General features: G+C 60.3%; 103 protein-coding genes and 5 pseudogenes (1 of these 108 running past the window's edge). 34 read left to right on the top strand and 74 right to left on the bottom strand.

What is annotated here, in order from left to right; all coding sequences use genetic code 11:
• The 13 genes from VCA57_RS16700 to VCA57_RS16640 all read right to left on the bottom strand — a co-directional run.
• On the bottom strand, nt 1-397 hold the 5' portion of the coding sequence (locus VCA57_RS16700) for a TadE family protein (RefSeq protein WP_411186203.1). It extends 290 nt beyond the left edge of the window; only the first 397 of its 687 coding nucleotides appear in the window; the start codon lies at nt 395-397; the stop codon falls past the left edge of the window.
• The gene (locus VCA57_RS16695; protein WP_411186202.1) at nt 397-849 is read right to left on the bottom strand and encodes a tetratricopeptide repeat protein; all 453 of its coding nucleotides are present in this window, start codon (nt 847-849) and stop codon (nt 397-399) included. Before VCA57_RS16695 ends, VCA57_RS16700 begins: the two co-directional genes overlap by 1 nt.
• The gene (locus tag VCA57_RS16690; RefSeq protein ID WP_411186201.1) at nt 831-1190 is read right to left on the bottom strand and encodes a DUF192 domain-containing protein; all 360 of its coding nucleotides are present in this window, start codon (nt 1188-1190) and stop codon (nt 831-833) included. Before VCA57_RS16690 ends, VCA57_RS16695 begins: the two co-directional genes overlap by 19 nt.
• On the bottom strand, nt 1187-2065 hold the full coding sequence (locus tag VCA57_RS16685; protein WP_411186200.1) for a type II secretion system F family protein: 879 nt from the start codon (nt 2063-2065) through the stop codon (nt 1187-1189). The genes VCA57_RS16690 and VCA57_RS16685 overlap by 4 nt, the downstream gene beginning before the upstream one ends.
• 4 nt (nt 2066-2069) lie before the next feature.
• Nucleotides 2070-2927, bottom strand: coding sequence for a type II secretion system F family protein (locus VCA57_RS16680; RefSeq protein WP_411186199.1), 858 nt, complete (start codon nt 2925-2927; stop codon nt 2070-2072).
• A complete protein-coding gene (locus tag VCA57_RS16675) occupies nt 2924-4576 on the bottom strand; it encodes an ATPase, T2SS/T4P/T4SS family (protein WP_411186198.1) in 1653 nt (550 codons plus the stop codon). The genes VCA57_RS16680 and VCA57_RS16675 overlap by 4 nt, the downstream gene beginning before the upstream one ends.
• Nucleotides 4577-4589: 13 nt before the next feature.
• Nucleotides 4590-6038, bottom strand: a complete 1449-nt coding sequence (locus tag VCA57_RS16670; protein WP_411186197.1) for a type II and III secretion system protein family protein — start codon at nt 6036-6038, stop codon at nt 4590-4592.
• A gap of 63 nt (nt 6039-6101) precedes the next feature.
• Complete coding sequence (cpaB, locus tag VCA57_RS16665) at nt 6102-7985, bottom strand: Flp pilus assembly protein CpaB (protein WP_411186196.1); 1884 nt, start codon at nt 7983-7985, stop codon at nt 6102-6104.
• A 50-nt stretch (nt 7986-8035) separates the two neighbouring features.
• On the bottom strand, nt 8036-9124 hold the full coding sequence (locus VCA57_RS16660) for a hypothetical protein (protein WP_411186195.1): 1089 nt from the start codon (nt 9122-9124) through the stop codon (nt 8036-8038).
• Complete coding sequence (locus VCA57_RS16655; RefSeq protein ID WP_411186194.1) at nt 9124-9795, bottom strand: hypothetical protein; 672 nt, start codon at nt 9793-9795, stop codon at nt 9124-9126. The genes VCA57_RS16660 and VCA57_RS16655 overlap by 1 nt, the downstream gene beginning before the upstream one ends.
• A complete protein-coding gene (locus VCA57_RS16650) occupies nt 9788-10690 on the bottom strand; it encodes a hypothetical protein (RefSeq protein ID WP_411186193.1) in 903 nt (300 codons plus the stop codon). The genes VCA57_RS16655 and VCA57_RS16650 overlap by 8 nt, the downstream gene beginning before the upstream one ends.
• Nucleotides 10687-12702 (bottom strand): hypothetical protein, encoded by a 2016-nt coding sequence (locus VCA57_RS16645; protein WP_411186192.1) that lies wholly within the window; start codon nt 12700-12702, stop codon nt 10687-10689. Before VCA57_RS16645 ends, VCA57_RS16650 begins: the two co-directional genes overlap by 4 nt.
• A 23-nt stretch (nt 12703-12725) precedes the next feature.
• Nucleotides 12726-12989: a hypothetical protein gene (locus VCA57_RS16640; RefSeq protein WP_411186191.1), complete on the bottom strand. Its 264-nt coding sequence runs from the start codon at nt 12987-12989 to the stop codon at nt 12726-12728.
• A gap of 248 nt (nt 12990-13237) precedes the next feature.
• On the opposite strand from VCA57_RS16640, the gene VCA57_RS16635 reads away from it, so the two are divergent.
• A complete protein-coding gene (locus VCA57_RS16635) occupies nt 13238-14239 on the top strand; it encodes a helix-turn-helix transcriptional regulator (protein ID WP_411186190.1) in 1002 nt (333 codons plus the stop codon).
• A gap of 9 nt (nt 14240-14248) precedes the next feature.
• On the opposite strand, the gene VCA57_RS16630 is transcribed toward VCA57_RS16635, so the two are convergent.
• Nucleotides 14249-15529, bottom strand: coding sequence for an MFS transporter (locus VCA57_RS16630; protein ID WP_411186189.1), 1281 nt, complete (start codon nt 15527-15529; stop codon nt 14249-14251).
• A 574-nt stretch (nt 15530-16103) separates the two neighbouring features.
• Here VCA57_RS16630 and VCA57_RS16625 point away from each other — a divergent pair.
• From VCA57_RS16625 to VCA57_RS16615, 3 genes are all read left to right on the top strand, one after another.
• Nucleotides 16104-17015: an EamA family transporter gene (locus VCA57_RS16625; RefSeq protein ID WP_411186188.1), complete on the top strand. Its 912-nt coding sequence runs from the start codon at nt 16104-16106 to the stop codon at nt 17013-17015.
• Nucleotides 17016-17064: 49 nt separating this feature from the next.
• Nucleotides 17065-17373: an I78 family peptidase inhibitor gene (locus VCA57_RS16620; protein WP_411186187.1), complete on the top strand. Its 309-nt coding sequence runs from the start codon at nt 17065-17067 to the stop codon at nt 17371-17373.
• A gap of 152 nt (nt 17374-17525) precedes the next feature.
• Complete coding sequence (locus VCA57_RS16615; protein WP_411186186.1) at nt 17526-18452, top strand: LysR substrate-binding domain-containing protein; 927 nt, start codon at nt 17526-17528, stop codon at nt 18450-18452.
• Nucleotides 18453-18515: 63 nt separating this feature from the next.
• Here VCA57_RS16615 and madM read toward each other — a convergent pair whose 3' ends face one another.
• The 13 genes from madM to VCA57_RS16550 all read right to left on the bottom strand — a co-directional run bounded on the left by madM (nt 18516) and on the right by VCA57_RS16550 (nt 32324).
• Nucleotides 18516-19280 (bottom strand): malonate transporter subunit MadM, encoded by a 765-nt coding sequence (gene madM / locus VCA57_RS16610; RefSeq protein WP_411186185.1) that lies wholly within the window; start codon nt 19278-19280, stop codon nt 18516-18518.
• Nucleotides 19281-19285: 5 nt separating this feature from the next.
• Nucleotides 19286-19687 carry a malonate transporter subunit MadL gene (gene madL / locus VCA57_RS16605; protein ID WP_411186184.1) on the bottom strand — a complete coding sequence of 134 codons (402 nt, stop codon included), beginning with the start codon at nt 19685-19687 and terminating at the stop codon, nt 19286-19288.
• Nucleotides 19688-19748: 61 nt separating this feature from the next.
• Nucleotides 19749-20684, bottom strand: a complete 936-nt coding sequence (mdcH, locus tag VCA57_RS16600) for a malonate decarboxylase subunit epsilon (RefSeq protein ID WP_411186183.1) — start codon at nt 20682-20684, stop codon at nt 19749-19751.
• Nucleotides 20681-21328 (bottom strand): malonate decarboxylase holo-ACP synthase, encoded by a 648-nt coding sequence (locus tag VCA57_RS16595; RefSeq protein WP_411186182.1) that lies wholly within the window; start codon nt 21326-21328, stop codon nt 20681-20683. The genes mdcH and VCA57_RS16595 overlap by 4 nt, the downstream gene beginning before the upstream one ends.
• Nucleotides 21329-21379: 51 nt before the next feature.
• Nucleotides 21380-22186 carry a biotin-independent malonate decarboxylase subunit gamma gene (gene mdcE / locus VCA57_RS16590; RefSeq protein ID WP_411186181.1) on the bottom strand — a complete coding sequence of 269 codons (807 nt, stop codon included), beginning with the start codon at nt 22184-22186 and terminating at the stop codon, nt 21380-21382.
• Nucleotides 22183-23040, bottom strand: a complete 858-nt coding sequence (locus VCA57_RS16585; protein ID WP_411186180.1) for a biotin-independent malonate decarboxylase subunit beta — start codon at nt 23038-23040, stop codon at nt 22183-22185. Before VCA57_RS16585 ends, mdcE begins: the two co-directional genes overlap by 4 nt.
• Nucleotides 23033-23332 (bottom strand): malonate decarboxylase subunit delta, encoded by a 300-nt coding sequence (locus VCA57_RS16580; protein WP_411186179.1) that lies wholly within the window; start codon nt 23330-23332, stop codon nt 23033-23035. Before VCA57_RS16580 ends, VCA57_RS16585 begins: the two co-directional genes overlap by 8 nt.
• A 2-nt stretch (nt 23333-23334) precedes the next feature.
• Nucleotides 23335-24213: a triphosphoribosyl-dephospho-CoA synthase gene (locus tag VCA57_RS16575; protein WP_411186178.1), complete on the bottom strand. Its 879-nt coding sequence runs from the start codon at nt 24211-24213 to the stop codon at nt 23335-23337.
• Entirely contained in the window at nt 24213-25880 is a 1668-nt protein-coding gene (mdcA, locus tag VCA57_RS16570) for a malonate decarboxylase subunit alpha (RefSeq protein ID WP_411186177.1), read from the bottom strand. The genes VCA57_RS16575 and mdcA overlap by 1 nt, the downstream gene beginning before the upstream one ends.
• Nucleotides 25881-25988: 108 nt before the next feature.
• On the bottom strand, nt 25989-26567 hold the full coding sequence (locus tag VCA57_RS16565) for an anti-virulence regulator CigR family protein (protein WP_411186176.1): 579 nt from the start codon (nt 26565-26567) through the stop codon (nt 25989-25991).
• A gap of 48 nt (nt 26568-26615) precedes the next feature.
• Nucleotides 26616-28013 (bottom strand): efflux transporter outer membrane subunit, encoded by a 1398-nt coding sequence (locus VCA57_RS16560; RefSeq protein WP_411186175.1) that lies wholly within the window; start codon nt 28011-28013, stop codon nt 26616-26618.
• A complete protein-coding gene (locus VCA57_RS16555) occupies nt 28010-31138 on the bottom strand; it encodes an efflux RND transporter permease subunit (RefSeq protein WP_411186174.1) in 3129 nt (1042 codons plus the stop codon). Before VCA57_RS16555 ends, VCA57_RS16560 begins: the two co-directional genes overlap by 4 nt.
• Before the next feature lie 10 nt (nt 31139-31148).
• On the bottom strand, nt 31149-32324 hold the full coding sequence (locus VCA57_RS16550; protein ID WP_411186173.1) for an efflux RND transporter periplasmic adaptor subunit: 1176 nt from the start codon (nt 32322-32324) through the stop codon (nt 31149-31151).
• Between the two features lie 156 nt (nt 32325-32480).
• On the opposite strand from VCA57_RS16550, the gene VCA57_RS16545 reads away from it, so the two are divergent.
• The 3 genes from VCA57_RS16545 (at nt 32481) to VCA57_RS16535 (ending at nt 36209) form a co-directional block, all read left to right on the top strand.
• A complete protein-coding gene (locus tag VCA57_RS16545) occupies nt 32481-33866 on the top strand; it encodes an ATP-binding protein (protein ID WP_411186172.1) in 1386 nt (461 codons plus the stop codon).
• Nucleotides 33866-34546 (top strand): response regulator, encoded by a 681-nt coding sequence (locus VCA57_RS16540; RefSeq protein ID WP_411186171.1) that lies wholly within the window; start codon nt 33866-33868, stop codon nt 34544-34546. Before VCA57_RS16545 ends, VCA57_RS16540 begins: the two co-directional genes overlap by 1 nt.
• Before the next feature lie 124 nt (nt 34547-34670).
• The gene (locus tag VCA57_RS16535; protein ID WP_411186170.1) at nt 34671-36209 is read left to right on the top strand and encodes a sigma-54-dependent transcriptional regulator; all 1539 of its coding nucleotides are present in this window, start codon (nt 34671-34673) and stop codon (nt 36207-36209) included.
• 9 nt (nt 36210-36218) lie between these two features.
• On the opposite strand, the gene VCA57_RS16530 is transcribed toward VCA57_RS16535, so the two are convergent.
• The 7 genes from VCA57_RS16530 to VCA57_RS16500 form a co-directional block, all read right to left on the bottom strand.
• Nucleotides 36219-36986: a crotonase/enoyl-CoA hydratase family protein gene (locus VCA57_RS16530; protein ID WP_411186169.1), complete on the bottom strand. Its 768-nt coding sequence runs from the start codon at nt 36984-36986 to the stop codon at nt 36219-36221.
• 108 nt (nt 36987-37094) lie between these two features.
• A complete protein-coding gene (locus tag VCA57_RS16525; protein ID WP_411186168.1) occupies nt 37095-38006 on the bottom strand; it encodes an SDR family oxidoreductase in 912 nt (303 codons plus the stop codon).
• A 272-nt stretch (nt 38007-38278) separates the two neighbouring features.
• The gene (locus VCA57_RS16520; RefSeq protein ID WP_411186167.1) at nt 38279-38812 is read right to left on the bottom strand and encodes a DUF1569 domain-containing protein; all 534 of its coding nucleotides are present in this window, start codon (nt 38810-38812) and stop codon (nt 38279-38281) included.
• Entirely contained in the window at nt 38791-39696 is a 906-nt protein-coding gene (locus VCA57_RS16515; RefSeq protein ID WP_411186166.1) for an alpha/beta fold hydrolase, read from the bottom strand. Before VCA57_RS16515 ends, VCA57_RS16520 begins: the two co-directional genes overlap by 22 nt.
• Complete coding sequence (locus VCA57_RS16510) at nt 39693-40475, bottom strand: class II aldolase/adducin family protein (RefSeq protein WP_411186165.1); 783 nt, start codon at nt 40473-40475, stop codon at nt 39693-39695. The genes VCA57_RS16515 and VCA57_RS16510 overlap by 4 nt, the downstream gene beginning before the upstream one ends.
• 157 nt (nt 40476-40632) lie before the next feature.
• Nucleotides 40633-41100 (bottom strand): cupin domain-containing protein, encoded by a 468-nt coding sequence (locus VCA57_RS16505; protein ID WP_411186164.1) that lies wholly within the window; start codon nt 41098-41100, stop codon nt 40633-40635.
• Nucleotides 41100-41552 carry a flavodoxin gene (locus VCA57_RS16500; RefSeq protein WP_411186163.1) on the bottom strand — a complete coding sequence of 151 codons (453 nt, stop codon included), beginning with the start codon at nt 41550-41552 and terminating at the stop codon, nt 41100-41102. Before VCA57_RS16500 ends, VCA57_RS16505 begins: the two co-directional genes overlap by 1 nt.
• Nucleotides 41553-41664: 112 nt before the next feature.
• Here VCA57_RS16500 and VCA57_RS16495 point away from each other — a divergent pair, with 112 nt between their 5' ends.
• Entirely contained in the window at nt 41665-42126 is a 462-nt protein-coding gene (locus VCA57_RS16495; RefSeq protein ID WP_411186162.1) for a PAS domain-containing protein, read from the top strand.
• A gap of 51 nt (nt 42127-42177) precedes the next feature.
• The gene (locus VCA57_RS16490) at nt 42178-42804 is read left to right on the top strand and encodes a hypothetical protein (protein ID WP_411186161.1); all 627 of its coding nucleotides are present in this window, start codon (nt 42178-42180) and stop codon (nt 42802-42804) included.
• A gap of 135 nt (nt 42805-42939) precedes the next feature.
• On the opposite strand, the gene VCA57_RS16485 is transcribed toward VCA57_RS16490, so the two are convergent.
• Together VCA57_RS16485 and VCA57_RS16480 are read right to left on the bottom strand one after the other, a co-directional pair.
• Complete coding sequence (locus tag VCA57_RS16485) at nt 42940-44718, bottom strand: acyl-CoA dehydrogenase C-terminal domain-containing protein (RefSeq protein WP_411186160.1); 1779 nt, start codon at nt 44716-44718, stop codon at nt 42940-42942.
• Nucleotides 44719-45064: 346 nt separating this feature from the next.
• On the bottom strand, nt 45065-46018 hold the full coding sequence (locus VCA57_RS16480) for a MerR family transcriptional regulator (protein WP_411186159.1): 954 nt from the start codon (nt 46016-46018) through the stop codon (nt 45065-45067).
• Between the two features lie 219 nt (nt 46019-46237).
• Between VCA57_RS16480 and VCA57_RS16475 the strand changes: the two genes are divergently transcribed.
• Together VCA57_RS16475 and VCA57_RS16470 are read left to right on the top strand one after the other, a co-directional pair.
• Nucleotides 46238-46663 carry a thiol-disulfide oxidoreductase DCC family protein gene (locus tag VCA57_RS16475; RefSeq protein ID WP_411186158.1) on the top strand — a complete coding sequence of 142 codons (426 nt, stop codon included), beginning with the start codon at nt 46238-46240 and terminating at the stop codon, nt 46661-46663.
• A 126-nt stretch (nt 46664-46789) separates the two neighbouring features.
• Entirely contained in the window at nt 46790-47359 is a 570-nt protein-coding gene (locus VCA57_RS16470; protein ID WP_411186157.1) for an antibiotic biosynthesis monooxygenase, read from the top strand.
• A gap of 30 nt (nt 47360-47389) precedes the next feature.
• Here VCA57_RS16470 and VCA57_RS16465 read toward each other — a convergent pair whose 3' ends face one another.
• Entirely contained in the window at nt 47390-47686 is a 297-nt protein-coding gene (locus tag VCA57_RS16465; protein ID WP_411186156.1) for a DUF6482 family protein, read from the bottom strand.
• Nucleotides 47687-47948: 262 nt separating this feature from the next.
• Here VCA57_RS16465 and folM point away from each other — a divergent pair, with 262 nt between their 5' ends.
• From folM to VCA57_RS16445, 4 genes are all read left to right on the top strand, one after another.
• Nucleotides 47949-48659, top strand: a complete 711-nt coding sequence (gene folM / locus VCA57_RS16460; RefSeq protein WP_411186155.1) for a dihydromonapterin reductase — start codon at nt 47949-47951, stop codon at nt 48657-48659.
• A gap of 22 nt (nt 48660-48681) precedes the next feature.
• Nucleotides 48682-49242 carry a GTP cyclohydrolase I FolE gene (gene folE / locus VCA57_RS16455; protein ID WP_269382030.1) on the top strand — a complete coding sequence of 187 codons (561 nt, stop codon included), beginning with the start codon at nt 48682-48684 and terminating at the stop codon, nt 49240-49242.
• Nucleotides 49242-49613, top strand: a complete 372-nt coding sequence (gene folX, locus VCA57_RS16450) for a dihydroneopterin triphosphate 2'-epimerase (RefSeq protein ID WP_411186154.1) — start codon at nt 49242-49244, stop codon at nt 49611-49613. Before folE ends, folX begins: the two co-directional genes overlap by 1 nt.
• Before the next feature lie 107 nt (nt 49614-49720).
• A complete protein-coding gene (locus tag VCA57_RS16445) occupies nt 49721-50011 on the top strand; it encodes a DUF1244 domain-containing protein (protein ID WP_411186153.1) in 291 nt (96 codons plus the stop codon).
• 22 nt (nt 50012-50033) lie between these two features.
• Here the strand turns inward: VCA57_RS16445 and VCA57_RS16440 are convergent, their stop codons facing one another.
• The 6 genes from VCA57_RS16440 to VCA57_RS16415 are packed head-to-tail and all read right to left on the bottom strand — an operon-like array spanning nt 50034 to nt 56471.
• The gene (locus VCA57_RS16440) at nt 50034-50987 is read right to left on the bottom strand and encodes an SdiA-regulated domain-containing protein (RefSeq protein ID WP_411186152.1); all 954 of its coding nucleotides are present in this window, start codon (nt 50985-50987) and stop codon (nt 50034-50036) included.
• A gap of 40 nt (nt 50988-51027) precedes the next feature.
• On the bottom strand, nt 51028-52560 hold the full coding sequence (locus VCA57_RS16435) for an ArnT family glycosyltransferase (protein WP_411186232.1): 1533 nt from the start codon (nt 52558-52560) through the stop codon (nt 51028-51030).
• A gap of 35 nt (nt 52561-52595) precedes the next feature.
• Complete coding sequence (locus VCA57_RS16430; protein WP_411186151.1) at nt 52596-53336, bottom strand: glycosyltransferase family 2 protein; 741 nt, start codon at nt 53334-53336, stop codon at nt 52596-52598.
• A gap of 55 nt (nt 53337-53391) precedes the next feature.
• On the bottom strand, nt 53392-54090 hold the full coding sequence (locus VCA57_RS16425; RefSeq protein ID WP_411186150.1) for a TVP38/TMEM64 family protein: 699 nt from the start codon (nt 54088-54090) through the stop codon (nt 53392-53394).
• Between the two features lie 48 nt (nt 54091-54138).
• Complete coding sequence (locus VCA57_RS16420; protein WP_411186149.1) at nt 54139-55131, bottom strand: NAD-dependent epimerase; 993 nt, start codon at nt 55129-55131, stop codon at nt 54139-54141.
• Entirely contained in the window at nt 55128-56471 is a 1344-nt protein-coding gene (locus VCA57_RS16415; protein ID WP_411186148.1) for a UDP-glucose dehydrogenase family protein, read from the bottom strand. Before VCA57_RS16415 ends, VCA57_RS16420 begins: the two co-directional genes overlap by 4 nt.
• A gap of 305 nt (nt 56472-56776) precedes the next feature.
• On the opposite strand from VCA57_RS16415, the gene VCA57_RS16410 reads away from it, so the two are divergent.
• Together VCA57_RS16410 and VCA57_RS16405 are read left to right on the top strand one after the other, a co-directional pair.
• Nucleotides 56777-57121: a HopJ type III effector protein gene (locus VCA57_RS16410; protein WP_411186147.1), complete on the top strand. Its 345-nt coding sequence runs from the start codon at nt 56777-56779 to the stop codon at nt 57119-57121.
• A 188-nt stretch (nt 57122-57309) separates the two neighbouring features.
• Nucleotides 57310-57897, top strand: a complete 588-nt coding sequence (locus VCA57_RS16405) for a putative glycolipid-binding domain-containing protein (protein ID WP_411186146.1) — start codon at nt 57310-57312, stop codon at nt 57895-57897.
• A 60-nt stretch (nt 57898-57957) separates the two neighbouring features.
• On the opposite strand, the gene trxB is transcribed toward VCA57_RS16405, so the two are convergent.
• A complete protein-coding gene (gene trxB, locus VCA57_RS16400) occupies nt 57958-58905 on the bottom strand; it encodes a thioredoxin-disulfide reductase (protein ID WP_411186145.1) in 948 nt (315 codons plus the stop codon).
• A gap of 275 nt (nt 58906-59180) precedes the next feature.
• Between trxB and cysZ the strand changes: the two genes are divergently transcribed.
• Together cysZ and VCA57_RS16390 are read left to right on the top strand one after the other, a co-directional pair.
• Nucleotides 59181-59909, top strand: coding sequence for a sulfate transporter CysZ (cysZ, locus tag VCA57_RS16395; protein ID WP_411186144.1), 729 nt, complete (start codon nt 59181-59183; stop codon nt 59907-59909).
• Between the two features lie 100 nt (nt 59910-60009).
• A complete protein-coding gene (locus VCA57_RS16390; protein ID WP_411186231.1) occupies nt 60010-61215 on the top strand; it encodes a glycosyltransferase family 4 protein in 1206 nt (401 codons plus the stop codon).
• Between the two features lie 66 nt (nt 61216-61281).
• On the opposite strand, the gene sfsA is transcribed toward VCA57_RS16390, so the two are convergent.
• Both sfsA and VCA57_RS16380 read right to left on the bottom strand, forming a co-directional pair.
• Nucleotides 61282-61989, bottom strand: a complete 708-nt coding sequence (sfsA, locus tag VCA57_RS16385; protein ID WP_411186143.1) for a DNA/RNA nuclease SfsA — start codon at nt 61987-61989, stop codon at nt 61282-61284.
• Nucleotides 61979-63160 carry a pyridoxal phosphate-dependent aminotransferase gene (locus VCA57_RS16380; protein ID WP_411186142.1) on the bottom strand — a complete coding sequence of 394 codons (1182 nt, stop codon included), beginning with the start codon at nt 63158-63160 and terminating at the stop codon, nt 61979-61981. Before VCA57_RS16380 ends, sfsA begins: the two co-directional genes overlap by 11 nt.
• Nucleotides 63161-63367: 207 nt before the next feature.
• Here VCA57_RS16380 and dksA point away from each other — a divergent pair, with 207 nt between their 5' ends.
• The 4 genes and pseudogenes from dksA (at nt 63368) to VCA57_RS16360 (ending at nt 73582) form a co-directional block, all read left to right on the top strand.
• Nucleotides 63368-63811 carry an RNA polymerase-binding protein DksA gene (dksA, locus tag VCA57_RS16375; RefSeq protein WP_411186141.1) on the top strand — a complete coding sequence of 148 codons (444 nt, stop codon included), beginning with the start codon at nt 63368-63370 and terminating at the stop codon, nt 63809-63811.
• A 50-nt stretch (nt 63812-63861) separates the two neighbouring features.
• The gene (gene gluQRS / locus VCA57_RS16370) at nt 63862-64749 is read left to right on the top strand and encodes a tRNA glutamyl-Q(34) synthetase GluQRS (protein WP_411186140.1); all 888 of its coding nucleotides are present in this window, start codon (nt 63862-63864) and stop codon (nt 64747-64749) included.
• A gap of 319 nt (nt 64750-65068) precedes the next feature.
• A pseudogene (locus tag VCA57_RS16365) lies at nt 65069-71971 on the top strand (glucoamylase family protein); the annotation flags it as partial.
• Between the two features lie 96 nt (nt 71972-72067).
• The gene (locus VCA57_RS16360) at nt 72068-73582 is read left to right on the top strand and encodes a GH36-type glycosyl hydrolase domain-containing protein (protein ID WP_411186230.1); all 1515 of its coding nucleotides are present in this window, start codon (nt 72068-72070) and stop codon (nt 73580-73582) included.
• On the opposite strand, the gene VCA57_RS16355 is transcribed toward VCA57_RS16360, so the two are convergent.
• The 3 genes from VCA57_RS16355 to pgm all read right to left on the bottom strand — a co-directional run bounded on the left by VCA57_RS16355 (nt 73577) and on the right by pgm (nt 76146).
• On the bottom strand, nt 73577-73924 hold the full coding sequence (locus VCA57_RS16355; RefSeq protein WP_411186139.1) for a winged helix-turn-helix domain-containing protein: 348 nt from the start codon (nt 73922-73924) through the stop codon (nt 73577-73579). The two genes, VCA57_RS16360 and VCA57_RS16355, sit on opposite strands and share 6 nt — an antisense overlap.
• Nucleotides 73925-74206: 282 nt before the next feature.
• On the bottom strand, nt 74207-74365 hold the full coding sequence (locus VCA57_RS16350) for a DUF3309 family protein (RefSeq protein WP_411186138.1): 159 nt from the start codon (nt 74363-74365) through the stop codon (nt 74207-74209).
• 128 nt (nt 74366-74493) lie between these two features.
• The gene (gene pgm, locus VCA57_RS16345) at nt 74494-76146 is read right to left on the bottom strand and encodes a phosphoglucomutase (alpha-D-glucose-1,6-bisphosphate-dependent) (protein ID WP_411186137.1); all 1653 of its coding nucleotides are present in this window, start codon (nt 76144-76146) and stop codon (nt 74494-74496) included.
• Nucleotides 76147-76842: 696 nt separating this feature from the next.
• Between pgm and VCA57_RS16340 the strand changes: the two genes are divergently transcribed.
• On the top strand, nt 76843-78954 hold the full coding sequence (locus VCA57_RS16340) for a putative bifunctional diguanylate cyclase/phosphodiesterase (RefSeq protein WP_411186136.1): 2112 nt from the start codon (nt 76843-76845) through the stop codon (nt 78952-78954).
• 71 nt (nt 78955-79025) lie between these two features.
• Here the strand turns inward: VCA57_RS16340 and VCA57_RS16335 are convergent, their stop codons facing one another.
• Nucleotides 79026-79730 carry a Crp/Fnr family transcriptional regulator gene (locus tag VCA57_RS16335; protein WP_411186135.1) on the bottom strand — a complete coding sequence of 235 codons (705 nt, stop codon included), beginning with the start codon at nt 79728-79730 and terminating at the stop codon, nt 79026-79028.
• Between the two features lie 130 nt (nt 79731-79860).
• Nucleotides 79861-80588: pseudogene (locus tag VCA57_RS16330) on the bottom strand (Crp/Fnr family transcriptional regulator).
• A 246-nt stretch (nt 80589-80834) separates the two neighbouring features.
• Between VCA57_RS16330 and VCA57_RS16325 the strand changes: the two are divergent.
• A complete protein-coding gene (locus tag VCA57_RS16325) occupies nt 80835-81368 on the top strand; it encodes a hypothetical protein (RefSeq protein WP_411186134.1) in 534 nt (177 codons plus the stop codon).
• A gap of 21 nt (nt 81369-81389) precedes the next feature.
• On the opposite strand, the gene VCA57_RS16320 is transcribed toward VCA57_RS16325, so the two are convergent.
• From VCA57_RS16320 to VCA57_RS16310, 3 genes are read right to left on the bottom strand one after another with little or no spacing between them, the layout of a single operon-like run.
• Nucleotides 81390-81623 carry a zf-HC2 domain-containing protein gene (locus VCA57_RS16320; protein WP_411186133.1) on the bottom strand — a complete coding sequence of 78 codons (234 nt, stop codon included), beginning with the start codon at nt 81621-81623 and terminating at the stop codon, nt 81390-81392.
• Nucleotides 81617-82228 (bottom strand): RNA polymerase sigma factor, encoded by a 612-nt coding sequence (locus VCA57_RS16315; RefSeq protein ID WP_411186132.1) that lies wholly within the window; start codon nt 82226-82228, stop codon nt 81617-81619. The genes VCA57_RS16320 and VCA57_RS16315 overlap by 7 nt, the downstream gene beginning before the upstream one ends.
• Entirely contained in the window at nt 82228-83349 is a 1122-nt protein-coding gene (locus tag VCA57_RS16310; RefSeq protein ID WP_411186229.1) for a beta-ketoacyl-ACP synthase III, read from the bottom strand. Before VCA57_RS16310 ends, VCA57_RS16315 begins: the two co-directional genes overlap by 1 nt.
• A 546-nt stretch (nt 83350-83895) precedes the next feature.
• Here VCA57_RS16310 and VCA57_RS16305 point away from each other — a divergent pair.
• Nucleotides 83896-84507 (top strand): LysE family translocator, encoded by a 612-nt coding sequence (locus VCA57_RS16305; protein WP_411186131.1) that lies wholly within the window; start codon nt 83896-83898, stop codon nt 84505-84507.
• 20 nt (nt 84508-84527) lie between these two features.
• On the top strand, nt 84528-85256 hold the full coding sequence (locus VCA57_RS16300; RefSeq protein ID WP_411186130.1) for a substrate-binding periplasmic protein: 729 nt from the start codon (nt 84528-84530) through the stop codon (nt 85254-85256).
• 24 nt (nt 85257-85280) lie between these two features.
• Here VCA57_RS16300 and VCA57_RS16295 read toward each other — a convergent pair whose 3' ends face one another.
• Together VCA57_RS16295 and VCA57_RS16290 are read right to left on the bottom strand one after the other, a co-directional pair.
• Entirely contained in the window at nt 85281-87623 is a 2343-nt protein-coding gene (locus VCA57_RS16295; RefSeq protein WP_411186129.1) for a M48 family metallopeptidase, read from the bottom strand.
• Nucleotides 87624-87699: 76 nt separating this feature from the next.
• On the bottom strand, nt 87700-89034 hold the full coding sequence (locus tag VCA57_RS16290) for an FAD-dependent oxidoreductase (RefSeq protein ID WP_411186128.1): 1335 nt from the start codon (nt 89032-89034) through the stop codon (nt 87700-87702).
• 488 nt (nt 89035-89522) lie between these two features.
• Here VCA57_RS16290 and VCA57_RS16285 point away from each other — a divergent pair, with 488 nt between their 5' ends.
• Complete coding sequence (locus tag VCA57_RS16285; RefSeq protein WP_411186127.1) at nt 89523-90275, top strand: hypothetical protein; 753 nt, start codon at nt 89523-89525, stop codon at nt 90273-90275.
• 61 nt (nt 90276-90336) lie between these two features.
• Here VCA57_RS16285 and VCA57_RS16280 read toward each other — a convergent pair whose 3' ends face one another.
• Nucleotides 90337-90762, bottom strand: a complete 426-nt coding sequence (locus tag VCA57_RS16280) for a 3-isopropylmalate dehydratase (protein WP_411186126.1) — start codon at nt 90760-90762, stop codon at nt 90337-90339.
• Between the two features lie 103 nt (nt 90763-90865).
• Nucleotides 90866-91303, bottom strand: coding sequence for an HIT family protein (locus VCA57_RS16275; protein ID WP_411186125.1), 438 nt, complete (start codon nt 91301-91303; stop codon nt 90866-90868).
• Nucleotides 91304-91567: 264 nt separating this feature from the next.
• Between VCA57_RS16275 and VCA57_RS16270 the strand changes: the two genes are divergently transcribed.
• From VCA57_RS16270 to VCA57_RS16260, 3 genes are all read left to right on the top strand, one after another.
• Nucleotides 91568-92611 (top strand): GGDEF domain-containing protein, encoded by a 1044-nt coding sequence (locus VCA57_RS16270; RefSeq protein WP_411186124.1) that lies wholly within the window; start codon nt 91568-91570, stop codon nt 92609-92611.
• 104 nt (nt 92612-92715) lie between these two features.
• Nucleotides 92716-93420 (top strand): glutathione S-transferase N-terminal domain-containing protein, encoded by a 705-nt coding sequence (locus VCA57_RS16265; protein ID WP_411186123.1) that lies wholly within the window; start codon nt 92716-92718, stop codon nt 93418-93420.
• Between the two features lie 77 nt (nt 93421-93497).
• On the top strand, nt 93498-95207 hold the full coding sequence (locus VCA57_RS16260) for an amidase (protein ID WP_411186122.1): 1710 nt from the start codon (nt 93498-93500) through the stop codon (nt 95205-95207).
• 136 nt (nt 95208-95343) lie between these two features.
• Here the strand turns inward: VCA57_RS16260 and VCA57_RS16255 are convergent, their stop codons facing one another.
• Both VCA57_RS16255 and VCA57_RS16250 read right to left on the bottom strand, forming a co-directional pair.
• A complete protein-coding gene (locus VCA57_RS16255) occupies nt 95344-96645 on the bottom strand; it encodes an SLC13 family permease (RefSeq protein ID WP_411186121.1) in 1302 nt (433 codons plus the stop codon).
• A gap of 34 nt (nt 96646-96679) precedes the next feature.
• The gene (locus VCA57_RS16250; protein ID WP_411186120.1) at nt 96680-97510 is read right to left on the bottom strand and encodes an amidohydrolase family protein; all 831 of its coding nucleotides are present in this window, start codon (nt 97508-97510) and stop codon (nt 96680-96682) included.
• Nucleotides 97511-97685: 175 nt separating this feature from the next.
• Here VCA57_RS16250 and VCA57_RS16245 point away from each other — a divergent pair, with 175 nt between their 5' ends.
• Nucleotides 97686-98423: a GntR family transcriptional regulator gene (locus VCA57_RS16245; protein ID WP_411186119.1), complete on the top strand. Its 738-nt coding sequence runs from the start codon at nt 97686-97688 to the stop codon at nt 98421-98423.
• A 259-nt stretch (nt 98424-98682) separates the two neighbouring features.
• On the opposite strand, the gene VCA57_RS16240 is transcribed toward VCA57_RS16245, so the two are convergent.
• The 8 genes and pseudogenes from VCA57_RS16240 to VCA57_RS16205 form a co-directional block, all read right to left on the bottom strand.
• Nucleotides 98683-99162: a GNAT family N-acetyltransferase gene (locus VCA57_RS16240; RefSeq protein ID WP_411186118.1), complete on the bottom strand. Its 480-nt coding sequence runs from the start codon at nt 99160-99162 to the stop codon at nt 98683-98685.
• 66 nt (nt 99163-99228) lie between these two features.
• Nucleotides 99229-99416 (bottom strand): annotated as a pseudogene (locus tag VCA57_RS16235) (hypothetical protein); the annotation flags it as partial.
• A gap of 40 nt (nt 99417-99456) precedes the next feature.
• Nucleotides 99457-100020 carry a TetR/AcrR family transcriptional regulator gene (locus VCA57_RS16230; protein ID WP_411186117.1) on the bottom strand — a complete coding sequence of 188 codons (564 nt, stop codon included), beginning with the start codon at nt 100018-100020 and terminating at the stop codon, nt 99457-99459.
• The gene (gene fabF, locus VCA57_RS16225; protein ID WP_411186116.1) at nt 100017-101288 is read right to left on the bottom strand and encodes a beta-ketoacyl-ACP synthase II; all 1272 of its coding nucleotides are present in this window, start codon (nt 101286-101288) and stop codon (nt 100017-100019) included. Before fabF ends, VCA57_RS16230 begins: the two co-directional genes overlap by 4 nt.
• A gap of 68 nt (nt 101289-101356) precedes the next feature.
• Nucleotides 101357-102163, bottom strand: coding sequence for an oxidoreductase (locus tag VCA57_RS16220; RefSeq protein ID WP_411186115.1), 807 nt, complete (start codon nt 102161-102163; stop codon nt 101357-101359).
• A gap of 62 nt (nt 102164-102225) precedes the next feature.
• Nucleotides 102226-105315, bottom strand: a complete 3090-nt coding sequence (locus tag VCA57_RS16215; RefSeq protein ID WP_411186114.1) for an efflux RND transporter permease subunit — start codon at nt 105313-105315, stop codon at nt 102226-102228.
• A complete protein-coding gene (locus VCA57_RS16210) occupies nt 105312-106442 on the bottom strand; it encodes an efflux RND transporter periplasmic adaptor subunit (protein ID WP_411186113.1) in 1131 nt (376 codons plus the stop codon). Before VCA57_RS16210 ends, VCA57_RS16215 begins: the two co-directional genes overlap by 4 nt.
• Nucleotides 106443-106527: 85 nt before the next feature.
• A complete protein-coding gene (locus VCA57_RS16205) occupies nt 106528-107145 on the bottom strand; it encodes a TetR/AcrR family transcriptional regulator (protein WP_069517130.1) in 618 nt (205 codons plus the stop codon).
• A 102-nt stretch (nt 107146-107247) separates the two neighbouring features.
• On the opposite strand from VCA57_RS16205, the gene VCA57_RS16200 reads away from it, so the two are divergent.
• On the top strand, nt 107248-108723 hold the full coding sequence (locus VCA57_RS16200) for an efflux transporter outer membrane subunit (RefSeq protein WP_411186112.1): 1476 nt from the start codon (nt 107248-107250) through the stop codon (nt 108721-108723).
• A gap of 73 nt (nt 108724-108796) precedes the next feature.
• A pseudogene (locus VCA57_RS16195) lies at nt 108797-109186 on the top strand (AraC family ligand binding domain-containing protein); the annotation flags it as partial.
• 24 nt (nt 109187-109210) lie between these two features.
• Here VCA57_RS16195 and VCA57_RS16190 read toward each other — a convergent pair.
• From VCA57_RS16190 to VCA57_RS16165, 6 genes and pseudogenes are all read right to left on the bottom strand, one after another.
• A pseudogene (locus VCA57_RS16190) lies at nt 109211-109336 on the bottom strand (DUF1348 family protein); the annotation flags it as partial.
• Nucleotides 109337-109582: 246 nt separating this feature from the next.
• Nucleotides 109583-111643 (bottom strand): pyridoxamine 5'-phosphate oxidase family protein, encoded by a 2061-nt coding sequence (locus VCA57_RS16185; protein ID WP_411186111.1) that lies wholly within the window; start codon nt 111641-111643, stop codon nt 109583-109585.
• A gap of 51 nt (nt 111644-111694) precedes the next feature.
• Nucleotides 111695-112324 carry a glutathione S-transferase gene (locus tag VCA57_RS16180; RefSeq protein WP_411186110.1) on the bottom strand — a complete coding sequence of 210 codons (630 nt, stop codon included), beginning with the start codon at nt 112322-112324 and terminating at the stop codon, nt 111695-111697.
• Between the two features lie 179 nt (nt 112325-112503).
• The gene (locus VCA57_RS16175) at nt 112504-113406 is read right to left on the bottom strand and encodes a LysR family transcriptional regulator (protein ID WP_411186109.1); all 903 of its coding nucleotides are present in this window, start codon (nt 113404-113406) and stop codon (nt 112504-112506) included.
• 3 nt (nt 113407-113409) lie between these two features.
• Nucleotides 113410-114324 carry a LysR family transcriptional regulator gene (locus tag VCA57_RS16170; RefSeq protein WP_411186108.1) on the bottom strand — a complete coding sequence of 305 codons (915 nt, stop codon included), beginning with the start codon at nt 114322-114324 and terminating at the stop codon, nt 113410-113412.
• 72 nt (nt 114325-114396) lie between these two features.
• Nucleotides 114397-114894, bottom strand: coding sequence for a hypothetical protein (locus VCA57_RS16165; protein ID WP_411186107.1), 498 nt, complete (start codon nt 114892-114894; stop codon nt 114397-114399).
• Nucleotides 114895-115343 lie beyond the last annotated feature (449 nt).

Here is a 115343-nt window from a genome sequence, read left to right as displayed (position 1 = left end):
GGTACATCAGGTTGTCGTTGGGGATGCTGTAGTCGGCTTTTTCGCTGTTCCATTGGCCAAAGCTACTGAAGTCACTCAGGTTCGGGCTGATGCGGGTGATGCGTACATAGTTATCGACCTCACTGCCCGCTTGCAGGTGGGCGCGGGTTTTATCCGCGTCGGTGTCGTGGTGAGTAAACATCGGCGTTAAGCCGCGAATCAGCCCACGGCGTAGGCCGTCGTAACTGGCGCTATTCACCGCGCCCAGGCGGGCCGCCTGAAAGGTGGCGTAGTTGAGGGTGCTTTTCGCCGAGTAGATAAAGGCCGCCTGGATGGTGCCAAAAATCAGCATGATCACCACCGGCGCGACGATCAAAAACTCGACCATGGCCTGGCCATGCTGCTTGGTGGTGAACATTAAGGGGCCGACTGCTGCGGCACGTCGAAGATATCCATGACGGCCTCGGCTTTTCTGGCGATGGGCGCGACCAGCGGGTCGTTGTGGTCGATGTATTTATACATCTCGGCGACGCTATGGCTGACCCCTTCCAGCTGCAGAAAAATCAAGTTGTGCCAGGCCTTGGCATGTTTGGGATCGAGTTGCAGCGCTTGCCGGTAAGCGCTAATAGCTGCATCGATCTCCTGCTGTTTGGCCAGGCTGTTACCTAACCGATAGTGCACATCGGCATCCTGCGGCATGGCGCTGGCAAGGCTGCGAAATCCCGCGCTGGCGGTGACGTAATCGCCCGCTGCGTATGCACTGCTGGCTTGTTTTTGCAGCGCCAACAAATCGGGTTGGCCCATTGGCAAATGGCTACAAGCCGCCTGGCAGAGCAGCACAGCGCAGAGCATTAGCAAGCGGGTAAACATAGATCACCTTCTTCGATGGAGAGCCGCACGGCCTCGCCTGCGGCCAGTTCAATAACGCTGTGCGCATGGCGACACGTAGCCATGCGCCAGGGTTGCAGCGACACAACTCGCTTGATCACGCGGCCTTGCGCATCGAGAAACAGCACGTCGATGGCGTAACCCATAAACCAGCAGTGCACGGCATTGCAGGGCCGCAACCAATGGCCCTGTAATGCGCCGGGACTGGGCCGAGCGAGCAAGCCACGGGCGCGCTGCCAGGGGTTAAACGCTTGGAATACCTGCAATTCAACGAGCAGACGCCCGCCGCGCCAGACCTGTAACGGCCGATAAACCGTGCTCATCCCATGCCCATAAATTTGACCGCAATCGGGAACAGCAAGATCACGAAGGTCAGCGGGAAGATGAACAAGATCAGCGGAATAATCAGCTTCACCGGCGCTTGCATGGCGGTTTTCTCGGCCCGCTGAAAGCGCTCTTCCAGGCGCTGCTGGGCTTGTATCTGCAGGGTCTGCTTGAGGCTGGAGCCCATCTTCTCGGCCTGCACCACGGCACGCACGAAGGTGGCGATGTCCTTCAGGTTGACGCGTTTTTCCATCCGCCCCAACGCCTCAGCCCTGGGCAGGCCCGAGCGAATATCGCGCAGGACGATGCGAAACTCGTTTTTCATCGCGCCACTCGGCCCCTTCTCCACCGCTTGCTGTAATGCACCGAGAAAATTCAGCCCGGCATCCACACACATGGTCAGGTATTCGAGGAAGATCGGCAGGTTACGCACGATGTCGCGGTCGCGGCGTTTGCGCGTATCGCTGATCCACAGCTCGGGCAATACCGCACCCATCAGCGCCATCAACAGCAGCAGTGACCAGATCACCCCGCTTTTGCCACTGAGCATGGGCAGCAGGGCCACAATGGGAAGCAGGATGGCCAACACCAGACTGAGCGCGAAATAATCTTCTGGCGTCAGCACATAGAGCGCCCCGGTACGCTGCAGGCGGCGATCCAGGCGGTCGAGCAGCGGTGCCGGCAAGATCGAACCGATGAAGTAGGCCACCAGGCGCACCAGCGGCCAGATCGGTTTCATCAACGGTGGCACCGGGTCCATGTAGGTGCGGCTGTCGTTCGGCACGAAGCGGAATAACGCGGCAAACAGCAGAATCAGGCACGTCAGTGCGACACCAAAGCCGGCGCTGCTAATCAGGGCGAGTAGTTCGGTCATGGTGCTAAGCATCGATCTGGGTGATTTTTTTGATGAAGGTAAAGCCCAGAATCTCCATCACCACCATGCCGGCCAACACCATCAGGCCCATGCGCGTGGTGTAGAGCTGGCTCATCGCCTCGGGCTCGATAACACTGAGAATGCCGGCCAGAAAGATCGGCAGCATGGCCATGAACAGACCCTGGGCACGGCCCTGGGCGGTCAAGCTGTCGATCTTGCCCTCCATGATTTTCTTACGGCGCAGGGTGGTGGCCATACCGGTGATGGTTTCCACCAGGTTGCCACCCACCTCGCGGCTGATGCGCACGGCCGAGCTGGCCATCACGAATGAAGGCAGGGGCATGCGCTGCTCCATCTTCACCAGGGCATCCTCCAGGCTGACACCAAGGCGCACCTTTTTCATCAGCAGACCAAATTCTTGCGACAGTGGTGGCGGCGATTGCTGCACCAGGTTTTCCAGGGCCATATTCAGGCTGGCACCGGACTGCAGGCTGCTCGACAGCAGCATAAAGGCGTCCGGCAGTTGCTCCTCAAACTTCTGCATGCGCTTGCGCCGCAGCATCTTGAACAGCATGCGCGGCACAAACAGGCTGACCAGCGCACCGCCGGCAGTGATCACCATGATGTGGAACAAGGCATGCAGCAGCAGCGGAATAATCACCAGCAGCATCAGGTTGAGCACAAACAACTGCTGACCACTGGCGAAGATAAACATATCGGCCAGCTCCACTTCGGCATTGGCGCTGAACTGCCGGCGATAAAAACGCATGTTCACCGCGACATTGCGCCCAAACACCAGCACCAGGGCAAAGATGCCAACACCAAAGCAAGCCAGGCAGAACAGCAGCAACAGTGTGTTCATTCTTCTAGCCCCTGTGCGCGGGTGAAGATGCTCATGTCCAACGGCACACCACGGTTACGCAAGGCCTCGTAGAATTCCGGTACCTGCCCCGTGGCCTGGTAACTGCCCTGGATGCGCCCGCCTTGATCAAAGCCGTGCTGGCGAAAGCAGAAAATCTCGTTGAGCTGAATGGTGCCCTGCTCCATGCCGGTCACCTCAGTGATGCTGGTGATGCGCCGCGAGCCGTCGCCGAAGCGCGATTGCTGCACGATCAGTTGCACCGCCGAGGAGATTTGCTCGCGAATGGCCTGCAGCGGCAGGTCCATGCCGGCCATCAGTACCATCACCTCCAGGCGGCGCAGCATGTCCCTCGGGGTGTTGGCGTGGCCGGTGGTTAGCGACCCATCATGCCCGGTGTTCATCGCCTGCAGCATGTCCAGGGCTTCGCCGCCGCGGCACTCGCCGACCACGATGCGATCAGGGCGCATACGCAAGCAGTTGCGCACCAAATCGCGGATGGTCACATGGCCTTTACCCTCCATGTTGGCCGGGCGTGACTCTAGGGACACCACATGGGGCTGAGCCAGCTTCAGCTCGGCGGCATCTTCAACCGTCACCACCCGCTCTTGCGGCGGAATGAAGTTGGAGAGGATATTCAACAAAGTGGTTTTGCCCGAGCCCGTTCCGCCCGACACCACGATGTTCATGCGCTGCTCCACCGCCGTGCGCAGGAAATGCACCATGGGTTCATTGATCGAGCCATAGCGCAGCAGGTCGTCGGTGGTCAGCTTGTGCTGGGAGAATTTACGAATGGTCAAACACGGGCCACGTAGCGCCAGCGGCGGGATGATCGCATTAACCCGTGAACCGTCCTTGAGCCGCGCATCGACCATGGGCGAGCTTTCATCAATGCGCCGGCCCAGCGGCGAGATGATCCGTTCGATAGTCGCCATCACGGCAGCATCGGAGCTGAAGTTGACCGCTGAGCGCACCAATCGCCCGGCGCGCTCGACATAAATATCATCGTGCCGGTTGACCATGATCTCGGTGATGCTCTCATCGGCCAGCAGGTCTTCCAGCGGGCCGAGGCCAACGGCTTCGTCGAGGACAATTTTGTGCAGCATGGCGCAGTCGAGGCCTTTCGGCAGGCGGCTGCGGATCTGCTCCATGATTTCATCGACCAGTTCGGCCAGGCGCGTGCGCACCTCATCATGGGACATGGTTTCCAGGTTCAGGCGGCGCAGGTCCATGGCTCGAAACAGCTCGCCATTGATGTACTTCGACCACTCCATGTAGCTGGTTTGATCGCTCGCGGCGCTATCCACCACCTGCGGCACTTGGAGATCCAGCGGCTGGGCTGATTCGTCCAGCTCGCCACTCAGCGAGCGCACCCGCACCAGATAACCACCAATGCCAATCTGATCGTCTGCGCTCAGTGGGCCATGGCGCTGCACCACCTGGCCATTGACCTCTAGCTCATAGCCTCGGCTGACATCCTCGACAAACAGACCGGCCAGCAATTGCTCGATGCGCGCATGCACCGGCGCGACCTTCCAGCCGCGCAGGCGCAGGATGCAGGTGCGCGCCTTGCCCAGCTCACACTGCTGCGCGGTGCAGGTAACCTTGTCAACGGCTTCGCCGTTGCGGTAGGTGACGTCTAGTTCAAACATGAATGTGCCCCGCTCAATCCAGCAAGCCGTTTTTCAGCACTTCACCAAAGCGCTCCTGCATACGCTCGGCACGCTCCAGCTCATACTGATTAATGTTGCTGGTGCCATCGGTCATCAGTTGCGGGGTAATAAAGATCACCAGTTCGGTCTGCCCGCCCTTGAGGCTCTTGTTGCGAAACAGCGGGCCCAATACAGGCAGCTCCATCAGCCACGGAATACCCTGGTAAGTACTCTGATCCTCGCGGCTAACCAGGCCAGACAGCACTAGGGTTTCGCCTACGCGCAATTGCACTTCGTTATCCGTGCGGCGGGTTTTAAAGGCTGGGTAATCGCCCACTTGGTTGGCTTTGTCCAACTGGCTGACTTCCGCCGAGACCTTGGCCGCGATGCGGTCTTTGCCATAAATTTGCGGAGCAATATTGAGAATGATGCCGAAGTCTTTGTACTCCACCGACGAGCCATTGATGCTGCTGGTGACCACCGGGATCTGCCCGCCCACAGTCAGCTCTGCCAGGCCACCACTGCGCGCGCTCAAGCGCGGCGAAGCGAGGGTCAACGCCGAGCCGTTGCGTTCCAGCAGGTTGATGGTCGAGGTGATATTGGTCGCAATGCCCCAGAAACCCGCCGTGCCGCCCGCAACGCCAACCTGACTGCTACCGCCGGAGGTAGAAAGACCAGCATAAGGACCCTTGATGCTATCGCTCCAACTGACCCCCAACTCTTCAACATCGTCCTTAGAGAATTCGGTGATACGCACATCAAAATAGATCATCGGCGCAACAAACTGCGACATCGGCTGAGCCAGTACCAGCAGTTCAGGGTAGCGCTCGGTGAGCAGTTTGATCCGCTCGATATCGATCACGTTGAGGTCGCCATCGACGACAATTTGTCGCCCCACAGGTTTGATCGAAATGCCCGGAATCTGCCCGAGCATGGCCTGCACTTCCTCCAACATCAGCCCTGAGTCGGCCTTGGTTGCCGCGCCCGTCTGCTCTTCAGCCAAGACCAGTACATTGTCGTAGAACTTAACCGCGTCTTTGACCCGCTGCAGGTCGGTGCTGTAGAGACGGCCTTCCATCACCACCTGCCGCCCGACCGTACGAATGCGCAACCCTGGAATATCGGAAAGCAGCTGACGCAGCTCGCCGACCTGCCGGTAGCCGTTGGCTTTCACCACGACCACCCCGACCTGCTCGCGATGACCATCGTCGAACCACACTTGCACGGTGGTTTCACCCTCGGCTTCGGCGACCAGGACCATCTCCTGATTTTTCAGCAGCGTGGTACTCAGTATCTCGGTGTTGCCCACCGCCAAGCGCTCAATGCCAGGCGCTTCGACTACACGCACGTCGCCTTTGTAGAGCGTAAGTTGCGCCGGCAAGCTGTCGCTGGCGGCAAACACCTGAGTTGCCCCACTCATTAACAGCAACAGCGTCAGCCATTGCACTTTTATCTTCGTCATATCGAGCCCTAGCGTTGCTTATATGCAGCGACTGCTTAGCCGCCGTGCTGGCAGATCAGCGCTTTATTCCAAGCGAATGGTTTGCATCGGTGTGACCCCGCCCTTGCCGGTTCCCCCTGGAATAAACTGCACCAGCCGGCTTGGCGTAGCTTTGCTTTGCGCTTCGTCGCTAAGCGGGTTGTTGCTCGCCACCTGGCGCGGCGGATCAACACTGACGCCGGCGGCGACCACCTTGCCGGAGGCATCCACAACTTTGCCGTCGACTAACCGGCCAATCGCGCGGCCCTGGCTGTCGAGAACGTGGTCCCCCACCACGGTTCCCAAAACCCCGCCATTGGCATCGCGCACAACGTTGCCGCGCTGCACGATCTCCTTGCCCTGGGCATCCACTAACACACTGGCCACCTGGCCAAGCTCTTTGCCGTCAAGACCGAGCGCCTTGCCATCCTTGATCTGCCCCAACACCTGGCCGTTGGCATCCACCACTTTGTTGCCTTGCACGCGGCCAATCACCTTGCCGTTGGCATCGCGCACCACATCAGCCATCTGGCCGATCTCCTGGCCCTGGCTATCGACCAAAATAGTCGCCACACGGCCAAGCGCTTTGCCATCAAGGCCGACCGCCTTGCCATCTTTGATCTGCCCCAGTACCTGGCCGTTGGCATCCACCAGCTGATTGCCCTGCACACGGCCAATCACCTTGCCGTTGGCATCGCGCACCACCTGCTGCTCACGCCCCTGAAACGCCGCACCGGGCTGCGCATTGGAAAGGCTCATATCGACCACATGGCCCCGCGCATCGAGTGCGACATTGCGCTCCACACGCCCCAAAGCCTCGCCGTTAAGGCCGACGGCCAGGCCATTTTTCAGTGTGCCAATGGCCTTGCCCGAGGCATCCACCACCTTGCCGTCGACGATCCGCCCGACCACGTTGCCCTGGGCATCGCGCACCACGTCGGCACGCTCACGTACTCGCAGCAGCGGGTCATTGGCGGCGACTTGCTTGACGATCTGACCTAAGTTCGCCCCGTCGAAACCCACTGCTTTGCCATCGACCAACTTGCCGATAATCTGCCCACTGGCATCGACCACGTTGTCGCCAACGATGCGCCCAAGCAGATTGCCGGCACTGTCGAGCACCACGTCGACCGTTTCGCTTGGCGGCGGCTCAAGCAGGTTGGCCACGGTGACCTGGCCAATCGGGCTGAGGCTGGTGTCTTTCGGGTGGCGTAGCACCGCAACCAGTTCACCGCTCTTCTCCGCCATCTCAACCCGCGCCACCTGCAACGGCGTGAGCATCAGGGTGACGGTGGAGAAATTCATGTTGAAGCCGTCGGCCGAGTTCTGGTCATAGACCGTTTCGTACTTGCGGCCACTGGAATCCTCGCGGCCAGCGGCCAGCAACTCGACGTTTTCCAAGACATTGATGATCACGTCATCGGCATAGTTGGGCTGCTTTTGCAGGCCGATATCGCCGGCGCTGAAGTTGCCGAACAGGTCAATATGATCACCGGGCCGCAGCAGGCCATCGAAGGAGTTGATCTTGCTGATCTTCACCGTTTTGGCGCGTTTGCCCAGCTCGACGTTCTCGGAGAACCGCGACACCGCTGCGCCCTCCACGGCACTCCAGGTAATCGGCTTACCCTTTTGCAGCGGCGTGGTGACCATGCGCCCTTCGAGCTTCTTCCAGTCTTGCGCCAGCACCGCGCCAGACGGAATAAAGGCGGCTGGCACTTCAAGCACGGCGACCTTTTCCTTGCTCATGACCTCGGCTTTGCCAATGTCCAGGCGCGGCACAATCAGCGCAATTTTCTGTTCCACGGCAGGCTTATAGGCCTGGCGGTACTGGTCTTCCTTGTTTTTCAGGTACAGCCAAGCCGCCCCTGTGGCCAAGAGCCCGCAAACCACTGCGATGACGACCAACTTGCTTCCCGAAACCGCCTGCATGCCCACTCCTAAATTAACTAATGCCTTACTCGAACGGTATTCTCAGGTCGTCATTGCACGGTCTTGAAAGGCCCACTTAGGGTCCAATTCCTCGCGCTTTCCTCGAGAACCCAACGCCCTTGGCAAAGGCCTGAACCGACATCGCTCGCTGCGATAAAACCGCTGGTTGTATCCGGCGTGGCCACGGCGTTGTTATTGCTCGTAGTCATGTTGAGATCGTCGTACTTGTCGAAGGAATAATTGCCACTTCCCGCGTAACCGCTCAGCTCGCGGGTGGTCCAGCCTGGCTCGCGGACTACGCAAGTGGCGTAGTTACTCCAGGCATCCGCCGTCGCGGGCTCGGACAAACGCATCTCAACCAGTTCACCATCTGCGACCAATGGACTGGTATAAGCGCCTTGAGGCGTCAGTACGCTTTTCAGTGAATAGAAGTAGCCACCCGCTTCGTAGCCGTAGTCCTGGTCGTTACCCTGGTCATCACGGGTTTTTACCGGCCGAATCGCCACCGCTTGGGTGCCGCTTGGTACGCTGACTTTGCTGGCGCTGGTGGAATCGTAGTAACCACCGGACTCGAAGTAGCCAAAGCCCACCACCTGGCCTTGGGCGTTGACGAAGGCTTTCAATACCGCCGTCTTACCATCGCTGCCGATGATCAGCGTATTCAGGCTGACAACTACGGTCTGGCCATCGATCACCACCGTTTGTACCCCGGTTGAGGCGTCGAACACGTAGACACCGATGTCATTGCCATTGGCATCGATGACACGCCCGTCCTGTAGGGTGCCAATGACATTGCCGGAGCTGTCGAGGATTTCCTGCACCTGTAAGGTCTCGGTCGCCGAGTCCGGTGTATCACCGGTTTGATCGCCTTGGTCGGCATCATCGCTGTCGTCATCAGCTGCTGGCGGCGTGCTACTGGGTGGCTCGGCAAGCGCTACGGCGCCATAGTCCTGCACGCCGCTGAGCGACGCGGAGTAGCTTTGATAGTTGTTGTGCAAGGCATCAAGAATGGTCGGGATGCAGCCTTTGCTGCTGTTGGCCTCATCGCAGGGCAGCAGGGTCAGTGCCGCAATCAGGCTGCCGCTAACGCCCAGTACAACCAGATATTCGGCCATGGACTGGCCTTGCTGGCGGCGCATCAGCGCTCGACCCGATTAAGCAGCATCTGGGTAAACCCCTCATGCCGCAAGAACACCACTGAGAGTTGTTCACGGCCCTTGCTGCAGATCAGCGTGGCGTCGTTCTGCTGTTGCGCCAAGTGGTTGGTCTGCCATCCTGCGCGGAGAATTTCGCTCTGATACCAGCGCAGGTTGTCCTCCAGGCTTTCGCTACTGGCCAGCATTACCAGTTGCCCCTGGCTGGCGCCGTCCTGGGTTTGCATGTCGGAAACCACCACGGCATCGGGTGGCATCGGTACGCCACTGCCGAGCACACGGCTCGCCAACTCGGCAGCCGGCGGGTTGACCAACATCAGCCGGCCGCTGCTCTGGCCGTTGTGCGCCTGCACCTGAACCATCATCAGGCACTCTTCGCTGATATGCAGAATTTGCTGCCAGTCGCCAAACTTGCTGAAGTCCACTGCGTCTTGCCATTTACCGGCATAGAACGCGCTGATGCTCGACTCAGGTCCGTCGAAGCTGAATGCTTTGACGTTCATCGGCTGATTGTTCCACTGCAGCTGCTCGGCAATGCTGGCCACGACCATCTCGTCGAGCACCGGGAAATCATCGAAATCACAGTCGGCCTGAGCCAAAGCGCAGGGCAACCAGCCAGCGCAGAGGGCGAGTGCGCACAGCCATGGCCTATTCATTGAAGTAACAGAACCCGTAATCACATTTCACCTGAGCCTGCGGGATCGGCTTGATATCGACTGCTGCGAAATCGACATCGGCAAAGGACGGCTCAAAGATGCCGATCACGTCGATCACCGCATTGACCACGGCGTTGTCCATCATGGTGCCGATGGCAAAGTCATCAACGCGCTCTTGGAAGTGGTGATCGCCTTGGGCGTTCCAGCCATCGGCCAGCACCGCACTGTTGGCCCGCAAGGTCAGGATTGTCGGTAAAAAGCCGTGCTTAGCACCGCCTTCCGCGCCGCTCCCGGCCAGGTTGACCTGGAGGCTGACGCTGGGTTTGAAGTAGTTCTCGGTGGGGTGCGCCACCTGTAGAAAGTCATCATCCTTCTGGATTTTCAACATGGTCAGGGGCGTCATCAGCAGGTCCATGCCGTCGTTGTAAACAGTCAATACGTCGTAGGCCACCGAGGGTGTGTCATGCGCGGCTAAGCTGCCGTTGTCCAGGCCGCCACTGCTGAGCATCTGCTGGCCGTTACTCCAGCGCCACAGCGCATGCACAGGTTTATTGCCCAACCCGCTAACGTCATTGCTGGACAGCACTTCGGGGGCTTTGCTGAAGCTCAGTAGGCGCTTCTGTGCGCTGCCGGCAATATCGCTGTCGCTGCGCAAGGCGATGTCCGCGCCCGGTTCGCTGGTTTCACCGGGCTGGTTGCCGGCGGCGTACCAAACGGTGCGTTCCCAGGCGACATAACGGGCCAACACCTGGGTCTGAAAACTCATGTCGAGCAGTTTGCCCAGCGCCGGCACCACCAGAAACAGCACCAACAGCACGCCGCTGGTCATTACCACGAACTCGGTCATGGCCTGGCCCTGACAACGCTTGGCCGTGCAGACATAGCGCGCGCTCATGGGTTGTAACTCCCAATCTCGCTGAGGGTCGCGTCTTTCGCCGCACTGCCGACCGTATCGACCACGCTATCGACAACCTTCTCGGCATAGGCTTTGACGGGCGATGGCACCTTGTCGAGGATCTGCGCCTTGGCCGGCTCGACCAGGCTGCTCATGGTCATATCAATCACCCAACGGGCCACGCCCATCACGCCATCGGTCAGGTTCAGGTCGGCGAGCAGTTGGAACGGGTCCAGCTCACCATTGGCGATGCGTCGGGTGATCTCGCTCGGCTCGCGCAGGCGGGCATCCCAAAACGGGCTGTACTCGCTAGCCACCTCGCTGGTACTACGCGGGCTGGCAAAGTAGGTTTCTGCCGAGGACACCGTCATCAGCGCATCGGCTTCGCGCCACAGCACCTCAGCGCCGGCGTCACGGGCGCTGGCGGTCTGCAGTTGGAAGCGGTACAGGTTGTTGCCGGCCGAACCATTGAGGTTGAGCCCATCCGGGCTGTCGGTGGTCGGCACATCGCTCAAGCGCTTGGCCACGGCGATGCTGAACTCGTGACTGGTGCCTTTACTGGCAAACAGCGGGTTCAAGGAGAAGAACGCTGGCGGCCCGGCATAACTGGTCGACACATCGGTGGGCAAGGCCCCGTAGGCCTGCATTGCATTACCCCACATGTAGGTCACCCGATGCACTTCATCGAAGACATCACCGTACATGCCATCCGGCCCGGGCTGGCTCATGCCGGTCTTGCCCCACTGCGTTGAGAGACGCATAGCATCAGCCTGCTCGGCCACTAACTGCTCAGTGGCCTCGCCGATGGGCATACCCAGAGCGATGGTGAACGGATCAGGGTGGTATATGCCGAAGCACTTTTTACCCACAAAGGGGATCCAAAGGCATATATCGACGCCCAATTTGATACCCAGCTTGAAGCCCAGCGACGTCGAATCAATCGAGGTCCAGGCGTAACGCTCGATCTTGTCGTTATTCGAGTTGGTCCGCTTAGGGTTGTAGCGGTACGCCGTGCCGCCGTCGTTGTACGAGCCCGCCTGCAGGGAAAACTGTAGGGTGATCACCAAGGGCCCGAGAAAGAACGGCAGTTCGGGGGAATTTAACGTGGGCGTTGTTAGCTCAAACTTACGATTACTCAACCACTGGTTACGCCCGCCGTTGATCATCGCAGCAAACTGCTTGTAGGCGGTGCGGGCATTGCCGTTGGTGGCGGCCGCTGAGTTGCTGTCGCTGTAACGCCCGGGGCTGGTATCCACCAGCAGCGTGGCCGGGCCGTCGCCGCTACCGAGGAACGAGCTAACCGCGTTTTTGCCCACGCCACCGGCAACGGCATTGGCCGCATTACGCAGGTTTTCGTAGCTGAATTTGTCGCCGTAATAGGTCAGCGCGGTGTTCTGCGCGAGAAAGAAGTAGCCCAGCATGGGAATATACAAGTCATCGCCGGGGTCGCCCGCAGAGCGGTTGCGATGCGCCTCGACCACATCCAGCATGCCCTCCATCTGCGCCTCGACGGTCGCCACGGCAAAGGCCTTCTGGAACATCGACAACGCCATATTGAAATAGGAGACGGTGGTCGGGTAAAAGCCGACCATGGCATTGGCCACCGCATTCACACCTGTGCCCAGTGCGATGTAGGGCGAATACACCGCGTTGAGCACTTCACTGAACGACGGTTTGGGCGACGGCGGCGCAATCGGAATTTGATAGGGCGGGAACGAGTTAATCCACTGCGGGATATTCTGATAACGCTTGGCCCAAGACATCATAGCCACCATCTGACCAATGGACATCTCGTTGGCCACCATCGCCCGATTGGTGTAGGCGATGAAGTTCTGGTTGCGGGCAAACAACTTGGCTTGCGAGTAAACCGCCGCATCGGCGGCGTTCTCCAGTTGCACGCGGTCACGCGTGAGGATGCCGTGGTTGTACACCAGCAGCATCGCGACCACCATCATGCCCAAAAATAACAAGCCAACGATCATCGCCTGGCCGCTCTGGCGCAGTCTGCTCATGGGCTGGCCATTAGACTGGCGGGTTACTTGCCAGTCTCGCTCTGCTTAAAGTCACCCAAGTTATAGGTGTCGTTGGCCGCTTCAACGCCAGCGGCAGTACCCTTGGTCGCCCCCGTACCGCTGGCGGTACCGCCGCCCAGTTCGGCGGCCATATCACCCACTTGGCCGCGCACAGTGTCACCAAACAGGTTGTAAACGACGATCGCGGCAATGGCGATCAGCGCGACGATGATGATGTACTCGGTCATCCCTTGGCCAAGTTGGCGGGCGCGCATTTTTAAGGTCATGGTTGTCTTCCCGAATATTGCAGGTACTTGATCAGCTCTGGCATACGCCAACGGTTGTTAAACCATTATGCTGAGCAAGTGACAGGCAGCCTTGACCCTGCGTTGCAGTTTATTCAGTGCTAATCGGCTGTCGCCGCTATCGGGCTGCCGGTATGGCGTGTACCGTGGCCCATAATCTGCTTGCTTTGCCGGCTAAATCGACCAGCCGTATAGCTAGGCGTAACGCCCTCACCTGAGACTCTCTGAAAATGCCCCAACATGGCGCAATCGTTCACCAAACCCATCTGGGTATGCCTGAGCATGACCGCTTTGATGTACGCCACCTGCCCATGCAGCAGCAAATCCTGGCCTGGCGTGAGCGGGTTGGCCACGTTATCGACGTGTTGCCCGCGCAGAAGCAGCTTGAACAGCCATTCAATGCCTTGATTGATCGCTACAAGCTGGGTGACTGGACGCTGACTGACTGCTATTCCGACCCGCTATCACTGAGCCGCTCTATTGCGCGTATCTCAACCGATAACAAGCGCGACTACGTGTTCCAGGTATTTATCCAGGGCGGTATAGCGTTGGCTGCAACCAGGCCGCAGAAAAAGCGCACGCCCTACTCGGCCAGCGTCATCGTGCTGGATCTTAATCAGCCGCTACGCATGCAACGCAGTGCCTGCCGCGTGCTGTCGTTATTCGCGCCACGGGCCTGGGTAGACGCGCAATGCAGCGAGGCTGAATCACTGCATGGCCGCACACTGGACCCTAGCCACCCCTTGGCCGGCGTGCTGATTGAACAGCTTATGGCGCTCTCCCAGGAAATACCGACGCTGCCAACTACAGAGGCTCGTATGGCGTTGCAAGGCAGCGCCCAATTACTCCTCTGTGCGTTTACCAAGCAGGCCAAACTCAGCGGCAATGCGCGGGCAGCGGCGCGCAGCGTGATGCTTAGCAAGGCGCGCCGTTATATTCAAACCAATCTGTATAACGACGATTTGTCACCCGAGCGCTTGCTGCAGGACTTACAGCTACCGCGCGCCACGCTCTACCGCTTGTTTGAGCATGAAGGCGGGCTGGCCGCGTACATCCTGCGTTGCCGCTTACGCGAAGCCGCCGAGCAACTGATCAAGCAGCCGCACGTGCCGGTTCTGGATATTGCCTACGACCTCGGCTTTGGCAGCGCCTCGGACTTCACCCGCGCCTTTCGCCGAGTCCATGAAATGGCACCCAGTGATTTGCGCGCGGCCACCCTGCCGCGCTTATAAACAGATGGCTCACGCCGCCTGAGTAGAGCGTGACGCCCCTGGAAAGTGATAGAGCGCGAAGAGACTCACGCACAACGCGGCCAGCAGATACCAGGCCGGCACCATCAGGCTGCCGGTGGCATGAATCAGCCAAGTAACAATAAACGGACAAAAGCCGCCAAATAACGTGACGCCCACGCTGTACATGATTGAGGTACCCGTGGCCCTATCGTGCACCGCAAAAGCCTCCACCATCATTACCGTGGTGACCGCATTGTTGCCCATCAGCAAGGCGCTATAGCCACCAATAATCAAGATCGACGCAACAACCCCGACCCCGTGAATCAACAGCATAAAAGCGGGGAAAACCAGCAGCATGCTGGCAATTAGGGTGACGTATTGAGTGGTTTTCCTGGCGGCCTGGCGGTCAGCAAAACGTGCCAACAACGGCAGTGCCGTGACAATCGCCACGCTGGAAACGCAGGCCGAAATCAGGCTTACCCCAGATGACATACCGAGGTTTCTGACTAGATAAGTCGGCATGTAATACACCAGCAGGTAGATCCCCGAAGTGGGTGCCGCCATCAGGGCAATACCCAGCCAGAGCGTACGGGCATGCAGAGTCAGCACACGTTTGAGGGAGGAGCGTTGTGGCGCAATGCTCACCGGCTCGACCAAGTGATAACGCAGATACCAACCTGCCGGCACCAGCAACAAGCCGAGCACGAAAGGCATTCGCCAGCCCCACTCAAGCATGGCCTGCGCTGACAGTGAGAAGCTCAGCGCTGCGCCCACTAACGCGCCAAGCAGGGCCGCCATTACCTGGCTGGATGAACGCCAGCTGACGATGTAACAACGCTGAGCACGTGGCGCCAGTTCCATCAGCACCACAGAAGCCACACCGATTTCCCCTCCCGCAGCAAACCCCTGAATAAGCCTGGCGCTGACCATCAGTAACATAGCGCTAGCGCCGATGGACTCATAGGTTGGGGCAAACGCAATCACTCCGGTGCCCAGCAGCATCAAACCTATGGACAACATCAGCGCTGGCTTACGCCCTTTGCGGTCGGCTATATGGCCAATCACCAAGGCCCCCACAGGGCGCATGGCGAAGCCTGCGCCGAAGGTCAGCAGGGATAACAGCAACGACGCCAGCGGGTCGGCGGCGGGAAAGAACAGCGTGCCGATAATCGCGGCCGAAAAGCTGTAGACCGTGAAGTCATAAGTGATCAGCCCGTTACCAATCGCAGCAGCCCAGACAACACGCCAGGAGCGTGCTGGCAAAGCCTCGGGGCCAATAGAAAGGCTCATTACTCACCTACAGCGATAGTGGAATAGTCAAATTGGCGGAAATGCGAAACGTCTTGCCCCGCGGTCAGCAGCACAACTCACTTGCGCCGCGCAAAGCCCATAACAACCAAGCGTAAGGGGTTCGCATGCACTAAACATGCGGACTTCTCGTTGCTTACCGGCATATGAAGTAACCGCAGCCACTGTAGCGCTTGCCTGAAGCAGGGATGGACCTTAACAGACTGTTGAAAGGCCACCTATGTAAGACCGTGCCAATCAGCATCTCAAACACGACAACAGCGCGCCGCACATGGCATCGACTCATCACTCACTAAAGCCACCTTGCGCCACCGCAAAGCTCAGTTGGTAATGCTCGACCGGCAAAAAATATGTGGGAACCCCCGTCACCGTAGGACTATTTTCCAGCACAAGCTGTATTGCGCGAACTGCGCACCTTACCGAACAACAACCTAAAGCAGTGCACCTCCTGCAGAATGGAAAACACTGCTGGCTAGCGCAGCACTGCGCACAGCATGTGAGGTAACCTATCAGCCCTCTTGGGCTCTGCTGCCCGCGTAAAGGATTCACCGATTCCATGCCTGTTGCCCCGCCCTTTCCCCGCCGCCTTGCAGTGGCGCTGCTGGCTTTTCTGGCCTGCGCATTCGCGGGTAACCACATTGCTGCGCGCACGGCATTCGACCATAACGCGGGTGTGCTGCTGGCAATTTTGTTTCGCTCCGGGATCACCTTCTGCGTGCTCGCGGTGCTGGTGTTCTGGCAGCGCCAACCCCTGCGCCTACCCGCTGGTACTGGTCGCTGGCAACTGCTGCTGGGGGTGCTGATCGCCTTGCAGAGCCTGGCTCTGTATTCCGCCGTGGCACGTATTCCGGTAGCCCTGGCGCTGCTGGTGGCCAACACCTTCCCGATACTCCTGGCTTTGCTCACCTGGGCATTGGGTGGCCCAGCACCGACCCAACGCACCGCCTGGCTGATGGGCCTGATCCTCGTGGGCCTGCTCTTCGCCCTTGATGTTCCCGCACACCTGAGCGGCAGCGCTGGCGCTAGGCCGAACTGGCTGCTGGGTATCAGCCTGGCCTCTTTCGCCGCCTGCGCTTTTGCCTGCGCGTTGTGGGTCACCGAGCACAAGCTGTCGCACATGCGCGGCACCCTACGCAGCATGCTGACCATGATGATTGTATTCAGCTGTGCTGCGCTAGCTGGCCGTGCTGAGCTGATACCCGGCGGCCTAAACCTGCCCAACGCGGCAGTCGGCTGGTATGGTCTAGGTGCCCTGACGCTGCTCTACGGTTTTGGCTTCACCCTGTTGTTCGTCTGCATGCCACGCCTGGACATGGCGCGTAATGCTCCGGTGATGAATGTTGAACCCGTGGCGACGCTAATTCTCGGCTGGTTGATTCTCGGCCAGACGTTAAGCCCGATGCAGATCACCGGTGGCGTAATCGTGGTCAGCGGGATCGTCCTGTTAACCTATCGCAAACACCCTTGAGGCAAACCGCCACGCCGTAATCGGCTTGACTCCTTACGAGGAAAACCCAATGCGCTTGACCCACCTCTGTTACCTGCCGCTGATCGCCGCCCTCGCTGGCTGCAGCTCCACCAAGCCCGCGCCCAGCGAACAAGCCAGCCCAAGCAATAACCACGGCCGTTGCAACGCCGAGGCCGTGCAGAACCTACAGGGCAAAACCATTAGCCTGGAACTGGTTAATCAGGCCCAGGCCCAGTCCGGCGCGCAGACCACCCGCGTGCTCGCACCCAACGATGCGATGACCATGGATTACGACGCGCACCGCCTGAACATCGATATCGATGAGGCCGAAGTAATCGAGCGCATGACCTGCGGCTAAGGCCTGTTGCCGTTTAACTCGCGGCCACGCCGGGGCCAGTGAGGTTGCGCGGGAAACGGCAACAGACCCTAAGCCTCTACCACCAAGGTACAGGCACACATCTGCGACCTGATGCGGCACAATCGCCACTTACCCTGACGAGTGCTGGACCGATGCTGATCGATGAAGAACTGACCCTGAAGAAGCTGGAGATCTTTCTGGCCTTCATGCGCAGTGGCAACCTGACGCGAGCCGCCAGCGAGCTGAATACCAGCAACGTCAGTGTGCACCGCGCCATTCACTCGCTGGAAAGCGCCCTGCGCTGCCCACTGTTCAAGCACGAAGGGCGCAACCTGATCCCGCTAGAAAGCGCTTACGTGCTCGAAGAGCGGGCGCAGAAACTGGTGCAAGACGTCGTCGACAGCGTACGCATGACCCGCGAAGCAGCCGGTTTCTCTGCGGAACGCTTCAAGCTCGGCGCGCTGTATTCGTTGACAGTGAAAACCGTACCGCAATTGATCATGGGCCTGAAGCTGCGCCGCAGTGAGTTGAATATCGACCTGATCCTCGGCTCCAACGTCGACTTGCTGTACAAGCTGAAAAACGTCGAGCTGGACGCCATTCTAGTGGCGCTCAATGACAGCATCAGCGACCCCGATTGTGAGCAGCTGGCGTTATTTGCCGACGATATCTTCCTTGCCGTCCCCGTGGACTCGCCCTTCGCAGAGCAGCCCGAAGTAGACCTGGCGGACCTGCGTGACTCGACATTCATTACCCTGACCCAAGGTTTCGCCACCCACCTAGACGGTGCGCGGGTATTTCAGCAGGCGGGGTTCGAGCCGAAAGTGGCGATGCAGGTAAACGACATATTTACCTTGCTCAGCATGGTCAGTTCAGGGGTGGGGTATGCCCTGCTACCGGGGCGGATTGCAGCGGTGTACGAGAACCGTGTGCGCTTGATCCCGTTGCAAGCTAAGTACCACCTGCAACAGCACATTGGCGTGGTATTTCTTAAGGCCAAGGAGCGCGACCCCAACCTGCTCGCGCTTCTTGCCGAATGCCGCATGTACAGCCTCAAGCACGCAGTGCCTGGCAACTGATACCGCCCAGCTGATAGCCATTGCCGTACAGAGCACGCAATGACTATCAGCTAAAGGCAGGATTTAGCCCATCAGACCGCGCATGATAAAGAACAGCAGCGACGGCCCAAGCAGACAGCCCAATGCGGTATAGAACGCCGCAGTGAGGCAACCGTAAGGCACCAGCTTAGGATCGGTAGCCGCCAGGCCGCCGGCAACACCGCTGGAGGTGCCCATCAAACCGCCAAAGATCACCGCACTGCGCGGGTTATTCAGGCCGATATAGGGTGCCACGAAAGGTGTTGCCACCATCACCAGGATTGCCTTAACCAAACCGGCAGCGATCGACAGTGCCATCACTTCCGAGCTGGCACCGATTGCCGCCCCCGTCACCGGGCCGACGATATAGGTCACCGCGCCAGTGCCGATGGTGGTCAGGCTAACCGCGTCGGTATAGCCAAAGCCGATTGCCACACCAACCCCCGCCACAAATGACGCGCCCACGCCGACAAATAGCGCCAGCACCCCGGCAAAACCTGCCCGTTTGAGTTCTTCAACGCTCACGCCAAAGCCAGTCGCAACAATGGCAAAGTCACGCAGCATCGCCCCACCCAGCAGCCCTACCCCGGCAAACAGCGGGATATCTACCAAACCCTTGGTCCCACCGGTGTAAGCACCACCGATATAGGACAACAGCAGGCCCAGCAAAATGGCAATAGCCGACCCATGCAAGCGGCCTTTAGTGAAGGTGTTTGAGATCCAGTAAGACACCCACATGGTCAGGCCAATGATGGCAAAACCGCTGAGCAAGCCGTAGCTGGTAAGTACTTTCATTAAGGATTCGTACATATCGATCACCGTGGCGATTTGGTCAGGGGAGTTGCATCGGACGCTTCAGGCTTTGGTTGCCCGATTCGACTCAGCACTGGCACCAGCGCAAAAGCCAAGACCACCGCCAGGGTGCCCGCGATAATCGCCATTGGCCCGCCACTAAGGGCACCGTAGACGTTTTGCTGAGCGGCCATGGCGACCACGATAGGAATGTAAATGGCACTCCAGAACGCCACGCCTTTCTCCGACGTTGCGTCGAGTATTCCGCGTTTGTGCAGGTAACTGCCCAGGAAGATCAACAGCATCATGGCGATGCCGACACCGCCGACGTTAGCCGGTACGCCGATTAATTTACCCAGCAATTCACCGATAAAGATGCCTGCCAGGGTACAGAAGGCCAGGAAGGCCACACCGTAGATAATCATTATTTTTATCCTCGTATCACACGTCGAAGTTATTGTTTTTGTCCTTCGGTAATCGGTGTTGCTATCGGCTCCGATTCACCTCCTGGCGCAACATGGCGTCCAGTGTATCCAGGCGCGAACCTTGAAAGGTGAGGACCATTCCGGGCTCAAATACCCGCCGAGCCAGGCCGCTCAGCACGCTGCCCGGCGGCAGTTCGAGATGCAGGCGCACACCGCGCTCAAAGGCGCTCTGTAAGGTGCCCTGCCAATCGACGACCCGGCACATGTTGTAGGCCAGATCGTCGCGTAATTGCTCGGGATCGCTCAGTAACCGCGCCGAGCTTGCGCTCAGGTAACGCAACTGTGGTCGCAGCAACGTGACAGTGGCAAAAGCCTCGGCCAGCCGCGCGGCAGGCTCGGCGAGTAAGGCGCAATGTGAAGGCACGCTAACTGCCAGAGGCTTGGCCATGCCAGCACCGAGCACGCGTGCGCGATCAGCCACGCACGCCATGGCGGTGTGGCTACCGGCGATAATTAGTTGGTTTTCTGCATTGATATTGGCCAGAAACACAGGCAGTTCAGGCCCGTTAACCTCGGCCAACAGGCGCTCAATCGTTGCCAGATCAAGCCCCAGGATGGCGGTCATGCCATAGCCACTCGGGTAAGCCTGCTGCATCAACTCACCGCGCAGGGCGACCAAGCGTACGGCATCGGCAAATGCCAGGGCACCGGCCACCACCGCTGCAGGGTAGGAGCCGATAGATAGCCCGGCAACGTAGTCGGGCTGTACATCACGCGCCATCAAGAGCCGGGCACCAGCGACCCCAGCAAGCAACAGACACAGCTGCACAGCGCGGGTGCTGCGCAGCGCATCGGCACTGTCCAGCTCCATCACCGGCTCGCCAAGCACATCCGCTGCTTCCTCCAGGCAGGCCTGGACGACAGGCACATCCGGCAAACCATGCAGCATGCCTGGTTGTTGCGCGCCCTGGCCGGGAAATGCCCAAAGCGTACTCATGCCGCAGCCTGCTCTACAGCCCAAGGGTCGCTGACCAGCAGCGGCCCCGAATTACACTTGAGCAACACCCGTGCGGCGCCATAGGCCCACTCGCGCAGAGCCAATGCGCCATGGGGGGTTTCCAATTGCACATCCACCCGACCTGGCATGCCATCAAGCCGGCTACATAACGTCTGCGCCCAAGCCCGAGACAAGGGTTGCGGGGCACGAATCAGCACGTCCAGGTCACTGGCCGGATGAGCCGCCGACAAACCGCTGGCCAATTCAAACCCCAGGCTGCCAGTTACCCCCCAGCGCAAGCCATCAGCATTCAGTTGCGGTGCCAACGTTTGCAGCGCACGCATAGCTGGCCACTCGCGATGCGCGTGGCTCGTCCAACGCCCTGCCCGCGCCACGGCCTCCGGGCTAACCCGACGACGCACATCGGCTAAGCGCATAAAGGTGGCGAAACGCTCTTCACGGGCAATCCCACGCACCCCTACCGCGACCCAACCGGGCTCGGCAAAAGCGCGGCGCACCACCACCGGCGCATAGCGCGCCAGTGCTGCCTGCACCCAGGCCGGGGCATCAGTCGCCAGATGCTGTGGGGTCAGACCCCAAAGCAAGTCATGGGGACTGTGTGTCACGGACTGTTCGCTGCTCATCAGAAGCTCCTTACGGTGCTGCTAGTCAAAACCACGGGCGGCCTTGCCGCGCTACCACTGCGCACGCAAAAGCTCACGCACCTGAGATGACGCAGCACGATTGGGCGCGCCCAAACGACCGCGCAAATCCTTACTGCCGCAGGCGATATCGGCCAGCGCCTGGGTCAGGCAATCCTCTACGCGCGCGCAGTCTTCGGCCGAGGGCTGAGCAATCTGTGCAACCGACAGGCTTTCCCAAAGCAAACCCAGGGAGCTGTAGCTGTCCAGGTCGTAGGCCATAGGCGGCACGCTGGCAGCCAGGGCTTCCAGCTCCTCAATGCTGCGCAGGGTGATCCGTGCTGCCGCCGCTTTGCCCATGGCGTGCACCATGACACCGGGGTCACGCAGGGCAATCAGGCGCTGCGCTTGATAGCCGTGAGCGAGAAAGGCACCAGACATCGCCTTACCCACCAACAACCCGATCACCGCATGCCCGGCCAAACGAGCACGGGCGTAAGCATCAACTGCACCGGCCAGCGCTTGGTGAATGCCGTAGGCCTCCTCGCGACGGCCGTAGGCCTGGCTCGGCACATCAACAATGGCGATCAGTGCCCGCTTGTCGGTGCGCCCGGCGTCAGCAGCGATGGCATCGTCCACGGCCTTGGCCAAACCCCAGCCTTCCAGCAGCCCGACTTCACCATTGCGCGCCCGGGGAAACGGATTATTGGCATCCGCCACCACCGCCAGGTAACGCACCCGCTGACCCGCCAACTCGCTGTCGGCAACCAGCAAGGAAGCCGGCAAACCTTCAATAGCAGAAGCACCAGCACTCAGCGCCTGAAACCAATTACGCCCACGTTGTTCGGTTGTGCTGCTCATGCTTGTTCTCCTTGATAGGCGCTGCGCACGGCAGCGGCATCGGCCTGCACGCTGGTATCGACACGCTGCAAGCGCTCGAGGAACCAGGCATGCCGGCGGCTGCGTTCCAGCTCAGGTTTACCTTGGCGGAACAAGCTAATCAGCGCCTGACGAATCGGCTCGACATCGTCGGCGAGATAGCCATCGACCAGAGCGCTGGCGTAGCGCTGCTCGCCGCCGGTCATGCTCCAGATAAACGGCCGATCACGTGAGTCGTACTCGTCAACTCCAGCCTCCTGCTCAATCACTTGCGGACCATTCAGGCCCAGGCGCGCCTCACGGGTCACCAGCAAATAGCTGCACAGGCCAGCGGCAATCGACATACCGCCGAAGCAACCCACCGGGCCGGCGACTAGGCCGATCACCGGCTGGTACTGGCGCAAGTCGACAATCGCCGCCTGAATTTCGGCAATCGCAGCCAGGCCGAGGTTGGCCTCCTGCAAACGTACGCCACCGGTCTCCAGCAACAGCACGGCGCGGGTCGGCGTGCCGTTACGGTTATCTTCAGCAGCCAGTTCCAGAGCACCGGCAATCTTTGCCCCGCCTACTTCACCGAGGCTGCCGCCCTGAAACGCGCCTTCAATGGCGATAATCACTGTGGGCTGACCATCGATCAGGCCCTTGCCGACGACTACGCCGTCATCGGCTTGCGGCACGATGCCCTGCTTGGGTAGCCACGGCGAAATCACCTTGGCAAAGGGATCGACCAACTCACGAAAGCTACCGGCATCGAGTAAGCCACGGGCACGCTGGCGCGCACCCAACTCGGTAAAACTGCGCTGCCCAAGCAGGCGCTGAATATTTGCATCACTCATGGGACAACTCCTCCAGGCCTTGCTCCAAACGCAGGCGAACTACGCCTGGGGTTGCACCAAAGTCATGAATGGAAATGTTCAGGGCCGGCAGTTGCTGCTCACGGAACATGCGCTCAAACAGTTGCTGCCAACGCGACGCGCTGCCGTTTACCGAGGTCACCACCTGAATCGACAGGGTGCCGGCCGTACCAGGCTCGAACATCGCTTCAAGGTCACCGGAGCCAACACAACCCACCAGGGCACGGCGCTGGCTTGGTTGCCCAGCGGGAAATTCAAAGGACAGGGTTTCCATGCTTAAACACTCCCAATCTGCGCGTGCAGCGCAGGCTGCAGGCGGTCGAGGAATAAAGACGCGGCGAGCAAATCGGCTGCACCGCCGGGCGAGGCACGCAGCCTCAACATGTCGTAATCGAGTTCACGCAGACGCCGACGGCCTTCCAGGCTGGCGCAGCCGCCGGCCTTGAGCACCGCTCGGGCGCCGCTCTGCATGCTGCTTAGGCCAGCCAGGCCCGCGCGGTAGAGCACACAGGTATCAGTCAGGGTGGTCATGATCGCCAGCAAGGCATCCAGCCGAGCATTCTGCTCACCTGCACCGCTCTCACGGCTGCGCTGCAACTGCGGCAACGCCTGCTGGGTCACTGCCGGGAAGCCCAGCTGCGCTTCCTCGCGAGCACCGCGTACGCCATATAAACGGCAGACCCTGGCACCATGGCTGTCGCCATTGACTGGGGCGCGACGGTCATTGAGCAGAGCCAAACGCGCGGCCCGCAGGGTCACATCGCCGGCGCCCAAGCTGCGAGCATCCAACGCCGCAGCAGCGGTCAGCAGGCCCAGCGCCCAAATTGCACCGCGATGAGTGTTCACCCCATCGGTAACACGCAGCATCTCCGCTTCACCGGCGCGGCCGATCTGGCCGATTGCTTCGCGCAGCGCCAGGCTCACTGCGCCATGCTCAAGCGCGGCATCGGCCATCGCCTTGAAGCACGGCCACAACGACAGTGCCGAGGCGTGCATCAAACCCAGGTGCAGGTCGGTGTGCGCACCGCTGCCGCGTTTGTCGACCAGCCCCGGCTTTGGCGACAGATCGGCCTCATCAATGAGGGCATCTACCGCCAGGTCTGCCAGGCACTCGCTAAGCGACAGCTGCGGTTGTCGTGCGTTGACTGCACTCATCACCAGCTCCTGAATTTGGCGGGTGGGTTGTACAAACCACCCGACCAGTCGACCAGCTCGGCAATGCTCTTGGCAGCGAGCAATTCGCGGCTGGCATCGGCGCGGCGGATACCGAGGTCTTCTGGCAGCGCGATCAGCCCTTCACGACGCATGCGCGCGGTGTCTTTCGGGTCGTGGCGCAGGCCGATAGCGGTAACCCCGGCCACAGCGGCGATCATCGCCTGACGCTCTTCCAGCGAGCGCGCTTTGTACAGGTAGGCGATGCCTTCCTCGGTGAGCAGGTGGGTCACGTCGTCGCCGTAGATCATGATCGGCGCCAGCGGCATGCCGCTTTTCTTCGCCACTTCAATGGCATCGAGCTGTTCGACGAAGGTGGGTTTACCGCCTTCCTGGAAGGTCTCGACCATCTGCACCACGAGCTTCTTGCCACGCTCAAGCATGGTCACTGGGCCTTCGCCGCCGGGCGTCGCCATGTCCAGCCAGGCCGGTGTCGGATGACGACGACCGCGCGGGTCGTGGCCCATGTTCGGCGCGCCACCAAAGCCGGCGAGACGACCACGGGTGACGGTGGAGGAATGGCCATCACCATCCACTTGCAAGGTGGCGCCAATAAACAGGTCGACCGCGTACTGCCCAGCTAGCTGACACATCATGCGGTTGGAGCGCATCGAGCCGTCACGACCGGTAAAGAACACGTCCGGGCGCTGAGCGATGTAGTTCTCCATCCCCAACTCGGTGCCGAAGCAATGCACGCTTTGCACCCAGCCGGTTTCGATGGCGGGAATCAGGGTTGGGTGCGGGTTAAGCGTCCAGTTGCGGCAGATCTTGCCCTTCAGCCCCAGGGACTCGCCGTAGGTCGGCAGGATCAGTTCGATGGCGGCGGTATTGAAGCCAATGCCATGGTTGAGCGACTGTACGTTATGTTTTTCGTAGATGCCGCGAATCGCCATCATCGCCATCAGTACGTGCACCGGCTTGATGTGGCGCGGGTCACGGGTGAACAGCGGTTCGATGTAGAACGGCTTGTCGGCCACCACCACGAAATCCACCCAGGAAGCCGGAATGTCCACGCGCGGCAGCTCGTCGACAATTTCATTGACCTGGAAGATCACGATGCCATCGCTGAACGCGGTGGGCTCGACCAATGCAGGGGTGTCTTCAGTGCTCGGCCCGGTATAAATGTTGCCGTGACGGTCGGCCTGAAAGCCAGCCACCAACGCAACATTGGGGATCAAGTCCACCAACAGGCGCGAGTAGAGTTCGATATAAGTGTGGATGGCACCGACTTCGAGCCGGCCATCTTCAAGCAGTTGGCTAATGCGCAGGCTTTGCGGGCCAGCGAAAGAGAAGTCGAGCTTACGGGCGATGCCGCGTTCGAACAGATCAAGGTGCTCGGCGCGACTGACGCTCGGCATGATCATGTGCAGGTCATGCAAGCGGCCAGGATCAACCTTGGCCAACGAGCGCGAGAGAAAGTCAGCCTGTTTCTGGTTGTTGCCTTCGAGTACCACGCGATCGCCGGGAGCGATCAAAGCCTCGAGCGCAGCGACGATTTTGTCACTGGGCAAAACCACGCCATCGGCGAGGGTGCGCACCTGATCGAGACGTCGAGCTTTTTCAGCGCGACGACGCGACCATTGCGGCGGTGGGGATATTGTTGTTGTCATTGAAGACTCCACGAGTTCCGCTGTCGTGGAGACACATTAGAAGTGTGACCCTTGGGTCATCAATCAACCCCGGGGAGCAATCGTTACCCCAAGGTTAACGATTGCAGGTCAGTTCAGCACACCTTGCAAAATGGTGTACACGATGCCGGTGGCGACGGTTACCAAAACAACATCGCTGCCAACCCGACGCCATTCGTAACCCTGATAATGTGGCAAGCCTTGTAGTGCTCTGTCATCTAGGCGCTTGCCATAGCCATGCGGCAGCGGCTTGCCTCTCTGGATACGGACATTGGCAGGTACAGGCCCGCCTTGGCCGATCTGTCCACGACGCTCACGAAAAGCCTGGTGTACCGAGGAAAAGTCCTTGGGTGGTTGTTGAGAATGGCTGTTCATCTGGTTTTTTTGCGGCGATTGCCCTGGTTTGCCCTGGCCTTTACCTGGGCCCTGCTGCGGACTACCTGAACCCTTGCCGCCGTTCTGAGAATGGCTATTCATCTGCTTTTTTTGCTGCTGTTGCTCAGGTTTGCTCTGACCTTTACCAGGGTTCTGCTGGGGGCTAGTGTGGGCCTTACCGCCGTTCTGGGCGTGACCCTGCTGCATATCATCGTAGCCCTGTGGCGCGGCCGACAGCAGCGGGCTGGCGGACAGCAAAGCGATAGTAAAACTGGCAATTAGGGTTCTGTTCATATCATTACACCTCTAGGGGTAAACAAGGATGGGGCTGGTTTAGTCCCATTATTCAGTGATACCGCCGCCAAGCACCCGGTACAAGGTGATGCGATTGCTCTGCTCGGTCAGCTGCAAGCTGATCAAGTTCTGCTGTGCGGAATACAGCTCGCGCTGCGCATCCAGAGCATCCAGGTAACTGCTGGCACCATTGCGATAGAGCGCCTGTGACAGTTGCTGGCTTCTAGCAGTGGCCTCGGTCAGCGCCTTCTGCGCCTCCATTCGCCGGCGCAGGGTGCTGCGCTCAGCCAGTACATCAGCCACCTCGCGGAATGCACTCTGTAGGGTCTTTTCATAGGTCGCCAACTGAATGTCGCGCTCACGCTCGGCCACCTGCAAGTTGGCGCGGTTGGCCCCAGCGTCGAAGATCGGCACGCTGATGCTCGGGGCGAAGTTCCAGGCTCCACTCCCCCCCTTGAACAACCCACTTAAGGCCGCACTGCTGGAGCCAGCGCTAGCAGTCAGGCTGATACTGGGGAAGAACGCCGCGCGTGCCGCCCCAATATCGGCGTTGGAGGACTTCAGGTCGTGTTCAGCCGCCAGCACATCAGGGCGCTGCTGCAGCAAACTGGAAGGCAGACCAGCAGGAACCTCCAACAGCTCGGCGCTATCCTCGCGCAGTCCAGCAGGCAGTAGTTCCTCGGCCAGCTGTGTGCCGGCCAGTAGATTGAGGGCATTAAGGTCTTGCTGCACCTGGCTCTGATAGGCCGCCACGTCAACCCGAGCCGATTCCACGGTGCTCTGCGCCTGAGCCAGAGCCAGCCCCGAGGTGTTACCCAAGGAGTGACTGCGCTGCTGCAACTCATAGCTGGACTGCTGACTGGTCAACGTATCCTCGGCCAGCTTGAGCAGGTCCCGATCAGCAGCCAGGGTCAGCCATGCATTGGCCACCTCAGCCAGCAGACTGATCTGCGTACTGCGCCGTGTTTCTTCAAGCGACAGATAATCCTCCAGAGCGGCGTCGCTGAGGTTACGAATTCGCCCGAACAGATCCAGTTCGTAACTACTCAGCCCCAGCTCGGCGCTGTACTGGTGCGTTGTGCTGGCGCTGCCCGTACCGCTAAGGCTGGATGGTGTGCGACTGTGACTACTACTCACCCCGGCACTGATGGTCGGCAATTGCTCAGCGCGCTGCACCCGATAAAGAGCGCGGGCCTTCTCGACATTGAGCGCGGCGATACGCAGATCACGATTATTGGCCAGCGTCTGCTCAATAACCTGTTTGAGCCGGGCATCAAGGAAGAACGACTGCCAGCCGCTCTGTAGGGAGGCACTGCCCAGATCAGCACTATTCGGCCACTGCTGGGGAATCGGTGCCTGAGGTTGTTGATAATCAGGGGCCAAGTTTATACAGCCCGCCAGCAGCAGAGCCGGCAACAGCAGAGTCAAACGAGACGGGCGAATCATACTTCGACTCCTGCATCAGCCGGCGCACGACGGGCACTCAAGCGGCCCACCAAAACGAAGAACAGCGGGACGAAGAAAACACCGAGCAGCGTGGCGCTGAACATGCCGCCTAATACGCTGGTACCGATGGCTTGGCGGCCGCCAGCCCCGGCTCCACTGCTCATTGCCAGCGGCAGTACGCCGAACATAAAGGCCAGAGAGGTCATCAGAATCGGCCGCAGGCGCTGACGACAGGCTTCCATGGCGGCACTGAGTAGATCCTGACCCTGCTCCTGCAAATGCTTGGCAAACTCGACAATGAGGATAGCGTTCTTCGCCGCCAGACCGACGGTGGTGAGCAGACCGACCTGGAAGTACACATCGTTGTTCTGCCCCGCCAGGCCACTGCCAAGCACAGCACCAACGACCCCAAGAGGCACCACCAGCATCACGGCGAAGGGGACTGACCAGCTCTCGTACAACGCCGCCAGGCAGAGGAACACAAACAGAATGGACAGCGCATAGAGCAGCGGGGCCTGCGAGCCAGACAACCGCTCCTGATAAGACTGCCCCGACCACTCGAAGCCGATGCCGGACGGCAGTTGCGCGATAATCCGCTCGACCTCGTCCATGGCCTCACCCGAGCTGACGCCATCGGCTGGATCACCGACCAGCTCCAACGAAGCGTTACCGTTGTAGCGCTCTAACAGCGGCGAAGCGAAGCCCCAGGTACTGCTGACAATGGCGCTGAACGGCACCATTTCAGAAGCATCGTTACGCACGTACCAGCGATCGAGATCCTTGGGCTGCATACGGCTGTCAACTTCGCCCTGAACATAGACTTTCTTCACCCGGCCACTGTAAACAAAGTCGTTGACATAGCTGCCGCCCATGGCCGTACCCAAGGTGCTATTGATGTCGCTGGGGGCCAGGCCATATGCACCTGCTTTGCGATCATCGATAGCAACCTGAAGTTCAGGAGTATCGTCCAGACCGTTACTACGCACGCCCACCAACTTGTCACTCTGCGCGGCCAGCGCGAGAAACTGATTACGCGCGGCAATTAACGCATCATGGCCAACGCCGCCGACGTCCTTCAGTTGCAGGTTGAAACCGGAACTGTCACCAAGGCCACGAATGACCGGCGGCTGCATCACGAAAATGCTCGCATCGCGCAGCGATGACAGCTCGCCGGTGGCCCGCCGAGCCACGAAGGCAGAGTTCTGCTCAAAGCTTTCTCGCACGCTCCAGTCCTTCAGTTTGATAAAGGCGCGGCCAGTGTTCTGCGCATTGCCGCCCATCCCAAGACCGGTAATTGTGATCAGCGAGTCGACCTCGGGCTGGGCGCGCATGTACTCAACCAACTCTGTGGTGGCCGCCTGAGTACGTTCATCAGTGGCACCAACCGGCAACTGGACCATGGCCATCAAGACACCCTGATCCTCATCAGGCAAGAAGGCGCCCGGCAACTGCATATAGCCCACCGCCAACACAGTTAGGATCAGTGCGTAAAACGCCAGCATGCGCGTGCTGCGCCGCATCACACTGGACACACCGCGCTGGTAGCGTGTCGCACCGCGTTCGAAGGTGCGATTGAACCAACCGAAGAAGCCCCGAGCCTGATGCCCCTCGCCCTTGGCGATAGGTTTGAGCAGGGTGGCACACAGCGCCGGGCTGAGACTCATGGCCACCAGCACCGAAAGCAGCATAGCGCTGACGATGGTCACCGAGAACTGCCGATAGATCGCCCCAGTGGAGCCACCAAAGAAGGCCATAGGAATAAACACAGCCGACAACACCAGGGCAATGCCGATCAATGCACCGCTAATTTCAGCCATCGATTTGCGTGTAGCCTCTAGCGGCGATAGCCCCTCTTCAGCCATCACCCGCTCGACGTTCTCCACCACCACAATGGCGTCGTCCACCAACAAGCCAATGGCCAACACCATCGCGAACATGCTCAGGGTGTTAATTGAGTAGCCGAACAGCGCCAGTACGCCGAACGTACCAAGCAACACCACCGGCACGGTGATGGCGGGAATCAGGGTGGCGCGCCAGTTCTGCAAGAACAGATACATGATCACCACGACCAACGCCGTAGCCTCGAACAGCGCCTGCACCACCGCCTCAATCGACAAGCTGACAAATGGCGTGGTGTCGTAGGGAATGGCCGTTTCCAGCTGCATATCAGCCGGGAAATTGACCTCCAATTCCGCCAGTTTGAGCTTTACCGCCTTTGCCACACTCAGCGCGTTAGCACCGGTGGCCAGCTTGACGCCCATGGCCGCCGACGGCTTGCCATTGAGCGCAGTGACTACATCGTAACTTTCGCTACCCAGCTCGACCTTGGCCACATCGGAAAGCAGCACCAGCGAGCCGTCGCTGGCGCTCTTGAGCACAATGTCGCGGAACTGCTGCGCCGTCTGGAGCTTGCTGCGCGCACTGATGGTCGCATTCAGTTGCTGCCCAGCTGAAGCTGGCAGAGAGCCAAGCTGACCTGCGGACACCTGAGTATTCTGCGCCTCCAGAGCGTTGCTGATATCCGACGGCATCAGCGCGTATTGCTCAAGCTTGGCGGGGTCCAACCAGATGCGCATGGCATAGCCCGAGCCAAGGGCCTGTACCTCGCCGACGCCGTCGACACGGCTGACCTGATCGAGCAGTTGGCTGTCAATAAAGTCACCGATATCGGTGTTAGTCACGCTCTGGTTGTTCGACCAAAAAGCGACGATCATCAAGAAGTCACCACCGCCCTTGGTCACCGTGACACCCTGATTCTGTACCGCTTGCGGCAGGCGCGATTCGGCTTGCTGCAGTTTGTTTTGCACCTGCATCTGCGCCACATCGACGTCGACGCCATTGGAGAACGTCAGGCTGATACTGGCGCTGCCCGCCGAGCTGCTGGAGGCGGACATGTACATCAGGCCATCTAGGCCCTTCATCTGCTGCTCGATGACCTGGGTCACCGAGTCCTCGATGGTTTTGGCCGAGGCACCGGTGTAAGTCGCGGAGATATTGACGGTCGGCGGGGCAATGTCGGGGTACTGTTCCAACGGTAACTGACTGATCGACATCCCGCCGCCAAGCATGATCATGATGGCGATAACCCAGGCGAAGATCGGCCGGTCGATAAAGAAACGTGCCATTTTGCGCTCCTCAGTCGTTGGTCAGGGGGATGGCCGTGACCGGGGAACCAGCGGCGACCACACTGACGCTGTCACCGCTGCTCACCTTCTGTCCACCCTCGATAATCACCTGATCGCCGGCAGCGAGCCCGGACTCAACCCACCATTGATTGCCGACACTACGTCCCAGCACGACCTCGCGCTGCTCGACCTTGCCGCCCACCACCAGCAACACACTGCTGGAGCCACTGTGGCCACGAGTTACAGCGCGCTGCGGCACCAGCAGCGCCTGCTCATCCACCGCCTCCTCCAACACCGCACGAACGTACATCCCGGGCAACAGCAGGCCATCGGGGTTAGGCACCACGGCACGCAAGACGACACTGCCAGTACTCTGCGAAACACTGGCAGCGCTGAACTGCAAACGCCCCGCGTGCTTGTACTGGCTACCGTCTTCCAGACGCAGGACAATCTTCGCTTCGTTATCGCTGGCTTTGCTCAAGCGGCCGGCGGCAAACTCACGCTTGAGACGCAGCACCTCGGCGCTGGACTGGGTGATATCAACGTACAGCGGATCAAGCTGCTGCACCGTGGTCAACGACGAGTCCTGACTGGCGGTAACCAGCGCGCCCGGGGTAACGCTAGAGCTTTCCACACGCCCCGCGATAGGTGACGTGATGCGCGTGTAAGTCAGATCAATGCGTGCGCTTTTCTCCGAGGCCTGAGCGGCCTGATAGGCCGCTTGATTACTCTGCAAGCTAGCCTGGGCATCTTCATTATCCTGCTGGCTGATGGCATCGACTTTCACCAACTCGGCGTAACGAGTCGCCTTAAGCCGTGCCGAATTGAGTGCAGCCTTAGCCTCTGCAGTACTGGCACGCGCTTTATCGAAGGCGGCCTGATAGGTTGCCGGATCAATCACATAAAGTACCTCGCCCGCCTTGACCTCGGCACCTTCGGTAAACAGACGCTTCTGCACAATACCCCCAACCTGCGGGCGGATTTCTGCAGTCAGCCAGGCCTTGGTGCGCCCGGGCAATTCGCTGGTAACTGTTTGCGACTGCACAGCCAAAGTGGTCACCCCAACTTCTGTGGGGCCGCGCACTGGCAGCTCGGCAGCCGGTTTACAACCGACCAGAGCAAGCATGACGAACAGGTTGACCAGCAACGCTAGGCCGACCACCAGCCGACTGAAAGTAGATGACATGACGCTCTCCAGCCGGCATCTGACCGGCAATGATCGTATTTCGACTGGCTCATGCTGACGGGCAAATGTGCAGAAAATTTGAAGATTACCGTCAGATCGTTGAAACCCACGACGCAGACAGCCTTAATAGAGGTTAGTCCTCTGTTTTGGTGCGTCATGAAACTCAGCCTGTCGCGCAAACTCTTCCTTGCCGTACTCAGCACCGCCCTATTCGTCGCCCTGGCCATGTTCGTGGCCGGTGGTTGGAGCTTCGGCCGCGGCTTTATCGGCTATATCAACGAGCTGACCGAACAGCGCATGGTCACCGTACTGCCGCGCTTTAGCGAGGCATATCGCCGCCACGGCAGTTGGGATTTCCTGCGCGACAATCGCGATGACTGGGTCGGCATGATTCACCCACAAGGCGGCCAAATTCAGGACCGTACGTCCTGGGACGTACCGGTTTCCGACCTCACTGGCGCAGTGTTTCGTATCTCCCTACTGGATATGCAACAGCACAAGGTCATGGGCTTTATCGAGATGGGCAGCGATGCCGTGCGCATGCCTATCGTAGTAGACAGAAAAACCGTCGGCTGGCTGGCCATGGCACCATTCCAGAGCGTCACCGAGGTCGGCGGAGAACGCCTGCTGCATAACCAATTGCTATCCAGCCTGGTGGTCGCTGCGCTGTCCTTGCTGCTGGCTGCGCTCATCGCCGGTTGGGCCGCTCGCCGCCTGCTGGCCCCGGTGCGCCAGGTGGCAGCCGCCACTCATCGCCTAGCCGCAGGCGATTATGCCGAGCGGGTCAGCGTCAGCAACGATGACGAAGTCGGTCAACTCGCCCGCGACTTCAACCAACTGGCGCACACACTCGAACGCAACGAACAACTGCGCCGTGAGTTTATGGCTGATATTTCCCACGAGCTGCGCACCCCGCTAGCGGTGCTGCGCGGCGAATTGGAAGCGCTGGAAGACGGCGTGCGCAGGTTCGACGCGGCTTCGCTGCATTCGCTGCAACAGGAAGTCGGCCAACTCAACCAACTGGTCAGCGACCTGTACGAACTATCGATGGCCGATGTCGGCGCACTGACCTATCGCAAACAGCCGCTGGATCTGGTGGAGCTGCTACATGAAAGCCTGAGCGGTGCCCTTGAGCGCTGCCAAGAACAAGGCCTGGCCTTTGAACTGCAGTTGCCCATGACGACCATGCCGGTGCTGGCCGATGCCGCACGCCTGCGTCAACTGCTCGGCAATATATTGGAGAACAGCCTGCGCTACACCGACGCACGTGGCCGACTGCGCATCCGCCTGCAGGAGCAGAACGGTCATATCGTGCTGGACTGGCTCGACTCCGCACCCGGCGTGGCCGAGGAGGATTTACCACGATTATTCGAGCGATTCTTTCGCAGCGAAGCCTCACGCGGGCGAGCCAGTGGTGGCGCAGGGCTGGGCCTGGCAATCTGCCGCAGCATTGCTGAAGCCCACGGCGGCACATTGGACGCCCATTCTTCGCCACTCGGCGGTCTATGGCTGCAGCTCAGCCTGCCTCGGGAAGCACACTGATGCTCAACAACGACGAACTGGACAGCGCCGATATTCTGGTAGTGGAAGACGAGCCCAAACTAGCTGCCCTACTGCGCGACTACCTGCAAAACGCCGGGCACCGGGTAACCTGCCTGCACGACGGTTTGGCTGTAGTGCCTGCCGTGCGGGCAACCGAGCCGCAGTTGATCCTGCTCGATATCATGCTCCCCGGCCGTGACGGCCTGGATATCTGCCGCGAACTGCGAACCTTCAGCGAAGTGCCGATCATGCTGATCACTGCTCGGGTCGACGAAGTGGACCGCTTGCTCGGCCTGGACCTAGGTGCCGACGACTACATCTGCAAACCGTTTAGCCCGCGTGAGGTCATGGCCCGCGTACGTGCCATCCTGCGCCGCCGCCCGACGCAGTCCAGTGGTAGCTTGCAGTTGGATGCGGCGACCTACAGGGCGAGCTACGCAGGGGTAGAACTGGACCTCACACCGGTGGAGTTCCGTCTGCTGCATTGCCTGGCGACACCAGCAGGGCGGGTATTTTCCCGCGATCAACTGATGGATAGCGCCTACAGCGACCACCGCATCGTCACCGACCGCACCGTGGACAGCCACATCAAAAACCTGCGGCGCAAGCTGGAACAAGTGGCACCGCAGCAGGAGCTGATCCACTCGATCTACGGCGTGGGCTACAAGCTGGAGCTATAGCCGCCGCCACGCCCACTCATACAGCCGGCGTGCGCCATAGGTGCCCGCTGCCTCCGTCCAGTTAACTAAGCCAGACAGACCGGGCATACTGGCGCACCTGTAAACCAATCGGCCGCCCGTTTCCATGCGTATTCACGTCACCTTTATCGATCGCGTTGGCATCACCCAGGAAGTGCTGGCCCTGCTCGGCGGGCGCAATCTCAACCTGGATGCGGTAGAGATGGTGCCGCCCAACGTCTATATCGATGCGCCGACCCTCAGCCCTGCGGTGCTCGATGAACTGCGCGAGGCGCTGTTCAAGGTGCAAGGCGTACAGGCCGTGACCATTGTTGACATTCTCCCCGGCCAGCGCCGCCACTTGCAGCTCGACGCCCTACTCGCTGCCATGACCGACCCGGTGCTGGCGGTCGACAACCAGGGCCGCGTGCTACTGGCTAACCCGGCACTGCTCGAACTGTGCGGCCAGCAGCCCGAAGGCCTGGCCATTGGCGAACTGTTTGCCGACCCGCAGTTGCAAGCGGAGTTACTCTCACAAGGCTTTCGCCTGCCGATGCGCGAAGTCACCCTCAAGGGCCAAGCCTTGCTGCTGGACGCACAACCGATTACCGAAAGTGTCGACGACGGCGCACGCCGCCTCACCGGCGGGCTGCTCAGCCTGTACGCACCGAGTCGCATCGGCGAACGCCTGGCCGCGCTGCACCATGACCACGCCGAAGGCTTTGACTCACTGCTCGGCGACTCTGCGCCGATTCGTAACCTAAAAACCCGCGCCCAGCGCGTCGCCACCCTGGATGCACCGCTGTTAATCCAGGGCGAAACCGGCACTGGCAAAGAACTGGTCGCACGCGCCTGCCATGCCATCAGCACGCGCAGTAGCGCACCGTTTCTGGCACTTAACTGTGCGGCATTGCCGGAGAACCTCGCCGAAAGCGAGCTGTTCGGCTATGCCCCCGGCGCCTTTACCGGCGCTCAGCGCGGCGGCAAGCCGGGGCTGCTGGAACTGGCCAACCAGGGCACAGTGTTTCTCGATGAAATCGGCGAAATGTCGCCTTATTTGCAGGCCAAACTGCTGCGTTTCTTGAGCGACGGCAGCTTCCGCCGGGTAGGCGGCCAGCATGAGGTCAAGGTCAATGTGCGCATCCTCAGCGCCACCCACCGCGACCTGGAAAAAATGGTCAGCGAAGGCGCGTTCCGCGAAGACCTGTTCTATCGCCTCAACGTGCTTAACCTGGAAGTGCCGCCGCTGCGCGAGCGCGGTCAGGATATTCTGCTGCTCGCCCGGCACTTTATGCAGCAGGCCTGCGCGCAGATCCAGCGCCTGCCCTGCCGCCTGACGCCAGACACCTACCCGGCGCTGTTGGGCAACCGCTGGCCCGGCAATGTGCGCCAGCTGCAGAACGTGATCTTTCGCGCCGCCGCCATCTGCGAAAGCAACCTGGTGCAGATCGATGATCTGGATATCGCCGGCACCGCTGTGGCCGCACAGCAGGCCGATGGCGAAGTCAGCAGCCTGGAAGACGCGGTTGCCGAGTTCGAAAAAGCCCTGCTGGAAAAGCTCTACCCCAGCCACCCCTCTACCCGGCAACTGGCCACCCGCCTGCACACCTCGCACAGCGCGATTGCCATGCGCCTGCGCAAATACGGGATTCCGGGTAAGCCGTAAACACGTCAATCAGAATGTGCCGTGGCGCCCTTTACCATCTTTGAAGCGCTGCGCTCCGTCCTGGGTTTCACCGCTGGCAATCACCGCCATGCCGCCGACAAATTCATTGGCCATGGCCTGGGTAAACGGCAGGTCCCACTGCGCATAGGCGCTGGCGCGGTCGGCGAGCATGCAGCTTTGCGGGAAGCCGGCAATCTCCAGCGCCAACTGCTGCGCGGCAGCCAACGCGCTACCGGCTGCGACCACCCGATTGACCAGGCCCATGCTCAGCGCCTCTTCAGCCAAAACCGGGCGACCGGTGAGAATCAGATCCAGCGCGCGGCCCTGGCCGATAATCCGTGGCAAGCGCACGGTGCCGCCGTCGATAAGCGGCACGCCAAAGCGTCGGCAAAAGACCCCAAGCACCGCGTTATCAGCCATCACCCGCAAGTCGGCGAGCAGCGCCAGCTCCAGCCCGCCGGCAACCGCGTGACCTTCGATGGCAGCGATCAGCGGTTTACTCAGCTGCATGCGACTAGGCCCCATCGGCCCGTCACCCTCGGTTTCCAGGCGATTGGCACACTCAGCGCCTGCGGCCACCGCGCCCAGATCAGCGCCTGCACAGAAAGTCCCGCCCGCACCAGCCAATACCGCCACCCGTGCCTGCTCGTCCGCTTCAAAGGCACGCAAGGCCGCGGCCAGCGCCTCGGCAGTCGGCCGATCAACCGCGTTGCGCACCTCCGCGCGGTTGATGGTCAGGGTAGTAACCGGGCCGTTCTTTTCGATGATGACGCGCATAACCTGCTCCCTAAAAAGCCAAAGGCCGGCATTTAGCCGGCCTTCACCTTAAAACCCTGCGCGGTGGAAATTAGCCTGCTGACCGATCTCCCCGCCAGAGTGGCGCAATCAGAGGGCGAACTTCTGCAGGTGATCCATCATTTCTTTTAACGCTTCAATATTGTCCTTCGGATGGGCTGCGCCCTCGAAGTCGCAGATCTGTGCGAAGTTGGCGGCTACGTCTTCCGGGCTGTAGCCGGCTCGTGGGTCGAAGCCGGCACCCAGGCTGCGCTCCCAGCGCACTTTACCCATCCAGCCGCCGCCGACCTCGAACAACCCGGAGGTTTCTTCGCTGGCATCGCTGGCAAGGTACACCACCAGTGGGCTGACCAGCTCGGGCTTGAGCTGCTCGAACACCTGCGGCGGGATCAGCCCTTCGGTCATACGCGTGCCGCCAGTCGGGGCAATGGCGTTGACCAGGATGTTGTTTTTGCGCCCTTCGATGGCCAGGGTGCGGGTCAGGCCATACAGGCCGAGCTTGGCCATGCCGTAGTTGGACTGGCCGAAGTTGCCATAGATGCCGGAGGTCGATGCAGTGAAGATCACTCGGCCATAGCCCTGCTCGCGCATGTGCGGCCAGGCGGCGCGGGTGACCTTGTAGGCGCCCTCGACGTGCACCTTGTAAACCAGATCCCAGTCGGCGTCTTCCATCTTGTGGAAGGTCTTGTCACGCAGGATGCCGGCGTTATTCACCACCACATCGATACGGCCGAAGGTATCCAGCGCGCACTGGACGATCTTCTCGCCGTCGGTCACCGAATCATGGTTGGCCACGGCGGTGCCGCCAGCAGCGCGGATTTCCTCAACCACTTTGTCTGCCGCTGAGGCGTTGGCCCCTTCGCCGTGGGTGCTGCCGCCCAGATCGTTGACCACCACCTTGGCACCGTGTTTAGCGAACAGCAGCGCGTGGGCGCGGCCCAGGCCGCCACCCGCGCCGGTGACGATTACAACCTGATCTTGAAAACGGATGGCGTCGCTCATGCAGCATTCCTCGGCAGATTAACAATGCACCGAGTGTCCAGCAGATGCACTTTGGTCACAACAGAAACAAACAGCCCTGAATGGTGCGTAATAAAGCAGCGGGATAGTCAGGCTTAGGCAATCGCATAAGGGTGGCTCATTTATCGCGGCTACGACTGCACGGATGCAGGAGGTAGAGCGAAGCAGGAGGCCAGAGCCGAAAGCACCTCCCACGATCTATCGTCAGCGGGGTTCAGCTTGTAGGAGGCGCTTCAGCAGCGAGTTTGCAGGGTCTAGATAGCCCTGCGGATCAGGCTCAAGTGGTTGTACAGATGCAGCACATGGGCCTGGGCGTAATCCGCATGGCTCAGTGCGCCATAGGCAAAATGCGGTTGTAACTCGCCCTGATATGCCGCGAAGTCGGCGAATGCTTGCTGCAAACGCGCAAGTGCCAAGGCTTGCGTGGCCGGTTGGCTCAGCGCTGCCGCGCCGGGAATTGCCTCATCCAGCGGGTGACGCATGGCCCCACGTGCGGCAAATACGCTGAACGCCAGCGGGCCGACGCTGCTACGAAACCAGGTTGGTTTGAGCTTTGGATAACCGCTGATGGAGTATTCGATGCTCTGCGCACAGTGATTGAACACTTCGACAGGGCTCCAGCCTTTGAGGCTGACCAGCTCACGCGCGGCCAAGTCCGCCAGCACCTGTTGCGCGCTGCTCAGCGTCAAGGCCCCCGGTGCCACGCCGCTGGGCAATGCCCAGAAACCCGCGCCTATAACCGCCACGCCGCCGAGGGCGGCTCCCTTCAAGACCGTGCGTCGCTGCATGCTGCGTTTCCTAACTGTTGACGAAATTGTAGATAGTGCTTCAGCACCTCAGCGGGAGCCTCGGTCTGTGGGTAATGGCCAATCTGCTTGAGCAACACGGTATCGGCGTTGCTTATCAGCTCACGATAGCGCGCCACCATATGCGCGCCGGAGATTGGGTCAACGGCACCGTCGATCACGCGCATGGGCACACCTGTAGCCTGCATGGCGGCGACCCAACGCTCACGCTGCACGCGGCGCTCAGGCATATAACGGATCAGGCGATGCATCACGGCGGGGCCGTTATTGGCGGCAATCAGGCTCCAGAAGTCATCCAGCTCACGGGCGCTAGGCTGCGTATGCGGGCCGAACACCCTGGCAAAGCTTTGCGCCAGCTTTTTACGGCTGAACAATCGGCCTATCAGCGGGCCGACAGGGCTAAGCAGCAGCTTTTGCAGTAATACCGGGTGATGGGTTTCCGGGAACAAGCCGCCGTTGAGGAACACGCAACTGGCCAGCGTAAACTGCCCTTGCTGATGACGCGCCAGCAACTCTTGAGCAACGCTGTCGCCATAGTCATGGGCGAGAACATGCACCGCTTTATCAACACCGAGGTGCGCCAGCAGCGCCTGCTGCAGATCGGCCTGCTCCAGCAGGCTGTAGGCGTGCCCGCGCGGCTTGGCTGAGTCGCCAAAACCGAGCATGTCGCAGGCAATCACGTGGTATTTATCCGCCAAGGCCGCCCACAGGTAATGCCAGTCCCAACTGGCCGTGGGAAAGCCATGGATCAACAGCAGTGGCTCGCCCTGCCCGGCCGTCCAGTAGCGGATGTCATGCCCGCGAAAGCTGAAGTGCTGACCCTGCGCGCGCCAGTCCGCCAGGGCAATACCTGGCAGCGCTGTCATGCGGCGTAACCCGGCATCTGTTGATCGAGCTTGCGCAGCAGCGCCGGCCACGCCAGCGAGCCGCCCATGCCTTGTGAGGTTTTCATCACGCCCGCGAGCATGGTCTTGGCTCCATCAAGGATCTGCTGCGGGATGTGGATCAGCTCAGCGCCGCCACCCTGCGCCATCACTTGAATCTCGCAGGCGCGCTGCAGGGTAAACATCATCAGGAAGGTGTCGGCAATGCTACTGGAGGCGGTGAGCAAACCATGGTTGGGCAGGATCATAAAGTTCTTGTCGCCCAGGTCGGCCTGCAAGCGGGCCTTTTCATCATGGTTCAGCGCTACGCCTTCATAACCGTGATAGGCCAGGCTGGAGAGGACGAACAAAGACTGTTGCGAGAGTGGCAGCAAGCCCTGCTTCTGCACTGAAACGGCGATCCCCGCTGCGGTATGGATGTGCAACACGCAAGCCACGTCATGGCGTACCTCATGCACGGCACTGTGGATGGTGTAACCCGCCGGGTTGATGTCAAACGGGCTGTCCATCAGCTTGTTGCCGGCGAGGTCGATCTTCACCAGGCTGGAGGCGCTGATTTCATGGAACATCAAGCCGTAGGGGTTGATCAGGAAATCTTCGCTGCCGGGAATCTTCGCTGAAATATGGGTGAAGATCAGGTCATCCCAGCCATACAGGGCAATCAGCCGATAACACGCGGCCAGGTCGACGCGGGTCTGCCATTCGGCGGCAGAGACTTGATCCTTGAGGCTTACAACAGGCAGAGCGGGGGCGGCGGTCATGGCATGTTCCTCGGCTGTTCTTGTTATGGGAGCCCTAGCCGATTCATATGCAGCAGCAGATAAACCGGCAGCAGGCCCGCAACAGTCTAGCGAGGACGGGGAGAAAGATAAGTCGCTCTAGCGGCCAGCTTGGTGGCCTTGCAGGTCAGCAACCGCGTTAGACACACTCAGGATACAACTGAGTTAACAGCGGCCAGTCGCACTGCGCCTGGGCATCATCACTGAGCAAACGAAACCCGGCGAAGTCAAACCCCGGGGCCACGGTACAGCCCACCAAGGTGAAATCACCTAAGCTGCGCGCCGCTTGCCAGGCATGTGCCAGCACCGCGCGCTGGGGCAATTGCTCTGGTGCCACCAAGCCCAGACGTTCACGGCGAATGGCGTCAGGTTGCTCGGCGATCAGCAACTCCAGCGGCGCGCCTTCATAGAAGTGCCACAGCTCGTCGGCATCAACCCGATGCCAGCGGCTAACCACGCCCACCGGCAACAGAAAGATAATCGCCGTACTACACAAGCGGCCATCGGCAACCTGCTGCGGCGACTCGAACAGCCGGCGGTAGTAACCGCCTTCCGGGTGAGCCTGCAATTGCAGCGCGGCGATCAGCTCTTGCGCGCGCGGGTGCATCAGCCTTGCAGCGCCGCAATAAAATCAGCCAGCCAGGGCTCGGCATCGCTTTCCGGGGTTACGCTTTCACTGCTGTCCAAGCGCAGCATCGGCAGCACTTCACGAACGCCCAGCTCGGCATACAGCTCGCGCACCAGCTCGCCGCCGCCGCAGAAGGTATCGCCGTAGCTGGAGTCACCCAGGGCAATCACCCCGCCCGGCAGACCGCTCCAGGCCGGCAGGTGGTCACGAATGGCGTAGTACAGCGGCTGCAGGTTATCCGGCAATTCACCCATGCCGGTGGTCGAGGTCACCGCCAGAAAAGCTTGCGGGGCAAAAGCCTGAACGTCGGCCAGGCTGGCCCGTGGGTTGTGCCAAGCCTCAAGGCCAGCAGCATTCAATAGGTGCTCGGCGTGGCGGGCAACTTCTTCGGCGGTGCCGTACACCGAGCCGGAAAAGATGGCGATTTTCATGCAAAACTCCGAAACATACAGAACCAAGTCGATAAGCTGGGCATTATGCCGCAAGTAGACAGCCCGCCCGGATGTTTTAGAATGCAGCGGACATAGACTGGGAAATCGCCTCATGATCAACGCCAAGCTACTGCAACTGGTGATCAACGCCTCCAACGACGGCATCGTGGTTGCCGAACAGGAAGGTGACGACAACATTCTGATCTATGCCAACCCTGCCTTTGAAAAACTTACCGGCTACGCCAGCGAAGACATCCTCTATCAGGATTGCCGCTTCCTGCAGGCCGGTGACCGCGACCAAGCTGGTTTGCAGGCGATCCGCGAGGCGGTGAAGACGCACCGCCCGTGCCGCCAGATCATCCGCAACTACCGTAAAGACGGCAGCGTGTTCTGGAACGAGCTGTCGATCACCCCGGTGGTCAATGACGCCGACCAGCTGACCTACTACATCGGCATCCAAAAGAACGTCACCGAACAGGTCGAGGCGCAGGAGCGGGTCAAAGAGCTGGAGGCCGAACTGGCGACCCTCAAGGCTGAACTGGCCCGCCTGCAGGCGACGAGCGGTAATAACTAATCTGAATAGACGCGGTCACAAAGTCTTCAGAGCTTGACGTAGACCGCTCCCATGCAAGAACAAGCACTCCTCACCCAGGCAGAACTGGCCTTTATTCGCCAGTTGCATCAGCCAGCGACCACTGAACAGCGCAAACAACCGCGCCTGCAGGTGGATATTGCCAAACAGTTGAGTGAACTGCTCTCGCACTGCGCCGTTAATGAGCAACTGAGCCTGCATGCGCACATCGCCAACCAGCATCTGACCTTTGACCTGCTTCTCAGCCAGGACGAGAAAAACACGCCCTGCCTACAACTCAGCGCCCCGCAGATTATCGATGAGGGCGAAATAGACCGCGCTTGGCGCTCGCCCTTACCGGAACCGCTACCACTGCACACTAAGCGAGCCAAACCCAGCGACCTGTGGATTCATCAACTGTCAATGAATGGTGCACTGATAGAACACCGCGCCACGCGCAAACCGCCCAAGCACTTCCACCTGGTTTTACCGGTAGATGAACAGCAGCCAATCGCTGTAGCCGGGGTTTTCGTCCGTGAAACCGAGAGCGGCCTGCTGGCTTATCAGTTGCACACGCTAGACCCGCAAAGCGACGAACACCTGCGCCAGTTCATCTACCAGCAGCATCGTCAGCAAGAACAGCGGCTAAACATCGGACGCCGCTCAACAGCCAACACCTGAACTGCTAAATCGCAGGCAAAAAAAGACCCGCAATCGCGCGGGCCTAAGATGCAGGAGAAACTCCTGCTGCAGGGATAAAAAAATCCGATAGCCGAAAATGGGCGGTGCTAGTAGCTACCGGATTGCGCAGTCGTTTTAGGCAGCAAACTCCTCCTCGCTGAAGGCCATCAACGTGGCTTTGCCGGCCTTAACCTCAGCCAGCAGGCTGTCGGTTTCAGTCAGGATGCGCGCCATAAAGAAGTCCGCAGACTTCAATTTGGCAGCGTAAAACACTGTTTCCGTGCGGCCGGCAGCCAGCTTGGCTTTGGCCACCGCCGCCATCCGCGCCCACATCCAGGCCAGGCTAACCAGCGCGAACAACCGCAGATAAGGCGTAGCCGCAGCACCAGCCTGCTCAGAATCTTTCATGCCTTCGCAGGCAATCCATAGAGTGGCCTGCTGCAACTGCTTGAGCGCAGCACTTAGCGCAGCAACATGCTCAGCGTTAGCGTTAGCCTTGAGCCAAGTTTCGATCAAGGCAAAGTAACTGCGCACCGCGCGGCCGCCACCCAGGGCCAATTTGCGCCCGACCAAATCGAGCGCCTGAATGCCATTGGTGCCTTCATAAATACGGGTGATGCGGGAGTCACGCACCAGTTGCTCAATACCCCAATCTTCGGTGTAACCGGAACCACCGAGCACCTGTAGGCCCTCGTTGGCGCAGTTGAAGCCCTCATCAGTGAGGAACGACTTCACCACGGGAGTCAGCAGCTGCACCAGATCATCGGCCTGCTCGCGCACGGCAGGGTCTTCGTGATCATGGGCGACGTCTTCATGCAAACCGGTGAAGTATGCCAGCGCGCGGCAACCTTCGATCATCACCTTCTGACGCAACAACATGCGCCGTACATCCGGGTGCACGATAATCGGGTCGGCCGACTTATCTGCCGCCTTGGGGCCAGACAGTGAGCGGCTTTGCAGGCGCTCTTTGGCAAAGCCCAAGCTGATTTGATAAGCGCTTTCGGCAATGCCAAGGCCCTGCATACCAACCATCAGGCGCGCCGAGTTCATCATGGTGAACATGCATTTGAGGCCCTGGTTAGCCTCGCCGATCAACCAGCCCTGCGCACCTTCAAAATTCATCACGCAGGTGGCGGAGCCCTTGATGCCCATCTTGTGCTCCAAACCGCCGCAGAACGCTGGATTAAGGCTGCCGTCTGCAAGGAACTTGGGCACCAGGAACAGCGAAATACCTTTCACGCTATCTGGCGCATCCGGCAGCTTGGCCAGCACCAGATGCACGATGTTGTCGACCAGATCGTGCTCACCGCCAGTGATCCAGATCTTGGTGCCACTGATGGCATAACTGCCGTCAGCCTGGGGCAGCGCCCGCGTACGGATCAGGCTCAGATCAGTACCGCACTGCGGCTCGGTCAAGCACATAGTGCCGGTCCACTCGCCACTGATCAGCTTCGGTAAGTAGCGTTCCTGCAGCTCATGCGCACCGTGGGCTGTCAGTGCGTTAATTGCGCCATGGGTCAAGCCTGGGTACATACCAAGCGAGAGGTTGGCCGAGCAAACCATCTCCTCGACCATCATGTTCAACACATGAGGCAAGCCCTGACCACCAAACTCCGGGGTACAGGCCAGCGACGTCCAGCCGCCTTCGGCAAACTGCTGATAGGCCGCACGAAAACCATCCGGCGCTTTCACCGATTTAGTTTGCGGGTCGTAATCACAGCCTTGCTTGTCGCCTGGGCCATTGAGCGGAGCCAGGACGTTCTCCGCCAGCTTGGCGGCTTCTTCCAGAATGGCGCCACCGAGGTCGTCTCCGAACTCGCGCTGACTAGGCAGCGACTGCAAGGTGGCATAAGCGTCGAGCACCTCGTCAAACACGAAGCGCATGTCACAAAGGGGCGCGCGATATTGAGTCATGTTGCTAAGCCCTCAAACTGTACAAGCTAAAACTGTACGATAATTAAAAATGTACAGCTTTTGTATAGCTTAAAAAGCCCAACCGCAAGCACTTTCTTGTACAGAATGTACAAGTAATCGAAATCAACGCTAAATCGCAGACACAGTAATACCCACCACCATAGCCATTGCAGGCAGCAGCCAAGCGGGTTTAGTACGGTGGATTAGCAGGCCGTTGAAAAATGTAGGCGAGGCAGGCAAGACAAGGCAAAAACGGCCGAAAAAGCGGAGTTTACGGTTGTAAATGAGCATTTTGAGGTCGTTTTTAACGCAGGATTGCCAACGCAGGTAGTTTTTCAACAGCCTGCTAGGTATCTAGATGACCAGCTAGAAACTGCTGCAACCGACGCTGCATCAGGCGTCCTTCGTTGCCTAGGCAGGCAATTGGCGAGCCGCTGAGGCTTTCCTCGGCCAGATCAGCACCATCACCGGCCATCACTAGCGGGCAATCCAGCGATAGCGCAAGGCGCGACAAGACCTTTGGCAGGTCGTCGCTGGGCGGCTGATTGGAGAACAGCACCAGTGCTTGGGGCTGCATTTTTTCACAGACCAGGGTCAATTCCTCAAGAGGCTGCCCCAGCCCGAGGACACTTACGGAGGTGTCTGTGCTACTCAGCAGCAGACCCGCCACCAGCAACTCCAACTCACGGCAATGGCCTGGCAAAGCGGCCAACAGCACGCGCTCTTCAACCTGGCTGCGCAGTACCTGCAAGCGCTGCAGCGTGCGTGCGCGCAAGAAGGTGTCAAGGAACAACCACTCGCTGCTCTGGCCGTATTCGTCCTGGCGCAGCAACAGCTCCTGCCACAGCGGCATCAGGATGTCCTGAAACACCACGGGCAAGGGGTAGCTAGAGAATATCTGGCCGTACAACCGGTCCAGGCGCACGTCATCAAAGGCACTGATGGCGCGGCGCAGCTGGGCTTGCCACTCGCCCCACTCGTTGGCGCTGAGTTCTTCATAGACCGGCGAACTGGCGGATTTAATTGCACTACCTTTGGCAAGAATCTTACCGACCTTGCTCACCGCAACACCGCGCTCGATCCACGCCAGGATACTGCGTACCGACTCGATATCGACCTGCGAATAGAGCCGATGGCCACTGTCGGTGCGGGTGGGCTGGATCAGCCCATAACGCCGCTCCCAGGCACGCAGGGTGACTGGGTTTACACCGGTCAGGCGCGCCACTTCACGAATAGGAAATAGCTCTTCCTGCTTGAGGGCACTCGAAACGAGGGACGAAGCACCAACGAGATCGGACATGGGCGGAGGTATCACAGAAAAATATTGCGCGCATTGTAACTCAAGCCGCTCAGCGCATACTTTGTACAAAACCTATACAAAAACATAAAGCCTGTTTACGCTCTAGCAAACAGGGCGAGCCAAAGTCCGATAAGCAAGACCGTTGCGTTTAGCATCATTTATGGCTTGGCGCAGGCCGGATAACCAACACGCAGTCAATCGCACACAGGCTCTTCAACCATGAACAAGCAACCGCGCTGGCCCCTGACCCTCTACTACGACGGCGACTGCCCGCTGTGTGCGCGTGAAATCCAACTGCTGCGCCGGCATGCCAATGTGCAGCGTCTGTGCCTGGTCGATATCAGCCTGAACGACTTTCATCCCAGCTCCATTGGATACACCAAACAGGCCTTGCAAGACCGCCTGCACGCTCGCTTTGCCGACGGCCAATGGGTCACCGGCCTTGATGCGACCTTGTGGAGTTGGCGTGCGGCTGACCTTGGCCGCTGGGCCGTGCCACTGACCTGGAAGCCACTGCGCCCATTGTTCGAGCTGGGCTATCGCTTGTTTTGCCTCGCCCGACCACACCTCAACTGGTTACCGCACCCAGACGGTGCAAAACGCTGCACAACAAAACCCTCCGACACTTGCAAAGACCGTTGTTAGCGCGGGACTGGCGCTTTGCGCTAAAAACGGAATAATCCTTGCCTGTATATCAACGCCACTCACCACCCCGAGCGGCTTGAAGCGTGCGCCCTACCCTGGCACATGCCTGATCCTTGGAGATACACAATGTCTGCAGAGCCCGTCACCCTGATGGTTGCCCGCCGTGTCGCCAGCGGCCGTTATCACGATCTTCTCGCCTGGCTGCATGAAGGCGAACGCCTAGCCACCGACTTCCCCGGCTACCTGGGTTCCGGTGTGCTGGCACCGCCCCCTGACGATGATGAATTTCAAATCGTTTTCCGTTTCAGCGATGCCGACACCATGACCGCCTGGGAGCATTCAGCCTCGCGCAACACTTGGCTTGAACGCGGTAGCGGCTTGTTTGCCCAACCGCATGAACACCGTGCAGTGGGCCTCGATGCCTGGTTTGGGGCAATGCACCGGCAACCACCGCGTTGGAAACAGAGCGTGGCCATTTGGCTGGCATTCTTCCCGGTATCACTGACCTTCAACCTGTTGTTTGGCGGCTTGCTTGCCGATCTGCCACTGGTCTGGCGCGTGCTGCTCAGCACACTGGCACTCACGCCACTGATGACCTACTGGTTTATTCCGTTTGCCACCCGCTTATTGGCACCCTGGCTAAACACCCACCCGGCTAACGCGCTGCGTCGCCACAGCACATCCGCCACCCGCTAAGCTGCCGACACGCAGTACAACTGCCGCTGGCTAATGCAGCGGCAGCCACAACCCTGGGTCGGCTTGCTGCATGACGGGTCGGCCAATAATTTCATCGTGGCTCTCAGGCTGCAGTAACAGCACGCGAGATATCCCACAGCGGCGTAAGCGCGCTTTAAGCAGCGCCATCCCAGGCCAGAGCGGGCGACCGACCGCATAATCCAGCGCACGCTTGCGGCCAGCCCGGCTGACGACCTGCGCCTTATAGCCGCAACAACGCAGGGCTAACACCTCAACATGGCTCACCCGCCCACACAGCACTGCAATACTCAATTGCCAAGGCCTCATGACGACGCACACCTGTACAAGAAAACCAATCTTGTACACCATAAACGCAATATTATTTAGTCGCCACATACAAAAAACAGCCGAATAGCTCAACAAACAGGCGCTATAACCGGAAAAATCGCAGTACCCACAGAAGCCGCATGGTTGTACAAAACAAATCCCTGGTATAACTTTGACCCTGGTTCAGTCGAGGCCGCGCCCTACTGGTCAGGTAACCCGGTGCAGCGTCGCTGAACCCACCCTTTTCTCTGCAGAGTCGACCATGAGCGTTAGCGCCGCCCCCATCCTGATTACCGGAGCCAGCCAGCGCATCGGCCTGTACTGCGCTGAACGCCTGCTCGATGACGGCCACTCGCTGATCGTCACCTACCGCAGCGAGCGCACGGGCGTTGAGCAACTCAGGCAGCGCGGAGCCCTGGCCTTGCAGGCGGATTTTTCCAGCGCAGCCAGCATTCTGGCGTTTATCGAACAACTCAAGACACACACCGACAGCCTGCGCGCCATCGTGCACAACGCTTCCGATTGGCTAGTTGAAGCACCCGGCGAAGAAGCCGCGGCGTTTACCCAACTATTCAACGTACACATGCTCGCACCGTACCTGATCAACATGCATTGCCAGCCCCTGTTGGCCCGCTCCACACCCGCTGACATCATCCACATCACTGATGATGTGGCGCGCAAAGGCAGCGCCAACCGCCCGGCCTACTGCGCCAGCAAAGCCGGGCTGGAAAACCTGACCCCGTCCTTTGCCGCGCGCTTCGCGCCACAGATCAAAGTCAACGCCATCGCCCCGGCACTGATCATGTTCAACCCGGACGATGACGCCGACTACCGTAGTAAAACCCTTAAAAAATCGGCACTGGGCATCGAACCTGGGCCACAGGTGATCTACCAAAGCTTGCGCTACCTGCTCGACAACCCCTACGTCACCGGCACCACACTGACTGTCAACGGCGGCCGCCATCTCAAATGAGCCTGGCCGCGAGGACCCTGCAATGACCCCAGAACTGCCCAATCACTACCGTGAAATTCTTCTCGGTGTTGGTGAAAACCCTGAACGTGAAGGCCTGCTCGACACACCAAAGCGCGCCGCCAAAGCCATGCAGTACCTGTGCAACGGCTACCACAAGAGCCTGGAAGAAGTGGTCAACGGCGCACTGTTCGAGTCGGATAACGACGAGATGGTGATCGTCCGTGACATCGAGCTTTACTCGCTGTGCGAGCACCACATGCTGCCCTTTATCGGCAAGGCCCACGTGGCCTACATCCCGACCGGCAAGGTGCTCGGCCTGTCGAAAGTGGCGCGTATCGTCGATATGTTTGCCCGCCGCCTGCAGATCCAGGAAAACCTCACCAAGCAAATCGCCGATGCGATCCAGCAGGTCACTAACGCCGCCGGTGTGGCCGTGGTGATTGAAGCCAAGCATATGTGCATGATGATGCGCGGCGTGGAGAAGCAGAATTCGGTGATGACCTCCTCGGTGATGCTTGGAGCATTCCGCGAATCCTGCAACACTCGTCACGAATTCCTGCAACTCATCGGACGGAGCAAGTAATGCCGCGACTGGAACCTGGAATGGCGCGCATCCGCGTCAAAGACCTGCGCATGCGCACCTACATCGGCATCAAGGAAGAAGAGATCAACAACAAGCAGGATGTGTTGATCAACCTGACCATTCTCTATCCGGCAGTAGAGGCAGTACGCGACAACGACATCGACCACGCGCTGAACTATCGCACCATCACCAAGGCGGTGATCCGTCACGTCGAAGAAAATCGCTTCGCCCTGCTGGAGCGCATGACCCAGGAAATTCTCGATCTGGTGATGGCCAACCCAGACGTGTGCTATGCCGAGGTGGAGGTCGACAAGCTACACGCCCTGCGCTTTGCCGAGTCGGTGTCGATCACCCTCGCTGGCCACCGCTAGCCTGAGCGGTCACTACTCTCGGCGCGCCCTGCGCCGGGATATTGCCGCCAGGCAAACAGGCTTTTATGATCGCCAGCACCTTCCCTTCTGCCCCAGAGAGCACCGCCATGACTGATCAAGAACGCCTCGAACTTGAAGCCGCCGCCTTTCGCAGCCTGGTGCAACACCTGCGCTCGCGCCCGGATGTGCAGAACATCGACATGATGAATCTCACCGGTTTCTGCCGTAACTGCCTGTCGAAATGGTTCAAGGCAGCAGCCGACGACACTGGCGTGGCCATCACCCCGGACGAAGCCCGCGAAGAGATCTACGGCATGCCCTATGCAGAGTGGAAAGCCAAATACCAGAAGGAAGCCAGTGCCGAGCAACTGGGCAGCTTTAAAAAAACCAACAGCTAATAATTCGCCCTGCCCTCGCCGTTCAGTGCTTGCTGAAGCGATAGAAGAGATTTGGTTCGCTGACGATATACAGGTCGCGCTGATCATCCATCGTCAGCCCTTCTGGCTGCGGCGCGCTTTGCTGCAAGTCGCTGAAGTAGCCGAGCAAGGTGCGGAAGCTGACCACCTCGCCAGTAGAACCAAGCTCGATAACCAGTTTCGACTCATCGCTTAACACCAGCAGGTGCCCGGTCTGTGCATCGAAGTACAGATCGGAAATATCTTTGCCGAACACGCTGCGCCTGACCCACTCGCTGAGGTCTTCGACCTTGAGTTGCAGTTTGCCGCCAAGGCTCGCCTTTAGCCCAGTCACGGCGTACAGCTGGCGCAGATCACGCTCCTTGGCGACGAACAAACGATCATTGGCGGCATCGTAGGCGACGCCCTCAAAGCCCTTGTTGTGCGCGCTGGACGTGAGCGGCAGCGCCAGGGTTGCCGCCTGGCGTTTATCAATGGCCATGCCCGGTGAAGGCGGCAGGCGGAAGATCACTATTTGCTGCTGAACTTCATCGGTTACCGCCAGCAGACCGTCGCCCATATAGACCAGGCCTTCAACATCCTCAAAGCCCAGCAGCGGGTACTGCGCGGTGACAGTGCCCTCGCGGTCCAGCTCCAGCAGTTTTATCGGCGCAGCATTGGTCACGGCCAGCAGGCGTTTGCGCTCGGTGTCGAAGCTGATCGCGGAAAGGTCATCCTCGATACCCGCCACAGGCCTCGCCTCGACCTCAACATGGTAGGCCGGCAGCCAGACGCTGCGGCCCACCCACTGACTGGCATTGAGCTGACTGCTGACGTAATACCAGGTCCGCTCATGCCAGTGGTAACGGCTGGAGGCAATCACCATCAGCAGCAAGGCGATCAGCCCCACACCGGTGAAGATGATTGAGCGCCAGTGACGCTTCACGGTAGGTTTAGGGAACTCAACAGCACTGTTCATTGGGCTTTCCTGTACGCAGGACAACAGTCTGTGCAACCCATCAATCAAGCGGTTGTTCCCAGATGAAGCGATACGTGGGTTGAGTAGATGCAGCGTCCAGGCACTGGCCGTTGTCAGCAGCGGCCGGCACCAGGTACCAGTCTTCGTCGTCACCATCGCCAACGCGCGCGGCCTTGTCGGCGATAAAGCAGCGCGATAACTGATGAGGGGAAATCAGCGCGTAAGCATGCGGATGGCTGCGCAACCAGCCAGCGGCACGGTCCACCTGGTTTGGCGTGCCCATACCGAAATGCACCAGCGGCTGACGGGCGAATAACCAGTGGCCTTCTTGCCAATGTGTAAGCACCAGTTGCGCGCCGTGGGTCTGCTCGGCAACGCTGATCATCAAGGCTTGTCGCGGGCTGATGCCGTCTTTGATTGGCTCGATAAAACCGCGAGCGAACCATGCACAGAACCACACCACTGCCAGGCCGATAAAAAACGTGCGGCCACGCGGACGCTCGGCAAACCAGCGGAGCAGCAGCCACGGCATCAGCGGCGCGATGGCCAGCACCAGAGCCGGCACTGCCGGGTAGATATACAGCTTGCGTTTGCCGCTGCTGAGGCTGAAGAACAGCAGCACCAGCAGCACCCAACCGAGCAGCACCAGGTAGCGGCCATCCTGCTTGCGCAACTCACGCCGCCACGCCGGCACCATCCACGGCAAAACCAGCACCAGCGGCAACCAGTTTTTCGGGATCACGTTAGTGAAGAAGTACCAGAACGGCTCGCGGTGATGCCAGGCGTCGGCATAGCGCTTGGCGGTCTGTTTCAGCAGGATGTTGCTGAGGTAGTTGCGCTCCGCCTCATTGCCATACACCAGCACCTTGATCAGCAGCGGCAGCAGCCAGACGCTGACGGCGGCTAACACGACCAGCAAGCCCAGTGCCCAGGCGCGGCCCTCGCCAGGCATTCGCGCCAGGCCAGCCCAGCCACGGCGAACGCCATAGGCATAGGGAAGTAGCAGCAACGCCGGGAGAAAACCCACGCCCTTGCTGATGATGCCAAAGCCCATCGCCGCACACGCGATATAAAACCAGCCCCAGGCCGGCCCCAACAGCAAATGCCGAACCATGCCGTAGAAGCCAATCGCGATCCACAGCAAGAGGAAGCCATCGATCTGCCCCGCACGCTGAATGCTGTAGGTCTGGTAAGTAGCAAGAAATAGCAGGCCGGCAATCATGCCAACACGGCGGTTCCACAAGCGCACGCCCAAGTCGTGCACGCACGCCGTAGCGACCACTGCGGCCAGTAAAGCCGGAAGAAACAGCGCCACCAGCGGCGTGATACCCAGCTTAACCAGCGCGGCAATCGCCCACATAAACAGCGGCGGTTTGTCCGGGTAAATTTCGCCGGCGCGATGGGCAATCAGCCAATCGTGGCTCTGCAGCATTTCCAGAGCGACGCCGAGAAAGCGCTCCTCATCAACGTTAGATGGCTGACGCAAGCCCAACCCGGCGCCGATCAGCGCGAAAGCGAGCAGCAGCAGGCACAGCAGCGAGCCGCGCGGTGAGTGAATCAGTTGCCAGGGCATGCTCCTGACCAGAGAGCGACTGCGGCTGTCCACGCTTAGACCTCCAGCTCATGCGGGGTGGCATTCAAGCGTGTACGGCGGATCAGCCACCAAACCCCAATCAGATCGAGGATGCCCACCAAAGCGCGATCCAGATTGCCGTACTTGGAAACCCCGGCACTGCGCGCGCGATGGTTAACCGGATGCACCAGCATGCCGCCCTGCTGACGCTGAATCAGCGCCGGAATAAAGCGGTGCATATGGTCGAAATACGGCAACCGCAGAAAGGCCTCACGCTCGATCAGCTTGAGCCCGCAGCCGGTATCCGGTGTGTTGTCCTTCAGCAGGTAGCCACGCAGGCGGTTGGCGAAGCGCGAAGCCCAGCGTTTGCTGGCGCTATCACGGCGATTAACCCGGTGCCCGGCGATCAATTGGATATTCGCCGAAGCGGCGGCCGCGCGCACAATCGCCAACATGCCCGGAATATCCGCCGGATCGTTCTGCCCGTCGCCGTCCAAGGTGGCCAGCCAGGCGCCTTGCGCAGCCTGGGCCGCGTGATAGATCGAGGTGCTCTGACCGAGCGAGCGCCCATGCTGGAGGATGCGCAGCTGCGAGTAACCGCCACCTTTTAGCGCGAGCAAGCGGGCGGCGGTGTTATCCGTGCTGCCGTCATCAACCACGATGACTTCGAAGTTTTCCTCCGCCAAGGCCAGACGAATTTCCTCAAGCAGAGCGGGCAAATTTTCGCCTTCATTCTTGGCCGGGATCAGTACGGAGAGGTCTGGCTTAGTCAACATGCGATGTCCATTGGGGGTATTCATTCAGGGCATTCAACGGCGTGCCGGCTTCGATTCATGGCTGACGCACCTCGCCAAGGGCCACGTCGACCCGCTCATCAATGCTCAGCCCATGCCGATGACGGTGATACAAGTAGCCGCCGAGCACGCCGGAGCTAAGGAACAAGGCCACCGCACAGCTAATGCGCAGCGCCGGTGCGACATTGATGCCGCTGCCGACCAGTGCGAACACCAGGGTTTGCGGCAGGTAGCCAATAAAACTGGCCGCCAGAAAAGGCCGCATACGCGCGCTGGAAGCCCCGGCGGCGAGATTGGTGAGGATGTTGCTGCCCACCGGCAACAAGCGAATCAGCAGCGTCATCGAGAAGGGATGCTCATGCACGAAACGGTCGAAACGTGCCGCGCGTTTGCCGAGCTTTTGCCGCAGTAAGTTGCGGCCAAACAACCGGGCATAGAGGAACGCCAGCAAACACCCCAGCAGCGCCGCCAGCGCACCGAGCAAGGTGCCGGGGATCAACCCGAAGGCGTACCCAGCGAGAAAGGCGATGATCTGCCGAGGCAAACCCAGCGCAGTAAACAACCCGCCCATGCCGAGGAACAGCAGCATGCCTTCGACGCCATGACCACGGATGTGCGCATCAATCCACGCTTCATTGATCGCGTTGCCCAAATCACTGCTGTTCAACAGGTAACCGAGAAGCGCCAGGCTGAGGATAAAGCCCAGCCCCTTGAGCGCCACACGCAGGCTTAACATGGCCGCGGGCCTATGCGCCGCAGTAACGGCAGTGCACGCAGGCGCGACTTAAACGCCATAAAAACCCCGGTACCACTCAACAAACCGCGCCACGCCTTGCGGCAGTGAGGTGAGCGGACGGAAGCCTGTGCGCTGCGCCAGCCCGCTGACATCGGCCCAGGTTTGTGGCACATCACCTGGCTGCATCGGCTGCATGCGCTTGATCGCCTCGATGCCGGTAGCGGCCTCAATGCAGCCGACAAAATCCAGCAAGCGCACCGGCGAACCCAGGCCGATATTGAACAGCCGCGCGGGCGCACCCTGGCGCACGGACGCGGGCTCGTCGGCATAAGGCGGCGGGCAATCCTGAATACGCAGGATGCCTTCGACGATATCGTCGATATAGGTGAAGTCCCGCGACATGTCGCCGCCGTTGTAGATGTCAATCGGCTGGCCGGCGAGGATCGCCTTGGTGAATTTGAACGGCGCCATGTCCGGCCGCCCCCACGGGCCGTACACGGTGAAAAAACGCAGACCCGTGCTGGCAATGCCGTAAAGGTGCGAATAACTGTGGGCCATCAGCTCATTGGCTCGCTTGCTAGCGGCATACAGCGAAATCGGCTGATCAACCGCGTCGCCAACAGCAAAGGGCACCTTGCTGTTCATGCCATACACCGAGCTGCTGGAGGCATAAACCAAATGCTCAACAGCAGCCTGGCGGCAACCCTCCAACACGTTAACGAAGCCCACCAGGTTGGCATCGGCATAGGCGTGAGGGTTCTCCAGCGAATAACGCACCCCCGCTTGCGCGGCCAAGTGGATAACCCGCTCGAATGCGTGCTCGCGAAACAACGCCTGCATGGCCTCCCGGTCAGCAATATCGCGTCGCAGAAATTCAAAGTTGGCCAGCCCGGCCAACTGCTGCAAACGCGCCTGCTTCAGCTCGACGCTGTAGTAGTCATTGAGATTATCGATGCCCACCACGTGATGCCCCGCGCGACACAAACGCAGCGCGGTGTGAAAGCCAATAAAGCCTGCTGCGCCGGTCAGCAGAAACTTCATGCTGACTCCAACGCAGGTGCCGCACGACCGATGGAGTAGTACGTCAGCCCCTCATTGGCCACCTGCACCGGGTCGAAGATATTGCGCCCGTCGAACACCAGTAAATCCGCCAAGTGTCGGCGTAACAGCTTGAAGTCGACGATGCGGAAATTCAGCCATTCGGTGACGATAACCAAAGCATGTGCGCCCTCCAAAGCCGCTTCCTTAGAGTCGGCAAAATACAAACCGGAGCGCTCGCCATAGATGCGCCGCGCCTCGGCCATCGCCTCCGGGTCAAACGCACGCACACGGGCACCGGCGGACAGCAGCGATTCCAGCAGCACGCGACTAGGCGCTTCGCGCATATCGTCGGTGTTGGGTTTGAACGACAGCCCCCAGAGGGCAAAGGTCTTGCCGCTAAGGTCGCCGTTGTAGTGCTGTTGAATGTTCTCGAAGAGTTTTCGCTTTTGCCGCAGATTGACCAGCTCAACGGCCTCCAACAGCGGCGCGGCATAGCCGACATCGGACGCGCTGTGCAGCAAGGCCTGGATATCTTTCGGGAAGCACGAGCCGCCATAGCCACAGCCCGCGTAAATAAAGTCATAGCCAATCCGCGAGTCAGAACCGATGCCCTTGCGTACCATTTCAACATCCGCACCCAGGCGCTCGGCGAGGTTGGCGATCTCGTTGATAAAGGAGATCTTCGCCGCCAGCATGCTGTTGGCCGCGTACTTGGTCAGCTCGGCACTGCGGCTGTCCATGACGATGAGCTTTTCGTGATTGCGACTAAAGGGCTTATAGAGCGTGCGAAACAGCTCGATATCACAGTCGCCATCCACGCCAATAATGATCCGCTCGGGACGCATGCAGTCTTCCACCGCTGAACCCTCCTTGAGAAATTCAGGGTTGGAAACCACCTGCATCTCAAGCTGACGGCCCTGCCGCGCAGTGGCCTCATGGATGCGCGCTTTGATGCGCTGCACCGTGCCTACTGGCGAGGTGGATTTATTGATCACCACTTTTGGCTCAACAGCGTATTGGGCAATGGTGTCTGCCACGCAGAACACGTACTGCAGGTCAGCACTGCCGTCCTCATCGGGCGGTGTGCCGACGGCGATGAAAATAACCTTGGCAAAGCTCACGCCATAGCTGGAGTCACTGGTAAAACTCAGTCGGCCAGCCGCGAGGTTTTTCTGCAACAGGGCTTCGAGGCCGTTCTCATAGATCGGCGAAAGCCCCTGATTGAGTTGCGCGATGCGCTGCTCGTCAATGTCGACGCAGCACACCCGATGGCCAACTTCCGCCAGGCAGGCCGCCTGAGTCAGACCGACATAACCCGTGCCAAAAATCGTTATCTTCATTTCGCGCCCACTTGTGGCTGTGCATGAATGTCCATCGCCCTGGCTACGTGCTGCCTACTGCGATGGGGATGCAGCCTATGAAGATATGATTTCACTCGTGTGACCGCGCCGAACAAAGCGCCTCAGGCGGTAACAACCCTGCACAGATCAGGCTTGCTATGGGTTGCCTTGTGCAGCAAAATTTCCCGCCATTTCAACGCCCAGGCCGCTGCTGAGCGGTCATCGGGGCATTGCACGTGCGCTGCCGAAGCAGGTCATGGGCTTGGCACAACACAGTAAAAATCCCCCAGTAAGGATCTAAAGGCATGAGCGCCCTGAACGACTTTCGCGCCACGTTGCGCAGCGAACACTTCACCTTCGCCGAAACACTGGCGTTTATTGCCGAGCACTACCAATACCAGCCCAGCGCCTTTCACAACGGTGCGGTAGCGAACGCAGCCGGTCAGAACGAAGGCTCGTGCAAAACCCTCGGCCTGGCACTGCTCGAAGGCCTCAGCCTGGAAGAAACCCTGCAATGCTTTGGCGAGCATTACCGCAGCGTGCTGGCCACCCCGGCTGGCAGCGACCACGGCAATATTCGTGCGCTGATGGCGACCGGTCTGGCCGGTGTCAGCTTCGAACAGCCGTCCCTGCAGCGTAAAAGCAGCTAAATCATCAGCGGCTCGCGCGCCCCAAAAAGGTGCGCAAAAAACTGCACAACTGTCGGCAAAGGCTGACAGACATCACACTTCAATCGCACTATGCTGCGCGCCATAAACCGAACAAGAACATCAGGGAAGAGCCGCCACAGTGCTGCTCGTCCCGGGGTTCATCCCCTGACCTCGCATGGAATCGCTAAATGCAGCAGACCTTGGTATGGAAGCCATGGCACAACCCCGGCGTGGAAAATCTGCGCCTAAACATCGATGAGCACGGCATCAACGCCACCAGCCACCTGATGCAAAGCCTGCGCGGCAACAGCATCGTCGCCAGCTATGTGATCAACTGCGACACGCGCTGGCGCTTCCGGCGTTTGTGGCTGAAGGTCGACAACCACGGCCAACGCAGCATCAATCTCAAGCGTGATATCCGTGGCAACTGGTTCCACAACGGCGAGCCACGCCCGGACCTCAGCGAATGTCAGCAGATCATGCTCTCCGACTCGCCCTTTACCCACACCCCGACACTGCAGCGCTGCGCACTGGAAACCGGGCAAAGTGAGTCGCTGCAAGTCGCCTACATTGACCTGCTAACGCTAAAGGTCGAAGCACGCAGCCAGCGCTATCAGCACCTACGCGAAGAAGCCGGCAAAACCCTGTACCGCTACGAATCACCGGGCATTGAAAGCAGCGAACTGACTGTCGACGAGCACGCTCTGCTGGTCAAAGCCAGCAATCAATTCCTGCGTTTAAGCTCGAAAGATCTAAAGCTCAACACCTGGGTCTGAATACCCCGCACACAGCAAAAAGCCTCGATTGGGTCGAGGCTTTTTGCTGTGTCAGCTTTGCTACTGGCCGTCGAGATAGCGCTCCACATCCAGTGCAGCCATGCAGCCAGCACCGGCTGAGGTAATCGCCTGACGGTAGACATGATCCGCCACATCCCCGGCGGCAAACACACCCGGCACACTAGTGGCTGTGGCGTTACCTTCACGCCCGCCGTTGACCACTAGGTAGCCATCTTTGAGCGCCAGTTGCCCCTCAAACAACGCCGTATTCGGTGTATGGCCAATGGCGACAAACAGGCCATCAACGCTCAACTCCGTGTGGCTGTCATCCTTGTACTTGATCCGCACGCCGGTGACGCCCATGTTGTCGCCCAGCAACTCATCCACTTCGGCATGCAGCTTGAGTACGATCTTGCCTTCAGCCACCCGCGCTTGCAGTTTGTTCTGCAGAATTTTCTCCGCGCGGAAACTACCACGGCGGTGAATCAGGGTGACCTTGCTGGCAATATTGGCCAGGTACAGCGCCTCCTCCACCGCCGTGTTGCCGCCGCCCACTACCGCCACTTCACGGTTGCGATAGAAGAACCCATCGCAGGTGGCGCAAGCCGAAACGCCCTTGCCCATAAACACTTCTTCACTGGGCAAGCCCAGGTAACGGGCACTGGCACCGGTAGCAATAATCAGCGCGTCGCAGCTGTAGGTGCCGCTGTCGCCAACTAGGGTGAACGGCTTGCCGGCCAAATCCACGGCATTGATATGGTCGTAGACAATCTCGGTCTCGAAGCGCTCGGCATGCTCCTGCATACGCTGCATCAGCACCGGCCCGGTCAGGCCATGCACATCGCCCGGCCAGTTATCCACTTCAGTCGTGGTGGTCAGCTGTCCACCCGCCTGCAAGCCAGTGATAAGCAGCGGCTTCAGGTTAGCCCGTGCGGCATAAACCGCCGCGCTATAACCGGCAGGGCCTGAGCCCAGAATAATTACGCGAGCATGACGATCAGCAGACATCAGCAACTCCTCCCGGCAATGCCGGCAGTAATAAAGAGGAAGCTTCCAGAAGCGCCAAGGGGAGACAATAAGGTTGGAAGCCCCACAAAGGGATAAACCGTTAATGCCGCGCAGCCTATGCCCAGCCAGCACATAGCGGAAATATGCTTTACCAATGCCCTGCATAGGCAAGACCTATGAGCGCTAGGCGCAATCATCAGTGCTTTGAGCGTGCTTTCCCCTGCTGCGCAAAGTCGGTAAGGTCGGCGCGACTGCAACCATACGGAGACATCCCCATGCCCGCCCCCGCGCTAACCGGCCCGCAATACCTCAGCGAAGGCCTGAAATTAGTGCTCAGCCCCGGCTTGCGCCTGTTCGTGCTGCTGCCTTTGAGCATCAACCTGATGCTGTTTGCCGCGCTAATCGGCGTAGCCGTGCAGCAGTTTGGCGGCTGGGTCGATACCTTTATGCCCAGCCTGCCAAGCTGGTTGAGCTTTCTCGAATATGTGCTGTGGCCACTCTTCGTGGTGCTGGTACTGCTGATGGTGTTTTTCACCTTCACCATGCTGGCCAATATCATCGCCGCGCCGTTCAATGGTTTTTTGGCAGAAAAGGTCGAAGTGGTGGTGCGCGGCCAGGACGACTTCCCACCATTCAGCTGGGCCGAACTGGCCGCTTTGGTGCCGCGCACTCTGGGCCGCGAGATGCGCAAGCTGGGTTACTTCCTGCCACGGGCCATCGGCCTGCTGATTCTCAGTTTTATCCCGGTGGTCAACCTGCTCGCCGCACCGCTGTGGCTGCTGTTCGGCATCTGGATGATGGCCATCCAATACATCGATTACCCGGCGGACAATAACAAGATGAGCTGGCAGGACATGCTCGCCTGGCTGCGCGAGAAACGCTGGCAGAGCCTGGGCTTTGGCGGCATCACCTACGTGGCACTGCTGGTACCGGGGCTGAATATCCTGATGATGCCAGCAGCCGTGGCCGGGGCGACGGTGTTCTGGGTGCGTGAGCGCGGCTAGGAGCCTGTCGGACTTAACACTGCTCTACTGCGGAAAAGCCGGACAGGCTCCTAGCCCGTCACAGGTCATAAATCCGCAACCTTAGCGTCATATCTACTACATAGCGGCAGCCGACACTGCCGTTATGAGCACATCGTCTTCGCTGTATATCAGCCTGATCACCGAAACCTTCCCGCCGGAAATCAACGGCGTGGCCAACACCCTTGGGCGGCTCTGTGATGACCTGCGCACGCGCGGTCATCGCGTGCAGCTGGTGCGCCCGCGCCAGAGCAGCGACCCGCGTGGTGCAGCTGAGCAGAACCTGCTGCTCACCCGTGGCTGGCCGCTGCCCGGTTATCCGGGCTTGCAATGGGGCCAGTCATCGATGCACAAGTTGCTGCGTAACTGGCAGCGCCAGCGCCCGGATGTGCTGTATATCGCCACCGAAGGGCCACAGGGTTTTTCCGCCCTGCGCGCCGCGCGGCGCTTGCAGATCCCGGTGGTCAGCGGTTTTCACACTAACTTCCAGCAGTACACCGACCACTACGGTGTCGGCCTGCTAACCCGTGCCCTGACCAATTACCTGCGCTGGTTTCACAACCGCTCGCAGATGACCCTGGTGCCCAGTGTCAGCCAACAAATCGAATTGCAGCGCCGCGGCTTCGACAACCTTGAGTTGCTCGCGCGCGGCGTCGACAGCTGTTTGTTTCATCCCAGCAAACGCAGCGCCGCACTGCGTGACCAGTGGGGCTTGGCCGAGCACGATATCGCCGTTCTGCATGTCGGCCGTCTGGCGGCAGAAAAGAACCTGGCGCTGCTCAGCAAAAGCTTTCAGGCGCTGCAACAGGCTCATCCAGAAAAACGCTTAAAGCTGATTCTGGTCGGCGATGGCCCGCAGCGTTCCAGCCTCCAGCAGCAACTGCCAGAAGCGGTGTTCTGCGGCCTGCAGCGTGGTGAAGAGTTAGCCACGCACTATGCCTCGGGCGATTTGTTCCTATTTCCCAGCCTGTCGGAAACCTTCGGCAATGTGGTGCTGGAAGCCTTGGCGTCCGGCCTTGGCGTGGTGGCCTTCGACCAGGCCGCAGCCGCGCAACATATTCGCCACGGGCATAACGGTGCACTGGCAGTGGCCGAGGACGAGCAAGGCTTTATCGACGCCGCCAGTTGGTTGCTGACTGATAAAGAGAGCCTGCGACGGGTGCGTTTGAACGCCCGCCAACACGCCTCACGCCAGGGCTGGCCAGCGATTATCGAACTGTTTGAAGCGCATCTGCGCAGCGCCATGCAGCCGGCGACACAGCTACCGGCGGGCAGAACCCAGCATTGAACTGAACAACCGTGGGAGGCGCTTTAGCGGCGAGTACCAAGCGCTGTTATCGCGGTTGAGGGCTTCCTACAACAGCACATCCAGACGTTTGATTAGCTGCGCACCCTGCGCACTGATCGCCGCGCCATATGCCAACACTTCAACACCGGCACTGACTGCCTCACGCAGGGCAGCGGCATAAGCGGGGTCGATTTCCTCCGCTGGGCGCACGGCATCAATATCCGTCAGGTTGACGCAATACAGCTGCACGGCGCGGGTGCCGGCACGCGCTAACGTGGCCAGTTCACGCAGGTGTTTGCTGCCGCGCTCGGTACGCGCATCGGGAAAGGCCGCAACGCGGCTGTCGGCGAACCCCAGAGTGACGCTCTTAACTTCAACGAACGCCGCGCCTGTCGGGTAATCCAGACGAAAGTCGATACGGCTGCGCTCCTGGCCATACGGCACTTCGCGCTTGAGGCTGGTAAAGCCGTTCAGTTCGCTGATCAACCCGGCACGCAAGGCTTCTTCCACCAGAGCATTGGCGCGCCCGGTGTTGATCACCGCGAGACGCCCGTGCGGTGTTTCGCCAATCTCCCAGGTACCCGGCAGCTTGCGTTTCGGGTCGTTAGTGCGGCTAAACCAGACCCGCGCGCCCTCGCTCATGCAGTTGAGCATTGAGCCGGTATTGGCGCAGTGGATGGTCAGCAGTTCGCCACTGGCGGTCTCAATATCAGCCAGGAAGCGCTTGTAGCGGCGCAGCAAACGCCCCTCTTCTAGCGGCGGATCAAACTGCATGGGGCTTCCAACTGTTCAGGCCGCGCTTGATCCGATCAACCGCCTGTTGCAGGCGAGGCAGGTCCTGCGTATAGGCAAAGCGTACGTGCTGCGCCGCCTGATAGCGGCCGAAATCCAGGCCTGGAGTAAAGGCCACGTGCTCGGTTTCCAGAAAGTGCTGACAGAAGGCAAAGGCGTCGCCGCCGAACGCGCTGATATCCGCATATAAATAGAAGGCACCCTCTGGCTCCACGGCGATCTTGAAGCCCAGCTCGCGCAGCGCCGGCAAAAGGAAATCGCGGCGGCGTTGGAATTCGTGACGACGTTGTTCGAGGATTTCCAGGGTCTGCGGCTGGAAGCACGCCAACGCTGCGTACTGAGCCATGCTCGGTGCGCTGATATAAAGATTCTGCGCCAGCTTCTCCAGCTCCGGCACGGCGGCCGGTGGTGCCACCAGCCAGCCGAGACGCCAGCCGGTCATGCCGAAATACTTGGAAAAACTGTTGAGTACAAAGGCTTCGTCGTCCACTTCCAGCACGCTAGCCGCGTCTACGCCGTAGCTCAGGCCGTGGTAAATCTCATCGACCACCAGGTGGCCACCGCGCGCTTTCAGCGCCTGCGACAGCCCGCCCAGCTCATCACGGCTAAGCAAAGTGCCCGTCGGGTTGGCCGGCGATGCCACCAACGCGCCGACGCTGTCCTTGTCCCAATAGCGCTCCACCAGATCCGGGGTGAGCTGATAGCGCACATCAGGGCCAACCGGCACCAACTGCGCCGCCCCTTCGACCAAACGCAAAAAATGCCGATTGCAAGGGTAACCGGGGTCAGCCAACAGCCAGTGCTTGCCGGGGTCGACCAGCAGGCTGGTGGCCAGCAGCAACGCGCCAGAGCCGCCCGGCGTAATCAGAATGCGCTGCGGGTCGATATTCAGTTGGTAACGCTCGGCATAGAAGCCGGCAATCGCCTCACGCAGCGCAGGCAAACCGCGCGCGGCGGTGTAACGGGTGTGTCCATCGGCCAGTGCCGCCTGGCCGGCGGCGACAATCGGCGCGGCCGTGGTGAAATCCGGCTCGCCAATTTCCAGATGGATCACATCGTGACCGTCGGCCTGCAGCTGATTAGCGCGGGCCAATAGCGCCATCACGTGAAAAGGTTCTATGGCGCGGCTGCGCGCACTGTAAGACGTGACCATGGGACTGCCTGCCGGGAAGATAAGGCGCGGATTCTAAACCAAGCAGTGAGCGAAACGTCAGCAACCTAGACAACCGGGAGTGGCGCAGGGCGAGTTGTTCTGGTAAGTTCGCCCGCTTGCAGCCGCAGGGCCAGTTCTACTCGACGTAGAATCGGCAAGGGACACCGTCCTGCGCAGTGGAATAGAGAGAGTGAGAGGCGGTCATCCATGCCCACCAAAGCAAAAGCAAAAAGCAGCCAACTGACTCGCGGTTTTGAGCCCTATAAAGAAACAAAGGGCGAGGAATACATGAGTGAGCCGATGCGCGCCCACTTCACCAGCATCCTTCACAAGTGGAAGCTGGAATTGATGCAGGAAGTTGATCGTACTGTGCACCACATGCAGGACGAAGCAGCTAACTTCCCGGACCCAGCGGACCGCGCCAGCCAGGAAGAAGAATTCAGCCTGGAACTACGTGCCCGTGATCGTGAGCGCAAGCTGATCAAAAAGATCGACGAAACCATGCAGTTGATCGAAGACAACGATTATGGCTGGTGTGACTCCTGCGGCGTAGAAATCGGCATCCGCCGACTGGAGGCCCGCCCCACCGCTAGCTTGTGCATTGATTGCAAGACGCTGGCGGAAATCAAAGAAAAACAGATCGGTTCCTGATCTGACCCAGAGGGTGCTTCGGCACCCTCTGTTGTTTCTGTGTGCCATACATGAACACACCCACCTACATCGGTCGCTTCGCCCCCACCCCCAGCGGTTACCTGCACTTCGGCTCATTGGTCGCTGCCTTGGCGTCCTACCTTGACGCGCGCGCCGTTAATGGCCGCTGGTTGCTGCGCATGGAAGACCTCGACCCGCCCCGCGAAGTCGCCGGCGCTCAGGCGGGCATTCTTAGCACCCTGGAAAGCTACGGTTTGCACTGGGATGGCGAGCTGGTACGGCAAAGTGAGCGCCACGCTGAATACGCCGCATTGCTTGAGCGCTTGCTCAGCCAAGGCCTGGCCTACGCCTGCACCTGCTCGCGCAAGCAGTTGGAAGGCAGCCATGGCATTTACCCCGGCACTTGCCGCAATGCCGGCCATGGTTTTGAAGATGCGGCGATTCGCCTGCGCGTGCCGGAGCTGACCTACCACTTTATTGATCGGGTTCAGGGCGATTACCGCCAACACTTGGGCCGTGAGGTTGGCGACTTTGTGATTCGCCGCCGTGATGGCCTGTATGCCTACCAACTGGCGGTGGTGCTAGATGACGCCTGGCAGGGTGTGACCGATGTGGTACGCGGGGCCGACCTGCTCGACTCCACCCCGCGCCAGTTATACCTGCAAGAACTGCTCGGCTTCGCACAACCGCGCTACCTGCATGTGCCGCTGATCATCCAGCCCGATGGCCACAAGCTGGGTAAATCCTACCGCTCGCCGCCGCTGCCCGCCGATCAGGCCACCCCGCTGCTGATCCGCGCCCTGCGTGCCCTCGGTCAACAGCTGCCGGATCACGCCACCTACGGCCAGCCCGACGAGTTGCTGCGCTGGGCTGCGCAACACTGGGATGCCACGCGCATTCCGCGCAGCCTGACGCTAGCCGAAGCGCAACTGCGCTAAGAACCTGCCGACGATCTGCTTAGCCATTTGCGGCTATGTCCGCTAACGAACAGAACTGACCAGGCGACGTGCTGTAGGGTGACGACCATGCTGCGACAGCATTCTTCCCGATGGTGCGGGCTTACCTCACCATCGCGGTACCCGGGTCTTGGGTGTTGACCGGCCACACCAGCCTCTACGGCCAATATGCAAAACCAGCACGGCGAAGCAACAGGGGCACGGCAATCGTGACTTCGTAGGTCCGCTGTCGCGGTTTCTCAGATGGGTTTCGCGCCTCGATACCCATCGCGCATGCCAATGATGGCTGGAACCGCGCCCCATGACCTCAGCTTTTACTGCCTTATTCAAGCGTGCCGCGGCCCCCTCGCCATGGTTCGATCATGCTCCGGTGCGCGAAGAGCTGTTCGGTATCGAACGCCTCGAACAGCACGCCCACACCCTCGCGGCAGCTCAACCGGTAAGCGCCAAGCCGCCGGCGGTACAGTCGCTGCATCGGCGGTTGAACGATAACGCCAAGGTACTGTTGGCAGCCTACCGTGCCAGCGCGACCGAACTGGCCAACGGCCGTGGCGTAGTGCCAGCGGCAGAATGGCTGCTGGATAACTACCACTTGGTAGAAGAGCAGATCCGCGAAATCCGTGACGACCTGCCGCCCGGCTATTACCGCCAACTGCCGAAGCTGGCCACCGGGCCTTTTGCCGGTTATCCACGGGTGCTGGGGCTGGCCTGGGCCTTTATTGCCCACACCGACAGCCACTTCGATCCAGAAATACTGCAGCGCTACCTCGCCGCCTATCAGCAGGTGCAGCCACTGACCATTGGCGAGTTATGGGCCGTGGCGATCACCCTGCGCATCGTCTTGATCGAGAACCTGCGCCGCCTCGCCGACCAGATGACCGCAGGGCGCAGCGCCCGGGCCGACGCCGACGCCCTGGCCACTCGCCTGCTCGGTAAAGACGCCTCGCACGCGCTACTCAGCAAGGAGCTAAACGAACGGGCGCGTACCCCGTTGAGCGAACCCTTTGCCGCACAACTGGCCAAACGCCTGCGCGACCACGATCCACTGACCACACCGGCACGTGGCTGGCTGGAGGAACGCCTGGGTGCACAAGACAGCAACATCGATGAAGTGGTGCAGCACGCGCAGCAGCGCCAGGGCGCATCCAACCTCACTGTGCGCAATATCATCACCAGCATGCGCCTGATTTCCTCAATCGACTGGGCGCAGCTGTTTGAGAACGTCAGCCTGGTGGATGCCCGCCTAACCGCCGGCAGCGACTTTGCCGCCATGGACTTCGCCACCCGCAACCTGTACCGCAGCGCCATCGAACAATTGGCGCGCGGCAGCGCTTGCTCGGAACGGGAGATTGCCAAACAGGCCCTGCAAGCCGCGCAGTGGGCACGGGAGCGGCAGAGCGCTAGTGATGACCCACGCTTTACGGACCCGGGCTATCACCTGATTGCCGAAGGCCGTCTGGCTCTGGAACAACGCATCGGCTTTCGCCCACCGCTGCGTCTGCGCATCAGTCGTGGCCATCTGCACCTCGGCATGCCGGGTTATGTGGGTACAATCGTCGGCCTGGCCAGCCTGCTGCTCGGCTTAGCCTTATATGGTTTGGCCAGCCAGGGCGTGACGGCTGGCTGGTTACTGGCGCTCGGTTTACTGGGTTTTCTGCCGGCCAGCGAAGTGGCCACCACGCTGATCAACCGTGCGGTCAGCGCCAACTTCGGCGCCATGGGCCTGCCGGGCCTGGAGTTGATTGACGGTGTACCCAGCAACCTGCGCACACTGATTGCGGTGCCAACCCTGCTGAGCAGCGAGGCCGATTTGCTTGAGCAGATCGAGCGCCTGGAGGTGCATCACCTGTCCGGGCATAGCGGCGACCTGAGCTTTGCCCTGCTCACGGACGGCCTGGATGCCGCGCAACAACACTTGGCCAGTGACGACGCATTGCTGCAACTGGCCAGCGCGGCAATTGAGCAACTCAACCGACGTTACGGGCCGGGCATTGCCGGCAGCCGCTTTCTGCTGCTGCACCGCCGCCGCCAGTTCAACCCCAGTGAAAACGTCTGGATGGGCTGGGAGCGCAAACGCGGCAAGCTGCATGAACTCAACCGCCTGCTGCGCGGGGCCGAAGACACCAGCTTTATCGCGGTGCCGGGGCTGAATCAGCGCGTACCGACGGATGTGCGCTATGTAATTACCCTGGACGCCGATACCCGCCTGCCGCGCGATGCCGCCCAGCGCCTGATTGGCAAAATGGCCCATCCGCTGAATCGACCACGCTTCGATCAGCAGCTGCAACGGGTGGTCGGTGGCTACGCGATTCTACAACCACGGGTTACCCCATCGCTGCCCTTGCAGCGCGAAGGCTCGTTGTATCAGAAGGTGTTCTCCAGCCCCGGCGGCGTCGACCCTTATGCCGCCGCAGTATCCGATGTGTACCAGGACCTGTTCGGTGAAGGCTCCTTCACCGGCAAGGGCATCTACGACATCGATGCCTTCGAGGCAGCATTGGCCGGGCGCGTGACGGACAACAGCATGCTCAGCCATGACCTGTTCGAAGGCGTATTCGCCCGCGCCGGGCTGGCCTCGGATGTCGAAGTGGTTGAAGAATTTCCTTCGCGCTACGACGTCGCCAGCAAGCGCCAGCACCGCTGGACCCGTGGCGACTGGCAGTTACTGCCGTGGATTCTCGGGCCATTGCGCGGCAAACAGGCGCTGCCCAACATTGGCCGCTGGAAGATGCTCGACAACCTGCGTCGCTCCATATTGGCCCCGGCCACCCTGGCGGCGCTGGGCCTGAGTTGGCTGCTACCGCTGCCCGCCGCACTAAGCGCCAGCCTGCTATTAATCGCCAGCTTGTTGATCCCGCCCCTGCTGCCACTGTGCTTTGGCCTGCTGCCCGCGCGTGCAGGCATTCGCTGGAGCAGCCACCTCGGCAAACTGCGTGATGACCTGTGCTTGGCGCTGCTGCAAAGCGCCCTGAACCTGACGTTTATGGCCGACCAGAGCTGGCGCATGCTGGATGCCATCAGCCGCACGCTGTTCCGCCTGCTGATCAGCCGCCACCACCTGCTGGAATGGACCACCGCCGCCCAGGCGGCGATCAGCCCACGGCTAAACGTGCTCGGCTTTTACGCGGGCATGGCTGGCGGTACGCTGCTCGGCCTGCTGCTGTGCGGCCTGGCCCTGAGTTGGTCGCCCGCCATCTGGCCGTTGGTGCTGCCCTTCGCCCTGCTCTGGCTCAGCGCACCGGCTATCGCCTTGCGCGTCAGCCGTTCGCCACGAGTGGCGAAAAGCCTGCTGGTTGACGCGGCGCAGACCACCGAGCTGCGCCTGATCGCCCGGCGTACCTGGCGCTTCTTTGAAACCTTCGTCAGCGCCGCAGACAACCAGCTACCGCCGGATAACTTTCAGGAAGACCCCAAACCGGTTATCGCCCACCGCACCTCGCCAACCAATATGGGCCTGTACCTACTATGCGTGGTCGCCGCCCGTGATTTTGGCTGGGCTGGCACCCAGCGTTGCCTAGCACGCCTGCAAGCAACGCTGACAGTGATGCAGCAATTGCAAAAGCATCGCGGGCACTTCTTCAACTGGTACGACACCCACGATCTGCGCCCGCTGGCACCGGCTTATGTATCGTCAGTGGACAGCGGCAACCTGGCCGGCCACCTGCTGGTGGTCGCCAATGCCTGCGAAGAGTGGATCAACCAACCGCTTAGCGCAGACGCACGCCTGGGCCTGCACGACAACCTGCAACTGGCCTGCGCCGCCCTGGCCGAGTTACCGCCAACCAGTAGCGAACGCGGCCAGCAACTGGACGACTTGCTCCAGCAAATCGATGCGGGCCTGAGCAGCACACAGCCATTACCCGGCCTCGTGCCCACCTTGCGCCGCTTAAGCGACAAGGCCGCGCAGTTGGCCAGCGGCATTACCCCGCTCGACAGCCATGACAACAGCGCCGACCTGCTGTTCTGGTTGCAGGCGCTAATCCAGGCGCTGGGCGACCTGCAGGATGATGGGCAACTGACGGACGACCAGCACACAACGCTGCACAACAGCCTGCGCGCGGTGGCCGATCAGGCGCGCAACATGGCCCTGGCCATGGACTTTGCCTTCCTTCTGGAGCCCGAGCGCAAACTGCTGTCGATTGGCTTCTGCCTCGCGGACAACAGCCTGGACAGCAGCTGCTATGACCTGCTCGCCTCTGAGGCACGCCTGGCCAGCCTGTTCGCCATTGCCAAGGGCGATGTCAGTACCCGTCACTGGTTCCGCCTGGGCCGCACGGCCACGCCGCTGGGCAACGGCTCTGCGCTGATTTCCTGGTCCGGTTCGATGTTCGAGTACCTGATGCCGTCACTGGTGATGCGCGCGCCGTCCGGCAGCCTGCTGGAGCAGACCAACCGCCTGGTGGTCGCCCGCCAGATGGCTTACGGCGAGGCGTTGGGCATTCCCTGGGGCATTTCCGAGTCGGCTTATAACGCCCGCGATATGGAGCTGACCTACCAATACTCGAACTTCGGCGTGCCGGGTCTGGGCCTCAAACGCGGCTTATCCGCCAACCGAGTGATTGCCCCTTACGCCACCGGCCTGGCCACCATGGTCGACCCGCAAGGCGCGCTGGCCAACTACCAGCGCCTGGCACAGATGGGCGCATTGGGTCGTTATGGCTTTTATGAGGCGCTGGATTTCACCCGCACGCGCCTGCCGGATGACCAGCCATTCGCCATCGTCGGCAATTTTATGGCCCACCACCAGGGCATGAGCATCGTGGCGATTGCCAACACCCTGCATGACGGTCAGATGCGCGCGCGCTTCCACCGTGAGCCGATGATTCAAGCCTGCGAGCTGCTGTTGCAGGAGCGCATGCCGCGCAATGTCGCGGTCGCCCATCCACGTGCCGAAGAGGTCAGCGACTGTGCCGCCGAGGCGGACTGCGCGCGGCACAACGAACGCCGGCTGAATCACTTCAACGGCAATCCGCCGGTCACCCACTTGCTCAGCAATAGCCGCTACAGCGTCATGCTTACCACCAGCGGCGCGGGTTACAGCCGCTGGCGCGATATCGCCATTACCCGCTGGCAGGAGGACAGCACGCGCGACCAGCACGGTTCGTTCATCTTTCTCTGGGACACGCAAAACGACAGCCACTGGTCCTTCGGCGCGCAACCCAGCAGCAACATGCCCTACAACGAAGTGGTATTTGCCGAAGATTACGCCAGCTACAGCCGCCAGGACGGCAGCCTGAGCACCACCCTGGAAGTGCTGGTCTCCGGCGAGGATGACGGTGAAGTGCGCCGCGTATCGCTGACCAACAGCGGCCGCGTGGCCCGCGAAATCGAGCTGACCTCCTACGCCGAACTGGTACTGGCCAGCGCCGCCAGTGATAACGCCCACCCGGCGTTCTCCAAGCTGTTTGTGGTCACCGAATACCTGCCGGCCTTTGCCGCCCTGATTGCCACCCGCCGCCCACGCAGCGCCAGCGAACAGCCGATTTGGGCCGCACACTTTGCCGTGACCGAAGGTGAACTGAGCGCCGAGCCACAGTACGAGTCCGACCGCGCGCAGTTCCTTGGGCGCAGCTGTGCGCTGCATGCGGCGGCGGTCATTCGCCAGGGCCAAAGCCTGTCCAATAGCACCGGCACTGTGCTCGACCCGATCTTCTCGCTGCGTCAACGCCTGCTGATCGCACCGGGGAAAATCGCCCGCGTGGCGTTCTGGACAGTGGTGGCCGCCTCGCGTGAGGAGCTGCTCGACATGATCGACAAGCACCATGACCGCAGCGCCTTTGAACGGGCGAAAACCCTGGCCTGGACCCAAGCTCAGGTGGAGCTACGCCACCTCGGCATGCTCCCCGCCGAAGCCGCTGACTTTCAGCGCCTGGCAGCGCCCATCCTGTATGCCGACGCGCGCTTCCGTGCGCCACCAGCCAGCCTGCTACGCGGCCTTGGCAGCCAGGCCGGGTTGTGGTCACAGGGAATTTCCGGCGACCTGCCGATTGTCTTGCTGCGCATCAGCGATGCCGAGGACATCGTCCAAGTGCGGCAGCTGCTACGTGCCCACGAATACTGGCGGATGAAGCGCCTGGCGGTGGACTTGGTCATCGTTAACGAGCATGTGTCCTCCTACCTACAGGATTTGCAGATCGCCATCGAAACCGCCGTGCGCAGCTGCCAGTTGCGCCCGCGCTTTGCCGCCGAACTGGCACAAGGCTCGGTGTTTGTGCTGCGCGCCGATCTACTCAGCGGCGAATTCCGCGAGCGCCTGCACGCCGTCGCACGGGTGGTGCTGTTGGCCCATCGCGGGCTGATTGCCGAACAACTGGCGCGGATTCAACCCGTCACCCAGCCGGCGGCGGCCAGCGCCGGCAGCCATAGCGCCCAACACATCACTGCGCGCAGCCCGCAGCCACCGCCCTATGAGCTGGAGTTTGCCAATGGCTTGGGCGGCTTCGACCTGGATGGCCGCGAATACGTGGTGCATCTACATGCGTGGAGTAACACCCCGGCACCCTGGATCAATGTGATCGCCAACCCGCTGTTCGGATTTCAGGCCTCGGCCGAAGGCAGCGGCTACACCTGGGCCGAAAACAGCCGGGAAAACCAGCTCACGCCGTGGTCCAACGACCCGGTCAGCGACCCACCCGGCGAAGCCCTGTATGTGCGCGACGAGGACAGCCTGGCGTTGTTCAGCCCCACCGCCCAGCCGCTGCGCGACAGCGGTCACTATGAAGCCCGCCATGGTTTTGGCTACAGCCACTTCAGCTACCAGGCCGGCGGTATTGCCATGGAACTGCTGTAATACGTGCCGCTGGATGACCCGATCAAGATTTCCCGGCTAACCCTGCGCAACCTCTCCGACCGGCCACGGCGCTTGAGCGTTAGCGCCTATGCCGAATGGGTGCTGGGCACCACGCGCGCGGCCAGCGCGCCGTATATCGTCAGCCGGCAAGCCCCCGCCACCGGGGCCATTCTGGCGCGTAATCCGTGGGCTATCGCCTTCGCCGGGCGCAGCGCCTTCACGGACCTGGGCGGCCGACAAAGCAGTTGGACGGGTGATCGCTGCGAGTTTATCGGGCGTAACGGCAGCCTCGCGCAGCCGGCCGCCCTCAACCGCCTGGAACCTCTGAGCGGCAGCCTGGGCGCGGGACTCGACCCTTGCGCAGCGCTACAGTGCCAGCTGGAACTGCAGCCGGGCGAAAGTGCCGAAGTGCTTTGGCTGCTCGGCCAGGGCAGCAGCGATCAGCACGCCAGTACGCTAGTGGCGCACTACCGTCAGGTCGATCTAGATGCCGAGTTGGCCAAGGTGCAGATGCACTGGCAGAACGTCCTCGGTGCCGTGCAGGTGCAGACGCCCAGCCGCGCCATGGACATCATGCTTAACGGCTGGCTGCTCTATCAAACCCTCGCGTGTCGCGTTTGGGCGCGCTCGGCGTTCTACCAGGACAGCGGCGCCTATGGTTTTCGCGACCAGTTGCAGGACGGCATGGCCCTGACCTTCGCCAACCCGGCCATGACCCGCACGCATATCCTGCGCGCGGCCAGCCGCCAGTTTATCGAAGGTGATGTGCAGCATTGGTGGCTGCCGCATTCCGGCCAGGGTGTGCGCACGCGTATCTCCGATGACCGCGTGTGGCTGGCCTACGCCACCGCCCAATACATCCAGGGCACGGCCGACACGGCAATTCTCGATGAGCAACTGGACTTTCTGGAAGGCCCGCTGCTGGCGGCTGGCGAGCATGATGCGTTCTTCCTGCCGATGCAGGCCGATGCGCCTGCCTCATTGTTCGAGCACTGCGCTCGTGGTCTTGACCAGTGCCTGCAACTAACCGGCGAGCTGGGTATGCCGCTGATGGGCGGCGGTGACTGGAACGACGGCATGAACCGCGTTGGCGAGCACGGCAAAGGCGAAAGCGTTTGGCTGGGCTGGTTGCTGCTGCGCACCATCGCCCTGTTCGCGCCCTATGCCGAAGCCCATGACAGCATCCGCGCAGCGCGCTGGCGAGCGCATGCCGAGCAATTGCGCACGGCGTTGCAGGCGCATGCCTGGGACGGCCAGTGGTATCGCCGGGCGACCTTTGATGACGGCACCTGGCTCGGCTCGGCGCAGAACACGGAATGCCAGATCGACTCGATTGCCCAATCCTGGGCGGTGCTGTCCAACGGCAGCGATCCGCTGCGGGCCAACATGGCCATGGCCTCGTTGCAGCGCCAACTGGTGCGCGAGGAGGACGGCGTCGCCCTGCTGTTCACCCCGCCATTCGCCAAAACAGCGCTGGAGCCCGGCTATATCAAAGGCTACCCGCCAGGCCTGCGCGAGAACGGCGGGCAATACAGCCACGCGGCCATGTGGGCGATTCTGGCTTACTGCCAACTCGGCTCAGCCAACCAGGCGTTTGCCTTGTTTGATCTGGTCAACCCAATCAACCACGGCAGCAGCCCCGAAGCCTGCCAGCGTTACAAGGTCGAACCTTATGTACTGGCTGCTGACGTTTATGCGGTGGCACCGCACATCGGTCGCGGTGGCTGGACCTGGTACACCGGCGCGGCGGGATGGATGTACCGCGCCGGGGTCGAGGGCATTCTTGGCATCCGCCGCGAGGGTGACTGGCTGCTACTCAACCCGTGCATTCCGAGCGACTGGCCGAGCTTTAGCGCACAAATAACCCTGGGCGACAGCCACTACCAGATTCAGCTCAATAACCCCGCACAGCGCAGCCAGGGCATCCGCCAAGCCTGGCTGGACGAACAGCCAATCGACTGCGCACAAGGGCAACTGCGCCTAGCGCTGGATGGCAAAACGCATCAGTTGCGTGCCGAGCTATAACTCAGCCAACAGCTCGGCCAGTTCATCACAGCCACTCTGCACCGCCACTAAGGCGGCGGCGCAAATGGCTTGGTAACGCTGCAGAACCAGCTCGCCGGTGGCGGTGAGCTGGGTGCCACCGCCGTGCTTACCGCCGGCCAGGGTGCTGACCAGGGGATGTTTGAAGCTACGGTTCATGGTCTCCACCAACAACCAGGCACGCCGATAGGACATGCCCATGGCCCGCGCTGCAGCACTGATCGAGCCATGCTCGGCAATCGCCGCCAACAGCTCGGCCTTGCCGGGGCCGATGGCAATATCGCTGCCGTTATGCAGGCGGAGTTTCAGATCAAGACGGTACATGCGCTGACCACAACGAGGGATTCGCTGCGCAGCCTAACGCCTGCTTAACTCAGGCGAAAGCGCCAAGTAGGTAGGGTGGGTTAGGCGCAAACCGGGATCAGGCAAACACCATCGACGCTCAACGCGCCGTAACCCACCATGGCGATCTACCCGCAAACCGCAACGGTGGGTTACGCGGCGCTCTAATTGCGTAACGCTCCATTACCAGTTCCAGCGCCGCTAACCTGCGCGGCCCGACCCACCCTACAAAAGCGTCCTGCAACACAGTCTTGGTGCAGAGCTTTAAATACGGCCCATCAACAGCAGCACCACCAGCACAATCACCACTACGCCCAATCCGCCCGTAGGCCCGTAACCCCAGCTTCTGCTATGTGGCCAGGCCGGTATGGCACCGATCAGTATCAGCACGAGCACGATTAACAAAATAGTACCCAGGCTCATGGCGTTCTCCTTAATGAGTCATTGCAACACGCCGGAACAACAGGTGCCGAAATGACACCCAAGCGCCTCATCATGCTGCACGCCACAACAAGCCCTGTCGGTGCGCTATCGAACCGATGGGCGCGGCTCTATTCGGCTGCCAATGCGCCATCCACAATCTGCTGCGCTTCGCTGAAGATGCGCTGCAAGTGCGCTTCATCGCGGAAGCTTTCGGCGTAGATTTTGTAGATATCTTCAGTGCCAGACGGCCGCGCGGCGAACCAGCCGCCATCGCTGACTACCTTGATCCCGCCAATCGCCGCGCCGTTACCCGGAGCTTTGTCGAGCACCTGAGTGATGGCATCGCCGGCCAGTTCACGGCTGCTAATTTGCGCGGGCGAGAGTTTGCCCAAGGCCTTCTTCTGCGCAGGTGTTGCCGGCGCATCGACGCGGTCGGCGTAGATGCTGCCGAACTCCTCGTTCAGCCCCTGATACAGCTCGCCAGGGTCGCGCCCGGTAACGGCAGTCATTTCTGCGGAGAGCAGCGCCAGGGCAATGCCGTCCTTGTCGGTGGTCCAAACCCGGCCATCGCGGCGCAGGAAGGTCGCCCCGGCGCTTTCCTCACCACCAAAGCCCAAGGAGCCATCGAACAAACCGCTGGCAAACCATTTAAAGCCCACCGGCACTTCCTGCATCGGCCGGCCCAGGCGCTGGCTAACGCGGTCGATCATTGCGCTGCTGACCAGGGTTTTGCCAACGGCCGCTGTGGCACTCCACTGCGGACGGTGCTGGAACAGGTAATCAATCGCCACACTGAGAAAGTGGTTAGCCGGCAGCAGGCCGACGCTCGGCGCAACAATGCCGTGGCGGTCGTAGTCGGTATCGCAGGCAAAAGCGATGTCGTAACCGTTTTTCAGGCCGATCAGGCGCTGCATGGCATAGCTGGAGGACGGGTCCATGCGGATCTGTCCGTCCCAATCCAGGCTCATAAAGGCGAACTGTGGATCGATGGTCTGGCTCACCACCTCCAGATTAATGCCGTACTGCTCGGCAATCCGCCCCCAGTAATGCACGCCAGCACCGCCTAGCGGATCAACCCCCAAACGCAAGCCGGCAGCGCGAATCGGCGCGAAATCGATGACATTGCCCAGGTCATTCACATAACTGCTGAGGTAGTCGTATTCCTGCACATTGGCGGCCTGCCGCGCCTGCGCCAGCGGCATGCGCTTAACCTCACGCAAGCCACCTTCAAGCAAGGCATTGGCGCGGTTCTGCACCCAGGTAGTGATGTCGCTGTCGGCTGGGCCGCCATTGGTTGGGTTGTACTTGAAGCCGCCGCTGTCTGGCGGATTGTGCGACGGGGTGATGACGATGCCATCGGCCAAACCGCTGCTACGGCCCTGGTTGTGCACCAGAATGGCCTGGGAGATTGCCGGGGTTGGGGTGAACTCGCCACCGGCAGAAATCATCGTCTGCACGCCATTGGCCGCCAGCACTTCAATCGCGCTTTCCAACGCCGGCTGCGACAACGCATGGGTATCGGCGCCGATAAACAACGGCCCCGTGATGCCCTGGGCCGCGCGGTATTCACAAATCGCCTGGCTGATCGCCAGCACATGCGCCTCATTGAAACTGTACGTCAGCGAGCTACCGCGATGCCCAGAGGTGCCGAATGCCACCCGTTGGCTGGCGACGCTAAGGTCCGGCTGCAGGTCGTAATAGGCTGCCAACAACGCAGCAATATCGGTCAACGATGCAAGGGGGGCCGGCTTACCGGCCAAAGGATGGATACGCGGGCTCACAACAGACTCCAGATGGTTATGGACGGTGAAACGTGCACCAGTCTAACAGCCCTACCGCGCCTACCGGGCAGCCAATGGCCAAATGCCCGCTAGGTGCGGTAGCGCACCGACAGCGCCCCAGCAATCACTGAATCTGACGCTGCGCGTCATGCTTGCGCGCATAAGACGTGCTTGTGAGCAAACAAAGCGCCTGACGAAATGGAAATTGGTAGCAGTTGTCGACGTCGTGCCGCGGATCAACCGCGCCAGCTGGGCGTTGTGCGTTGAATAAAGACGCCTAGCAAACGTCCACTACTGTGGAGAAACCCCATGCACAGGCTCGGATACACCCGCACCAGCGTTCACCTCGGCATCTTTATCGTGGTGCTGCTCAGCGCTAACGCACAAGCGGGCGAGGTATTTGCCACCAAGGCGTTCATGACAGCCCCGCTACAGAGTGCGACGTATCATCGGGGCACAAGCAACAACCTGTACAAGGCGGCTTTACGGCCAGCGCTTGAGGGCCGACAAGAGCCCGCCGGCAGCGCTAGCAACCAGTGGATCACTGCGCCCGCAGAGGCATTTAGATCGACTGCGCCGCAGCCACCCAGGCTGCGTTTCTAACCGCGCACAGAGCACTTGAACTGCCATTAACGCCATATCGGCAACCGCGGCGCGGTAAAAACCTGCGCCAAAATCACGAGGACGTGTCGGCATATGGCTAATCACATTCTGCTTGTTACCAGTAACAACCACGATGCAGCGACCTTGGAGGAAGCGCTGCAGCGCGCGCAGGATGGTGCCTTCAGCATCGAATGGGTGACCCGCATGGCGCAGGCCAGGCAGCGATTGAAATCCCCACAAGCAGTGGCAGTAGATGCAATCCTGGTGGACCTGACGTTGACGGACAGCCATGGCCTGGCGACCTTTACCGAGTTGTTTGCCCTGGCGCCGGGCATTCCGATCATCACCCTCAGCGATCTCGATGCCGACCAACAGACCGCTGAAGCCATCTGCCATGGCGCGCAAGGTAGTTTGTCCAAAGGCCACCTCGGCAGTTCACTGGTGCCGCAAGCGCTGCGCAACGTCATCCTGCGCAAAACAGTAGAAGAGGCGCTATTTGTCGAGAAGGCGCGCCTGGCCATCACCCTCAACTCGATCAGCGACGCGGTGATCGGCACCGACCTGCAAGGTAACGTCGACTACCTCAATAGCGCGGCCGAGCAGATGACCGGCTGGCAACTCAAAGAGGCCCAGGGCGAACCGATCAACCGCGTCATGCGCCTGGTTAACGACCAAACCCGCGAGCCGGTGGCCAACCCCATCTTCAAGGTATTAGAGGACGACGCTTGCAAACTGCTGGCCTCGGGCACGGTGATGATTCGCCGTGACGGCAGCGAATCGGCCATCGAAGATTCCGCCGCGCCGATCCATGACTCCGCCGGACGTCTCAAAGGCGCGGTGATGGTTTTTCACGACATGACCGCCGCGCAAACCATGACCGAAAAGATGGCGCATCAGGCCCAGTACGACGCCCTGACCAACCTGCCCAACCGCACCCTGCTCAACGACCGCATCAACCAGGCCATAACCCTGGCCGAACGGCACAACAGCCAACTGACCGTGCTGTTTCTTGACCTCGACAACTTCAAATACATCAATGACTCGCTCGGCCATGACATCGGCGACCAGTTACTGCGAGGCGTGGCACAGCGCCTGAGTGAGTGCGTGCGCAGCTCAGATACGGTCAGCCGCCTCGGCGGAGACGAGTTCGTGGTGCTGCTCAGTGAAAGCCACTCGGCGGAGAACGCCGTGCACACCGCTGAAAAAATTCTCAGCGCACTGGCCGGTGCCTATGAGATTGCTCAGCAACACCTGCACATCACCGCCAGCATCGGCATCAGCACTTACCCCAACGACGCCGAGAATGCCCAGGACTTGATCAAGAATGCCGACACGGCGATGTACCAAGCCAAGGAAGAAGGCCGCAATAACTACCAATTTTTTCGCAGTGAAATGAACGTCCGCGCCGTCGAACGGCAAATGATTGAAGCGCACCTGCGCACGGCCATGGCTAACAGCGAGTTCATCATTCATTACCAACCCAAGATTGACCTGCACAGCGGCAGAATCACCAGCGCCGAAGCGCTCATCCGCTGGCAGCACCCCACTTGGGGGATGATTATGCCGGCTCGTTTTATCCCGGTTGCCGAGGCCTGTGGTCTGATTGTGCCGCTTGGGCGCTGGGTGCTGCTGCAAGCCTGCACCCAGGCTAAACGCTGGGAAAACTGTGGTTACTCACTGGACTCAGTGGGCGTGAACATCTCGGCCATGGAGTTTCGCCGTAAAGACTTTGTCGATAGCGTGGCCAACGCCCTGGCCATTACCGGGCTGCATCCCAACAACCTGCAACTGGAAATCACCGAGAGCGTGCTGATGCGCGACGCCCAAACCAGCGCCAGCATTCTGCAACAACTCAAGGCACTGGGCGTCGAGCTGGCCGTGGACGACTTTGGCACCGGCTATTCGAGCCTCAGCTACCTCAACCAATTCCCCATTGACGTACTGAAAATTGACCGCTCGTTCGTGCAGGACATCCGCAACAGTAACGGCATCATCGTCAGTGCCGTGATAGCTATGGGCAATAGCCTCAAACAACGGGTGATTGCCGGCATTGAAGAGGCCGAGCAACTGGATTTCCTGCGCGCCAACCACTGCGCCGAGGGACAGGGGTTTCTATTCAGCCACCCCGTCAGCGCAGAGAGTTTTGGCAACCTGCTGCGTAGCGGTATCAGTTCACCAATCACTACCCTGGCAAACAGCGCATAACTGCATAGCAGACCGTTGAAAAATGTAAGCAAGGCTAGAAGCCAAAGCCACGCTAGTTTTTCAACGGCCTACTAAAACTGCGCACGGTAATCGGCGACAAACAGCGCATAACACTCACAGGCCGTCTGCTCCAACCCCGCACGATCAAGAATGTTGATCTCGCCCCGGCTGTAACTGATCAAGCCACGCGCCTGCAAAGCAGCGGCGGCTATGGATACGCCGCTGCGACGCACGCCGAGCATGTCGGCGAGAAACTCATGGGTCAGGTGAAAGTGGTCGGCATGGGCGCGGTCATGGGTCATCAGCAGCCAGCGCGCCAAACGCGGCTCAATCTCATGAAAGTGGATACAGGCGGAGCTCTGTGACAACTGCGCCATCAGCACATACAGATAACGCTTGAGACTGCGCAACAACGCCGGGCTCTTTAGCAACTCCTGCTTGAACAAACCGCTACTGATACGCAAGGCACTACCGGAACCTTGCACGACTGCCCGCATGGGTGCCCGGCTGATGCCCAGCGCCAGGGTGGCGCCCAGCATGCCTTCACTGCCAATCAAACCCACTTCCAAGGGCTGATGCCCTTGTAGAGCAGTCACCTGCGAGATAAACCCACTCAACGGGAAATACACGTGGCGAATCGGTTGATTGGCCTCATGCAATACGTTGCCAAAAACCAGCTCCACCGACTCACAGCGATTGAGCAGCTGCTGGCGTTGCCTGCTCGGCAGCCCTTCAATCAGTCGGCTGAGGATATGCGGCGGTGCGTTAACAGACATTCACTTGTCCCGAGCACGGCGCTAGCCAAAAAATGGCACGACAACGGTGCTGACGCTATCGCCCCTGCAGTCTGCCCGAGTGACGGGCAACGCTCTGTGCGCTGCGGCACTCAAGCCTGGCGATCAGCGGTCAATGCACCAAATGCGTTTTTTTGTACGGCAGCAAACGGTCAGTTTCTTGCTTGACCACGGCGTAGCACTCGCAGCATAGGCGTTCGAGTTTTTCGCGATCGAGCACAGTGATCAGCCCACGGCTGTAGTCGATCACGCCAAGGCGATGCAGCTTGCCGGCGGCTTCAGTCACGCCCTCCCGGCGCACCCCAAGCATGTTGGCGATCAGCTCTTGAGTCATGGCCAATTGCTGCCCGCCAGACGATCTAGCGACAACAGCAACCAGCGGCACAGCTGTTGGTCAATCGTGTGATGGCGGTTGCACACCGCCGTCTGCGCCATCTGAGTAATCAGCGCCTGGCTGTAACGCAACATCAAATGCAACATCTCGCCATGTCGGTTGAATTCTTCTTTAAAGCGTTTACCGAGCACCCGATAGGCACTGCCGGCGCTTTGCACAATCGCCCGACTGGTGGTGCTTTCACCGCCCATAAACAGCGCTACGCCAATCACCCCATCGTTGCCCACCACGGAAATTTCCGCCGATGCGCCACTTTCCATCACGTACAGCAGGGAGACGATTGAATCGATCGGGAAATACACATGCCGCAAGGTGTCGCCCGACTCGTAGAGCACCATGCCAAGCGGCATGGCGACTAGCTCAAGGTGTGGTAACAAGCGCTCCAACACTTCGCAGGGCAATGCCGCAAGCAGGTGATTCTGCTGCGGGCTGGGTATTGCGGACATCACTGTCTCCTAATCTAGGGCCTGTGGACGATCTACGCGCGGTCGCGACAGAGCTCTGGACTGCATCGGGCAGCATAATCCAATCTGCTTTTTTATCTGTACGTTAGCGTACAGACAGGCCCGCGCTGAGCGGTTAGAACAAGACGACAATGCCCTTACTGCGCGGTCATAAAACTGCTAACAGCAGCATCAACAGGCATTTCCGGCTATCCTTGCCAGCCATTTTTATGCCCCAGGATGACCCCAATGAAAGCCCAGCTCGAAGAACTGATCAGCAAAATAAGCTCGGGCTGCATGCTGCCGGAAGAAATCTCGAACATCGCCGCTGAGGCCGCCCAGGCCTATGCCGACCCACAGGCCTTCCTCGCCGCCAATCCGGATATTAACTACGACGACAGTTTCCCGATTCCGCTGGGTGAATGGGTGGTGATTGGTAGCCTGCCGGAAACCGTGCTGTTTCAGGCCGATAGCTATGACGCACTGTTCCAGCAGATCGTTGAGTCGTTCGGCCCGCAAGTCAGCTTTGTGCTCAAGCCCAAGCAACTGCTGAAAACCGAGCCACTGAAAGCGCTAAACCGTATTCAGGTACAACTCTCCAGCCTGTCGCCAGAAACCCAAGGTTATGTACTACTGGACCTCAGCGAACCGCTGGATGACGAACTGCAAGCCGTGCTGGTGTACAGCACTGACTTGGCGCGGGTAATGGAACTGGCCGTTGAAGTGGGCATTTACGCCGCACCGGCCTATGAAGCCCTGAAGGCCGCGCAAAGCGAAGAATAAAGGCGAGCGCACAGCAGCGTATCAACGCTGCTGACGGCGCAACTCAGCGAGCTTGCTTGCCAGTTGATCAAGCTCAGCGCTCTGCCCACGCGGCAGGCGGCGCAACACCGCCTGACTCAAGCGCATTTGCTTGATAAAGCGCCGGCAATTCACGCACATGGCCAAGTGCATGCGCACTGACATGCGTTGGCGTAAGCGCAATTGACCATCGATAAACTCGCTGGAATACGCCACCAACTGCTTACAGCTCAACATTGCCCTGTCTCCTCAAAATGCTCCAAGGTGGCGAAAACCTTGAGGCGTGCGCGGTGCAGCAACACCCGCACATTAGAGAGAGAAACCTGCAGAAGATTACAAATGTCCTCTAACTCCAGCCCTTCGCGCTCACGCAAATGCAGCACGCTGCCCTGCATCTCGGACAGGCTGGCGAGGGTTTTCTCCAGGCACTCGCGCAATTCATCCTCAGTTAGCAGCGCATCGGGGGAATCGTGATGCCAGGCATGCGGCGCCAGCAACCAGTGGCCGTCGGCGCTGAAACGCTCGTCGCCGATAGTGCCGTGCGGTGAGGGAATATCGTCGAGCAGCACTTCGCGGCGGTTGCCTTTGCGGCGGGTTTTCGCGGTGTTGGCGGTAATGGTCAGCAGCCAGGTCTTCAGGCTCGAACGGCCTTGAAAACCATCAAGGTTGCGCACCACAGCCAGCCAGGCGTCCTGCACCACTTCATCGGCATTGCGGCTGCCGACAATGGCAAAAGCCACCGCACGCATCGCCCCCTGGTAAGTGGCGACCAACTCGCGGTAGGCCTTCTGCTCACCCGCTCGCAAGCGGGTGAGCAATGCCTGATCGGCCGGGTAATCCATCAATGCTTACGCAGGATCACGCTACCAATCGAATAACCGGCACCAAACGAGCTAAGCACGCCCAGAGCACCGCTCGGTAAGTCGTCCTGATTTTTATGCAGGGCGATCACCGAACCGGCCGAACTGGTGTTGGCGTAGGTGTCGAGAATAACCGGCGCTTCACCTGGCTCGGCATCACGGCCGAGCAGCTTGCGGGCGATCAGCAGGTTCATGTTGAGGTTGGCCTGGTGCAGCCAGAAGCGCTTCACATCCGCGACGTTGAGTTTATTTTCTGCCAGATGCGCGGCAATCAGCTCGGCAACCATCGGGCAAACGTCTTTGAACACCTTGCGGCCTTCCTGCATAAACAACTTGTCGCGCGCACCAATGCCCTCTTCCGCTGCGCGGTTGAGGAAGCCAAAGTTGTTGCGGATGTTGTTGCTGAACTGGGTGATCAGCTTGGTGCCGACGATATCGAACTGGTAGTTCGAGGTGGCCAGGTCGGCGCGCTCGATAATCACCGCCGTGGCCGCGTCACCGAAAATAAAGTGGCTGTCGCGGTCACGGAAATTCAGGTGACCGGTGCAGATTTCCGGGTTGACCATCAAAATCGCGCGGGCCTGGCCCAATTGCACACTGTTGGCGGCCATCTGAATGCCGAAGGTGGCCGAAGAACAGGCCACGTTCATGTCAAAGCCAAAACCCTGAATGCCCAACGCGGCTTGCACTTCAATCGCTACCGCCGGGTAAGCACGCTGCAGGTTGGAACAGGCAACAATCACCCCGTCGATATCGGCAGCGGTTTTGCCAGCACGCGCCAGTGCATCTTTAGCAGCGCCTACGGCCATTTCGCAGAGGATGCCCCAGTCTTCATTGCTGCGCTCGGGGATGCGCGGCGCCATGCGCTTGGGGTCAAGAATGCCGGCCTTGTCCATGACAAAGCGGCTCTTGATGCCGGAAGCCTTTTCGATAAAACCGCTGCTGGATTCACTCAGTGCTTCAATTTCACCGCCGGCGATAGCAACCGCGTTGTCGGCATTGAATTGCTGCACATAGGCGTTGAACGACTCAACCAACTCATCGTTGGAAATACTGTTTACCGGGGTATAGAGGCCGGTAGCGCTGATCACGACGTTATGCACAGTCATTCCTCTTGTTCTTCGCCGCAGGCAGCGGCCAGTTAGGCAATGCACCCAAGGTAGACCATGGGCAAAAAAAATCGGCTGATAGGTTCAGCAAACACGATCCATGCAACGTCCTGTTACGAACCACGGAGTTTGCCACAGCCAAGGGCTGTTCGTCCGCTCAGCACGTCAGGACATCTAAGACATGATGCAGACTATTGCGCCAAAGATACGTACAAGATCGCCTAAAACGCCACTCTCAGCGCCTCGGCGACCGATCGTTACGGGCTAAAACAGCCTGCCAATACGCACTAGCGCTGATTGTATGCCCACTCATGCACCTGCGCCCCTGACGGTAATCAAGGTTTTACCAAACGCCAACGAACGCTAATTGCTGGCGCACAGTGTCGGCTGAGACGCTGCCACGCAGAGCCAAGCTCAGGTGTAGCAATGGCCCATTCGTGCAATCGGTGCGGCAGGCTCCTTGACTATCCAGTCGCAGCATGAAAAAACAGCAGCACGCAGGCACCGCCCTGCACCCTCCTGCTTCCGGATACCCGTCTTATGGCTCTGCATACCTGGCTGCTATTTGTCACTGCGGTAACTGGACTGGCATTAACGCCTGGCCCCAACGGCCTGCTCGCGCTCAGCCACGGTGCACTGTATGGCCATCGCAAAACCCTGTTTACGGTATGCGGTGGCGTGATTGGTTTCACCCTGCTGATGGCCTTATCGATGCTCGGCATTGGCACCTTGCTGCAAGCCTCGGCGCAGGCGCTGATCATCCTCAAATGGCTCGGTGGCGCTTATTTGATCTGGCTGGGTATTCAACTCTGGCGCGCACCGCCCCTGCACCTTGCCATGGCCGAGAAAGCCGTCGACAGCAGTGGCTTTAAGCTGTTTCGCCAGGGGCTGCTATCGGCGCTGTCCAACCCAAAAGTGATCCTGTTTTTCGGCGCGTTTTTGCCGCAATTCCTCAACCCCAAAGCCGATATATGGCTGCAGTTCGCCATCATGGCCCTGACCTTTGCCGTGGTAGAAGGCGGCGTCGAGTACCTGCTTGCGCGTATGGCCCATCGCGTTCGCCCTTGGCTGCAACGCAGCGGTAAAGGCTTCAACCGCTGCTGCGGGGGGCTGTTTGCCTTAATGGGCGCCGCCCTGCCAATGACCCGCTAAACCGCAAAGGATCTGCCCTGGTGCCCAAGCTGTTGTCTGCCCTGCTGTTACTCACGCTGAGCAACGCATTATTCGCCGATGAGCGGGCGCTGCGCTTCGTGATAAACGACAGTTGGTCGATGCCCCTTGTGCGCATCGAACAAGGCCAGGCCGTAGAAGGCATTCTGGTTGACCTGCAACAACGCATGGCCGCCAAGGTTGGGCGCAAAGCAAAACTGCTGGTAATGCCAAGCATGCGGGTACAACACGCCCTGGATACTGGCGAAATTGATGTGCGCTGCTTTGTCAGCCCGAACTGGCTCAACAATGGCCACTATCGCTATATATGGAGCCTGCCGTTTATGACCCAGCGCGATCTGCTGGTGGGCGTTAAACCCGAGAAGCTAGAGCCCGAACAACTGCTGCATGAGCGTCTGGGCACCGTACTGGGCTTCACCTACCCACGCCTGGACCCGCTATTTCGCAGCGGGCAGATCACCCGTGAAGATGCCCGCACCCAAGACTTGGTATTACGCAAACTAAGTGCCCGCCGCTACCACCACGCCATCAGCAATGAACTCTCACTGCAGTGGTTCAACCGCAACCAAGCGCCTAATAAAAAACTCTACAGCCTCAGTGAGCTAGCCTCCGACCCGGTTGCCTGCATCGTCCGCGACGCACCGGATGTACCGACCATGGCCCTGCTGCGCGCCATGGTGCAGATGAAACAAAACGGCGAGTTTGAAGCACTGCTTGCGCGCTATCGCTAAGGCAAAAGGCTCACACCCAGCCACTTAAACTACGTCTTTGACGTTAAGTACCAGACGAATACCACGCAGCCCCTGATCGCGCTCACGCTGCAAGGCATAACTAGCCAATTCGGCCATAGCCCGGCGGTGTATATACGCCAAGCTATCGATCAGCTCGGAGCTATGCCGAAGGAACTCAACAGGCTCACCAGCCTGAGCATTCAGCCGTGGACAGCGCAGCCGCAGATAACCGCCCAGGGTTGTGCCATCGAGCAACGTCTGCGGAATCTGATCAGTCGTTTTTAGCAAGCGCAATGCCAAATCCTGATACCGCGACAAGGCATCCTGACTCAAACGCTCAGCCAGGCTGTCGGGATTCTGCTGATAAGCACTCAACAAGTGCTCGGCCAACTCACGAGCCTCCAACAGACGCGCATAGTCGCCATACAGTTTGCTCATGTGCAGCGCCAAACGGGCTGTTTCACGCACCGCCGTAACCGCCCCCGCCAGACTCAGTTCCAGACGCCGCCGATACAACGAAGCAGCCTGCAGTAACTGCAACTGTGCCGGGGTCTGGCCTGCGTCAATCTGCCGATATAACGGCAAGTGCTTACTGGCATCAAACGCTTCGTTATCACTGAGTCGTGAGGTCACACCATTGCGCTGTAACTCACCGCACCAGGCCAGCGCCACACGCTGCTGCTCCTGCGCCTCAGCCTGTGTCCAAGCCTGGGTGATCTCCGGCGAAAGACGCCGCAACTCGTCAATCACAGCCTGCCAGCCCAGCTCGGCATGGGCCGCCTGGACCGGCTGGTGCAGCGCCAACCAGGGCAGATTACGCCATTGCCTGCCCGTCCACTCCCAAAGCTGATCAAGCGCCTCTTCACGCTGAGCGCTGATCTGGAAGATCTGCTGGCTGTCCTGCAACTGCTGCTCGTCATACTCCAGGCCAAGCTCAGCGTAGTAAGCCTTGGTGACACGCTGGCAATGTTCCGAAAAGCGCTCGAATAGCACTGCCGCCGGGCGTGCGTCATGTAAGTAGCCGGGGGCACGCAAGGCTTCGCTGTGCTGAATGCGCGCCAGGTCGGCGGGATGAGTGTGCCAGTAACGCGTATCGCTCTCTTCGAGGCCCTGCTCCAACTGCTGCAGAGTGGCCTTGCTTATGGCGGCGGTTTTTTCTGCAGTGGCCTGCGGCATATCGCGCAGTAAACGACGCTCACGCCAAGTACGGGCATTCTGCTGATCCACTTGCCCCCAGGCCCAGAACAGCGAACGCAATTGCAAGGCACTACCACGAAACGCCGCACTCCCCGCCAGCAGACTCTCGTAACGATCAGCATCGAATTCCATCTGTCGCGACAAGGAGCGGGAAAGGCGGAAACTCAGCCAGAAACAACCACGCATCAACAGCCGCGATAATTCGATACCTTGCTGGGCCGCCCAAATAGCCAGCTGCAGAATCCACCATGGATCCTCGTCCAGCCATTCCTGTAAGCGATCGTCCCAGGGGTCGCGACTGTTGCCACGCACTTCCAGCCAAGCATTGACCGAGTTGACCAGAAAGTTGCAGCGCATGCCCAGACGCTGGGCAAAGTGGCCAAACTCATGGCCAAGCACGCCGACAAACTGCTGCACACTCATCCCGGCAACCAGCGGCATACCAATAGTCAGCACCTTACGGCCCGAGAAGAACCCACTCCAGCCATTCTCGAAATGCACGCTGGCATTCACTTCATTAGATAACTCCACCGCGACGGGCGGGCGCAGACCAATCGCCTGGCACAACTGGACGATCACTTGCTGCAAACGTGGCTCACTGGCCAGATCCAGCTGTAGGGGCTTATCACCACGCTGGCTAGGCAGAAAGAATGGCCGAGCCATAAACAGCAGCAGAATGCCGCCGCTAATAGCCGGCACGCCGTAGATACAGAGCAGCAGCCAGATATTACGTAAGCCACCGAGGTATTCGTGAATATGCGTCAGGTACCAGGCCAGCCCTACGCCGAGGCCGATCACCAGCCCCGCATAAAGCACGGGTACCAACAGGCAACAGAGGGTGACCAGAAACAGCTGCAAGGCATACGCAGCGCTGGGACGAGCGCGTTTCAGCCCCTTTTTGGCTAACTCCTGCAGAACCGTCAGAGGATCGGCCACCACTGTCGCATCAACGTCCTCGATCACCACGGCAAGCCCAGCCTGCTGCAAACGACGACACCAACGCTCGGCACTGGAACGGTCCAAGCCACTCTTGACCACCCTACGGGCGGGTGGCAGTAAGGCCTGCACCTGAGTCGCGGAAAACTTCAGCTGCGTCTGTAGATGCTGAGCAATCTGCTCAGAGGTATACCCGGGCAATGCTTGCCCACTCAGCACAACGCGGAACGACACGGCGATCCCTCGCAACAACTGGAAAGTGGCGGCAGCTTAGCAAAGTGTGTAGCGGTAGCGGCAGGCCACACACCGCTCACGTCAGCGACATCTGTGCCGCCTCTGAACCGGCTTCACGCTCACCGGATATAGCCTGAAGACTCGCCGCTTGCGGCTGGCCATCCCATACCTGTAACGGCCGGTTTGCACCGGTCATCAACCAGCCACTGCGCCCACCTACCAAGGTGCTGACGGCATGCGCACGGCCCAGCGGGTTGTGCCGCGCCAGCATTAGCACGCCGTCACGTAGCAAGGCCAGGCTGCGGCTATGGGATTGGAACAGCGGCGTGAGCAGGCGGCTTGCCTGGCGGTAGTAGCGCAGGTGGTCACGTCGGCTGCTGGCGTAGGCGGCAAATACCGTGGGCCAGTCGCCGTCAGTCCGCGCGCGTTGCTCGGCAACCGCAGCAGATAACGCCGCCGCATCCACCAGCGCCATGTTCGCACCCTGGCCCAGTTGCGGGCTCATGGCGTGGGCGCAGTCGCCAATGGCGATTACCCGGCCATCGTGCCAGCGCTGCATGCGCACATCAGCATACACCGCCTGGCTCAATTGTTCAGGCTGCTCGATCAGTTCAACAAAGGGCTGCGCAGCGCTGCCGGCCAATTGCAGCACCTGGGCTTTCCAGGCGGCCAACCCGGCTTCACGCCAGGCGGTAAACTGCGCCACCGGCAAGCTCCAGAACAGGCTACTCAGCGCCTGCTCGCGGCTCAGGTGAGTACGCCCGGTGGGCATGATGCCGAACATCTGTGCGCAGCCTCGATACCACTGGCGCAGGTCGCTGGAATCACCCTCAGGCGGAGTCGGCACAATGCTCCACAACGCACCCCACGGGTATGGCTGCAGCCACTGTTTGACCTGCATCTGGCCGCGCAAGGTCGAGCGCACGCCATCGGCCAGCACCAGCGCGCCGAACTCGCCGAATGGCTGCTCAGCTCCCTGCTCGTCCTGGCGATACAAATGCACATGGCTGCCATGTTGGCTGAAGCGGCTGATATGCACGCCGGTTTCAATCTGCACACCAGCGTGCCGCGCCGCATTGAGTAAGACTGTCAGCAGTACGCTGCGGTGAATGCCCATGCCGAAACTGCCAGGCTGCCAATGCGCGTAGCGGGTATCGAGAATCACCCGGCCATTGCACGAGGTGCCGTACAAGCGGCTGACTGCAGCCCCCAAACCGCTGCACTCGGCAAACAAATCCAGTTGCTGCAACACCGCCAGCCCTGAGGGCTGTAGTAACACCCCTGCACCGACGGGCTGCAATGTTGGCACCCGTTCCAGCAAGCGCACGCTGAAGCCCTGACGGGCGAGGAACAGCGCAGTGGCCAACCCCGCCGTACCAGCGCCAACAATGGCAATCGGCAATCCCTTCACGATCCGTCTCCGTTAATTAACCGAGCGGATTCTACCCTTGCCGCTTGCCCACGTGACCACACGCACAGCAGAGCGTGAGCGAGTGCTCAGCAACCTGATAATTGCCCCACCGATATCGCCCATGACGCGCCAGATGTACCAACGATGGCCCTGCTGCGCGCCATGATGCAGATAACATAAACCGGCGAACTCAAGAAATTGCTCGCACAATGCCGCTAATAACAACATCGCGCGCCGCACAAACACATGTGACTACCGCCGACCAAACATCACTGAAAGTCAGCCTCATGGCCTGCCAGTTAGAGTCGTGCAGCTACAGCACTTGAAAAACTGCCAGAGCGCGCAGAACTAGCGATACATAGATCAGTCGTAAGCAATAGCTGTGAGCCACGCCACAGCCAACAGCTGCCTTGCCTGACAGCTCACATCATTGATGGTTTGATAAGCACACTGACATTAATTTTCGCCCCAAGGAGTGGGCCACAACCATGCCGATACTCGCCCTGCTCGTTATCGCCTGCCAAGTTACCTGTGGGTTGCACGTTGTGCGCAGTGGACAGGAACGTTACTGGATCTACCTGATCATCGCCCTGCCTGGCCTAGGCTGCCTGATCTACTTCCTCGGCATCATGTTGCCCGACATGCTCGGCAGCTATAACGGACGTCGCACTATCAAGCGTCTACACGACAGCGTCGACCCCAAACGCCACCTGCGGGCGCTACGTGATGAACTGGAGATCCGCGACACCCGCGACACGCGCATCAACCTGGCCGATGAACTATTGCGCATCGGCCAGGCTGAAGAGGCCGCCACGCACTACCAGTCAGCACTGCGCGGGATTCACAGCGACGCGCCAGACATTCTGCTCGGTTTGGCCAAGGCCCGCTTTGCCAGTAACAACTTCACCGGCTGCCGGGAAAACCTCGAACATCTGATCAGCAAGAACCCCGACTTCCGCTCGGCCGAAGGTCACTTGCTCTATGCCCGCACACTCGAAGCCCTCGGCGAGACGCATAAGGCAGAAGAGGAATATCAGGCGCTAAGCAAGTACTACACGGGCCCCGAAGCGGTTTATCGCTATGCCGTGCTCCTGCGTCACATGGGCCGCCAGCGCGAAGCGCGCGAGCTGCAAGAGCAGATCCAAACCTACGCCCGTCGCGCCCCCAAGCACTACCGCACGCTGCATAAGGAATGGCTAGACCTTAGCCAGCAGGAGCTGCGCAGCCTGCAACAAGACTGAGCTAGCCTGATAGCCACCGGCCTTGAGCGTAGGTGGCTATCAGGCACCGGTACAGCGCGCGTTACGGAGTAACCGGCAGGATATCGAAACCCTTGCGGTTATCGCTGACGATGCGGAAATCCTGTTGCGAGCCAGGCTGTACCTTCACTGCCAGTTCGCGGCGCAAGCGTCCCTTGCCGCAGAGCGTGTCATCCATCTCATCGATGCCAATACTCAGCACCCGCGTACCGGCTGGCACCTGGAAGCGCACCTGCTCACCCACACCAATGCGCGCGGCCACCTTACGGTCGACCAAAACGGCCACATAGCAGCCGCTGCCCATCCCGCCAAAGTCGCGATTAATCAGCAACTCGCCACCCTGCCCCAATGCGTCCTGATAGCCCAGCAAACGTTCAGCTGGCACTGGTTTGACATGTTCAGGCGTGGCTTTCCAGGACGAGCAGCCGGCCAACAGTAACAGCGGTAAAACAGCACAAATCAATCGCATGGGAGCCCTCCATGGGCGTGTGTAACGACTAAAAGGAAGTAGCTTCTACTGGGCACCACTCTGAAGCCAAAAACTCCACTCAATAACCCAGCCAGCATGTGGCTCAGTTAGCGATACGTTGCAGCAGACGCGCCTGTAACGCCGCCAGCTCTGTGGGTTCTGCCTTTCCGGCAGCATGCATAGCGAGCGCCTCACCCTCGTAACGCGGCACGATATGCACGTGAATATGGAACACCGTCTGCCCGGCCGGTGCGCCATTAAACTGCGCCACCTGCACACCCGCTGGCTCCAGCTCAGCCACCAACACGCCGGTGAGTTTCTGCACCACGGCCATCACCTTGCTCAGGCTGTCGGCGTCAATCTCTAAAATATTGCGTGCCGCTGCACGCTTGGGGATCACCAGCGTATGGCCGTAGGCCTGCGGGAACACATCGAGGAAGGCCAGTACGTCCTCATCCTCGTACAACTTGTAGCAAGGCGCATCTCCGCGAATGATCTGGGCAAAGATGTTCTGTGGGTCGTAATCGCCGTAGAGGCTCATCTGGAAACTCCGCTGGTGAAAGATAAACGCATGGTGCGAACCATACCGGCTTCTACCCCACCTGGTAAAAGCCTGCGTGCGGCGCCTCTCTCAGTAACCGCCAACTAAAACGCTGGCAACGCTGAGCGCTCACACCTCAGAGCAGAAATCGCTATCCTTAATAAAACCTTAAGCGGCGACATGTTGACTAGACATAAGAATCTCTGCAGATACGGCCACCACGTTCGCGTTTTGCCCACACCTGCAGAGTAAAAAGGATGCGCTATGTCGGAACCACTGGAAAGTAACGAGCACCACCGGCGCAGGGTGCTCAAAGCACTGCTCTGGACCACCTTGGTTGGCGGGATATTTTTCGGCATTCTGAATATATTCAATGGCGTCTGGATGCTGTCTGCGCTCGAAGGCTTCTACGCCTGCGTCTCGCTGGCATTGCTACGCATCGTTGACCGCACGCCGCGCCTGCGTTTTTGGACACTGGTTTACCTGCTGCCATTCTTCAGCATCATGATGGCTGCACTATTGCTGACCAAGACCAGCTACACGGTGTTCGCCTGGATCCAGACCATCCCCATCATCTGCTACCTGATGCTCGGCCTGCGCATTGGCTCACGGGTGGCAGCGGTATTCGTCATCCTCGGCCTGGTGGCCTTCAACTACCGTTTCACCGGCCACAACTCGATAACCGACATTTTGGTGATATCCAATGTCGCCCTGGCCAGCCTGGCCATGATGCTCTTCTCGCATATCTACGAACGCAGCCGCATGGACAACGAGCGCCGCCTGCTAGAACTGGCCAGCACCGACAGCCTCACCGGCCTGGCCAATCGCATGAAGCTGAGCGAGGTGTTCGCCCGCGAACAGGCTCACGCGCAACGCAACGCGACACCACTGGCGCTGATCTTTATCGACATTGATCACTTCAAATACATCAATGACCAGCATGGCCACGACACCGGTGATAAAGCGTTATGCCACCTGGGACACGTACTGAACGAACGGTTACGTAGCACCGATATGCTATGCCGCTTGGGCGGCGAGGAGTTTGCCGTCCTGCTCCCCAACACCTCACCCAAGCAAGCCGCCGAGTTGGCCGAAAGCCTGCGTCTGCGCCTGCAGGACTCGCCCCTGCAGCTCGGGGAAATACGTCTGACAATGACCCTCAGCGCGGGGGTTGCCTACCTCGGCCGCGATGGCAAGAGCCTCGACGACCTGATGCGTGCCGCTGATAGGCGCACCTATATGGCCAAACGCAATGGCCGCAATCAGGTGGTGAGTAGCGATGAACTGACGGCGGACAACCACGTCTGATAATTGCACCCAAGCGACATCCTGCATCTCAGCACTGACTGCCCCCTGACCAAACGACTAATCACCGTTATCCTGCGTCTTCAATCCGCGAATCCGGAGCGCCCATGTCAGACCTTTCTGCTTACCCGATAACCCACAAGTGGCCGGCCCAGCACCCCGAGCGCCTGCAGCTGTATTCACTGCCCACGCCCAACGGCGTAAAAGCCTCGATCATGCTCGAAGAAATCGGCCTGCCCTACGAGGCGCACCTGGTCAGCTTCGACAGCAACGACCAGCTCAGCAGTGAATTTCTCTCGCTCAACCCCAACAATAAGATTCCCGCCATCCTTGACCCCAATGGCCCAGATGGCGTGCCCTTGGCATTGTTCGAGTCCGGCGCGATCCTGATTTACCTGGCGGAAAAAACCGGTCAATTTCTCTCCAAGGACGCCGCTACGCGCTATGAAACCCTGCAGTGGCTGATGTGGCAGATGGGCGGTATCGGCCCAATGTTCGGCCAACTTGGTTTCTTCCATAAGTTCGCCGGCAAGGAATTCCCGGACAAGCGCCCGCGCGACCGTTACGTCGCCGAATCGCAACGCCTGCTCGGCGTACTTGATAAGCGCTTGCAAGGCCGCGCCTGGATCATGGGCGACGATTACAGCATCGCCGATATCGCCACCTTCCCTTGGGTGAGAAACCTAGTGGGCTTCTATGAAGCCGGCGAACTGGTGGAGTTCGAGCGTTTCAGCAATGTGCAGCGAGTCCTGCAAGCATTTGTCGAACGCCCTGCGGTAGTTAAAGGGCTGGCGACACCAGCTCGCGGCTAACTTACAGCACCAGCGCCCCCATACAGTGCCACGAGAGTTTTTATGAATAACCACCTCCAACAGCCAGCGGTGACAGCATGATCGAGGTAACCGAGGTTTCCATTGCCGAACTGCGCGCTGCGCTCGAAACCGGCCAAACCACAGCAGTTGAGCTGGTGCTCGCCTATCTTGCGCGCATAGACGCCTACGACGGTGCCGAAACACCGACCAAACTCAACGCCGTAGTGGTCCGTAACCCCGACGCGCTCAAGGAAGCACTGGCATCCGATGAGCGCCGCGCCCGTGGTCAGTGCCTCGGCCCGCTCGACGGCATTCCTTACACCGCCAAAGACAGCTACCTGGTCAAGGGGCTTACCGCTGCGTCCGGCAGCCCTGCCTTCAAAGACCTGACGGCCTACCGCGACGCCTTCACCATTGAACGCCTACGCGGCGCCGGGGCCATTTGCCTAGGTAAAACCAACATGCCGCCCATGGCCAACGGCGGCATGCAGCGCGGCGTCTATGGCCGCGCGGAAAGCCCGTACAACGCCGACTACCTCACCGCGCCCTTCGCCTCCGGTTCCTCCAACGGTGCCGGCACAGCCACTGCCGCCAGCTTTGCCGCGTTTGGCCTGGCCGAAGAAACCTGGTCGAGCGGACGTGGCCCGGCCTCGAACAACGGTTTGTGCGCCTATACGCCGTCACGCGGAGTGATTTCGGTACGCGGCAACTGGCCGCTAACGCCGACCATGGACGTGGTCGTGCCTTACGCCCGCACCATGGCCGACCTGCTCGAAGTGCTCGACGTGGTGGTCGCCGAAGACCCGGACAGCCGTGGCGACCTCTGGCGCCTGCAACCCTGGGTAGCCATTCCCAAACCATCCGAGGTGCGCCCAGCGGCCTATGCAGATCTCGCCGCCAAGGCCGATGCCCTGGCCGGCAAACGCTTTGGCGTGCCACGTATGTTTATCAACAAGGATAAAGAGGCGGGTACTAGCGAGAAGCCTGGCATCGGCGGCCCAACCGGCCAGCGCATCCACACCCGCGACTCAGTGATCGACCTGTGGGAAGGCGCACGCAAGGCGCTGGAAGCCGCCGGTGCCGAAGTCGTCGAAGTCGACTTCCCACTGGTGTCCAACTGCGAAGGCGACCGTCCCGGCGCATCGACTGTGTTCAACCGTGGCATCGTCACCCCGGAATTCCTCCACCAAGAACTCTGGGACCTGTCAGCCTGGGCGTTTGACGACTTCCTGCGCGCCAACGGCGACCCCACGCTCAACCGCCTGGCCGACGTCGACGGCCCACAGATCTTCCCCCACGACCCAGGCACCTTGCCCAACCGCGAGGACGATCTGGCCGCCGGCATGGATGAATACGTGCGCATGGCCGAACGCGGCATCACGCCGTGGCACGAGATCCCCACCCTACCCGACGGCCTGCGCGGCCTGGAGCAAACCCGCAAGCTCGACCTGGAAGACTGGATGGACCAGCTCGGCCTCGATGCCGTGCTGTTCCCCACCGTCGCCGACGTCGGCCCGGCGGATGCAGATGTAAACCCGGCATCGGCAGATATCGCCTGGAGCAACGGCGTCTGGGTAGCCAACGGCAACCTGGCGATCCGTCACCTCGGTGTGCCCACCGTCACCGTGCCGATGGGCGCGATGGCCGATATCGGCATGCCCGTAGGCCTGACCTTCGCCGGCCGCGCCTACGACGACTCTGCCCTGCTGCGCTTTGCCGCCGCCTTCGAGTCAACCGGTTCGAAGCGTTTGGTGCCGCCGCGTACGCCGCCACTGCCGCGCGACTGAAAGCAAAACGGGATTGCCGCGCAAGGCGTCAATCCCGTTTAAGTACTGCCTAAAGTAACTATTTAGCCAACTTTAAAACGGCTGCGGCACATAGCTTAAGCGCGGCACGTCCAAAACATACGGATACCCCCGCGCTTCAGACCAGAAAGGTCATTACCAAGTTAAACATCATCGCCGCGACAAAGCCGAGAGGCGCTGCACGGAACAGCAATTGCGAGAACAGCGTCGTGCGGCTCTTCTCATCCGCACAAGAACCGAGCATCAGACTGCCGCCCGAGGAGAACGGGGAAATCGACGTGGCTTGAGCCCCCACCACGATGGCGACAAAAATCACCAGTGGATCAATCGACATGCTCGCGGCCAACGCAGGCACCATGGGGAACAGCGCGGGGGTAACAACGCCTACGGTGCTAGCAAAGACCGACATCAGCGCGGCAACCACACCGAACACCAGCGGCACCAGCAACGCCGGAATATTACCGCTGATCCATGAGGCCAGTGCATCGATGGTGCCCGCCTTGATGGCAATGGAGATCAACATACCAACCCCGCAGATCATGATCAGCGTGCCCCACGGCAAGGAAGCAATGGCTTTGCGCTCGTCACCCAATTTGAGCAGCAGGGCGATCACCGAGAACACGCTGGCAATCAGGCCGATATCCACCTTGGCATTGATGAACTTGATCGTCGCGCTATCGGGAAAGGCGATCAGCGCCAACGGAGCGGCCAGCACAATCAGCATCATCAACACGGTCAGCAGCAACGTAAGCTTTTGCTCACGGTTGAAAGCTTCCGGCAGGTCGGCATTAATCACCGCCTCTTTAAGGGTCCGACCATGGCCAGCCAGGAAGACGAAAGCGGAAATGACCAATAGCGGAACGACCACGGTGCTGGCAAATATCACCAGACCGTTGATAAACGCCTGGTTATCGGAAACACCGGCACTGGTCATCAGGCTGCGGAAAATAATCCCGCTCTGGCTGGAAACAAAGTTCGCTCCACCCAGCGCACCATAGTTCACGGCCATGCCACCAAGAATCAAGCTCATGCCAGTACGCTGACACAGTAGCAAGGTCAGTGGAGCCATGAACGCCAGAACGGTGTAATAACCGGCCCCCATCGCAGCAATAACCCCAGAAGTCAGAAACACAGCATAGGGCAACAGATGCGGCACGCTGCGACAGCGATAAAGCAGGTGCCCGGCGAGCTTTTCCAGGGTGCCGTTGACCGTGGCAAAGCTGTAAAACAGGCACACCGAGAAGATCACAAAGAAGATCTTCAGCGGCCACATACCGATGATTTCGCTCGGGCTCAAACCCATGCCAAAGCAGCCGAGCAGATAGGCAAAAGCAATGGCGAACAAGCCAATGTTGATTTTCGTGGTGTAACCCAATGCGACCGCGAGGATGATCGCGGCGACGACGAGCAGGCTCATCATGGTGTGTGCTCCTTATTGTTGTTGTATCAGACGCTCAGCCCGCACAGGCGAAACCGAACAGTATTGCTGGATTGCTCACAAGAACCTCGCGGCGCTCGTCGGCATCGGGTAACAGCGCCTTGAACAGCGCAATTTGTGCGGCGTAATCGGTTTGCGATTCGAACTGCGTATTGGGCCAATCGCTGCCCCAAACAAAACGCCCAACACCACCACAGGCATTGCGCAGTCGCGCCAGCACCTCTGTAGCGCGGGCCAAATCAGACTGGCTGCGATAAGCCGCAGAGAGCTTGAGCCAGACCTTCCCGCCGCTGAGCGAATCGAAGAAGGCGGCATGCTGTTTATCGTCCAAGTCGATCGTCGGGCTCGGCAGACCGAAATGATCCACCACCACCGTCACACCCGACTCGAGAATCTGCGGCACGATCAGCGCTAAATCGGCAAAGCCACGCTGAATTTCCACCTGCCAGCCACGGCTTGCCAAGCGCTGGAACAGCGCCTGCCAATTGGCACCGGTATAGTCGCCCAGCTCCTTGCCGATCAGGTTCAGGCGCACGCCCACCACGCCAGCATCTGCCAAGGCATCGAGCTGCACATCGCTAACATCCGGGTCAACCACTGCAACGCCGCGTAGGCGCTCGGGGAAGCGCTGCAAGGCTTCAACCATGAAGTGATTGTCGGTACCGAGAAAGCTGGGCTGGATCAGCACGCCATGGGACAGGCCACAGCCATCAAGGTGAGCCAGATACTGCTCCACCCTTGCGTCGTAATCGGGGCTGTAACGCCGCCCGGCGACCATTGGTAGGTCCTGCAGAAAGATATGCGCGTGAGTGTCAATGCCGGAAATACCGGCGAATGGCATGGACATCAAGGGGCAATACCTCTGTCTGATTATTATTTGGGCCCGCGCTTAGGCGTGGTTATATTCCCGCAATACATTTAGTCATATAGATGAATATATGTCCATAGCGATAAATCTCCAGCGATATCCACACGGGTAGCAGTGGTAAAGTGACGGTCGTTCGAACAGCGGATTGAGGTTTATGAGCACGAGTCTTTTGGGGCACGACGAGCGCCTACCGCTCTATCAGCGGCTACGCGATGAGATGCTGGCGAAGATCGCTGCAGGTGAATGGCTGCCCGGCGAGGCTATCCCCACTGAAGCGGAGCTAACCCAGCAATACGGCGTGGCTGTAGGAACTGCGCGCAAGGCAGTAGACACCTTGGTCGCTGAGGGCTTACTGCTGCGCGCGCAAGGTCGCGGCACCTTTGTGCGGCGACCAAATTTCGATGGTTCTTTGTTTCGCTTCTTCCGCCAGGTCAGCAGCAGTGGCCAACCGCAAATCCCAGAGAGCCGCATACTGCTGTGCAAGCTGGAACAAGCCAGCGCGGCAGCCCGTACAGCACTACAACTCCAGAACAAGGAACGCTGCATATATCTGGAGCGCTTGCGCCTGATCGACGGCGCCCCGCTGTTTCACGAGCGCATCTGGTTACCCGCCTCACGCTTTGCAGCCCTGCAAGATGTCGCCCCAAGCGACTTCCCCGCGCTGCTCTATCCCTTTTACGAACAGCAGTGCGGTCAGCGCATCGCCTCCGCCCAGGAAACCCTCACCGTCTCGACAGCCGACAGTGCGCTGGCCAGCACACTCGGGGTAAACATAGGCAGCCCGGTAGTGGTCATAGAACGCACGGCCGTAGGCTACGACCGCAGCCCGCTGGAGTACCGCTTATCGTGCGCGGCAGCAGACAGCTTCCGCTACCAGGTGAGTATCAGCTGATTGTCGGCGTGACGGCCGATATCGTCATGCCCGCCGGCCCAACCTAAGACGGCCGCGCTTACGACGACTCGCTGAGCGAACCGAGATGGCTTAGGCCAGGCAAATTGAGCTAATTATCACGGGCCGAAAACAGTCAATAGCGCCCATCTGGCCAGTGTCACGACACAAATAATCTGGGCGCACTGAACGTGTCGCGCCTAAGGTGCAGCACCGACCGATATTTCATTGTCGAGGCGATACGAGTAGAGAGCGCTGTAAATCAGTTTTCAATCCAGAGCATTGTCTGAACCCTAATATGCGGATGACTGTCGAGCGGTTCCCATTCATCCAGGAAAGCAAACCCCTGCCTCAGATAGAAATTCGAGGCGCTTGCATTGTCGGTGGAGACCTCCAGATACACGCGATCAAAGCCTTTCTCCGTTGCGCGACTTTTCACCGCATCGACCAGCTGAGCGGCCACGCCAGAACCTCGTGCCGCGGGCTCAACCCACATCCCAATCAGGCTAAAGCGCTGCGCGCTACTGACTGTGGCACCCACCATTGCAACAGGTCGGTCTTGCTCGAAAGCCAGCCAGAATTCCGTTCTGGCTGATGAAGCTCGTTCTTTCCACTGTTCGTCACTGTATGCGGCGGCAGCTTGATGACTCACAGCAAACGCCGTTGGCGTGTCCAAAAGCGCGGCGAGTCGGACTTGCCTCAAGAGCATCCAGTCTTTTGTTTGCGTTGCTCGAATGCGCATTATCTTCCCTGAAAAATTAACGTAACCTCAACGTCTCACAAAAGTCGGAAGAAGTCGTTGGCCACCCCCGCCGTTCAACGGAAAGGTGCCTTCCCTTAACACCAGCGACACGACGCGTTCGCCTTCCGGAGCTGGGGGCTGAATATCACGGCCCAACGCGCCATTGCGCAACTCCATGCCGGCCATACAGAGCACACTGGACAGCAGGCCAACACACCCACGGCTTCCTCAATCACGCGCGGTTGCAGCAGCCGAGTACAGCGACCTACTGCACCGAGCAGAACAACGATCAGCTCAAGCGTAAGCCTGGATAAACAGCTCCACCGCCGCGGCGATGCGTGACTCACCCGTAGGCGTGCTGGTACCGGGGTCCAGGTTGCCGACCGCGAGCAGCAAGAATTGGCCGGCGCTGCGCCCAGGGTCGCGGCAGCGGGCAGATTGGCCGAGCGCTTTTTCCAGGTAGACCTGATACGGGTGATAGCGCTGTCGCCAGCGCTTTTGTGGCACCCAGTTGGAGCGCAGCAGAATATTTGTGAGTGCGAGAAATGCTGGATGCATGCTTTGCTGCAACAGCGCCTGGGCGACGGCTTCCAAACAACTGCGCAACTCGCCATTCACCGCGCATGGCAGCGACGGCTCCGGCAGCTCCTCCATCCAGTACTCGATAACGGTCCGAAACAGCTGGGCCTTGTCGCCGAAATGCGCATAGAGCGTCGCCTTGGTCACGCCGGCGGACTCTGCAACCATCTGCATGTTGGCAAGGTCGTGGCCGAACGCCGCGAATACATCACTCGCCGCCCACAACATCTCCCTCTGGCGTCTGCCACGACGGGAGTCTTCCCGTAGCCGCAGACTCATGACAGAGGCTGCCAACGGCGCAACAGCAGGCTGGCATTGACGCCACCAAAGCCAAAGCCGTTCGACAGGGCGTACTGGATCGGCATTGGCCGCGCATGCAGGCCAACCAGATCGAGACCGTTTGCCGCCTCATCAGGGTTGATAAGGTTCAACGTGGGCGGAACGATCTGGTCGCGTAGCGCCAGGACGGTGAAGATGGCCTCGACTCCGCCTGCAGCTCCCAGTAGATGGCCGGTGCTGGATTTGGTCGAGGTGATCGCCACGCCCGAGCCGGCCCCGAAAACCGCGCGAATGGCGGCCAGCTCGCCGCAGTCGCCCACTTGCGTGGAGGTCGCATGGGCATTGATATGCTGCACCTCACCCGCAGTAACACCGGCCTGACGCAACGCCTGCTCCATGGCCCGGCGCGCGCCGCTGCCATCCTCGGGGCCGGCAGTGAGGTGATAAGCATCAGCACTGGTGCCGTAACCGACCAGCTCCGCCAGTGGCTGTGCGCCGCGGGCCAACGCATGCTCCAGGGACTCGATCACCAACAGGCCGGCGCCCTCGGCCATGACGAAACCGTCCCGGTCACGGTCGAACGGGCGCGACGCTTGCTGAGGGTTGTCGTTGAAGCCTGTGGACAGCGCACGCGCCGCGGCAAAACTGCCGAGCGTAACGCGATGGATCGCCGCCTCGGTCCCGCCGCACACGGCAATATCCGCCTCGCCGCTGCGGATCAGCCGCGCTGCATCACCGATGGCTTGCGCACCGGCCGCGCAGGCGGTCACAGGCGCGCCGAGCGGCCCCTTGAAGCCGTGCCGGATCGACACATGCCCGGCCGCCATATTGGCGAGAAACGAAGGCGCAGTGAATGGCGAAAGCCGACGCGGCCCGCGTTCGTCGGTGGTGCGCACGGCCTCGGCAATGGCTCCGAAGCCGCCAACCCCGGAGGCAATGATGGTCGCAGTGCGCTGGCGCTGCTGCTCGTCTGTCGGCTGCCAAGCCGCCTGCGCCAGGGCTTCCTGGGCAGCAGCGAGGGCAAACTCGATAAAGCGATCCATTTTCTTGCGTTCCTTGGCACCGACGTATCGCTCCGGGTCGTAGCCGGCCTGCGGATCTTCTGCCACGCTGGGTACCCACCCGGCTACGCCGCAGCCGGTGCCTTCAGCAAGCTCGGCTGGCAGCGCACGAATGCCGGACTGCCCGGCCAACAAACGCGCCCAGACCGCCTCGGTGCCACAACCCAATGGCCCAACAAGGCCGGTACCCGTCACTACGATCCGCATGGTGTTTGCTCTATTCGTCGCCATATCTCATTCCTGGAGCAATGCCTATGGGGTGGACCCCAAAGGGTTCAGCCCAGCCCAAAGGTTTTGCGCAAACTCGCATCGACAGGACCTGCCGGCATAAAGCGGCGCAACTTGCTCAGCAGCGACGCCTGGCCCGTGGGGGTGCGACGCATGCTCCACTTGCTTAACGCTGCCTCGACAATGGTGCTGGCCACGCTTGCAGGCTCAGGGGCACATTTCACGTTGTTGACAATGGCGCTTGATGAAAGACCACGCTCGCGGTCATAGGCGGCGATGCTTGTAGCTGCCAGGGGCGCATTGATGTCCAGGTTGGTCCGGGTAAAAGACGGCTCGACCAGAGTGACCCGGATGCCGAACTGACGCACCTCGTGATCCAGGGTTTCAGACAACCCCTCCACGGCATGCTTGGAGGCCGAATAAAGGCCCATATACGGCGCGGGAAGAAAGCCGAGCACCGAACTGACGTTGACGATCCGTCCGCTACGCTGCGCGCGCATGTGCGGCAGTACCGCCTGGACCATGCGCAGAATGCCGAAGACATTGCTATCGAACAGCGCCACGGCCTCGCTGACTGCGGTTTCTTCCACCGCGCCGATCAGGGTCGTGCCCGCGTTATTGACGAGCACGTCAATGCGCTTGGCCTGGTCGATGATGGATTGGATGCCAAGACGAACAGAGGTTTCCTCGCGCACATCCATCTCGACCAACTCGACACCGGCCAATGGGCTGGCGTTAGCAATGCTGCGTACGCTGCCGAAAACCCGGCAACCCTGTTTGACAAATTGCTCCGCGGCGGCACGGCCGATGCCCGATGACACGCCGGTAACCAGAACAACGTTTGAATTCGACATAGCAGTTTCTCTCGGTTTAGATGAAATGAATGCGCTAGGGTCTGCCCGCCACAGACGCCTGTTTATGCGGGCTGCGCCTCCAGGGAGCGGCGGCTGCTATCGGGTTTGATCCGGAACCAGATGGAGTACATGGCCGGCAGGAACACCAGGGTCAGTACGGTTCCCGCCAGGGTGCCGCCGATCAGGGTGTAGGCAAGCGTTCCCCAGAACACCGAATGGGTCAGCGGAATAAACGCCAGAATCGCCGCCAATGCGGTGAGGATTACCGGGCGTGCACGCTGCACGGTGGCCTCGACCACGGCGCGGAACGGATCGAGACCGGCCTGTTCGTTGTGGTGGATCTGCCCGATCAGGATCAGCGTGTTGCGCATGAGGATGCCGGACAGCGCGATCAGCCCGACCAGCGCATTGATGCCGAACGGCTGCTGGAACAGGATCAGCGTCGGCACCACACCGATCAGCCCCAGCGGGCTGGTCAGGAAGACCATGATCATTGCGGAGATCGAGCGCACCTGCAGGATGATGATGATCAGCGTGACGGCCAGCATGATCGGGAACAGCGGCAACATGGCGACCATGGCCTTGCCCGACTCCTCGATGGAGCCCGCCTGCTCGATGCGATAACCGCTCGGTAGCGTCTCCATGATCACTTGCAACTGCTGGGTGATGGCCGTCGATACGTCTGGCGGTTGCAGACCTTCGGCGATATCGCCACGCACAGTGATGGTCGGCATACGGTCGCGCCAGCGCATGATCGGCTCTTCCATGCGCACCTCCACGGTGCCGACCTGCGACAACGGGATACGCTGGCCATCGGCACCGGCCAGGGTGAAGTCCATGACGCGGGTTGGATCGAAACGGATATCGCCGGCCGCCCGGGCCATCACCTGCACCGTGCGGATGTCTTCGCGCACGGCGGTGATCGGTACGCCGCTGAGCAGGAACTGCAACTGTTGTGCAACGGCGCTGGAAGTAAGCCCCACCGCCTGCAGACGATCCTGCTGCAGGTTGAAGTGCAGCGCAGGCACGCGGGTGCCCCAGTCGCTATTGACCGTGCGCATCAGCGGGCTGGCATCCAGCACCTGCTGCACCTCGGCGGCGATTTCACGCAGCCTGTCCGGGTTCGGGCCGGTGACGCGATAAGCAACCGGGTACGGCGAATACGGACCGAACACCAGCTGGCTGACGCGCACCTGCGCCTCGCTGGCCAGCCCCTCGGCAATCACCTGACGTAGCCGGTGCTTCAGTGCCTCGCGCGCTTCCTGGCTGTCGGTCCGCACGACAATCTTGGCAAACGAAGGATCAGGCAGCTCCGGCCCCATGGCCATGAAGAAGCGCGGCGCGCCCTGGCCGATGTAGGCGGTGACGATCTTGGCTTCTTCCTGCTGAGCCAGCCAGGCCTCGACTTTTTCCGCGGCGGCGCTGGTCTGGGTAATGGAGGTGCCGTAGGGCATCTGCACCTCGACCAGCACCTCGGGGCGGTCGGAGATGGGGAAGAACTGCTTCTTGACCAAGCCCATGCCGAGCACGGCCGCGACGAACAATCCGACCACCGAGCCGGCGACCAGCCACTTGCGGGCGATGACGCGGCCCAGCAGCCGACGAAAGCGGTTGTAGCGCGGGGTGTCGTAGATCGCGTCATGGCCGCCCTCGACCTTCTTGAAGCTGGGCAGCAGCTTGACGCCGAAGTAAGGCGTGAAGACTACCGCGACCAGCCAGGAAGCGATCAACGCGATACCGACGATCCAGAACATGTTGCTGGTGTACTCGCCAGCGGTGGAGCGGGCAAAACCGTTGGGCATGAAACCGACGGCGGTGACCAGGGTACCGGAGAGCATCGGCGCCGCCGTATGGCTCCAGGCATAGGCAGAGGCCTGCACGCGGTCGTAGCCCTCCTCCATCTTCACCACCATCATCTCGATGGCGATGATGGCGTCGTCCACCAGCAGGCCCAATGCCAGAATCAGCGAGCCCAGGGTGATGCGGTCGAAATTCTTGCCGCTGGCAGCCATCACCACGAAGACCATCGCCAGCGTCAGCGGCACTGCCACGGCGACCACGACACCGACGCGCCAGCCCATGCTGACGAAGCACACCAGCATGACCACCAACAGCGCGACGAAGAACTTGACCATAAACTCGTCAACCGACGAGGCGATGTTGACGGCCTGGTCCGTGACCTTGCTCAAGCTCATGCCCAGCGGCAGCTCGGCGTTGATCGCACTCACTTCACCGTTCAGCGCCTTGCCCAGGTCGAGCCCGTTCCAACCCTCGCGCATGACAATGCCGAGCAGCAGGGCCGGCTCGCCACCGTTGCGAATCAGGAAGGTCGCCGGGTCCTCATAGCCGCGCTTGACTGTGGCGACATCTGACAGTTTCAGGGTTCGGCCCTGGGCGATCACCGGCGTGTCGCGAATCTTCTGCAGCTCATCGAAGGCGCCGTCCAGGCGCAGGAACACGTCCGGGCCACGGGTTTCCACTGAGCCGGCCGGGGTCAGCGCGTTCTGCCCGTTGAGCGCGGCAAACACCTCCTGCGGGCCGATGCCCAGGGTGGCCAGGCGCTCGTGGGAGAACTCGACAAAGATGCGCTCGGCCTGCTCACCGATGATGTTGACCTTCTTCACCCCCGGCACGTGCAGCAGCCGTTGGCGCAACGTCTCGGCGTCGCGCACCAGGCGGCGCTGCGGCTCGCCCTTGGCCTTGAGTGCGAACAGAGCGAAGGTGACGTCGGAATATTCGTCGTTGACCAGCGGGCCGATCACCCCGGCGGGCAGCGTTTTCGCCTCATCGCTGATCTTCTTGCGGGCCTGGTAGAACTCCTCCGACACCTCAGAAGGCGGCGTGCTGTCGCGCAGCGACAAGGTGGTAAAGGCCAGGCCTGGTCGGGTGTAGGTCTCGCTACGGTCGTACCAGCGCAGTTCCTGCAGACGCTTTTCGATTTTCTCGGCGACCTGGTCCTGCATTTCCTGGGCGGTAGCACCGGGCCAGGCGGTGACGATGGTCATCACCTTGACCGTGAACGCGGGGTCCTCCGCACGACCCAATTTGAGAAACGCGATAATCCCCGCGAGCGAGATCAGGCAGACCAGAAACAGGGTGATAGAGCGCTCGCGTACAGCAAGCGCTGACAGGTTGAAACGCCCTTCGCTCATGGCCGGTCTCCCTCGGCCACCGCGACGGCGGCCTCACCGGCCACCCGTACCTGTTGGCCTTCGCGCAGCAGGTGCACGCCGAGCGCGACGACCCGCTCGCCTTGCTTGAGCTTGGTAGTGATGCGTGCGTGCTCATCATCAAGGTGCTGAACCACCACCGATTGCCAGTGAACCTGCGCCGGTTCGCCCTGGATAACCCACACACCGGGGCCCTTGCCCGCGTCGTACAGCGCGCCGATCGGCACCTGCAAGAGTTCTTGCACGGAGGAATGCTCCGTTGCGGCAGGCCCGTGCGGAATCTGCACGGTGACCGTGGTACCCAAGGGCGCGTTGGCCAACTCCCCTTCCAGCACATAGCGCGCCTCAAAGGTACGGGTCTGGCTATCCGCGACATCCGAGAGTTGCCGCAATGTCGCCGGGACGCTAACGGCAGCATTGCCGAAAAGCATGGCCTGGGCGGCGGAGCCGAGCGCCGGGCGCAGGGTTTCCGGCAACTGGATAAGCGCTTCACGGGGGCCGGCATGCGCCAGGCGCACTACGACTTGGCCGGCACTGACGACCTGGCCGGGCTCAACCAGCGTGTCCATGACAATGCCGTCGGCATCCGCCCGCAACTCGGCATAACGGGTCGCATTGAGGGCTACTTCCGCCTGGGCCTGGGCCGCACGGAGCTGGGCGTTGGCTGAGTCCGCCGCAGCCTTGAACTGATCATAGGCCGACGCCGATATCGCGCCGGTTCCGCGTAGGTCGCGGTAGCGCACTTCATCATCACGGGTTTGCTGCGCCCGCGCTCGCGCAGCGGCGACCGCTTCGCGCTGTGCATGGGCGGCAAGCTTCAGGTCGACGGGGTCAATACGCATCAGTGGCTGACCGCGCTTGACGGTCTGCCCCGCATCCACAAGCCGTTCCAGCACCTTGCCGGCGACACGAAAGCCCAGGTCGCTCTGCACCCGCGCCGTTACGGTTCCGCTGAAGGAACGCGAGGCGGGGATTGCCTGTTGCACGGTAGCGGCACGCACCAGCGGCGCTTCGGTGCGTGGATCGGTTTGCGTCTTCTCGCCGCACGCAACCAACGCAAACGGCAATACGCAGATAAGGGTAGGTAAAACAAAGCGACGCCAGAGCATGAGAGTCCCATACGCGAAATGATCGGGGCTCTCACTTTGATTCTAGTGACCAAACTAGTCAATAGTCACAACGACAATGATGCTGTTACGGCGACAGACTGCGCAGTACCAGGCTGGACAGTTGCGCCGGTGCCTCGTCGATGTAGTCGAAGCCGTGCTGCAGCAGCAGTGGGTTGATATAGGGCCGAAGAACCAGATAGATCGCCATCACGGTTTCATCCAGGGGCGTCTTGCGCTCAAAGTCTCCGCTTTGTCGACCGGCCTGGAGGATGTCCTGCAGCAACTCGCGGATGCGCCCTTCATAAGCAAGCGCCGCCTGCCAGCGCTCGGTCGCCGCCGAAGTCGCAATCTCGTAGAGCTTACGGTCCTGGGAAAACAGACGCAGGCTGGCCTCGACGATCGACTTGAACATCCGCCGCAGCTGCTCCGGCGGGTGTTCGGCCTCACTGACAGCCGCCCTGACATCGGCCTCGATCTGGCTCAGACAGTTGGCGCAGATCGACTCGCCAATGGCCTGCTTGGACTCGAAGAACTTGTAGATATAGGCCTTGGAAAAGCCGATGGCCTTGGCGAGATCGGAAACGGTGGTCTTCTCGTAGCCATACAGGCTGAAGTGCTCGGTCGCGGCGGCAACGATCTGAACGCGCACATCGTGATCAACCGGGCCGCGGACCGAACCTGAATTAAGCTCTGTCTTGCTCATGGGTACATGCCTACTGCCAATATTTAAAGTGGACAACTAGTGACCAATATGTATTATGGTCACAAACAGTCTGTTTATCATACCCTGTTCTGGAATAAGCCCATGCCAACCAAGCGCGTTCTTGCCCTGCTTATCAGCGTCAGCCTTTCGGCAGGCTGCGCCGTCGGCCCCGACTACACGCGACCCGACACGCCCCTGCCGGAGCGATACTTGGGGCAAACGGCAGTCGAGAAACGGCAAGCCACTGCCAATGCCGAGCTTATCGCATGGTGGACAGGTTTCGACGACCCGCAGCTGACGCACTTCGTAACCCTGGCCCTTGAGCAGAACCTCGACCTGTCGCAGGCGGCCGCCCGCGTCGCTCAGGCGCGTGCTGGACTGGGAGCGGCGAATGCCGCTTTGCTGCCCTCTGGCAACATCAGCGGTCAAGCGGCCAGGACCTACCAGTCAGTTGAAACGCCGCTGGGACAAGTGCTGAATTCCACACCCGCCTTCGACCGCTACGGCAATGCCTATGAAGCCAATCTTGGCGCGAGCTGGGAGCTGGACCTGTTCGGTGGCCTGCGCCGCGAACGCGAAGCAGCGCTGGCCGAGTACCAGGCGAGTGACGCCGGGGCGAGCGCCACACGATTGGCGGTGGCGGCGCAGACCGCAGACATTTACATCAGCATCCGCGGGCTGCAAACCCGCCTCGACATTGCCCACAAGCAGGTACAGACCCAGCAAGAGCTGCTTTCGAGGGTCAATCTTCTTTATAGCAAGGGGCTGGCTGCCGAACTCCAAGTCCATCAGGCTGAAGGGGCACTCGCCCAGGTTCAGGCATCCGTCCCCGTCCTCGATACGGCCCTGACGGCAGCCATGAACGCACTGGATGTGATGCTCGGCGTATCGCCCGGCACACACCGCACGGAACTGGCCGAAGCGACCGCCATACCGGCTGCGCCGAAGATTGCGGCGACGGGGTCACCGGGTGACCTGCTCAGACGCCGCCCCGATCTGATTGCGGCCGAACGCCAACTGGCCGCCGCCAACGCACGCATCGGCGTCGCCATCGCCGAGTATTACCCCAAGCTCTCCCTGAGTGGACTGATTGGCAGTGCGACCTCGGTTTCCAGCGGCAACCTGTTCAGTAACGCCGCCAGCCAGACCGCCGGCGTGCTGGGCCTGCGCTGGCGTCTGTTCGATTTCGGCCGGATCAACGCGCAGATCGACCTGGCCAAGGGCCAGGAGGCCGAGATGCTGGCGGCCTATCGACTGGCCGTGCTGCGCGCCACCGAGGATGTAGAAAACGCCTTCTCGGCACTGGTCAACCGCGAGCAGCAGGCAACGCTACTTGCCAGGGGCGTCGACTCGCTCGGCCAAGCGCGCGATGCTTCGTTTATGGCCTATCAGAAGGGGGCTGTCAGTCTGATCGAAGTCTTGAATGCCGATGAAACCTTGCTGCGCGCCAGCGATACGCGCGCACAGGCGCAGACGGAATCAGCCCGCGCAGCGGTCGCGGCCTTCAAGGCCCTCGGTGGCGGCTGGCAACCCCGTGAGCCGGCACAGCAGTTGGTCAGCACTGCACAAATCTTCTAAACAGCGCTCGGCAAAACGCAGTAATTTGAGCGCCCGCTCAGATTAAGCTGAACAACCACTTCTGGAGTCATCCGTGGATACACGCAACTGGATTGAGCTGTCCCAGGATGCCGATACCGGGATTGAGTCTATTCGCGCCCATTTCCAGGGGCATGCCTACGATCCGCATTGGCATGACAGCTTTCTGGTAGGGGTAACCGAACAGGGGGTGCAGCAGTTCAATTGCCGGCGTATTCGCCATCTCAGTACGCCGGGCAAGGTATTTATGCTGGAGCCAGGGGAAATCCACGATGGGCATGCGCCGACCGAGGAAGGCTTTACCTATTCCATGCTCTACCTTGAGCCGCATTGGCTGGAAAGAGAGTTGCACGCGCTGTTCGAGCACGTGCCGGCCAACAGCCAGATGGGTTTTGCCGCCACCCTGAGCCAGGATCACACCTTGTCTATGGCCATTAATTCGGCGCGGTTGCGTCACTTGATATCCGGGGGTATAGGCCAAGGCCACTTTGGCCGCATCGCGGCTGTTCCAGCCGTCTTCGGCGAGGCGGACTTTTAACAGCGCCGACTCGCGGGTAAAGGGTGGAATAGGTTGGCGGATTTCAGCGGTAGACATGGCGGTGGCTCCTGTATGGGGTGAGGGATGGCGTAACAGGTGAAACGACGCGGGGTGCCCGTAAGCCGGCAAACAGCCGCTTCAACACTCGCATCAGCGCAGCATTTACGTCGCGGCCTGGGTACTCAGGACCAGACAGTAACTGCGGGAGTAAATAATTCACTTCCCAGTGCCCTGGCGTTTCACTCGATGCGTCGAGCGAGTCGTAGCGGTCCACTATTTCGCGGTTCATGTCGCAGCACCTCACTAGAGATCAAGCACCAGGGGTTGGATACCATCTTCCTGCTGCGCAGGTACGGCGCAGCAGATCAATACGCTGTCACCCTCTGGCAGTTGCGCCGGTGGGTTGGGGTAATGCACGTTGCCGCTGACCAGGCGCGTTTTGCAGGTGCCGCACGAGCCGCCACGGCAGCTGAAGTCGGGGCTGAGGCCACGGCTTTCTGCCAGTTCCAGCAGGCTGCCACTGCCTGGTGTCCAGCGTGCCTCCTTCGCTGATGAGGAGAAATAGACCGGCACCGGCACGCTGGCGGCGGGTAGCTGAATGGGTGCGGCAAGCGGTTCGACCGCCAGGCGTTGCAGTGTCGAAGGTCCGAATGCCTCGGCGTGGATGCGCTCATCGACAATGTTCAGCCCACGCAATCCGTCGTACATGGCCTGCAGAAAACCGCCGGGGCCGCACAGGTAAAAGTCGTAGTCGTCCAGCTGCAGCCGCGCCTTTACCTGGGCAAAGTCGAGGCGGCCGGTTATTTCAAAGTCGCGGCCAGACACGGCGTCCGAACCTGGGCTGCTTAAGGCGCGGTGGATATGCAAGTGCTCGGCATCACGTTGCTGCAGCGCCTTGAGTTCGGCCTGGAACGGCAAGTCCTCCAGGGTTCTTGCACTGTGGAACAGATGCACATTGCGCTGCCGTTGCTGCTGAATATTCTGCGCGGCCAGCTCCCTGAACATTGAGAGCAAGGGCGTAATGCCAACCCCGGCAGCGATCAACACCACGGGGCGCTCGGTTTCCTCGATCAGGGTGAAACTGCCCATGGGTGGGCGAACCTCCAATGCATCGCCCACCTGCACATGCTTATGCAGGTGATGCGAGGCCGGGCCCTGGGCTTTGACGCTGATGCGGATGTGTCCATCGCTTGGCGCGCTGGAAACGCTGTACGTGCGGATCAGCGGCGCGTCAGCACCCGGGATATACAGGCGAACCGGCACATGCTGGCCCGGAGTAAACGCCACCGCAGCCTTATCCAGCGGCTGTATATAAAACGAGCGGATGTCCTTACTCTCCTGCTGTATCTGGGTCACACGCCATTGTTGCCACTGCCGGCGTTGCTCGTTCTGCCGCAGCTTCTCGTCCGCGTCGGCCCAGGTGCCGGTGGCCAGGCTGGTCGGCGCGTAGTCGTGAAACTCCCAGCGCAGCGATACGGCAGCCGGGCGCAGCACCACTTGCTCGACATCAAAGGTCCAGAGACGCTCGGCACTTTCAAATGCGTGGATCATTGGGCTATCGAGGATCAGCTCGGTACGGCCGGTGAGTTGCAGCATGTCGCCGCTGGCAAAATCAACAAACAGCAAGCCGGCGACAGGATTGGCCTGCAGGTTGCCCAAGGTATTGAAGAACAGGTTGCCGGCGTAATCGGGGATGGTCAGCCGGTTGCCTTCGACTTTGACAAAGCCGGCGCGACCGCCGCGATGCGATACATCCACCGAGCGGCTGTTGGCGTCATGGTCGAAGTAGCTGGCGATAAAGAAGGTGTCCGCCGCGCGGATCAGCTCGGTGGTGCGGGCATTCAGCTCCGTGAAATCCTCGCGCGCGGCGCGGTTCTTCAGTGGCTTCGATGTGCGGGTATAACTGCGTGCTTGAATGTACTTGGGGCAGTTGCCGTAAGAATGCTCAACCGCAATAGCCAGGCCATCGGCAGAAACCTGTTGGATCACCCCATTGATGCGATTACGCCTGCGTGTATGCAGCTCGATGCCGAGCAGGCCAATGGCCTGGCCGGGTTGCAGGCCACTGGCGGCCGGGTCCTGCGCGTCGGGTTGTACGGCCACTAGCAACTGCTGCGGGTCGGGCGAGGTCACGAAACCTTCCGGCCCCTCAAGCAGGGTCGCCCAGGGCCGCCGCTGTGCATCGACCGCGCCGACCACCATAAACGGCAACTGCTGATAAAACTGGCGATGTTGCTCAGGCATGTAGTCGCGAATGACCTTCTGCCCGATCACCTCCATGCGCTCGGAAACGCCGTAGGTTTCCTGAAGGCTTTTTTCCCCAGTGTGCCAGGGCGAGTGACGGTGTTTGGGCAGATGATTCATGCAATGTGCTCCTCGAAAGGGCTACCGGAAACCCCGGCAGCCAGTGCGGACTCAGAGAGTTTGCAAACCGGCAGCCGTACGCTGCATGGGCACAAAACCTGGCAGGGCTTCGACCCGCTCCAGCCAGGCGCGCACGTTCGGGTAGGCCTGCAGCGAAACATTGCCTTCCGGCGCATGGGCGATATAGCTGTAGTTGGCGACATCGGCGAGGGTGGCGGTATTACCTGCCAGGAAAGGCGTGCTGGCCAGCTCACCGTCCATCACCTTGAGCAGGGCGTGGGAACGGGCGATCACATCCTCGGCATTCAAGGGTGCGCCGAACACCGTGATCAGCCTTGCAGATGCCGGGCCGTAAGCCAGTTGGCCAGCCGCCACCGACAGCCAGCGCTGAATGCGCGCAGCGGCAAGCGGATCATCGGACAGCCAGGCGCCATTGCCATATTTCTTCGCCAGATACACCAGAATGGCATTCGAGTCGCTGAGGATAGTGCCGTTTTCATCAATAACCGGCACTTGGCCAAAGGCATTGATGGCGAGGAATTCAGGTTTTTTGTGCGCCCCGTTGGCCAGGTCGACAAACACCAGCTCGGTGGGCAGTTTTAACAGCGACAGCAACAACTCGACGCGATGGGCGTGGCCGGAAAGTGGGTGACGATAGAGTTTGATGGCTGGCTGGGACATGGTGCGGCTCCGTATGGGGTCAGGGAAGTCAGCGCGGCGTCAACCAAGTCGACGGCTCTTGCGCTGGTGGGTCCATGCTGCGCCCGCTTGCGGTTAAGCAGAATCACCATGCAAAGCAATGCATAATTTCGTTTTCTAAAATAATGCGACTGTCACACGGGCATTGCAGCCGCGCCCTGTCAGCCAAGAAATGCGGGGTGAGCGCGCAGCCTTGGCGTGGCGAAGTCGATAAAGGTGCGTACCCGCGCCTCGGCCCGACGTCCGTCGCGGTAGATCAACTGCGCGGGCAGGTCCTGACTGGCAAAGTCACTCAATACCGGCTCGAGCAAACCGCTCTGCAGTTCATGATGTGCCTCATAACTCATGCAGCGAATCAGACCCAAGCCCAGGGTCGCAGCATGGATGGCCGCACGCTGGGTGGTGCAGGTCAACACCGGCGCAGGTTTAACCACGCGCGTGGCGCGCTCGCAGCGAAAGCGCCATTCGTTTTGCGGGCCGTCGGCGGTGGTCAACACCGCACGGTGCGTTTTGAGGTCATCGGGTACCTGCGGGCGCCCCCACTGGGCCAGGTAAGCGGGAGAGGCACAGACAATCGGCCGTACCCAACCCACCGGCATGGCGAACTCAGAAGAATTCGCTAAATGGCCTACCACCAGGGCGACATCAATATTCTCCTCAAGCAGCTTGGGCACGCCTTCGCTGGCTCGGGTGGCCAGCTGCACCTCGGGAAATGCAGCCAGATAGTCGAGGGCGATTGCTGTGAATACCTGCTGTTCCATCAGCATCGGCAGTGACACGCTCAACTGCCCGGCAGGGCTCGCATGCAAGCCTGCAGCGGAGCGTTCGGCAACCGCGGTTTGCTCGAGGATCTGCCGACAGCTAGCAGCAAACAGCTCGCCCGCCGGGCTCAGCTCGATACCACGCGGCCCGCGCAGTAACAGGGTGTTATTCAGGCGTGCTTCCAGTGCGCCAATGCTGCGCATGATGGTCGCGGGTGACAGATCAAGCTGACGCGCGGCCGCTGCCAGGCTGCCGGCTTGTACCACGGCTTCGAACACCTGCATCTGCCGATAGCGACTCATGCGCTAGGAGCTCCCGACCTTTTGCAGCGCCGGATCTTGAAGAAACCGACTGGTACAAAAGTCGACAAAAGTACGCACTTTGGCCGGTACCCGTCCGCCGCCTTGATAGAGCACATGCACCGGTATTGCCGCAGCCTCAAAGGTATCGAGGATGATCTCCAACTCGCCCTTCGCGACCAGTTCGGCCACTTGATACGACAGCACCCGCGTCAGCCCCCAGCCCGTGCGTACGGCATTGATTGCCGCCTGATTGGAGCTCACCAGCAGGCGCGGCTTAGGGTGCAGGGTGAGAGAACTGCTGCCCAGGTTGAACTGCCAGTCGGTGAGCAGGCTGCTGGCAGAGGACATCACGATGGGCGCGGCCATGACTTCCTTGGGCTCTTGCGGCCGGCCAAAGCGCTCTAGAAAGGCCGGCGCAGCGCAGATAACCGGGCGAATGTGGCCGACCTTGATGGCCTGCAGACCGGTTTCCGGCAACTGACCGATGCGGATGGCGACATCCACACCCTCCTCCACCATGTTCACCAGGCGATCCACCAACAGCGCGTTGATCGCCACCTGCGGATGCGCCGACAGGTACTCGGTAATCAGCGGAATCAGGTACAGCTCGCCGAACATAACCGGCGCCGTCACAGTCAGGTTACCCCGCGCCCGAATGCTGCTGCCGGTCGCCAGCTCTTCGGCCTCTTCCAGCTCCAGCAGGATGCGCTTGCAGTCCTCCACATAGCGCCGGCCTGCCTCGGTCAGGCGCAGGCTGCGCGTGCTACGCGCCAACAGCAGCGTACCTAGGCGCCTCTCCAACCCGGCCATCACCCGAGTCACGCTGGGCGGCGACATGCCCACCAGTTTGCTGCCCCCGGCAAAGCTTTGCGCCTCAGCAACGGCCAGCAGTACCTTCATCTCCTGAAACTTGTCCACACTCACCGCCCGGCATCGAGGTTGACCTAACAGAGTTGCCTAAGGCGCTACTTGCGTAGCGTTTACGCGCGGCTAAGCGCGGTTGTTTGCAGTGCCGCGCGCGTTCTTCTTCTGCAGGATCAGTGACGCTTCGTTGTAGGCATGCTGGAAGGCGTCGCCGCCGATCCACTCCACGGCTGTGTCTTCGTCTTCATCGTGGAAGATACCGCGATAGGTAATCAGCAAGCCCATCATAAAGTCGGTCGCTGCATCTTCCGCCTCCTCTGCAACCACCAGCTCCAGCACCGGGTATTGCAGAAACACCAGGCACATCGCCAGCAGGCTGATGCCTTCGCCGACCTTCATCGCCTGGAACAGGTCATCGAAGTGCGCCGGGTCAAAGCCGTTCTCTTCGATGTCTTGGAAATCGAAGGTGCTCAGGTCGATTTCAACATCATCAAACGGCTCATTGATCAGTGGATTGGCCAACAGCGGATGTACGGCATTGGCTTTTGGCTTGCCCATGCGGTTTTGCTTGGCCTTGGCTTTGGCACGCTGGGCACGTTTTTGCTGCTTGTCTGGAGAAGCCATAGAGGCGAGGTCCTTGTTCGATGTAGCCATAATTCATGGCCCTGGAGTAATCAGGTGCAAATTGTATTCAGTCTTGGCGCTGGGCGTCGGCGAAAAAGAGACAGCTTTCCCTGCTCCAGGCGCACAGACAACCTCAGCCCGTTCAACTCCAGCACCTTTTCACCATCGGCATCCGCCCCCTTGGCCGAATCGGAGCGCGATTTTGTCGAGCAACACGGCGCCTGGAAAATACCGGCAACCGGCGCGACGGACCTAGACGGAACTATGTATCGGAGCGCCTGCCGGCGCCCATCTGTGATGGGCTGCTTTCGGCCGATTCTGTTGAAAAAGTAGCGGCCTCCCCATGCCGTTGGCAAAATTGCTTTGTCAGCGAGCGTGGGGGCGAACAGCATGATGGGACAGTTACCGGGAGGACAGCAGCGCCTGTTCTACTCGTTCAATCTGGAAGA

Source organism: Pseudomonas sp., assembly GCF_046581935.1.
In the GTDB taxonomy this organism is placed as follows: Bacteria; Pseudomonadota; Gammaproteobacteria; order Pseudomonadales; family Pseudomonadaceae; genus Aquipseudomonas.
The sequence above is the reverse complement of the archived record's forward strand: the minus strand, read 5'-3'. Positions and strand labels throughout refer to the sequence as shown.

Coding starts and splice junctions, on each gene's coding strand:
- VCA57_RS16695 (WP_411186202.1), bottom strand. CDS start 849: ATGTTTACCCGCTTGCTAATGCTCTGCGCTGTGCTGCTCTGCCAGGCG.
- VCA57_RS16690 (WP_411186201.1), bottom strand. CDS start 1,190: ATGAGCACGGTTTATCGGCCGTTACAGGTCTGGCGCGGCGGGCGTCTG.
- VCA57_RS16685 (WP_411186200.1), bottom strand. CDS start 2,065: ATGACCGAACTACTCGCCCTGATTAGCAGCGCCGGCTTTGGTGTCGCA.
- VCA57_RS16680 (WP_411186199.1), bottom strand. CDS start 2,927: ATGAACACACTGTTGCTGCTGTTCTGCCTGGCTTGCTTTGGTGTTGGC.
- VCA57_RS16675 (WP_411186198.1), bottom strand. CDS start 4,576: ATGTTTGAACTAGACGTCACCTACCGCAACGGCGAAGCCGTTGACAAG.
- VCA57_RS16670 (WP_411186197.1), bottom strand. CDS start 6,038: ATGACGAAGATAAAAGTGCAATGGCTGACGCTGTTGCTGTTAATGAGT.
- cpaB (WP_411186196.1), bottom strand. CDS start 7,985: ATGCAGGCGGTTTCGGGAAGCAAGTTGGTCGTCATCGCAGTGGTTTGC.
- VCA57_RS16660 (WP_411186195.1), bottom strand. CDS start 9,124: ATGCGCCGCCAGCAAGGCCAGTCCATGGCCGAATATCTGGTTGTACTG.
- VCA57_RS16655 (WP_411186194.1), bottom strand. CDS start 9,795: ATGAATAGGCCATGGCTGTGCGCACTCGCCCTCTGCGCTGGCTGGTTG.
- VCA57_RS16650 (WP_411186193.1), bottom strand. CDS start 10,690: ATGAGCGCGCGCTATGTCTGCACGGCCAAGCGTTGTCAGGGCCAGGCC.
- VCA57_RS16645 (WP_411186192.1), bottom strand. CDS start 12,702: ATGAGCAGACTGCGCCAGAGCGGCCAGGCGATGATCGTTGGCTTGTTA.
- VCA57_RS16640 (WP_411186191.1), bottom strand. CDS start 12,989: ATGACCTTAAAAATGCGCGCCCGCCAACTTGGCCAAGGGATGACCGAG.
- VCA57_RS16635 (WP_411186190.1), top strand. CDS start 13,238: ATGCCCCAACATGGCGCAATCGTTCACCAAACCCATCTGGGTATGCCT.
- VCA57_RS16630 (WP_411186189.1), bottom strand. CDS start 15,529: ATGAGCCTTTCTATTGGCCCCGAGGCTTTGCCAGCACGCTCCTGGCGT.
- VCA57_RS16625 (WP_411186188.1), top strand. CDS start 16,104: ATGCCTGTTGCCCCGCCCTTTCCCCGCCGCCTTGCAGTGGCGCTGCTG.
- VCA57_RS16620 (WP_411186187.1), top strand. CDS start 17,065: ATGCGCTTGACCCACCTCTGTTACCTGCCGCTGATCGCCGCCCTCGCT.
- VCA57_RS16615 (WP_411186186.1), top strand. CDS start 17,526: ATGCTGATCGATGAAGAACTGACCCTGAAGAAGCTGGAGATCTTTCTG.
- madM (WP_411186185.1), bottom strand. CDS start 19,280: ATGTACGAATCCTTAATGAAAGTACTTACCAGCTACGGCTTGCTCAGC.
- madL (WP_411186184.1), bottom strand. CDS start 19,687: ATGATTATCTACGGTGTGGCCTTCCTGGCCTTCTGTACCCTGGCAGGC.
- mdcH (WP_411186183.1), bottom strand. CDS start 20,684: ATGAGTACGCTTTGGGCATTTCCCGGCCAGGGCGCGCAACAACCAGGC.
- VCA57_RS16595 (WP_411186182.1), bottom strand. CDS start 21,328: ATGAGCAGCGAACAGTCCGTGACACACAGTCCCCATGACTTGCTTTGG.
- mdcE (WP_411186181.1), bottom strand. CDS start 22,186: ATGAGCAGCACAACCGAACAACGTGGGCGTAATTGGTTTCAGGCGCTG.
- VCA57_RS16585 (WP_411186180.1), bottom strand. CDS start 23,040: ATGAGTGATGCAAATATTCAGCGCCTGCTTGGGCAGCGCAGTTTTACC.
- VCA57_RS16580 (WP_411186179.1), bottom strand. CDS start 23,332: ATGGAAACCCTGTCCTTTGAATTTCCCGCTGGGCAACCAAGCCAGCGC.
- VCA57_RS16575 (WP_411186178.1), bottom strand. CDS start 24,213: ATGAGTGCAGTCAACGCACGACAACCGCAGCTGTCGCTTAGCGAGTGC.
- mdcA (WP_411186177.1), bottom strand. CDS start 25,880: ATGACAACAACAATATCCCCACCGCCGCAATGGTCGCGTCGTCGCGCT.
- VCA57_RS16565 (WP_411186176.1), bottom strand. CDS start 26,567: ATGAACAGAACCCTAATTGCCAGTTTTACTATCGCTTTGCTGTCCGCC.
- VCA57_RS16560 (WP_411186175.1), bottom strand. CDS start 28,013: ATGATTCGCCCGTCTCGTTTGACTCTGCTGTTGCCGGCTCTGCTGCTG.
- VCA57_RS16555 (WP_411186174.1), bottom strand. CDS start 31,138: ATGGCACGTTTCTTTATCGACCGGCCGATCTTCGCCTGGGTTATCGCC.
- VCA57_RS16550 (WP_411186173.1), bottom strand. CDS start 32,324: ATGTCATCTACTTTCAGTCGGCTGGTGGTCGGCCTAGCGTTGCTGGTC.
- VCA57_RS16545 (WP_411186172.1), top strand. CDS start 32,481: ATGAAACTCAGCCTGTCGCGCAAACTCTTCCTTGCCGTACTCAGCACC.
- VCA57_RS16540 (WP_411186171.1), top strand. CDS start 33,866: ATGCTCAACAACGACGAACTGGACAGCGCCGATATTCTGGTAGTGGAA.
- VCA57_RS16535 (WP_411186170.1), top strand. CDS start 34,671: ATGCGTATTCACGTCACCTTTATCGATCGCGTTGGCATCACCCAGGAA.
- VCA57_RS16530 (WP_411186169.1), bottom strand. CDS start 36,986: ATGCGCGTCATCATCGAAAAGAACGGCCCGGTTACTACCCTGACCATC.
- VCA57_RS16525 (WP_411186168.1), bottom strand. CDS start 38,006: ATGAGCGACGCCATCCGTTTTCAAGATCAGGTTGTAATCGTCACCGGC.
- VCA57_RS16520 (WP_411186167.1), bottom strand. CDS start 38,812: ATGCAGCGACGCACGGTCTTGAAGGGAGCCGCCCTCGGCGGCGTGGCG.
- VCA57_RS16515 (WP_411186166.1), bottom strand. CDS start 39,696: ATGACAGCGCTGCCAGGTATTGCCCTGGCGGACTGGCGCGCGCAGGGT.
- VCA57_RS16510 (WP_411186165.1), bottom strand. CDS start 40,475: ATGACCGCCGCCCCCGCTCTGCCTGTTGTAAGCCTCAAGGATCAAGTC.
- VCA57_RS16505 (WP_411186164.1), bottom strand. CDS start 41,100: ATGCACCCGCGCGCGCAAGAGCTGATCGCCGCGCTGCAATTGCAGGCT.
- VCA57_RS16500 (WP_411186163.1), bottom strand. CDS start 41,552: ATGAAAATCGCCATCTTTTCCGGCTCGGTGTACGGCACCGCCGAAGAA.
- VCA57_RS16495 (WP_411186162.1), top strand. CDS start 41,665: ATGATCAACGCCAAGCTACTGCAACTGGTGATCAACGCCTCCAACGAC.
- VCA57_RS16490 (WP_411186161.1), top strand. CDS start 42,178: ATGCAAGAACAAGCACTCCTCACCCAGGCAGAACTGGCCTTTATTCGC.
- VCA57_RS16485 (WP_411186160.1), bottom strand. CDS start 44,718: ATGACTCAATATCGCGCGCCCCTTTGTGACATGCGCTTCGTGTTTGAC.
- VCA57_RS16480 (WP_411186159.1), bottom strand. CDS start 46,018: ATGTCCGATCTCGTTGGTGCTTCGTCCCTCGTTTCGAGTGCCCTCAAG.
- VCA57_RS16475 (WP_411186158.1), top strand. CDS start 46,238: ATGAACAAGCAACCGCGCTGGCCCCTGACCCTCTACTACGACGGCGAC.
- VCA57_RS16470 (WP_411186157.1), top strand. CDS start 46,790: ATGTCTGCAGAGCCCGTCACCCTGATGGTTGCCCGCCGTGTCGCCAGC.
- VCA57_RS16465 (WP_411186156.1), bottom strand. CDS start 47,686: ATGAGGCCTTGGCAATTGAGTATTGCAGTGCTGTGTGGGCGGGTGAGC.
- folM (WP_411186155.1), top strand. CDS start 47,949: ATGAGCGTTAGCGCCGCCCCCATCCTGATTACCGGAGCCAGCCAGCGC.
- folE (WP_269382030.1), top strand. CDS start 48,682: ATGACCCCAGAACTGCCCAATCACTACCGTGAAATTCTTCTCGGTGTT.
- folX (WP_411186154.1), top strand. CDS start 49,242: ATGCCGCGACTGGAACCTGGAATGGCGCGCATCCGCGTCAAAGACCTG.
- VCA57_RS16445 (WP_411186153.1), top strand. CDS start 49,721: ATGACTGATCAAGAACGCCTCGAACTTGAAGCCGCCGCCTTTCGCAGC.
- VCA57_RS16440 (WP_411186152.1), bottom strand. CDS start 50,987: ATGAACAGTGCTGTTGAGTTCCCTAAACCTACCGTGAAGCGTCACTGG.
- VCA57_RS16435 (WP_411186232.1), bottom strand. CDS start 52,560: ATGCCCTGGCAACTGATTCACTCACCGCGCGGCTCGCTGCTGTGCCTG.
- VCA57_RS16430 (WP_411186151.1), bottom strand. CDS start 53,336: ATGTTGACTAAGCCAGACCTCTCCGTACTGATCCCGGCCAAGAATGAA.
- VCA57_RS16425 (WP_411186150.1), bottom strand. CDS start 54,090: ATGTTAAGCCTGCGTGTGGCGCTCAAGGGGCTGGGCTTTATCCTCAGC.
- VCA57_RS16420 (WP_411186149.1), bottom strand. CDS start 55,131: ATGAAGTTTCTGCTGACCGGCGCAGCAGGCTTTATTGGCTTTCACACC.
- VCA57_RS16415 (WP_411186148.1), bottom strand. CDS start 56,471: ATGAAGATAACGATTTTTGGCACGGGTTATGTCGGTCTGACTCAGGCG.
- VCA57_RS16410 (WP_411186147.1), top strand. CDS start 56,777: ATGAGCGCCCTGAACGACTTTCGCGCCACGTTGCGCAGCGAACACTTC.
- VCA57_RS16405 (WP_411186146.1), top strand. CDS start 57,310: ATGCAGCAGACCTTGGTATGGAAGCCATGGCACAACCCCGGCGTGGAA.
- trxB (WP_411186145.1), bottom strand. CDS start 58,905: ATGTCTGCTGATCGTCATGCTCGCGTAATTATTCTGGGCTCAGGCCCT.
- cysZ (WP_411186144.1), top strand. CDS start 59,181: ATGCCCGCCCCCGCGCTAACCGGCCCGCAATACCTCAGCGAAGGCCTG.
- sfsA (WP_411186143.1), bottom strand. CDS start 61,989: ATGCAGTTTGATCCGCCGCTAGAAGAGGGGCGTTTGCTGCGCCGCTAC.
- VCA57_RS16380 (WP_411186142.1), bottom strand. CDS start 63,160: ATGGTCACGTCTTACAGTGCGCGCAGCCGCGCCATAGAACCTTTTCAC.
- dksA (WP_411186141.1), top strand. CDS start 63,368: ATGCCCACCAAAGCAAAAGCAAAAAGCAGCCAACTGACTCGCGGTTTT.
- gluQRS (WP_411186140.1), top strand. CDS start 63,862: ATGAACACACCCACCTACATCGGTCGCTTCGCCCCCACCCCCAGCGGT.
- VCA57_RS16360 (WP_411186230.1), top strand. CDS start 72,068: ATGCACTGGCAGAACGTCCTCGGTGCCGTGCAGGTGCAGACGCCCAGC.
- VCA57_RS16355 (WP_411186139.1), bottom strand. CDS start 73,924: ATGTACCGTCTTGATCTGAAACTCCGCCTGCATAACGGCAGCGATATT.
- VCA57_RS16350 (WP_411186138.1), bottom strand. CDS start 74,365: ATGAGCCTGGGTACTATTTTGTTAATCGTGCTCGTGCTGATACTGATC.
- VCA57_RS16340 (WP_411186136.1), top strand. CDS start 76,843: ATGGCTAATCACATTCTGCTTGTTACCAGTAACAACCACGATGCAGCG.
- VCA57_RS16335 (WP_411186135.1), bottom strand. CDS start 79,730: ATGTCTGTTAACGCACCGCCGCATATCCTCAGCCGACTGATTGAAGGG.
- VCA57_RS16325 (WP_411186134.1), top strand. CDS start 80,835: ATGAAAGCCCAGCTCGAAGAACTGATCAGCAAAATAAGCTCGGGCTGC.
- VCA57_RS16320 (WP_411186133.1), bottom strand. CDS start 81,623: ATGTTGAGCTGTAAGCAGTTGGTGGCGTATTCCAGCGAGTTTATCGAT.
- VCA57_RS16315 (WP_411186132.1), bottom strand. CDS start 82,228: ATGGATTACCCGGCCGATCAGGCATTGCTCACCCGCTTGCGAGCGGGT.
- VCA57_RS16305 (WP_411186131.1), top strand. CDS start 83,896: ATGGCTCTGCATACCTGGCTGCTATTTGTCACTGCGGTAACTGGACTG.
- VCA57_RS16285 (WP_411186127.1), top strand. CDS start 89,523: ATGCCGATACTCGCCCTGCTCGTTATCGCCTGCCAAGTTACCTGTGGG.
- VCA57_RS16280 (WP_411186126.1), bottom strand. CDS start 90,762: ATGCGATTGATTTGTGCTGTTTTACCGCTGTTACTGTTGGCCGGCTGC.
- VCA57_RS16275 (WP_411186125.1), bottom strand. CDS start 91,303: ATGAGCCTCTACGGCGATTACGACCCACAGAACATCTTTGCCCAGATC.
- VCA57_RS16270 (WP_411186124.1), top strand. CDS start 91,568: ATGTCGGAACCACTGGAAAGTAACGAGCACCACCGGCGCAGGGTGCTC.
- VCA57_RS16265 (WP_411186123.1), top strand. CDS start 92,716: ATGTCAGACCTTTCTGCTTACCCGATAACCCACAAGTGGCCGGCCCAG.
- VCA57_RS16260 (WP_411186122.1), top strand. CDS start 93,498: ATGATCGAGGTAACCGAGGTTTCCATTGCCGAACTGCGCGCTGCGCTC.
- VCA57_RS16255 (WP_411186121.1), bottom strand. CDS start 96,645: ATGATGAGCCTGCTCGTCGTCGCCGCGATCATCCTCGCGGTCGCATTG.
- VCA57_RS16250 (WP_411186120.1), bottom strand. CDS start 97,510: ATGTCCATGCCATTCGCCGGTATTTCCGGCATTGACACTCACGCGCAT.
- VCA57_RS16245 (WP_411186119.1), top strand. CDS start 97,686: ATGAGCACGAGTCTTTTGGGGCACGACGAGCGCCTACCGCTCTATCAG.
- VCA57_RS16240 (WP_411186118.1), bottom strand. CDS start 99,162: ATGCGCATTCGAGCAACGCAAACAAAAGACTGGATGCTCTTGAGGCAA.
- VCA57_RS16230 (WP_411186117.1), bottom strand. CDS start 100,020: ATGAGTCTGCGGCTACGGGAAGACTCCCGTCGTGGCAGACGCCAGAGG.
- fabF (WP_411186116.1), bottom strand. CDS start 101,288: ATGCGGATCGTAGTGACGGGTACCGGCCTTGTTGGGCCATTGGGTTGT.
- VCA57_RS16220 (WP_411186115.1), bottom strand. CDS start 102,163: ATGTCGAATTCAAACGTTGTTCTGGTTACCGGCGTGTCATCGGGCATC.
- VCA57_RS16215 (WP_411186114.1), bottom strand. CDS start 105,315: ATGAGCGAAGGGCGTTTCAACCTGTCAGCGCTTGCTGTACGCGAGCGC.
- VCA57_RS16210 (WP_411186113.1), bottom strand. CDS start 106,442: ATGCTCTGGCGTCGCTTTGTTTTACCTACCCTTATCTGCGTATTGCCG.
- VCA57_RS16205 (WP_069517130.1), bottom strand. CDS start 107,145: ATGAGCAAGACAGAGCTTAATTCAGGTTCGGTCCGCGGCCCGGTTGAT.
- VCA57_RS16200 (WP_411186112.1), top strand. CDS start 107,248: ATGCCAACCAAGCGCGTTCTTGCCCTGCTTATCAGCGTCAGCCTTTCG.
- VCA57_RS16185 (WP_411186111.1), bottom strand. CDS start 111,643: ATGAATCATCTGCCCAAACACCGTCACTCGCCCTGGCACACTGGGGAA.
- VCA57_RS16180 (WP_411186110.1), bottom strand. CDS start 112,324: ATGTCCCAGCCAGCCATCAAACTCTATCGTCACCCACTTTCCGGCCAC.
- VCA57_RS16175 (WP_411186109.1), bottom strand. CDS start 113,406: ATGAGTCGCTATCGGCAGATGCAGGTGTTCGAAGCCGTGGTACAAGCC.
- VCA57_RS16165 (WP_411186107.1), bottom strand. CDS start 114,894: ATGGCTTCTCCAGACAAGCAGCAAAAACGTGCCCAGCGTGCCAAAGCC.